106 protein-coding genes, 2 tRNA genes, 1 riboswitch and 1 other annotated feature (1 of these 110 running past the window's edge) are annotated in these 115,343 nt (G+C 41.3%); of the genes, 23 read left to right on the top strand and 85 right to left on the bottom strand.

What is annotated here, in order from left to right:
- Positions 1 to 218, top strand: partial view of a DegV family protein gene (locus tag GQY27_RS07360; protein WP_160032905.1) — the final stretch only. It extends 631 nt beyond the left edge of the window; 218 of the gene's 849 nt are visible here — the last part of the coding sequence; the start codon falls outside the window, past its left edge; its stop codon occupies positions 216 to 218.
- 87 nt (positions 219 to 305) lie between these two features.
- On the opposite strand, the gene pdaA is transcribed toward GQY27_RS07360, so the two are convergent.
- A complete protein-coding gene (pdaA, locus tag GQY27_RS07355; RefSeq protein WP_442950891.1) occupies positions 306 to 1,046 on the bottom strand; it encodes a delta-lactam-biosynthetic de-N-acetylase in 741 nt (246 codons plus the stop codon).
- Between the two features lie 135 nt (positions 1,047 to 1,181).
- Complete coding sequence (locus GQY27_RS07350) at positions 1,182 to 1,598, bottom strand: hypothetical protein (protein ID WP_160032904.1); 417 nt, start codon at positions 1,596 to 1,598, stop codon at positions 1,182 to 1,184.
- A 148-nt stretch (positions 1,599 to 1,746) separates the two neighbouring features.
- Here GQY27_RS07350 and cysC point away from each other — a divergent pair, with 148 nt between their 5' ends.
- Entirely contained in the window at positions 1,747 to 2,289 is a 543-nt protein-coding gene (gene cysC, locus GQY27_RS07345) for an adenylyl-sulfate kinase (RefSeq protein ID WP_236570524.1), read from the top strand.
- A gap of 42 nt (positions 2,290 to 2,331) precedes the next feature.
- Here the strand turns inward: cysC and GQY27_RS07340 are convergent, their stop codons facing one another.
- From GQY27_RS07340 to thrC, 9 genes are all read right to left on the bottom strand, one after another.
- On the bottom strand, positions 2,332 to 4,143 hold the full coding sequence (locus GQY27_RS07340; RefSeq protein ID WP_160032903.1) for an ABC transporter ATP-binding protein: 1,812 nt from the start codon (positions 4,141 to 4,143) through the stop codon (positions 2,332 to 2,334).
- A gap of 16 nt (positions 4,144 to 4,159) precedes the next feature.
- Entirely contained in the window at positions 4,160 to 5,305 is a 1,146-nt protein-coding gene (locus GQY27_RS07335) for a nucleotidyltransferase domain-containing protein (protein WP_160032902.1), read from the bottom strand.
- 28 nt (positions 5,306 to 5,333) lie between these two features.
- On the bottom strand, positions 5,334 to 5,780 hold the full coding sequence (locus GQY27_RS07330; RefSeq protein ID WP_160032901.1) for a lasso peptide biosynthesis B2 protein: 447 nt from the start codon (positions 5,778 to 5,780) through the stop codon (positions 5,334 to 5,336).
- Positions 5,781 to 5,790: 10 nt separating this feature from the next.
- On the bottom strand, positions 5,791 to 6,084 hold the full coding sequence (locus tag GQY27_RS07325) for a lasso peptide biosynthesis PqqD family chaperone (RefSeq protein ID WP_160032900.1): 294 nt from the start codon (positions 6,082 to 6,084) through the stop codon (positions 5,791 to 5,793).
- A complete protein-coding gene (locus tag GQY27_RS07320; RefSeq protein ID WP_160032899.1) occupies positions 6,081 to 7,031 on the bottom strand; it encodes a phosphoenolpyruvate carboxykinase (ATP) in 951 nt (316 codons plus the stop codon). Before GQY27_RS07320 ends, GQY27_RS07325 begins: the two co-directional genes overlap by 4 nt.
- 161 nt (positions 7,032 to 7,192) lie before the next feature.
- The gene (locus tag GQY27_RS07315) at positions 7,193 to 7,336 is read right to left on the bottom strand and encodes a paeninodin family lasso peptide (protein ID WP_160032898.1); all 144 of its coding nucleotides are present in this window, start codon (positions 7,334 to 7,336) and stop codon (positions 7,193 to 7,195) included.
- A 61-nt stretch (positions 7,337 to 7,397) separates the two neighbouring features.
- Positions 7,398 to 9,329 carry an asparagine synthase-related protein gene (locus GQY27_RS07310; RefSeq protein ID WP_160032897.1) on the bottom strand — a complete coding sequence of 644 codons (1,932 nt, stop codon included), beginning with the start codon at positions 9,327 to 9,329 and terminating at the stop codon, positions 7,398 to 7,400.
- Positions 9,326 to 10,594, bottom strand: a complete 1,269-nt coding sequence (locus GQY27_RS07305; protein ID WP_160032896.1) for a sulfotransferase family protein — start codon at positions 10,592 to 10,594, stop codon at positions 9,326 to 9,328. Before GQY27_RS07305 ends, GQY27_RS07310 begins: the two co-directional genes overlap by 4 nt.
- A 314-nt stretch (positions 10,595 to 10,908) precedes the next feature.
- Positions 10,909 to 12,324, bottom strand: coding sequence for a threonine synthase (thrC, locus tag GQY27_RS07300; RefSeq protein ID WP_160032895.1), 1,416 nt, complete (start codon positions 12,322 to 12,324; stop codon positions 10,909 to 10,911).
- Between the two features lie 252 nt (positions 12,325 to 12,576).
- Between thrC and yhbH the strand changes: the two genes are divergently transcribed.
- From yhbH to GQY27_RS21480, 3 genes are all read left to right on the top strand, one after another.
- A complete protein-coding gene (gene yhbH / locus GQY27_RS07295) occupies positions 12,577 to 13,743 on the top strand; it encodes a sporulation protein YhbH (protein WP_160032894.1) in 1,167 nt (388 codons plus the stop codon).
- Positions 13,740 to 15,188, top strand: coding sequence for a SpoVR family protein (locus tag GQY27_RS07290; RefSeq protein ID WP_160032893.1), 1,449 nt, complete (start codon positions 13,740 to 13,742; stop codon positions 15,186 to 15,188). Before yhbH ends, GQY27_RS07290 begins: the two co-directional genes overlap by 4 nt.
- Before the next feature lie 249 nt (positions 15,189 to 15,437).
- On the top strand, positions 15,438 to 15,992 hold the full coding sequence (locus GQY27_RS21480) for an SEC-C metal-binding domain-containing protein (RefSeq protein ID WP_201450700.1): 555 nt from the start codon (positions 15,438 to 15,440) through the stop codon (positions 15,990 to 15,992).
- A gap of 78 nt (positions 15,993 to 16,070) precedes the next feature.
- On the opposite strand, the gene GQY27_RS07280 is transcribed toward GQY27_RS21480, so the two are convergent.
- From GQY27_RS07280 to prkA, 4 genes are all read right to left on the bottom strand, one after another.
- On the bottom strand, positions 16,071 to 16,763 hold the full coding sequence (locus GQY27_RS07280; protein ID WP_160032892.1) for a hypothetical protein: 693 nt from the start codon (positions 16,761 to 16,763) through the stop codon (positions 16,071 to 16,073).
- Positions 16,764 to 17,029: 266 nt separating this feature from the next.
- Positions 17,030 to 18,040 (bottom strand): LacI family DNA-binding transcriptional regulator, encoded by a 1,011-nt coding sequence (locus GQY27_RS07275; RefSeq protein ID WP_160032891.1) that lies wholly within the window; start codon positions 18,038 to 18,040, stop codon positions 17,030 to 17,032.
- 134 nt (positions 18,041 to 18,174) lie between these two features.
- On the bottom strand, positions 18,175 to 19,185 hold the full coding sequence (locus GQY27_RS07270) for a globin-coupled sensor protein (protein ID WP_160033142.1): 1,011 nt from the start codon (positions 19,183 to 19,185) through the stop codon (positions 18,175 to 18,177).
- A 253-nt stretch (positions 19,186 to 19,438) separates the two neighbouring features.
- Complete coding sequence (gene prkA, locus GQY27_RS07265) at positions 19,439 to 21,334, bottom strand: ATP-dependent protease PrkA (protein WP_160032890.1); 1,896 nt, start codon at positions 21,332 to 21,334, stop codon at positions 19,439 to 19,441.
- A 386-nt stretch (positions 21,335 to 21,720) separates the two neighbouring features.
- Between prkA and GQY27_RS07260 the strand changes: the two genes are divergently transcribed.
- On the top strand, positions 21,721 to 22,482 hold the full coding sequence (locus GQY27_RS07260; protein ID WP_160032889.1) for a DUF2161 domain-containing phosphodiesterase: 762 nt from the start codon (positions 21,721 to 21,723) through the stop codon (positions 22,480 to 22,482).
- A gap of 77 nt (positions 22,483 to 22,559) precedes the next feature.
- Here GQY27_RS07260 and GQY27_RS07255 read toward each other — a convergent pair whose 3' ends face one another.
- From GQY27_RS07255 to GQY27_RS07245, 3 genes are all read right to left on the bottom strand, one after another.
- Entirely contained in the window at positions 22,560 to 23,186 is a 627-nt protein-coding gene (locus GQY27_RS07255) for an FMN-dependent NADH-azoreductase (RefSeq protein WP_160032888.1), read from the bottom strand.
- A gap of 230 nt (positions 23,187 to 23,416) precedes the next feature.
- Positions 23,417 to 24,643, bottom strand: coding sequence for an aminotransferase-like domain-containing protein (locus GQY27_RS07250; RefSeq protein ID WP_160032887.1), 1,227 nt, complete (start codon positions 24,641 to 24,643; stop codon positions 23,417 to 23,419).
- A 116-nt stretch (positions 24,644 to 24,759) separates the two neighbouring features.
- Positions 24,760 to 25,413 carry a response regulator transcription factor gene (locus tag GQY27_RS07245; protein ID WP_160032886.1) on the bottom strand — a complete coding sequence of 218 codons (654 nt, stop codon included), beginning with the start codon at positions 25,411 to 25,413 and terminating at the stop codon, positions 24,760 to 24,762.
- A 342-nt stretch (positions 25,414 to 25,755) separates the two neighbouring features.
- On the opposite strand from GQY27_RS07245, the gene GQY27_RS07240 reads away from it, so the two are divergent.
- A complete protein-coding gene (locus GQY27_RS07240) occupies positions 25,756 to 26,166 on the top strand; it encodes a hypothetical protein (RefSeq protein ID WP_160032885.1) in 411 nt (136 codons plus the stop codon).
- Positions 26,163 to 27,230: a phosphodiester glycosidase family protein gene (locus GQY27_RS07235; RefSeq protein WP_160032884.1), complete on the top strand. Its 1,068-nt coding sequence runs from the start codon at positions 26,163 to 26,165 to the stop codon at positions 27,228 to 27,230. The genes GQY27_RS07240 and GQY27_RS07235 overlap by 4 nt, the downstream gene beginning before the upstream one ends.
- Positions 27,231 to 27,555: 325 nt before the next feature.
- On the opposite strand, the gene GQY27_RS07230 is transcribed toward GQY27_RS07235, so the two are convergent.
- The 16 genes from GQY27_RS07230 to ytxC all read right to left on the bottom strand — a co-directional run bounded on the left by GQY27_RS07230 (position 27,556) and on the right by ytxC (position 45,088).
- Positions 27,556 to 27,810 carry an AbrB/MazE/SpoVT family DNA-binding domain-containing protein gene (locus GQY27_RS07230; RefSeq protein WP_160032883.1) on the bottom strand — a complete coding sequence of 85 codons (255 nt, stop codon included), beginning with the start codon at positions 27,808 to 27,810 and terminating at the stop codon, positions 27,556 to 27,558.
- Between the two features lie 157 nt (positions 27,811 to 27,967).
- The gene (trmL, locus tag GQY27_RS07225) at positions 27,968 to 28,432 is read right to left on the bottom strand and encodes a tRNA (uridine(34)/cytosine(34)/5-carboxymethylaminomethyluridine(34)-2'-O)-methyltransferase TrmL (RefSeq protein ID WP_160032882.1); all 465 of its coding nucleotides are present in this window, start codon (positions 28,430 to 28,432) and stop codon (positions 27,968 to 27,970) included.
- 114 nt (positions 28,433 to 28,546) lie between these two features.
- Complete coding sequence (gene serC / locus GQY27_RS07220) at positions 28,547 to 29,638, bottom strand: 3-phosphoserine/phosphohydroxythreonine transaminase (protein ID WP_201450699.1); 1,092 nt, start codon at positions 29,636 to 29,638, stop codon at positions 28,547 to 28,549.
- Positions 29,639 to 29,835: 197 nt separating this feature from the next.
- Positions 29,836 to 31,260, bottom strand: a complete 1,425-nt coding sequence (gene glnA, locus GQY27_RS07215; protein WP_160032881.1) for a type I glutamate--ammonia ligase — start codon at positions 31,258 to 31,260, stop codon at positions 29,836 to 29,838.
- A 247-nt stretch (positions 31,261 to 31,507) separates the two neighbouring features.
- Positions 31,508 to 32,557, bottom strand: a complete 1,050-nt coding sequence (gene aroF / locus GQY27_RS07210) for a 3-deoxy-7-phosphoheptulonate synthase (protein WP_160032880.1) — start codon at positions 32,555 to 32,557, stop codon at positions 31,508 to 31,510.
- Positions 32,558 to 32,828: 271 nt separating this feature from the next.
- On the bottom strand, positions 32,829 to 33,773 hold the full coding sequence (locus GQY27_RS07205) for a 4-hydroxy-3-methylbut-2-enyl diphosphate reductase (protein ID WP_160032879.1): 945 nt from the start codon (positions 33,771 to 33,773) through the stop codon (positions 32,829 to 32,831).
- Positions 33,774 to 33,813: 40 nt separating this feature from the next.
- Positions 33,814 to 35,298, bottom strand: coding sequence for a sensor histidine kinase (locus GQY27_RS07200; protein WP_160032878.1), 1,485 nt, complete (start codon positions 35,296 to 35,298; stop codon positions 33,814 to 33,816).
- Position 35,299: 1 nt separating this feature from the next.
- A complete protein-coding gene (locus GQY27_RS07195) occupies positions 35,300 to 35,989 on the bottom strand; it encodes a response regulator transcription factor (protein WP_160033138.1) in 690 nt (229 codons plus the stop codon).
- Between the two features lie 191 nt (positions 35,990 to 36,180).
- On the bottom strand, positions 36,181 to 37,818 hold the full coding sequence (locus GQY27_RS07190) for a S1C family serine protease (RefSeq protein WP_160032877.1): 1,638 nt from the start codon (positions 37,816 to 37,818) through the stop codon (positions 36,181 to 36,183).
- Between the two features lie 140 nt (positions 37,819 to 37,958).
- A complete protein-coding gene (locus tag GQY27_RS07185; protein ID WP_442950890.1) occupies positions 37,959 to 38,594 on the bottom strand; it encodes a response regulator in 636 nt (211 codons plus the stop codon).
- A 64-nt stretch (positions 38,595 to 38,658) separates the two neighbouring features.
- Positions 38,659 to 39,684: a sensor histidine kinase gene (locus GQY27_RS07180; RefSeq protein ID WP_160032875.1), complete on the bottom strand. Its 1,026-nt coding sequence runs from the start codon at positions 39,682 to 39,684 to the stop codon at positions 38,659 to 38,661.
- A 4-nt stretch (positions 39,685 to 39,688) separates the two neighbouring features.
- Positions 39,689 to 40,603 (bottom strand): cell wall-active antibiotics response protein LiaF, encoded by a 915-nt coding sequence (gene liaF, locus GQY27_RS07175; RefSeq protein ID WP_160032874.1) that lies wholly within the window; start codon positions 40,601 to 40,603, stop codon positions 39,689 to 39,691.
- Positions 40,604 to 40,796: 193 nt separating this feature from the next.
- A complete protein-coding gene (locus GQY27_RS07170) occupies positions 40,797 to 41,042 on the bottom strand; it encodes a hypothetical protein (protein WP_236570523.1) in 246 nt (81 codons plus the stop codon).
- A gap of 162 nt (positions 41,043 to 41,204) precedes the next feature.
- Entirely contained in the window at positions 41,205 to 41,732 is a 528-nt protein-coding gene (locus GQY27_RS07165) for a 3D domain-containing protein (protein ID WP_236570533.1), read from the bottom strand.
- 124 nt (positions 41,733 to 41,856) lie between these two features.
- A complete protein-coding gene (thrS, locus tag GQY27_RS07160) occupies positions 41,857 to 43,794 on the bottom strand; it encodes a threonine--tRNA ligase (RefSeq protein WP_160032872.1) in 1,938 nt (645 codons plus the stop codon).
- A gap of 79 nt (positions 43,795 to 43,873) precedes the next feature.
- Positions 43,874 to 44,143, bottom strand: a binding site (T-box leader).
- A gap of 9 nt (positions 44,144 to 44,152) precedes the next feature.
- A complete protein-coding gene (gene ytxC, locus GQY27_RS07155) occupies positions 44,153 to 45,088 on the bottom strand; it encodes a putative sporulation protein YtxC (RefSeq protein WP_160032871.1) in 936 nt (311 codons plus the stop codon).
- 174 nt (positions 45,089 to 45,262) lie between these two features.
- Between ytxC and GQY27_RS07150 the strand changes: the two genes are divergently transcribed.
- The 4 genes from GQY27_RS07150 to GQY27_RS07135 all read left to right on the top strand — a co-directional run bounded on the left by GQY27_RS07150 (position 45,263) and on the right by GQY27_RS07135 (position 48,381).
- On the top strand, positions 45,263 to 45,631 hold the full coding sequence (locus tag GQY27_RS07150) for a hypothetical protein (protein WP_160032870.1): 369 nt from the start codon (positions 45,263 to 45,265) through the stop codon (positions 45,629 to 45,631).
- 82 nt (positions 45,632 to 45,713) lie between these two features.
- A complete protein-coding gene (locus GQY27_RS07145) occupies positions 45,714 to 46,211 on the top strand; it encodes a cation:proton antiporter regulatory subunit (protein WP_160032869.1) in 498 nt (165 codons plus the stop codon).
- Between the two features lie 4 nt (positions 46,212 to 46,215).
- On the top strand, positions 46,216 to 47,463 hold the full coding sequence (locus tag GQY27_RS07140) for a cation:proton antiporter (protein WP_160032868.1): 1,248 nt from the start codon (positions 46,216 to 46,218) through the stop codon (positions 47,461 to 47,463).
- A 36-nt stretch (positions 47,464 to 47,499) separates the two neighbouring features.
- Complete coding sequence (locus tag GQY27_RS07135; protein WP_160032867.1) at positions 47,500 to 48,381, top strand: YitT family protein; 882 nt, start codon at positions 47,500 to 47,502, stop codon at positions 48,379 to 48,381.
- A 96-nt stretch (positions 48,382 to 48,477) separates the two neighbouring features.
- On the opposite strand, the gene mqnC is transcribed toward GQY27_RS07135, so the two are convergent.
- From mqnC to metA, 4 genes are all read right to left on the bottom strand, one after another.
- Positions 48,478 to 49,617: a cyclic dehypoxanthinyl futalosine synthase gene (gene mqnC / locus GQY27_RS07130; protein WP_160032866.1), complete on the bottom strand. Its 1,140-nt coding sequence runs from the start codon at positions 49,615 to 49,617 to the stop codon at positions 48,478 to 48,480.
- A gap of 129 nt (positions 49,618 to 49,746) precedes the next feature.
- A complete protein-coding gene (locus GQY27_RS07125; RefSeq protein WP_236570522.1) occupies positions 49,747 to 50,919 on the bottom strand; it encodes an aminotransferase class I/II-fold pyridoxal phosphate-dependent enzyme in 1,173 nt (390 codons plus the stop codon).
- Positions 50,912 to 52,096, bottom strand: a complete 1,185-nt coding sequence (locus GQY27_RS07120; RefSeq protein WP_160032864.1) for an aminotransferase class I/II-fold pyridoxal phosphate-dependent enzyme — start codon at positions 52,094 to 52,096, stop codon at positions 50,912 to 50,914. The genes GQY27_RS07125 and GQY27_RS07120 overlap by 8 nt, the downstream gene beginning before the upstream one ends.
- A 28-nt stretch (positions 52,097 to 52,124) precedes the next feature.
- Complete coding sequence (metA, locus tag GQY27_RS07115; protein WP_160032863.1) at positions 52,125 to 53,042, bottom strand: homoserine O-acetyltransferase MetA; 918 nt, start codon at positions 53,040 to 53,042, stop codon at positions 52,125 to 52,127.
- 145 nt (positions 53,043 to 53,187) lie between these two features.
- A riboswitch (SAM riboswitch) is annotated at positions 53,188 to 53,318 on the bottom strand.
- A 427-nt stretch (positions 53,319 to 53,745) separates the two neighbouring features.
- On the opposite strand from metA, the gene corA reads away from it, so the two are divergent.
- The gene (gene corA / locus GQY27_RS07110; RefSeq protein ID WP_160032862.1) at positions 53,746 to 54,681 is read left to right on the top strand and encodes a magnesium/cobalt transporter CorA; all 936 of its coding nucleotides are present in this window, start codon (positions 53,746 to 53,748) and stop codon (positions 54,679 to 54,681) included.
- A 185-nt stretch (positions 54,682 to 54,866) separates the two neighbouring features.
- Here the strand turns inward: corA and GQY27_RS07105 are convergent, their stop codons facing one another.
- The 17 genes from GQY27_RS07105 to GQY27_RS07025 form a co-directional block, all read right to left on the bottom strand.
- Positions 54,867 to 55,871: an HRDC domain-containing protein gene (locus GQY27_RS07105; protein ID WP_160032861.1), complete on the bottom strand. Its 1,005-nt coding sequence runs from the start codon at positions 55,869 to 55,871 to the stop codon at positions 54,867 to 54,869.
- 160 nt (positions 55,872 to 56,031) lie between these two features.
- Positions 56,032 to 56,913 (bottom strand): ROK family protein, encoded by an 882-nt coding sequence (locus tag GQY27_RS07100; protein ID WP_160032860.1) that lies wholly within the window; start codon positions 56,911 to 56,913, stop codon positions 56,032 to 56,034.
- Between the two features lie 22 nt (positions 56,914 to 56,935).
- A complete protein-coding gene (locus tag GQY27_RS07095; protein WP_236570521.1) occupies positions 56,936 to 57,607 on the bottom strand; it encodes an MOSC domain-containing protein in 672 nt (223 codons plus the stop codon).
- A gap of 166 nt (positions 57,608 to 57,773) precedes the next feature.
- Complete coding sequence (locus GQY27_RS07090) at positions 57,774 to 58,673, bottom strand: 5'-3' exonuclease (protein ID WP_268893022.1); 900 nt, start codon at positions 58,671 to 58,673, stop codon at positions 57,774 to 57,776.
- 132 nt (positions 58,674 to 58,805) lie between these two features.
- Complete coding sequence (locus tag GQY27_RS07085; protein ID WP_160032858.1) at positions 58,806 to 59,165, bottom strand: arsenate reductase family protein; 360 nt, start codon at positions 59,163 to 59,165, stop codon at positions 58,806 to 58,808.
- A gap of 46 nt (positions 59,166 to 59,211) precedes the next feature.
- Positions 59,212 to 60,171 (bottom strand): RluA family pseudouridine synthase, encoded by a 960-nt coding sequence (locus GQY27_RS07080; RefSeq protein WP_160032857.1) that lies wholly within the window; start codon positions 60,169 to 60,171, stop codon positions 59,212 to 59,214.
- Positions 60,168 to 60,737, bottom strand: coding sequence for a cob(I)yrinic acid a,c-diamide adenosyltransferase (locus GQY27_RS07075; protein WP_160032856.1), 570 nt, complete (start codon positions 60,735 to 60,737; stop codon positions 60,168 to 60,170). The genes GQY27_RS07080 and GQY27_RS07075 overlap by 4 nt, the downstream gene beginning before the upstream one ends.
- 12 nt (positions 60,738 to 60,749) lie before the next feature.
- Positions 60,750 to 61,292, bottom strand: coding sequence for a bifunctional adenosylcobinamide kinase/adenosylcobinamide-phosphate guanylyltransferase (locus tag GQY27_RS07070; protein ID WP_160032855.1), 543 nt, complete (start codon positions 61,290 to 61,292; stop codon positions 60,750 to 60,752).
- A 49-nt stretch (positions 61,293 to 61,341) separates the two neighbouring features.
- The gene (locus GQY27_RS07065) at positions 61,342 to 61,908 is read right to left on the bottom strand and encodes a hypothetical protein (RefSeq protein WP_160032854.1); all 567 of its coding nucleotides are present in this window, start codon (positions 61,906 to 61,908) and stop codon (positions 61,342 to 61,344) included.
- A 107-nt stretch (positions 61,909 to 62,015) separates the two neighbouring features.
- Positions 62,016 to 62,201 (bottom strand): aspartyl-phosphate phosphatase Spo0E family protein, encoded by a 186-nt coding sequence (locus GQY27_RS07060; protein WP_374705797.1) that lies wholly within the window; start codon positions 62,199 to 62,201, stop codon positions 62,016 to 62,018.
- Positions 62,202 to 62,432: 231 nt separating this feature from the next.
- Positions 62,433 to 63,653 (bottom strand): aminotransferase class I/II-fold pyridoxal phosphate-dependent enzyme, encoded by a 1,221-nt coding sequence (locus GQY27_RS07055; protein WP_160032852.1) that lies wholly within the window; start codon positions 63,651 to 63,653, stop codon positions 62,433 to 62,435.
- 15 nt (positions 63,654 to 63,668) lie between these two features.
- Positions 63,669 to 64,169 (bottom strand): Lrp/AsnC family transcriptional regulator, encoded by a 501-nt coding sequence (locus GQY27_RS07050; protein ID WP_160032851.1) that lies wholly within the window; start codon positions 64,167 to 64,169, stop codon positions 63,669 to 63,671.
- Between the two features lie 170 nt (positions 64,170 to 64,339).
- Positions 64,340 to 64,738: a spore coat protein gene (locus tag GQY27_RS07045; protein ID WP_160032850.1), complete on the bottom strand. Its 399-nt coding sequence runs from the start codon at positions 64,736 to 64,738 to the stop codon at positions 64,340 to 64,342.
- A 44-nt stretch (positions 64,739 to 64,782) separates the two neighbouring features.
- The gene (locus GQY27_RS07040; RefSeq protein WP_160032849.1) at positions 64,783 to 65,019 is read right to left on the bottom strand and encodes a spore coat protein; all 237 of its coding nucleotides are present in this window, start codon (positions 65,017 to 65,019) and stop codon (positions 64,783 to 64,785) included.
- A 76-nt stretch (positions 65,020 to 65,095) separates the two neighbouring features.
- Complete coding sequence (locus GQY27_RS07035) at positions 65,096 to 66,289, bottom strand: MFS transporter (RefSeq protein WP_268893021.1); 1,194 nt, start codon at positions 66,287 to 66,289, stop codon at positions 65,096 to 65,098.
- A gap of 176 nt (positions 66,290 to 66,465) precedes the next feature.
- Positions 66,466 to 67,098: a hypothetical protein gene (locus GQY27_RS07030; RefSeq protein WP_236570520.1), complete on the bottom strand. Its 633-nt coding sequence runs from the start codon at positions 67,096 to 67,098 to the stop codon at positions 66,466 to 66,468.
- A gap of 141 nt (positions 67,099 to 67,239) precedes the next feature.
- Positions 67,240 to 69,597: an endonuclease MutS2 gene (locus tag GQY27_RS07025; protein ID WP_160032848.1), complete on the bottom strand. Its 2,358-nt coding sequence runs from the start codon at positions 69,595 to 69,597 to the stop codon at positions 67,240 to 67,242.
- Positions 69,598 to 69,752: 155 nt separating this feature from the next.
- On the opposite strand from GQY27_RS07025, the gene GQY27_RS07020 reads away from it, so the two are divergent.
- Both GQY27_RS07020 and GQY27_RS07015 read left to right on the top strand, forming a co-directional pair.
- The gene (locus tag GQY27_RS07020) at positions 69,753 to 70,103 is read left to right on the top strand and encodes a phage holin family protein (protein ID WP_160032847.1); all 351 of its coding nucleotides are present in this window, start codon (positions 69,753 to 69,755) and stop codon (positions 70,101 to 70,103) included.
- Positions 70,104 to 70,272: 169 nt separating this feature from the next.
- Complete coding sequence (locus GQY27_RS07015) at positions 70,273 to 70,656, top strand: cytochrome c oxidase subunit II (RefSeq protein WP_160032846.1); 384 nt, start codon at positions 70,273 to 70,275, stop codon at positions 70,654 to 70,656.
- A 96-nt stretch (positions 70,657 to 70,752) separates the two neighbouring features.
- Here the strand turns inward: GQY27_RS07015 and GQY27_RS07010 are convergent, their stop codons facing one another.
- The 15 genes from GQY27_RS07010 to leuB form a co-directional block, all read right to left on the bottom strand.
- A complete protein-coding gene (locus GQY27_RS07010; RefSeq protein ID WP_160032845.1) occupies positions 70,753 to 73,782 on the bottom strand; it encodes a hypothetical protein in 3,030 nt (1,009 codons plus the stop codon).
- A 213-nt stretch (positions 73,783 to 73,995) separates the two neighbouring features.
- Positions 73,996 to 76,446 carry a phenylalanine--tRNA ligase subunit beta gene (pheT, locus tag GQY27_RS07005; protein WP_160032844.1) on the bottom strand — a complete coding sequence of 817 codons (2,451 nt, stop codon included), beginning with the start codon at positions 76,444 to 76,446 and terminating at the stop codon, positions 73,996 to 73,998.
- A 57-nt stretch (positions 76,447 to 76,503) separates the two neighbouring features.
- Positions 76,504 to 77,538, bottom strand: coding sequence for a phenylalanine--tRNA ligase subunit alpha (gene pheS, locus GQY27_RS07000; RefSeq protein ID WP_160032843.1), 1,035 nt, complete (start codon positions 77,536 to 77,538; stop codon positions 76,504 to 76,506).
- 532 nt (positions 77,539 to 78,070) lie between these two features.
- Entirely contained in the window at positions 78,071 to 79,216 is a 1,146-nt protein-coding gene (locus GQY27_RS06995; protein ID WP_160032842.1) for an SGNH/GDSL hydrolase family protein, read from the bottom strand.
- Positions 79,217 to 79,357: 141 nt separating this feature from the next.
- A tRNA-Gly gene (locus tag GQY27_RS06990) sits at positions 79,358 to 79,428 on the bottom strand.
- An 8-nt stretch (positions 79,429 to 79,436) separates the two neighbouring features.
- Positions 79,437 to 79,510, bottom strand: a tRNA-Pro gene (locus tag GQY27_RS06985).
- A 164-nt stretch (positions 79,511 to 79,674) separates the two neighbouring features.
- A complete protein-coding gene (locus GQY27_RS06980) occupies positions 79,675 to 81,798 on the bottom strand; it encodes a putative bifunctional diguanylate cyclase/phosphodiesterase (RefSeq protein ID WP_160032841.1) in 2,124 nt (707 codons plus the stop codon).
- Positions 81,799 to 82,082: 284 nt separating this feature from the next.
- Entirely contained in the window at positions 82,083 to 83,042 is a 960-nt protein-coding gene (locus GQY27_RS06975) for an aldolase catalytic domain-containing protein (protein ID WP_160032840.1), read from the bottom strand.
- A 78-nt stretch (positions 83,043 to 83,120) separates the two neighbouring features.
- Entirely contained in the window at positions 83,121 to 84,458 is a 1,338-nt protein-coding gene (locus GQY27_RS06970; protein WP_160032839.1) for a DUF4129 domain-containing protein, read from the bottom strand.
- Positions 84,451 to 85,551: a DUF58 domain-containing protein gene (locus GQY27_RS06965; RefSeq protein WP_160032838.1), complete on the bottom strand. Its 1,101-nt coding sequence runs from the start codon at positions 85,549 to 85,551 to the stop codon at positions 84,451 to 84,453. The genes GQY27_RS06970 and GQY27_RS06965 overlap by 8 nt, the downstream gene beginning before the upstream one ends.
- Positions 85,552 to 85,554: 3 nt before the next feature.
- On the bottom strand, positions 85,555 to 86,502 hold the full coding sequence (locus tag GQY27_RS06960; protein ID WP_236570531.1) for an AAA family ATPase: 948 nt from the start codon (positions 86,500 to 86,502) through the stop codon (positions 85,555 to 85,557).
- Positions 86,503 to 86,685: 183 nt separating this feature from the next.
- Positions 86,686 to 88,209, bottom strand: coding sequence for a leucyl aminopeptidase (locus GQY27_RS06955; RefSeq protein ID WP_236570519.1), 1,524 nt, complete (start codon positions 88,207 to 88,209; stop codon positions 86,686 to 86,688).
- 196 nt (positions 88,210 to 88,405) lie between these two features.
- The gene (locus tag GQY27_RS06950) at positions 88,406 to 89,509 is read right to left on the bottom strand and encodes an ATP-binding protein (RefSeq protein WP_160032836.1); all 1,104 of its coding nucleotides are present in this window, start codon (positions 89,507 to 89,509) and stop codon (positions 88,406 to 88,408) included.
- Between the two features lie 373 nt (positions 89,510 to 89,882).
- The gene (locus GQY27_RS06945) at positions 89,883 to 90,305 is read right to left on the bottom strand and encodes a hypothetical protein (RefSeq protein WP_160032835.1); all 423 of its coding nucleotides are present in this window, start codon (positions 90,303 to 90,305) and stop codon (positions 89,883 to 89,885) included.
- Between the two features lie 398 nt (positions 90,306 to 90,703).
- Positions 90,704 to 91,807, bottom strand: a complete 1,104-nt coding sequence (gene leuB, locus GQY27_RS06940; protein WP_160032834.1) for a 3-isopropylmalate dehydrogenase — start codon at positions 91,805 to 91,807, stop codon at positions 90,704 to 90,706.
- Between the two features lie 267 nt (positions 91,808 to 92,074).
- On the opposite strand from leuB, the gene GQY27_RS06935 reads away from it, so the two are divergent.
- Positions 92,075 to 93,055 (top strand): aldo/keto reductase, encoded by a 981-nt coding sequence (locus tag GQY27_RS06935; protein WP_160032833.1) that lies wholly within the window; start codon positions 92,075 to 92,077, stop codon positions 93,053 to 93,055.
- 122 nt (positions 93,056 to 93,177) lie between these two features.
- On the opposite strand, the gene GQY27_RS06930 is transcribed toward GQY27_RS06935, so the two are convergent.
- From GQY27_RS06930 to ilvB, 4 genes are all read right to left on the bottom strand, one after another.
- Positions 93,178 to 94,719, bottom strand: a complete 1,542-nt coding sequence (locus tag GQY27_RS06930) for a 2-isopropylmalate synthase (RefSeq protein WP_160032832.1) — start codon at positions 94,717 to 94,719, stop codon at positions 93,178 to 93,180.
- A 114-nt stretch (positions 94,720 to 94,833) separates the two neighbouring features.
- Positions 94,834 to 95,826, bottom strand: coding sequence for a ketol-acid reductoisomerase (ilvC, locus tag GQY27_RS06925; RefSeq protein WP_160032831.1), 993 nt, complete (start codon positions 95,824 to 95,826; stop codon positions 94,834 to 94,836).
- 237 nt (positions 95,827 to 96,063) lie between these two features.
- On the bottom strand, positions 96,064 to 96,546 hold the full coding sequence (gene ilvN, locus GQY27_RS06920) for an acetolactate synthase small subunit (protein ID WP_201450698.1): 483 nt from the start codon (positions 96,544 to 96,546) through the stop codon (positions 96,064 to 96,066).
- A 3-nt stretch (positions 96,547 to 96,549) separates the two neighbouring features.
- Complete coding sequence (gene ilvB / locus GQY27_RS06915; RefSeq protein WP_442950889.1) at positions 96,550 to 98,274, bottom strand: biosynthetic-type acetolactate synthase large subunit; 1,725 nt, start codon at positions 98,272 to 98,274, stop codon at positions 96,550 to 96,552.
- Positions 98,275 to 98,868: 594 nt separating this feature from the next.
- Here ilvB and GQY27_RS06910 point away from each other — a divergent pair.
- Entirely contained in the window at positions 98,869 to 99,321 is a 453-nt protein-coding gene (locus tag GQY27_RS06910; RefSeq protein ID WP_160032829.1) for a GNAT family N-acetyltransferase, read from the top strand.
- 50 nt (positions 99,322 to 99,371) lie between these two features.
- On the opposite strand, the gene GQY27_RS06905 is transcribed toward GQY27_RS06910, so the two are convergent.
- The 9 genes from GQY27_RS06905 to GQY27_RS06865 all read right to left on the bottom strand — a co-directional run bounded on the left by GQY27_RS06905 (position 99,372) and on the right by GQY27_RS06865 (position 107,828).
- A complete protein-coding gene (locus tag GQY27_RS06905; RefSeq protein ID WP_160032828.1) occupies positions 99,372 to 99,800 on the bottom strand; it encodes a hypothetical protein in 429 nt (142 codons plus the stop codon).
- Positions 99,801 to 99,951: 151 nt separating this feature from the next.
- The gene (locus tag GQY27_RS06900; RefSeq protein ID WP_160032827.1) at positions 99,952 to 100,926 is read right to left on the bottom strand and encodes an ABC transporter permease; all 975 of its coding nucleotides are present in this window, start codon (positions 100,924 to 100,926) and stop codon (positions 99,952 to 99,954) included.
- A 2-nt stretch (positions 100,927 to 100,928) separates the two neighbouring features.
- A complete protein-coding gene (locus GQY27_RS06895; RefSeq protein ID WP_160032826.1) occupies positions 100,929 to 102,008 on the bottom strand; it encodes an ABC transporter permease in 1,080 nt (359 codons plus the stop codon).
- Positions 102,001 to 103,539, bottom strand: a complete 1,539-nt coding sequence (locus tag GQY27_RS06890) for an ABC transporter ATP-binding protein (RefSeq protein ID WP_160032825.1) — start codon at positions 103,537 to 103,539, stop codon at positions 102,001 to 102,003. The genes GQY27_RS06895 and GQY27_RS06890 overlap by 8 nt, the downstream gene beginning before the upstream one ends.
- A 148-nt stretch (positions 103,540 to 103,687) precedes the next feature.
- Entirely contained in the window at positions 103,688 to 104,719 is a 1,032-nt protein-coding gene (locus GQY27_RS06885) for a BMP family lipoprotein (protein ID WP_160032824.1), read from the bottom strand.
- Positions 104,720 to 105,168: 449 nt separating this feature from the next.
- Positions 105,169 to 105,528 (bottom strand): 50S ribosomal protein L20, encoded by a 360-nt coding sequence (rplT, locus tag GQY27_RS06880; RefSeq protein WP_160032823.1) that lies wholly within the window; start codon positions 105,526 to 105,528, stop codon positions 105,169 to 105,171.
- 73 nt (positions 105,529 to 105,601) lie between these two features.
- Positions 105,602 to 105,802, bottom strand: a complete 201-nt coding sequence (gene rpmI, locus GQY27_RS06875) for a 50S ribosomal protein L35 (RefSeq protein WP_160032822.1) — start codon at positions 105,800 to 105,802, stop codon at positions 105,602 to 105,604.
- A 30-nt stretch (positions 105,803 to 105,832) separates the two neighbouring features.
- On the bottom strand, positions 105,833 to 106,327 hold the full coding sequence (infC, locus tag GQY27_RS06870) for a translation initiation factor IF-3 (protein ID WP_160032821.1): 495 nt from the start codon (positions 106,325 to 106,327) through the stop codon (positions 105,833 to 105,835).
- A 262-nt stretch (positions 106,328 to 106,589) separates the two neighbouring features.
- Positions 106,590 to 107,828: a glycosyltransferase family 2 protein gene (locus tag GQY27_RS06865; RefSeq protein WP_160032820.1), complete on the bottom strand. Its 1,239-nt coding sequence runs from the start codon at positions 107,826 to 107,828 to the stop codon at positions 106,590 to 106,592.
- Positions 107,829 to 108,382: 554 nt separating this feature from the next.
- Between GQY27_RS06865 and GQY27_RS06860 the strand changes: the two genes are divergently transcribed.
- Positions 108,383 to 108,910, top strand: a complete 528-nt coding sequence (locus GQY27_RS06860) for a phosphatase PAP2 family protein (RefSeq protein ID WP_160032819.1) — start codon at positions 108,383 to 108,385, stop codon at positions 108,908 to 108,910.
- Between the two features lie 55 nt (positions 108,911 to 108,965).
- The gene (locus GQY27_RS06855) at positions 108,966 to 110,099 is read left to right on the top strand and encodes an MGDG synthase family glycosyltransferase (protein ID WP_160032818.1); all 1,134 of its coding nucleotides are present in this window, start codon (positions 108,966 to 108,968) and stop codon (positions 110,097 to 110,099) included.
- Between the two features lie 69 nt (positions 110,100 to 110,168).
- Here the strand turns inward: GQY27_RS06855 and trmB are convergent, their stop codons facing one another.
- Complete coding sequence (gene trmB / locus GQY27_RS06850) at positions 110,169 to 110,918, bottom strand: tRNA (guanosine(46)-N7)-methyltransferase TrmB (protein ID WP_160032817.1); 750 nt, start codon at positions 110,916 to 110,918, stop codon at positions 110,169 to 110,171.
- A 149-nt stretch (positions 110,919 to 111,067) separates the two neighbouring features.
- Complete coding sequence (locus tag GQY27_RS06845; protein WP_160032816.1) at positions 111,068 to 111,265, bottom strand: hypothetical protein; 198 nt, start codon at positions 111,263 to 111,265, stop codon at positions 111,068 to 111,070.
- A gap of 303 nt (positions 111,266 to 111,568) precedes the next feature.
- On the opposite strand from GQY27_RS06845, the gene mnmL reads away from it, so the two are divergent.
- The 4 genes from mnmL to GQY27_RS06825 are packed head-to-tail and all read left to right on the top strand — an operon-like array spanning position 111,569 to position 115,122.
- On the top strand, positions 111,569 to 112,519 hold the full coding sequence (gene mnmL / locus GQY27_RS06840; RefSeq protein ID WP_160032815.1) for a tRNA modification radical SAM protein MnmL/YtqA: 951 nt from the start codon (positions 111,569 to 111,571) through the stop codon (positions 112,517 to 112,519).
- A 3-nt stretch (positions 112,520 to 112,522) separates the two neighbouring features.
- The gene (mnmM, locus tag GQY27_RS06835) at positions 112,523 to 113,107 is read left to right on the top strand and encodes a tRNA 5-(aminomethyl)-2-thiouridylate-methyltransferase MnmM (RefSeq protein ID WP_160032814.1); all 585 of its coding nucleotides are present in this window, start codon (positions 112,523 to 112,525) and stop codon (positions 113,105 to 113,107) included.
- Between the two features lie 57 nt (positions 113,108 to 113,164).
- Entirely contained in the window at positions 113,165 to 114,136 is a 972-nt protein-coding gene (locus GQY27_RS06830) for a type I phosphomannose isomerase catalytic subunit (RefSeq protein WP_160032813.1), read from the top strand.
- A gap of 50 nt (positions 114,137 to 114,186) precedes the next feature.
- The gene (locus GQY27_RS06825; protein WP_160032812.1) at positions 114,187 to 115,122 is read left to right on the top strand and encodes an alpha/beta fold hydrolase; all 936 of its coding nucleotides are present in this window, start codon (positions 114,187 to 114,189) and stop codon (positions 115,120 to 115,122) included.
- Positions 115,123 to 115,343 lie beyond the last annotated feature (221 nt).

The following is a 115,343-nucleotide window of genomic DNA, read 5'->3' as shown; positions in this document are numbered from 1 at the left end:
TTGACCAAATGATGAATAATGCACTGAGCAATGTCGAAGTAATGGATAATGATACCATTATCGTTGTTCATTCCATGTGCGAAGAAGATGCACTTTCCATTCAGAAGACTTTACACGAAAAGACCAAAGCAAAACATATTGAAATGGCTACAGCAGGTTGTGTTGTTTCAAGTCATTGTGGACCTAAAACGATTGGACTCGTTTATGTGAGAGCTTAGTACAACAAGAAGAAGACCGTTCCCATATAGGAACGGTCTTCTTCTTTGTTGTACCATACGATAGCTTGAAGAAATACGGAATTAACATTAATATGTTTTTGTTTTGAGTTCATCCAAGCTTTTGAATGTATAACCCTGTGCTCTTGCTGCATCAATAATCTGCCCTAAGGCCTCTGTGTTATCCTTAGACACCGAATGAAGTAAAATCACTGCACCTGGATGTAGCTGTTTCATCACTTGATCGTAGGCATACTGAGCACCATGCTGTACCTTTGTATCCCAGTCTTTATAAGCAATAGACCAGAACACATTAATATAACCTTCCTTCTTACTGACAGTAAGAGAACGTTCGCTGAAAATCCCGCGTGGCGGACGAAGATAAGGGATTTCTTTGCCCGTTAAAGCAAACACTTCCTGTTTGACTTTATCTAGTTCTTCTTTAATCTTGGTATCGGGTGTTACGCTCAGATCAGGATGACTCCAAGAGTGATTCCCTACAATGTGGCCTTCCTGACTCATTCTTTTGACCAGATCAGGCTGATCTTTCAAATAATGTCCTGTAACAAAAAATGCCGCTGGTACTTTCTTAGCCTTAAGCACATCTAGTATCGCAGGTGTATACCCGTTTTCATAACCATTATCAAACGTTAGATACAACTCTTTTTGTGAGGTATCCCCAAGAAATATCGCTTCATTTTTTTCGAGAATTCCTTTGAAGCCTTCCTCATTGATGGATGCAAGCCCACCATCTTTACTTTTTTTGAAACCAAAGTGATACGCATCTTTCACAGGGGAAGCCTGTATATAGTGGACACCAGCACTAGTCATGATCAAGATGATCATAACGCTGACCATAAACCACTTTTTCATCATGAATCCGCTCCTATCATCTACACAGTTATGTTACTTAAGATAATATGAGCAAGAATCCCGTTTTTTATGTCAAACTTACAGGTTATACTGTTAAATTCGGTACCCCTTCTTCCATTCTTGTTCGGAAATGATATGTAGAAGTTCATGAACAACATTCGATTTATCGGTATGAGATAACCAGCTTCGTGCTGCTTCAATGGCCTGTATTTGACCGCGACCTTCGTCCTTCCATGTCAGCAATTCCACAATTTTGATCAGTAGTGCCATCATCTCTGTGTTATCCTGTTCTTTTTTTTCGGCACGCATTTTATGGAACAATGCCTCTTGTTCCCAATCTAACAGTATTTCCTGACCAATCGTTGGTCTCATTAGTGTATATCCTTGTCGGCAACTCTCGCAACGTACGGTGACCACCTGTTCTTCTACAAAATGTACTTTTACTTCTTGAGTACACGTTGGGCATTTAAACTGTACATCTATATGTAATGGCTGCTTTTTCTCTTTCATGGTGGTGCCTCCTATATTTTTCTTAACTGATCATGTTTACCCCGAAATGAAACATTTAAATCGGATGATCCTTTTTCTTCATGATATAATTAAAAATAAATGAAGTTTGTGTTACGTTCCGTCATTTTATTTTAGGAGGATTATAGAGTTGAAATCAATAAAAAAATCATCTTTCACTCCAAAAGTGATCTGGCTTACCGGCTTATCGGGCTCAGGTAAAACTACACTTGCCACTCACCTGAAGGAAGTGTTAATGGAGCAAGGTTATCCGTGTTATATTCTTGATGGAGATCAGGTACGAAAAGGACTTAATCAAGATCTTGGTTTTAGCCCGACAGACCGCAAAGAAAATTTACGCCGCATAGGCGAGGTTTCCAAACTTTTTCTCGACGCAGGTCTTTTCGTAATTGCTGCGCTTATCTCTCCTCATGAAGAAGATCGCCAAATGGTAAAAAGAATGTTTGGACCCGGGCAATTTGTTGAGGTTTATGTAAATTGTTCACTTGAGGTATGTGAAGCAAGAGACCCAAAAGGCCTATACCTCAAGGCAAGAAAAGGAGAAATCCTCCATTTTACAGGTGTTTCGGCACCTTATGAAATACCAAATAAGCCCGATATCATTATTGATACCGAGCTTCTGGATATTAAAAATTCCATTGCTAAATTAATGCAAGAATTGGACAAGTTATAAGAACTAAAATTTCAATCTACTAACGAAGGGTGATCGTTTGATTTATAAAGACACCCTCGTCTGGTAGGATAACAACTGTCCGAATACGCCTTCCTCGTCGCTTGCAAGTCCCTCATACTCTCCTTGCTGCATAACCTTGCCATCCTCAAGAACAATCACTTGATCTGCGTTACGAATGGTCGATAACCGATGAGCGATTACTATAATCGTCATTGATCCTTTCAGTCTGTCCAAAGCCTCCTGAATTTGCAATTCGTTTTGGCTATCCAGGGCGCTTGTAGCCTCATCCAAAACCAGAATAGAAGGATTTCGTAAGATTGCTCTTGCCAGTACAATCCGCTGCCGTTCTCCCCCAGATAAACGTAATCCGCGGTCTCCAATCACTGTATCTAGCCCTTGTGGCAGCTTTTTAACAAACCCAGCAGCTGCAAACTCTAACGATTCCCATAACTCTTCTTCTGTGGCATGAGGCCTAACTAGGAGCAGATTATCACGTATACTCGAGTGGAATAAAAAAGGATCTTGTGAAACATAACTGAGAGACTGCCTCCAGTGCACCCGCTGTTCTTGTTGCAGAGGAAGCTGATCAAGCATAATTCGTCCTGCTGTCGGCTCTATAAGTCCCATTAGAAGATCAATGAACGTACTTTTCCCTGCTCCTGATCGTCCTACCACAGCGGTCATTCCATTAATAGGGATAAAAGCATTAATTCCGTGAAGGGCATCCTTTTTTTGCCCAGGATAACGATAAGAGAGCTGTTCATACCGAATACCTTGATTTAGAAGGATCGGCATTACATCAGATTGAAGTGATTGGTTTACAAAGTGCAAATCATTGCTTTCTTTCGCTAGTTCGCATTCGCCCTGCAACTGCATCAGGCTTCGAAAGGCAGGAATCATTGATACAATATATTCGATACTTGTTTGTATCATTGAAAATCTCGGCCATAACCTTGAGAAAATGACGATCAATAGTAGCATTGACTCTCCTTGAGACGCAAACAAATGCAAAGAAGAGTATACAAATAAGGCAATAATAACGACCGCACTAATCTGATAAATGAGCTGGGTAGCCGAATTAAGTTTAATGAAATCAACCATGTTTTTTTCCATTCGTAAACACAGTCCCCGAAATCCCTGAATATGCTGTTCTTCAAGACCATTGCTTTTTATATCTTTCATCCCATTGAAATGTTCTACAATTTCTGTCATATACTGCTGTGACAAATCCGAAGTGTGATCTCCAAGTCTTTTTGCTTTATGCACAAAAGGCCGAAGAAGAAAGAAAAGTACAGTAGCACTACCAAGCACCATTAACGTTAGCAGTGGAGACAACCAAAAAGCAAAAGCAATTTGAATTAAGGTAAAAATGGAGGCTGAAGTCAGCCGTAAAAGAAGCGTTGTGCCCTGACTAACACGCGCGAGTTCTGAGGTTAAGATATGACTAAAATCGGATTTACGCTTACTCATAAATAGCTCCCACTTCGAATGAAGTAGAAGCTGATAGGTTTCATAACGAAGCGTATGTACAAAATGCTGTTGAATTTGCGAACTGAGTATCGTCTGGTTTCGTTGTAAAAATGCTTGAAAAGCTACAATGCTGATAAACATAAACAAAACCACTGCAAGCTTAGAGTCTGCGGGTATATGCTGAATTATAGACTGTAACCATTCTAGTGGTATTGATCCACCAAAACCAGTGTCAACAATACCAATAGCAGCGAGCATCGGGATGAGCATGTAAATACCTGCTCCCTCTAGAATGCTGATTAAAACCATACAGATAATGTTTACAACCAGTTTACCGCCCGTAATGGCGTAGAGTTTCTTCATGTAGAGCTTTAATTCTTTCATATTCTATCTCCCTGCTTCACGGTTTGGCACGACGCCAGATCCATAAGAACGGGCGTAAAGGTACATATAAAAAATGCAATACACGAGGCAATGGTAACAAAGCCGCGTCCTGTGGACCCGGATACAAACGCCCCAGTAGCATATATAATCGTCGTTTAGGGGATTTGATCTGATGTAAGTATGACTTTAGCTTCTCTTTATGGGGAATCTTCCCGTCATTGATAAGTTCAAAAGCATATTCTGCCCATCTAACCGAGATTTTGTCTTCTGCTAGCAGCTTCATATCACTCCGAAGCGGTGTATTCAGAAGTGTAGAACATAAATAAAAAGCTTGCCCTGCATAATGCTTGGCCTCATGCTCATCCATAAAGAAGGTTAAATCATCTAACTTCTGATAACGAATAATACGGTCAATATCAGTCAACCAGCGTAGACGAAACCATCCATGTCTCGCTCCATGACTGATTAGATATACAAATAGATCTTCTTGTCCTAGGTAGGAAACCTCACGATTAACTAATGTCATCGTACTTCTTCTTTCCCATAAAACTGTAAAGGGTACATTTTTCGCTCCCGATGGATTCAGACTCCAATGAATTTCGACTTGTATTTTTAGCGCAGGATGAATCAAAGGAATATGATGGTCCTTCCACTTCCAGCTTCCAAGAATATATGGTTGTTCATATTCTTTAACATAACCGAGTCCTTCAAGCAGGGAAAGCGCGCCCTCGACATCATTATAATTCACAAGTAAGTCCAGATCCTTGGATGTCCGATGAGCCAGATCCCCATATAATTCTTGTGAAAGAATAGGTCCTTTTAAGGTCAAAACCTTGATGCCAGCCCCCTCTAACGAGGAGAGTAAACGTTCTAATTCAGCAGTGAGCTTCATCATAAATAGGGTGTTCGTCATGACACCGTGCGCTAATTGCTCCATCACATCAGCAGGAATCTTGCTACTTATCTGCTGTAACTTTGGATAAATCAGCGGATATACTCGGTGGTGTATGATAAGTTCAATAAACTGTTCCCAATTAACTTGAGTAAGGTGCTCTTCTAATGGATTTGACTCACCGTGATCTTCTCTCTGCAACAACTCACACATGAAGTGAAATTCAACGGTGGAAGCTTGTTTTAGCAGACCATTTTGCTCATTCTTCATTTTCTATAAACCACCCTTTTATTACATGCTAGGATTGTTTGGCAAACTTGTTTACAACGGTGAATTTCTCTATACCTTTCGCACCTGTTACGTATAAAGTCCCACTCCGAAGCCAAGCGTGTGCGATTAACTTCTGATCATCATTCTTTGCAATTCCAAAATACAGTGTGCTAGCAATCCTCCGCCTTTGGAGCATCTTCATTGCCGCAATGCCAGTGACCATACATTCGCTTTTCCACGGGGTATGTTTACTAACCTTGTATATCACTTTAGATATATGAAGTGCCGTTTTTTCTTTCACTGGATGTCTTTCAAAGGTTGTTTCTTGCTGTTCAGCGCCTAACAATGGAGCAATCCTAGCGAATGGTAAAAAGCTCAGCACTCTCGCATAGGCCAGATATAACCATGCTTCTACGATCATTCGCTTTAAAGCAGGTTTTTGTCTGAGAAAAGACCGAAAAAGAGCAGTTCCCATGATTGGTTTCCTAGCTTTCTTGTATTTTAATGAGTCCTTCCTTGTATAAATGCTGCATAAACGTATGAACGTGTTTCTCACATTGATTTGGCGATACCGTGAATTCTGCTGTGAGCGTGTGTACTAGATTTGGAATCGTGTTTCCTTCTGATAAGAGCTCCCAAATTCGTCCACCCGTTTTGCCGAGATTATAGTATTTACCCGACTGAATAGACATCATGACTTTATCCCCATTCATATCACTAACCACATAACCTTCTTCTTGAATGTAAGTCTCGGTTAACAAAACCACATTGTCTGTCATATCGATTGACTCACTCCTTTATTTACCGTTTGTAACACGGTGTCGACTAGATTATGTACTGTTCTTCCATCAAGAGGACGTGATATCCGGTTCATCGGAAGTACTCCTGCCAGCTGGGTAACGCTTGAAAAATGCCACTGAAGCATACTCATTCTTTTAATCAAGGCTAGTCTGTAAGTGTGTGCCTGGAGCAAATGAATCCCCGATAATGCATAAATCGGTTCAACGGTAATGTTATTTTCTGTTGTTGGAAGTAGTTCAAATACACCTGCCAGTGGAACATCATCTACATAAAACTTGTCTCTTCTAGGTACGGCATACTTGAATTCATCCATGATGACTTCAAATCCTGCTGACTCCATTTGTAACATATCCATACTATATGCGTTTAGTTTTTGCTGTGGATACGCTGGAGAAACAATAGGCCCAGCAAACCCTTTCGTATAATGCACTGCAACTACATCATCACTAAGCAAGGGATATCCCTGATTTGCTAGTGCTGCTGAGAGTGTTGATTTCCCTACTCCTGAATCCCCTAGAAATGCATAAGCAGATTGGCCAATCATAACCGCACTTCCATGAAGAGGTAGCGTCCCGCGTTGCATTAATATGGCTCCCATACAAGTTCCAAGCAAATATAACCTAATCCGCGCCATGCTTACTCCACTTACTCCATTTTTAGGCGAAATAAGCACTCGTCTTCCGCCAGACACCTCGAACAGAGCAAGATCAGGAATTTCAAAAAGTAATGCTGCATTCCGATATTGAAAATTTTGTTCAGCAATGTTCCAATCCTCAGCAATATCCTCTAAGTTACCTAATTCTATATGGATATCAACTTCGTTAGAAGAAGTTAGCTCAATATCTATTAACTCTGGCAGAGGGATCTCACTCCAAATTTTGAGACCAAATGCTCGATAAAGATACTTCTTATTTAGTCCATTCACTACTCTAACCTCCTTGCGTGACCATTCCTTCATTTAGGGGCTTTTAGTTGCCTTTACAAATAAAACGTATATTAGTTATCAGTAGAGAAAACAGTAAATTTCATTTCTCTACTGATAACAACCATACTCTATACTTATAAGTACGAAAACGTTAAGCTGACTTAGCTAGGTTTAACTGGATCATACTGATCGGCATCATGCTCAGTTACCCAATCGATTTGTCTATATCCCTTTCCTGCCTTAGTGCTGCTCACATCCAGTACTTCCAAACTAGGAACTTGCCATTCTTTTTTTTCTGTTAACATACATTCACCTCCCTTCCTAGAAAGAGGAGCAATCTGCCCGCACTTATAAGTAACTAATTATCTAAAACTGATTTAAGAAACGATATACAATTAGGCTGTGCATTAATAATCGGACCTCGGGATCCCAAGCCATTTCGGGCCGCGGTTCTTTGATTTTTGCCAGTCCTTTCTCAATCTGAGAAATGTTCAAATAGCTTGATACACTGCTATCCTTACTTATTTTTACAAGCTCAGATGTAAACTCATCCCACTGAGGACGTATACGATGAATCCAATCGGCTGGCTGCACACCTCGTAAGCTCTGATTTAACCTCACGTTATCAGGCAAACGGTTATTCATAGCTCTGCGTAATAAAGCACGATCTCTACCCTTTTGGACATATTGCTCAAGGGGAACAGACAAACAAAAACGAACCACTCTCGGATCACTTGTAGGGTCCCTCTCAAGCAGACCGTAACGAAGAGACAGTTTCGTTGAGGTGGCCCCATTTTTGTTCGCAATCGATAAATTACTGAATTTTTCTTGTCTTGCTTGAACTGCATCAATCATGTTTGTATTTGAACTTGTTATGTATTGCTCGTTCCCACTGTATATCTCCATTTTTTTAGCAAAATCCGGATGGATCAGCTCAGGCAGTGCGGTTCTTTCTTTCTTTTTATGAAAAAATGTATGGATAGAGGGAAATGCTTTACTCCCTATCATAGGAAGTAATCTTGATCTTGGGACTTTGGCTTGGCGGCTGTATAACTGCAATTCTTTTGCCATATGGAATAGCCGACCTTTCCGTAGAAGCTGAGCGTAATACTCTAGAGCCGGCCCCCAGGAGATTGTAAAGTTGCCTCTTCCTCCCGTAAGCAGAACACCTACATTCTCCTTTTGAGCTTGTTCATAAAATCCACGTATCCAAAAAGAATTATCAAAAAATTTATAGGGCATCTCCATAAGGCTGAGCCACTCATTCACTTCAGACAGCGGATTTTTATCAGCAAAGTCCATATAATGTTCTTGGATATTCCCGATATGCTCCACTGTAGATCGTATAAAGGGAGTTTCATCTGCAATGAGCCTGCTTGATGTCCAGTCTACAAAATCAGAGATAGGAATATAGCTGTAAGCTTGAAGTGTTTTTCCCTGCCTCTTCAATAAAGGAGAAGCAAAACTTGCTACTGTGCCGGAATCAAGTCCTCCGCTAAGTGCTGCTCCTACCTGTTTGAATGTTCGTAGACGGCTGGACACGGCTTCCTCTACTACCTCACGAAAAGCTTCTTCGTATTCCCCATCCGATTTTAGATATAATGTTTCCACTTGATCGATATGGTCATATCTGTGAAGATTCACCATTCCGCCAAAATGAACAGTAATGCTATGTGCTGGAGGAATCTGTTTTATATTTTGATAAGCGGTAGCATGGATGTCGTACGATTCAGACATTCCGTTAATTGCTAAAAACTCAGCCAACCACTGTTCATTCAGTTGTTTACGGAAATAAGGTAGCTTAAAAAGCGGGGTAATTCGGCTACAAAAGGCGAATCGCTCTGAATCTGCAACGTAATAAAAGGTTCGATGACCCGATACATCCCTAGCTCCAAAGAGTTTCCTCTTTTTTTCATCCCAGATCATAAACACGAAATCTCCAATAAGATGTTTGGGAGCAAGCTCTCCCCATTTCATATATGCCATAAGTATCAATTGACTGTCCGTTACTCTTTTTCTCGATTCGTTTGGTACTTCCAATCGTTCAAACAGATCTGATCTATTATCCAAAATCGCATCTGCTGTAATAGCCAGTCCTGTTTCTTCCTCATAATAGGGAAGATACTCATGAATCGACTCAGGTGTAACCCACTGTGCATGGCAACTCATAAAAACATGTCCATCACACCAGGAATGAACTCGATCCCATGGATAGGGAGCAAATGAACGCATGACAGGTTCCATCACATCCAGCTGAACAATTTGGTTATGGTATATACATCCTGTTATTGCACTCATGATTTTTCTCTCCTTCCGCCTAGGTATCCCTTTACGAGAGACGCTACCTTGTTCCCAAACGGGAGTAAAGATTTCAGCTGATTTATTTTATTTTTAATCTCCTGCAACTGATATTCCATACGTTGCTTATCCTGATAAGCCTTCGTGAGTCGATTCTCCAGAAGTCTGACTCTTGTTTCTAACTGAGAGATTTGGTTTAGGGCAATCTCGTAATCTTCATTCTTTATCTTGATGTCTAACTCGTAATTTATGAAAGGAGATGTATGGCTAATAGCAGACGGTTTGTTGTATACCATTTCATATTCAGGCTGCCAGCGGTATCCGCTTATTTTTGCAAAATGGTTTTCTATATGCTGAAGAAGAGTAACATCAGGCTCTTCTGGGTATTTTTCACCTGTAATGCGTTCAGCTTCGGCAAGTTCTTCTTCGTAACCTAATGCTGTAAAAATCCCCGATCCAAGCACCCTGCAGTAGGCATCAATCTCTTCACTTGTGAGCAGTTCTTTCCAAATATCAATCGAACCTGCATGTGCCTCCTTATGATGCAGTAAAAAAGGATCACCTACCCCCATGCTGTAGAATAAATCGGCTTTCGCATCACTTACTGGGGAACCATATTTCTCCATACCATCTTGATAAGGAATCCCCGTAAACTTACAAATTCTATTTAATTCTTCGGCTGGATTCTTTGCCATATCTTCATATTTTAAAATATAAGTATTAACGTTTTTTGACTTGAAATAATAGTAATAACGGAATAGGCCAACGGTAAGATCGACGATCTTCATACTGGGCTCTGACTTATTTAAATCTTGAACTAACGAAAAATGTTCACCCGTATGCTGATTTACTTTTTTGTAGGAAGCCGCGACTGCAAGAGGATTACGAAATAAACCTATGCGTTTTGATCCGGGGAAAAGCACATCCAGAAACTCAAGGCATATATAATATCTCGGGGATTTATCGATAAGATAGTTTGCTCTATTCTGTTCTAGAAGGCTACCATAGACTTCCGTTGCAAATGCTCTGGCTGCTACATTAAAAACACCTGTCGGTAAAATTCCATGAACGAATTGTTTGACAATGGCGCTACCGCCATAGGGTCGAGATGGAACAATGTCCAGATCAGCTAGACTGAGTAAATACCACATTTCTTGAGCAGCATACACCTCGTGGTGATTTTGGATCATAGCTGTGGCTAAAGAACTACCACTTCTTGGGGTACATAACAGAAATATAAGCTGTTCGTCCTTAAAGTCTTTCAAAAAAATGCATCTCCTTTCTCACAGAAGACTTACATAAATCATGAAGATGCGAATGAAGTTAAAAATATTGTCGATACATTATGTATGTTTACCAATACTTTATGATACATTTTGTATCATGTCAATGACTGTTTTCATTCTCTTTCATGTAATCACGGAACTGAATTTTCCAAATTTCTAAATATCAAATGATAAAGATAGTCTATTCTTCACTCGAAAAAACAGTACCCTGAATAAAATCACAAAAAACCGTCTAAGATGTAGAACAGCTCTTCATCCTAGACGGCTTTTATTTTTTTTATTGAATTTCGATACTATTTCACTTGAAGACGATGGTAAAAAGGAAGGAGTTCGGCGACTACTTGATCCAACGTTCCCTCTACCTCCGTTTTACGAACAGGCATGTCATACAGTGCTGAGATTTGCGGCGGGAATTCCTGCTTGATCTCACAGAGTTCAATGGATTCATTGAACTTTGCAGGATGCGCTGTAGCTAACGAAACTACAACTTCACCTGCAGGAAGCGTGCGTTCTGCTGCAGCAACTCCGCAAGCGGAGTGAGGATCGAGCAGATATGCTTTTTCATCGTTATATTTTTGAATTGTTGCGAGACACTCTGCCCCAATCACACCGTACGCTGCAAATTCCGATTGAACTTTGCTTAACAGCTCTTGTGGAATTCGAATTTCACCGCTCTCCTGGAAACTCTTCATATAGCTTTCCGTTTGCTCTGCATCCTCATCCAAAACGTAATAAAGATATCTCTCAAAGTTGCTCGCAACCTGAATATCCATAGAAGGGCTGTACGTCGTATGGAATCCGTCAGGTTTATAAACCCCTTCTTTCACAAAACGCTCTAATATATTATTCTCGTTCGTTGCAAGTACCAGTTTACCAACAGGTAGACCCATACGAGAAGCCAGATATCCTGCAAAAATATCTCCGAAATTACCTGTAGGTACGCTGAAATGCAGCGGTACTCCGGTTAGTTCAGGGCGCTGATCTGTGACCCGGAAATAGGCGTAGAAATAATAAACCGTTTGGGCAAGGATCCGAACAATATTAATGGAATTAATTGCACACAGATGATGCTCATTTTTGAAATTTACATCCGCAAAAAGTTCCTTAATCATTCGCTGACAGTCATCAAAATTACCTTCCACTGATAAATTCAGCACGTTCTCATCTTGTACTGTAGTCATCTGAAGTTCTTGCACCTTACTTACTTTGCCACTTGGATGCAGAATACAGATATTAATTCCTTCTTTACCTCGAACGCCTTGAATAGCAGAGGCTCCTGTATCGCCAGAAGTAGCACCCAGAATATTAATTGGGCGTTTATACTGTTTAGCTACATAACTATACAACTGTCCCATGAGCTGAAGCGCAATATCCTTAAAAGCAAATGTTGGACCATGGAACAATTCAAGTAAATATATATCATCCGTAAGTTGATGAACAGGTGTAACGTCTTCATGCCGGAAGGTACTGTAACTGGCATAGACCATTTCCTTCAGCTCATCACTCGGAATTTCTTCATTCAAATAATAAGAAAAAATCTCAAGCATTAAATCCTGAAAAGAAAGAGTTCTCCACTCTTCCAACTTGTCGCTAGATATGACAGGAATGGTACTTGGTACGAGCAAACCTCCATCTGTTGCCAGCCCCATCAGAAATGCATCAATAAATCCTACTTCACTAACCTGTCCTCGAGTACTTTGATATTGCATACGCTATATTCCCTCCTGCACTTTTGACCATGCACGAAAACGATGGTCCTATCTTCTTCTCTTTTAAACCATCATACACTGAACCGCTGCAAAAGCGAATCATTTTCTGTAAGTTAACGACAATAATAGGAAGATAAATGTTCCACTTCTCTATTTTATATCAATGTCATCACATATCATCACTGCCCGTGAATATACTTAATTTACAGCAGGTCAAACTGTGCCGCACAATTTACAGGGGAGGTGCCTAAAATGCCGGATTCTCGCCAGCCTTACTCATTTGTCGTTTCGAAAGAAGATTGGTCTCTTCACCGTAAAGGTTACCAAGATCAGCTGCGCCATCAGCAGAAGGTAAAGGAAATCATTAAGCAGAACCTGCCCGACCTTATTACGGAAGAAAATATCATTATGTCCGATGGTAAACAGATCATTAAAGTTCCGATTCGGAGCCTGGATGAATATCGCTTTGTCTATAATTATCAAAAACAAAAGCATGTTGGCCAAGGAGATGGAGATAGTCAGGTCGGCGATGTCATTGGACGTGATCCTGCGAGTCAAAAACCAGGTAAAGGTGAAAAAGCAGGCGATCAGCCAGGTCAAGACGTTGTAGAGGCAGAGATCAACATGGAAGACCTTGAAAATATGCTATTTTCCGAACTCTCCTTACCCCACCTCAAACAAAAAGACAAAGAAGAAATTGAGACACAGAGTATTAAGTTTAACGATATCCGTAAAAAAGGGATGCAGTCCAACATCGACAAGAAGCGGACCATTTTAGAAAATTTACGCCGGAATGCAACCACCGGGAACCCAGGAATTCATCACATCAGCCCTGATGACCTACGCTATAAAACTTGGGACGATACCGTCATCCCCCACTCCAATGCCGTCATTATTGCCATGATGGATACATCCGGGTCCATGGGCTCTTTTGAAAAATATTGCGCAAGAAGCTTCTTTTTCTGGATGACCCGGTTCTTACGTAAACAATACGAAAAAGTAGAGATTGTCTTCCTCGCCCATCATACGGAAGCAAAAGAAGTGAGCGAAGAAGAATTTTTCACCCGCGGCGAAAGCGGCGGTACAATCTGTTCTTCTGCCTATATTAAAGCCCTTGAGATTATAGATCAGCGTTATCCGCCTTCAAGTTACAATATCTACCCTTTTCACTTCTCTGACGGCGATAACCTAACCAGTGATAATGAACGCTGTGTTAAATTAATCGGCGAACTGCTGAAAAGAAGCAATATGTTCGGTTATGGTGAGGTCAATCAGTATAATCGAAGCAGTACGCTGATGTCTGCCTACCGGAATATCAAGATGGATCAATTCATGTACTACGTCATCAAAGAAAAGGGCGAAGTATATAAGGCCCTGCGCACCTTTTTTCATAACAAAGAAGGAGGCAGCGTTTCATGAGCAGTTCAAGTGAATTAAAGGACCTGGAATATGCTATTGACGAGATAATGGAGATCGCAAATGGCTTCGGACTCGATTATTTTCCAATGCGATATGAAATCTGTCCTTCTGATATTATTTACACTTTTGGTGCGTATGGCATGCCGACCAGGTTCAGTCACTGGAGCTTTGGGAAGACCTTTCAGAAAATGAAGATGCAATATGATTTTGGGCTCAGCAAAATTTACGAATTGGTTATTAACTCTGATCCATGTTATGCCTTCTTGCTGGACGGCAACTCCCTTATTCAAAATAAACTCATTGTAGCCCATGTCCTTGCTCACTGTGACTTCTTTAAAAATAATGCACGCTTCTCAAAGTCTAACCGAAATATGGTCGAAAGTATGGCAGCAACAGCAGACCGGATTAAGCAGTATGAACTGGAGTACGGCACAGAAGCCGTCGAGTCTTTCATTGATGCGGTCCTCGCCATTCAGGAGCATGTCGATCCGCAGCTGATTAAACCTCAGCATCTCGATAAACAGCGCTATATGGAGCTGAAAATAAAAGAGCAAAAAAATCCAGACCCCACTGTTCGTCCTCCTGGGCGATATGACGATCTTTGGGATATCGGAGTCAAAGCCTCTGAGGATCCTGATCCAAATGCACACCAAGTCTTTCGCTTCCCTCCTGAACCCGAAAAAGACATCATGTGGTTCGTTCAGGAGTTCTCTGAAGTACTAACTGACTGGCAAAGAGACATCATGAGCATGCTCCGCGAGGAAATGCTATACTTCTGGCCGCAAATGGAGACTAAGATTATGAACGAAGGCTGGGCTTCGTATTGGCATCAGCGCATCATCCGTGAACTGGATCTAACGAGTGATGAAGCCGTAGAGTATGCGATGCTCAATGCCTCGGTTGTACAGCCGTCTAAACAAAGTCTGAACCCTTATTATCTCGGTCTTAAAATCTTCGAAGACATTGAAAAAAGATGGGATCATCCAACTTCACATGAACAAGAACGACTTGGACGGACTCCTGGCGGAGGCCGGGCTAAAATGTTTGAAGTACGTGAATATGATTCCGATACCTCATTCATCCGTAACTACATGACAAAACAGCTGGTTGAAGACCTTGATTTATATGTGTTCGAGAAAAAAGGACCTGACTGGAAAATCACCGATAAGTCATGGGAAAATATTCGGGATCAGCTCGTCTTTGCTAGGGTTAACGGCGGATCTCCCTATCTTGTTGTTAAGGATGCTGATCACCTTCGCACAGGTGAAATCGTATTAAAACACCAGTATGAGGGCATTGAGCTTGATTTAAAATACATGGAGCGTACGCTCCCTTACGTATATAAATTATGGGGCCGCGCCGTTCACCTTGAAACCATGATTGATGATAAACCTGTTCTGTTTACATTTGACGGCAAAAAAATGCACAGAAAATTACTAACTTGAATCGATTTTATAATTCTGTGAGATCAAATCAGTTTGTACTTTTTCCAGCTAAAAGCCTGTTTTCACTCAAATTTGGGTTGAAACAGGCTTTTTCATGGGGTAAATTGAATAATAGATGGACTGGTCATCTAATGCCCGTATACATACAAAGCTGATAAATATGTTATAATCTACTTTTGTCAGCGCTTATTACAATCGTAAGCACTCATCATTAGAATTATCTGCAATTGAATAAAGGAGCGAACAAAATTGTCCAACATCGGTAGAAACGAACCGTGCCACTGCGGCAGTGGGAAAAAATATAAAAAATGTTGCCTCGAGAAAGACAGAGAAAAGCAACGTAATGTACGAGTAGCCACTTCGGTTGAAGTAATTACAGGTTCCAGACGAGCTGTTTCCACATCAGCTCCAGCACCAGCAGTACAGTCCGTTGAAGCTGCATCCGTCTCAACTACAGACAAAACACTTGACCTGTCTAAATTTCCCTTTGAAAGCGATTCGCACCGCGAGTTAGCAGCTTCGGTTATTCCAGAACTTGTAAAAGATTACTCGCTGTCGTATGATCAGCAATCTCAATTGGCAAAGCTGTGGAGCGACTACAGCCAAAGTGAAGCCCCTCGCTATCGTAAGCCGGGCGGTTACGCTGGAGCTCTAGAATACTTGACAGCAACAAAGCTTGGTAAAACAGTAAGTCATTCGGAACTAGCTGCAAAACATGATGTTTCGGCAAGCACGCTCTCCAAATGTGTGCACCAGCTTTCTGAGTTCTCTGATCAACAGTCTTTTGCACTGCAAACCGTTTAATTCCTTAGTTTTTAAAATATATGGGCAGATTCCCGAAGGAGATTATCTTCTTCGGGCTTTTTTTATTCAAATGTTTTATTAAAAAGCAGTATATGAAATGGAATCGATCATCAACTTCTCTTTTTCATCGTTATATACATAAGTCAAAGCGAGCTCTCCAACATATTGTAAGGGGGATGTCGCTACCCCAATTAAAGCGGTAAGCTGCTCATTTTCGTTCATCTGATAGTCAATGTGATTTAGGAGAAGCTCTTCCTGGCTAATCAACTCCGTACCCAAAACTAACCACTTTTTCGCAGCGTAGACTGCATCTTCTACCTGCTCTTCCCGCAATGTTTTTCCATTAACGACATGAATATCCTCCAGATATACGCCTGTTCCATACCCTGCTGGCAGTGTAATGATGGCATCTTTTATTCCATCGCCCGTTACATCACCTGAGAATAACTCAGCGGGTGCGGCCGGCGATGCAATGCTTTTCCAATCAAAATCAGCGGTTTTGTGATCCCAATGGAGTATAAACCCTTCATATAACCCTTCTGATTTTTGTACGGGAAACAAACGATTCTCCGTATCTATCACTTCCGCAATAGCTTGTAATGTAGATTTCTCCTGCTGATCCAGTTGCCCTGATTCTTGCTTGTTATCTATATTTTCTTCCATTAGTTCTCTATTTGAATGGGATGACCCCTTAAATTCTGCATAAACAACAACACTGCCGATCAGCATAATTGCAGTCAGCAACATAAGTGATTTTAGTAATTTATTCAATGAATTGTACTCCTTTTATATTTATAGCCATAAGTAATTGATTGTGAAATATTCATCCTATCTTCACTTTACCTTTACCATTATATAGTGCGAGTACCCGTCATGATAGACATTCAGGAAAATTTGATCAAATTTCTTAAAAATAAGCGTTTCGGGTGAAAATAAACCTCTCCTAACAGAAAAAAGCATCTCTAGAATAAGCGGCCTTTATCGACCATTCTGGTCAAAGTCAAAGGCTACTTTCTAAAAATGCTTTTATAAAAAAATTATACCAAAACACTTGGGCTTGCTGTCGTCTGTCTTACAATTAATTCAGACGGCTCTGTAATAACAGGAGGTGAGAAATCAGGATTTTCAATTAAGCCAATCAGGCACTCAATCGATTTAATTCCAATAGAATAAATATTTTGGTTAATCGTCGTCAAATTGGGTTTAAACACTTGGGCATGATAGGTGTTATCAAAACCAACGACTGAAACATCTTCGGGGACACGAAGCCCATGTCTTTCTATTTCATAAATCGCGCCAAAGGCCGCCAGATCCGATGTACAGACAACACCTGTGGGGGGTTCTTCCAACTGAAGCAAACGTCGCATCGCTGCGGCCCCTTCGTCAAAAGAATAATCGCAAACTTCAAGATATGATGTCAAATAAGGCAAATTACAGTTTTTCAGTCCTTCTTTGTAACCTTTAAGCCGCATGTTCGCAATGGACGGTCCGAGGGTACCTGAAATGTAAGCAATTTTATGATGACCAAGTTCGTATAAATGCTTTACACTCATCTGGATTGCATTCTGGTTATCCGTTGTAATGTATCCCGCACGTTTTCCTATAATATCTGTGTCTACAAACATCGTAGGTATGTCCGAATTAAGGAGCTCATCTATACTCGGGTTATCACGTTCTACACCAAACACGACAACTCCTTCTACGTTGCGGCTGCGACAATGTTTGATAAAAGAATAATTGGGGTCATCAAAACGGGTTGATAGCCGAACCAGATCATATCCGCTGTTTTCAAGTGCTGTTTTGATTCCTTCCAGCAGTTCCGCAACAAATGGATTGGTAAACGGGACGGTCAGGAGAACGCCCACGGTCCAGGATCTTCTTTTCACAAGTCCCCTAGCGACAACATTAGGGTGATAGTGAAGTTGTTCAATCACCATATTCACTTTTTTACGAGTTTTGTCACTTACATCTGGATAATCATTCAGCACCTTAGAAACGGTAGCAACTGAAACCCCAGCTTCTTTAGCCACATCATGTATCGATGCCATTTGATCACCTCTATATCAATCATAGTTTATCCGTTACATTATCAGCTGGGTAACTATAGACCCGCATAATCATTATTATAACGGAAAACTAGAAAACCTCATAGATTAAATGAATGCGCTTTCCATTGTTCTTCCTAGACATGTTTTTTCTGCAGCTCTTTCAAATCTTTAGAGACGCCTTCCATCATAGCAACAAAAGCTATTAATTCTTTGGAACTGTGAACTTGTCTTTCCGTATTTCCGGTTGTATTATCTGATTCCTTACTCACTTGTACAAGCTTTGTCATAATACTATCTACTACTCCTTGGATTTGATCCATTGCTTTCTTAGACCCGGTTGCAAGTTTGCGAATTTCGCCTGCTACAATTTCAAACCCCCTACCGCTCTCTCCAGCATGTGCTGCTTCTATTGCCGCATTCAAGCCAAGAAGATGACTTTGGTCTGAAATATCTCGAATAAGCGTACCCATCTTCTGTATATGCTGTACTTCCTGATTCAGTTCATTAACTAAACCATGAGCCAATTCTTGTGATGCTGCTGTCTCTTTTGCAGTCTCAGAAATCACTTGTGTATTTCTATGTAGTTCGTCAATCATTCCTGTAAGCTTTTGAGAAACTTCCGTAATTGCTTTTAACATAAGTTCCTGTTCCTCTACGACCTCATTAATCGTATCCTTTTCTTTCGTTTCATAGGCTTCGAGTACAAGCTGTGAATCAAAATTAAACATCTTGGTTAGTGCATGTATAACAGGGTACCAATTGTCTGGAAGAAACTCCTGCATGTACTGGGTAGCTAAATCCAGATAAACCATATAGGTTCCAAGATAATAATCGGCATTTAATCCAATGTGAGAATGTACTAAACCAATCTTAATTCTTTTCTCAATAAAAGGCTCATCAATGACTCCATCTGTTAAGGATAGAAAGTACCAACGTTGTGTTTCTTTAAGTCGTTCAATGGTAGAGTGTCCCTCGATTATTGTTCTGAGTTCCTTGATCTGGCCAATATGTTCATACATACGATCTACAACTTTGTCCACAATTTGCTCGAAAACAAAACGATGACTATTAAGAAGGTTCAATTCACTATCTGTTAGGCCTATAAAATCGAGCTGTTTTTTTCTTTCTTGTGAAACATTGATCATCACATTAAATTCCTCTTTCTGTATTCATGTGTAATTTTCTATTCATACTTTGATCATTATAGAACGAAAACCCTAGTTACACATAGATCTAAAGTCCTGTTTCATTAAATATTTTCCTTTTTATCATTATAAAAGCGTTAACCAGGCAACTATTAAGTCACCTTAAGTTAACGCTGTTTTCAATCTAATTCAAAGTGGATGGATGGGAAAACACGTACTACAGTCGAGCAACATTTTCACTTAAGTTTCAGAATTAACGATTCAGCAAGCTGCCAACATAACGCAAAAGTTCATTTGCGCATACAGGGCAGTATCCGTGCCCATCAATAAGTCTCGAGCTGACTTCGTTAATTCGCTTTAATTGAATAGCATCGGGTGTCTTCGTCGATGTCGTAATCTTCACGATATCCTTAAGATCTGCAAACAATTTCTTCTCAATGGCCTCTCTTAAGCGATCATGACTGTTATAATCAAATTTCTTATCTTTACGCGAGTATGCTGAAATCCGGATTAAAATTTCTTCACGAAATGCTTTTTTTGCATTCTCAGATACGCCGATCTGCTCTTCTATAGAGCGCATAAGGCGCTCATCTGGATCCATCGCTTCATCCGTTAATGGATCACGTATTTTCGTCCAATTGCAGAATGCTTCGATGTTATCAAGATAATTTTCAAACAAAGTCTTTGCGGACTCTTCAAAAGAATAGACAAATGCTTTTTGTACTTCTTTTTTCGCTAACTCATCATATTCTTTACGTGCAATCGAAATGAAATTGAGATATTTCTCACGTTCTTCTTTCGTAATAGAAGCATGCTGGTCCAGCCCATCCTTAATGGCTCTGAGGATATCAAGCGCATTAATGCACTCTAGATTTTGTTTAATGAGCGCACTGGAAATTCGGTTAATGACATAACGAGGATCAATTCCTGTCATTCCTTCTTCAAGATACTCGTTTTGCATTTCCTTTAGATCTGCTTCTTTATATCCTTCTACTTCTTGACCATCGTACATCCGCATTTTTTTAACAAGGTCCATTCCTTGTTTCTTTGATTCTTTTAAACGAGTAAGTATGGAGAAAATGGCAGCCGTCTTAAGAGCGTGCGGGGCAATGTGCACATGGCGCATGTCACTTTGCTCAATCAGCTTTTTATAAATTTTCTCCTCTTCCGAAACTTTCAAGTTATACGGAACCGGCATAACAATCATCCGGGATTGTAATGCTTCATTCTTTTTATTCGATATAAAAGATTTGTACTCTGATTCGTTGGTGTGAGCAACGATAAGCTCATCTGCGCTAATAAGAGCAAAACGCCCTGCTTTAAAGTTCCCCTCTTGGGTAAGTGAGAGCAAATTCCATAAAAATTTCTCATCACATTTCAGCATTTCCTGGAACTCCATGAGTCCCCGGTTCGCTTTATTGAGTTCTCCATCAAAGCGATAGGCCCTTGGATCTGATTCAGAACCATATTCTGTGATGGTTGAAAAATCAATACTGCCGGTGAGATCAGCGATATCCTGCGATTTCGGATCTGAAGGGCTGAAGGTTCCAATTCCCACACGACTGTCCTCAGATATAAAGACGCGTTCTACTCGAACTTGTTCAATATCTCCATCGTATTCTGTACGAAGGCGCATCTGGCAAGAAGGGCATAGGTTTCCTTCGATGCGTACCCCAAGCTCTTTCTCTACTTCGGGTCTTAGTTCAAGGGGAATCAAATGCAGCGGATCTTCGTGCATAGGGCAGCCTTCTATAGCATAAACCGCTCCTTTATCTGTTCGTGAGAATTGCTCCAACCCGCGTTTTAACAACGTGACAAGTGTGGACTTTCCGCCGCTGACCGGACCCATTAAGAGCAAAATTCGTTTTCGGACATCCAGCCTTCTCGCTGCGGAGTGAAAATACTCCTCAACTAATCTTTCTACACTACGGTCTAGTCCAAAAATTTGTTGTTCAAAAAACTTATAGCGTTTATGACCATTTTTTTCTTCCACACCATACGATTTGATCATTTCATACACTCTGGCATGAGCAGTCATTGCAGGCGTAGGATCCTTTTGCAAAATCTGAATATAGTCTTTAAATGTCCCCGTCCATGACAATCGATCGGTTTCCTCACGAAATTCAGCTACGCGTTCAAAAATATTCATGCTCTTTCGTACCTCCCATGGCTCCATAGTGATTCAGCATCCACTCCGAATAGGTCCATTCCATGAACTGCTAACCCGTCTTTTTCCTAACTGTCTAAGCTCCTCTGCCTTCAGTTCCTGATCATTTTAGTGAGAGAAGTCCGACACTTTGATCTAAAAAAAGTGTATTACATACCTATGCGTTAATTCGGATAAGTTGCCTCTTTTTTTGTGACAGGTCTCCCTTTTTGACGCAAGAAATGAGAAGAACCAAGGAAAGAAAATGTTTTGGAATCCTAGCACAAGGTATGTTAGGGTGAAAAAGAAGAGCAATGTTATACTTGTACGTATATGAGAAAACAAGCGCTATTAGAAGCAGTAAATTCATAAAGGAGTTTGATATAGGGATGGCTGTGGGGTACGAAACCGAATTATATGAACCCGTTAAATCCTTTTTCGAAAAGCAAGGGTATCATATTAAATCCGAGATCCGGTATTGTGATCTTGTTGGAGTCAAAGAAGGATCGGCTGATCCGCTGATTGTGGAAATTAAAAAATCATTCAATCTATCCCTGCTCCTTCAGGGGATGCAGCGACTAAAAATAAGTAACAATGTTTATCTAGCTGTAGAACGTAACCGTGCTAAACGCGGAGCTGTGAACCAGCGGTTTAGTGAAATTACGGAGCTTTGTCAGAAGCTTGGACTTGGACTCATTACCATAACTATTTATAAGACAAAGCCTGCACTTGTAGATGTCTTATGTCAACCACAATGTCAGCTAAAATCAAAAAAATCCATACGCAAACAAAAACTGCTCAGTGAGTTCGAGGATCGCAGCGGTGATTATAACCTTGGCGGCAGCCACAAAACAAAATTGGTCACTGCATACCGCGAAAGAGCCTTAAAAGTAGCTTCTGCCCTTGAGCCTCTGCCCTTCGCCTCTCCTGCACAGCTCGCAAGAACTACGGGAATCAGTACAGCTGCTTCCATTCTTCAAAACAATTATTATGGATGGTTTGAACGTATTAAACGAGGCAGCTACAGATTAACACCCGCTGGCAAGGAAGCTTTATCAACCTATGAGAATGTCTTACAACAGTCCATGCTTACTCATAATGACTTTCTAATTGCTGAAAAAGCACTTGCTGATGATGAATTCAAAAAATAGACTTGTCTTATAAAAGAAAAGGCTGAGTCCCTTCCTCATTCGAGGTAGGAATTCAGCCTTTTACTCATCATTACTTATTAGAAACGTGCAGCTGCTTCTGCAACATTTTTCAAACCGTCTTGAACGATTTGTGCAGCACGATCAGGGAACGCATTATGTCCTTCAATAATGTAAACTTCAGGGTTTTGAATACCCCAGAATCCGAAAGCGGAAGATACATATTTCACAGCAAGTTCACTTGCTGCTGCAGGACCTTCAGAATAAACGCCACCACGTGCGTTCAGAAGTGCCACTTTTTTGTCACCAGCAAGTCCTACTGGACCTTCAGCTGTGTATTTAAATGTTACGCCAGCTTGGCTCAGGTAAGATATGTAGTTTACAAGCGGTGCAGGTACTGTGAAGTTCCAAAGCGGGAATGCAACAACCACTTTATCTGCTTCAAAGAATTGTTTTTGGTAGAAAGCAGCCAGGTCTGCAGCTTCTTGCTCTGCAGGAGTTGTTTCAATACCTTTCGCTACTTTGAATGTTCCTGTTGCAGCATCGTTACCGTAAGCTGGCAGGTTAGCAGCATACAGATCTAGTTCCACGATTTCATCTGCTGGATTTGCTTCTTTATATGCATTGTAGAATGCATCGTACATTTGAACACTTACTGCTTGATCCGCTGGGCGGTCGTTTGCTTTAATAAATAGAACTTTAGACATATTGTTTGTTCCCCCAAATTATAAATAGTTCACTGTAACAAATGATCAACAATTGATCGATATAAATGAATAGAAAGTGTTTGCTACAGCCCATATCGTCACAACAACTAAAAAAGTTAACGCAACTGATTAATTCATATTATATATAAAAATGTTAGTTAGTGCAACTCTTTATTTTATTATGAAATTATACACTAAAAAAAAAGAACCCCCACCAATATGGGGTGTCCTTATCTCCTAGCGGTGAACTCCTGTATCGCTTCACTGATTAGATTCATCCCTAACAGCAACTCTTCTCTACCCGGCCTGCTGAAGTTGATTCGGATGTATTCATCTGCCTGTCTTCCAGGAGAACATCTGCTTCCAGGTAAGAAAGCGACGCCAAGTCGCATGGATGCCCTCAGTAGTGCTTCACTGTGCAGTCCTTGTGGAAGCTGAATCCACAAATACATACCTCCCGAAGGCGGGTGATACTTCACTTCCTTAAACCCCGGCCTCTTTAACAATTCAAGGACCAGCTTGAGTCTAATCTCATACTCCCTGTTTAATAGCGCCAAATGTTCTTTCCACCGAAAAGAAGATTCATGAAGTAAAAAATATAAAATTTGTTGATTCAACGAACTTGATTGCCAGTCCGCCATTTGTTTTAAAGTAGACATTGCTCTAATGAGTCTTTCATCCCCAACTGCCCATCCTGTTCGCATCGCAGGTGCAATGGTCTTACTGAATGAACCTATATAAAGCACTTGATTCCCGCCACCCTTGGCATCGAGCGCATATAGTGTTGGATAAGATACTGAAAAACGAGAATCCGCTTCCTGTGAGCCAAAATGCAGTTCACCGTAGGAATCATCCTCTACAATTAGAACTTCATACTTACGGCATAATTCCAGCACCGCTTTACGCCGCTCCAAGCTCCATAGTATTCCGGTTGGGTTCGAGAAGCTGGGTGCAACAAAAAGCAGTTTCGGTTTCACACTTTGAAACTGCTCTTCTAGACGATCTGGCAGCAAACCTTCCAAATCATTCTCTACAGCTATTATGTTAGCACCTTGCATCCCCAATACTTGAAGACACCCAGGGGAGGTTGGATTTTCTACAACGACAGAATCTCCTATATCCACAAGCAACCTTGTAATAAGATCAATAGCCTGCTGTGTTCCCGCCGTCAGCAAAATCTGATCTGCTGTCGTATTCATGCCTCTTCTCAGCTTCCAATCCTCGCTAATCCAGCTTCGAAGGGGAGCGTAGCCCTGTGGCTCTCCGTATTGTAAAACCGCAGGATCTGAAGATAATACCATACGAGCTGCTTCTCCTAGTCGCTTAATTGGAAAAAACTCCTCTGCCGGCAATTCCTCTGCAAGAGATATAAAAGAGTTCTGTCTTTCTTCTTTATTCACCTTATGTAGATGAGAAGACAATAACTTTGAGGCACGGGAAGCAAATGAAAATTCCATGTCAGTCCTCCCTATTTTTTATTCGAAATATGGATCTTGCTTAATGATAACAAGAACCCAGACGTATAAAAACTATTCGCTGTCATGAAGCAATATGCCTTCTCTGCCTGCTCAGGTTATATATATGGTTTTTTGGATTTGGTGTATAGCGTAAACTGCTCAATAGCTTGTGCTCTGCTCGATACATCTAATTTCGTATATATTTTCCGCAAATAATTATCAACCGATCTGCGACTTACATCAATCTCTTTAGCAATTTTATCGTACGTTATCCCTTGGACAATTCTTTCCATAATGAACTTTTCCATATCAGTGAGCTGGAGATCCACATCAAGTTCTGGCTGTCCTAGCTGACCCCAATCTTCATTCTGCAGCCAGGTCAGAGGAATAGATGCTAGTCCTTCTCGCAAACCTGTGATGAGATGAATCAATTTCAGCGGTGAAGATTGCTTAGATATGACTCCGCTCGCGCCAATCCCGATATATTTTCTAAATAGTTTCAAATCGTCTTCATCTGTCATTACGATGATATGTGTGTCTGCTGACAATTGCTTCATCTGTTCAATGAAAGTATCAGCTTCTCCATCAGGCAGTTTATAATCCATTAGCACTAAATCAGGGTGATGACGATCTACTTCTATAAGTCCTTCTCTCCCAGTTGAAACCATTGCTTTTACGCTCAAATCTTGATGTTCTTCTAAAATCAGCTTTGTACCTAGCATACTCGTTGGATGTATATCAATTAAGACCACCTGCCAGTCCCTTCTCATAAAAACTCCCCCTAGTAAATTAGTATATATATTTAAAAGATCGTTAGATCGATGTTACAGCCTATTTTATGACTTACATTACATATGATGCGGCAATGGTTGTTTAGAGGAAGCGTTATACATAAATGGATAAAACAGATCACATATTGTCGAAAATTGCATCCCTCTTAAGTCCTTAATTTGGTCTATATATGAAATTGTATCCTAGGACTTCCTTCCGATGCAATCACTTTTTGTTTAATTATGTCCTAAAGACGTTTTTTGCGGAAATGATAGGGCCGTGATAGAATGGGGTCTGGAAAATCATAGAATATAGTCGATTAATGCGAGGAGTGGTGAAAATTGGATCGATCTACAGAGCTGTCACCAAGCCATCCTACCAGGCAAACTGCAAGTAAGAACAAACGCTCTGTCCGCATGTTCCTGATCCTATGGATCATTATTATTGCTATTGGTGTCTTTGCAGCTTATTCCTATAGCAATTATCTGAAACAGCAAATGGTAGTAGAGATGAAAACCTATACGAATGAACAGCTCACTGCTGTCAAACAGGAATATCAATTGCAAATGAAAGATATCGGTTCTGAAATCGCTGCGATCCAGGAACAAGTTAAGACTTTTAATGAACTGCTGACTTTTACAAAAGACAATGCAGGTAACACATCCGATAACAGCAATCAGTTGTACACAGAGCTTAGAGAAGTCAAAAAACAACTGGACACACTCCAGAAGAAAATGGATTTACTCAAATGATCACGGTTAAAAGATTGAACCGTTTTCTGATGCTATCGACAGCACCGTTTGTCGGGATCATCCTCTGTCTTTTGTTACTTCAGCAGCCCCTTGTTATCAGTTTTACAGAACCAGTGGAACAATTTGTTCCCTCAAATGATATTCGATCTGCAACCGAAGGAATTAAAAGTGACCTGGATACGGCAAAGGTACTCGCAGAGAGTACATCCTCGTCCATTCAAAGAACAACCGAGCTTTATAACAGTACAAGTAAAACCATGCAAAGTATTGCGAATATGACGGCAGCCCAAGCGAAGAAGCCCGAAGCTGTCTATAATCGGCGGATTCAATCCAAATTAGGTGTGCCTTACGAAGTCGTTGACAGTGACCGTATCCGCATCGAACTTTTTAAAGTGAATCCCGGCACTTATCATGGATTTGCGATGAAAATAAAACTGAAAGATCCCTCAGCCATGCAAATGGCTCTTGACGATAAACCTGGATCTTCTCAGACAACCCTGCAAGCTGTTCTTCGCGGAGGAGCTGTAGCGGGAATCAATGCAGGTGGATATGCAGAAAGCGGAGGAAAGAGATATCCGCTCAGCACAACCGTGCAAGACGGAAAATATGTAACTGGTTTTCATCCAAGTATCAAAGATCTCGCTTTTGTGGGAATGAATAAAGAGGGGAAACTTATAGGCGGGAAGTATTTCAGCAAATATGCCCTAGATCAGCAAGAGCCTGTATTTGGTGCTACATTTGTCCCTATGCTGATGAAAAATGGCAAAAAAACGGTTATCCCTTCTAAATGGAAAAATACACCGCGCCGTGCTCCTCGTACCGTCATTGGCAATTATAAAGATGATCAGCTGCTTATTCTCGTAATCGACGGTTATAACGAAAAAGGAAGCTCTGGTGCCACTTTAGAGGAGCTGCAGCATAAATTGTATACCCTTGGAGTTCAAGATGCCTATAACCTCGATGGAGGCGGCTCATCCTCTCTTGTTTTGAATGGAAAGGTCGTAAATGAACCATCCGATGGAAATCTTAGAAAAGTACCTACTCATTTTTTGTTTTATGAATAAATTGAATTCCTGATTCATAATTCTTGATTTGTGGTTTGTGATTTGCTTTAACAGGGAAAAGATTCCTTTTTTATAGAAAAATAGGTATAATAAGGGCTGCGAGATTAACAGGAGGTGGATGACATGTCATTCTCGTTGACTTTCTGGATCATCACCATAGTCCTTGTCCTTTACATCGTAGGAATCTTGACGTCCTCCTATAATGATGACAAGACAAAAGGTCTTTAAGAAACAACCAAAAAAGCTCGCCTCTAAGAGGTGAGCTTTTTTGGTTAGAACTAGACGTAAGTTATCTATCGCGCCTCAATCTGTCTTCACCAGACGATTAGGCGTTTTCTTGAAGCCCCGTCATTTCTGTGAGGCAAGAAGCACAAATATAACGATCTTTAAAATCATTCACTTCTTCCATCGATCCACAGAAAATACATTTCGGACGATAGCGCTCAAGGATGATGTGATCACCTTGTACGAGGATCTCCACAGGATCTCCCTCATTCATTTGATATCTCTTACGTAAAGATTTAGGAAGCACAATTCTTCCAAGTTGGTCTACTTTTCGTACTACTCCAGCAGGTTTCATTAACAGTACACACTCCTGTTCAAAATATTTCTAGGTACAATAGAACTATAGTTTATACATTCGCTACGTTTTTGTCGAATCCTGCAATAATTAATAAAATTATTAACTTTATTTTAGTTACCATAATTAGGAAAGACGGTTACTAAAATGAACTAAATTAATCCATTCCAGGGAAATCTAGTTGTTTTAGCGCCTCATATACGATTATTGCCGCAGAATTGGACAAATTGAGAGATCTGACTGCATCTGACATTGGCATACGCATACAGGTTTCCTGATTTTTGGCGATCAATTCCGGAGGAAGCCCTTTTGTCTCTTTTCCAAAAACTAGGAAGTCACCATCCTTAAATTGGAAGTCCGAATACCTATTTTTTGCTTTTGTAGTTGCATAAAAAAACCGACTGCCGGCATATTTCTGCTGTACTTCTTCAAAGGAATTATGATATTCAATATTCACGGCATGCCAGTAGTCCAGCCCTGCACGTTTCAACGTACGGTCATCTGTGTTAAAACCAAGCGGGTGAACAAGATGAAGATGGGTTCCTGTTGCAGCACAAGTTCTTGCTATATTGCCGGTATTCGCCGGAATCTCGGGTTCCACTAATACGATGTGTAATGCCATCTGACTCATTTCTCCTCTTGTATGAACTGTATAAGAATTAAATTATAATATAAAAGAAAGCCTCCCACAAATTTTTGTGGGAGGTAAATAGAATTTTTTTTAATAATTCATGTATTAACCATTTATTTTCTGAAATTCTTTCATAAAATCTGTAAGTGCCTTTACACTTTCAGAAGGAACGGCATTATAAATAGAAGCGCGAAGCCCGCCTACACTCCGATGTCCTTTAATTCCGATAAAACCTTCTTTTTCCGATTGTTTAATAAATTCCTTCTCCAGTGCTTCATCAGCCAATCGGAATGTTACGTTCATTCTAGAACGATCCTCAGCATCTACACAGCCCAGGTAGAAACCTTGGCTTTCATCAATCACTTGGTAGATTGATCCTGCTTTCTTCTCGTTCACTTTCTCCACTTGTGCAAGACCACCTTGTTCTTCAATCCATTTCAGCACTTCATTCATTAAATATATTCCAAAGGATGGAGGCGTATTATACAGTGAATTGTTTCCTAGGAACGTATCATAACGAAGCATCGATGGAATTGTTTTGGGTGAATCTGTCAGCATTTCTTCTTTAGCGATAACTACAGTAACCCCGGACGGTCCCAAGTTTTTCTGTGCTCCCGCATAAATCATATCAAACTTGTTCATATCTAGAGGTCTGCTCAAAATATCACTGGACATATCTACGATAAGCGGTGTATTACCCGTATCTGGGAAATCCTTGAACTGGGTTCCCTCAATTGTTTCATTAGAAGTCATATGCAGATATGCCGTATTCGCTGCAATCTCTATCTCTGATAGATTTGGCAGCTTCATAAACTTACTGCTTTCACCAGAAGCAGCAATATGGGTCTCACCAATGATTTTCGCTTCTGAGATAGCTTTCTTAGCCCAGCTGCCTGTATTAACATAACTGCCTGTTACGCCCGCAGAGAGGAAATTCATAGGGATCATAGCGAACTGTGTACTCGCTCCACCTTGCAGAAATAACACTTTATAACCTTTAGGGTTGCCAAGAAGAGATAACAAACGCTCCTGAGCCTCATTATGTACGGATTCATATACCGCTCCGCGATGTGACATTTCCATTATAGACATGCCAGTACCCTTATAATCTACAAGTTCTGCCTGTGCCCGCTCGAGCACCTCTAATGGTAATGCTGCTGGTCCTGCATTGAAATTGAACGCTCTTTTATTCATCATTGAAACCGCCCTTCTCTCCCTGTTATCTTTATATGACATCTAATGATACGTATGATAATGGCTATGATAGCAATAAATGTTCGTGATATCAAGTGTATTTATACCTTATATCCGTTACATATATTACAATATTATGAAACCCTCGGGAAATATCATTCCCGAGGGTTCTTATAGACATAATTTGATATTATTGCTACTTAGCAGTCATAATACAGACTATATTCGTGTGGATGAACACGAATGGCAACGGATTTAGCTTCACTCCGTTTGAATTTAATGTAATTGTCGATGAAATCTTTTGTAAACACGCCGCCTTCAGTCAAGAATTCACAATCAGCAGCTAATGCATCAAGTGCTTCTTCAAGAGATGCGGGAACACTGCGAATGTTCGCTTTATCATCTTCAGGCAATTCGTAGATGTTTTTATCAAAGGGTCCGTAGCCAAGTTCTGAAGGATTAATTTTACGTTTGATCCCATCAAGACCTGCCATCAGCATTGCTGCAAATGCAAGATATGGATTAGCAGTTGAGTCCGGAGTACGGAATTCGATACGGCACCCTTTAGGTGTTACTGCTGCGACTGGTATACGTACTGCTGCAGAACGATTCCCTTTGGAATATACAAGGTTTACTGGAGCTTCATAACCAGGTACAAGACGTTTAAATGAGTTGGTGCTTGGATTAGTCAATGCAATCAATGCTGGAGCATGGTATAGAATACCACCAATGTAATGGAGTGCCATTTCACTAAGGTTAGCATATCCGCCTTTTTCATAGAATAGTGGAGTGTCGCCGTCAAAGATGGATTGGTGAACATGCATTCCGCTACCGTTATCACCAAACAGTGGTTTTGGCATAAACGTTGCTGTTTTACCATATTGACGAGCTGTGTTATGTACAATGTATTTATATGCGAGGAGATTATCAGCTGTTTTCGTAAGTGTGTCAAAACGGAAATTGATCTCTGCTTGACCTGCTGTAGCAACTTCATGGTGATGGCGTTCTACGCGCATACCTGCTTCTTCAAGCAAACGAGACATTTCACTACGGATATCTTGTTGCGTATCTACTGGAGCTACAGGAACATATCCACCTTTTACGCGAACTTTAAATCCAAGGTTTCCGCCTTCTTCTTTACGATTGGTGTTCCAGCCAGCTTCTTCGGAATCAACGAAGAAAGAAGCGCTGTTTGTTCCACTTTCGTAACGTACATCATCAAAAATGAAGAATTCTGATTCTGGAGCGAAATTAGCGCGAGTACCAATTCCTGTTTTTTGTAGATATTCTTCCGCTTTTACTGCGATACTGCGCGGGTCACGTTCATAACGCTCACCATCTGGAGTAAATATGTCACACATAATATTAATCGTTGGATGTTGAGTAAATGGATCGATGAAAGTGGAAGCGGGATCTGGCATCATAACCATGTCAGATTCTTCGATACCGCGGAAGCCTGGAATAGAAGATCCATCAAATGCTACTCCGTTAACGAACGTTTCTGCATCTACTTCAGTAGAGGGCAAACTAATGTGATGTGCACGCCCAGATAAATCTACAAAACGAAAATCGACCCACTCAATATTGTTTTCTTGGATTGTTTTCAATACATTTTCAACAGACATGTGTACTTCCTCCCAATTTATCCGAACATTAAACACCCATAACCTTGTGAATGTTCATCAATCTAATTTTCAACTGAGGTAAGTATAAATCCCAAATCTTACATCGTCAATAGTTATGTTAGGTATTTTTTATGCTAGTGTGAGAATTGCTGACACTAACAGGAATGAGAGAATTATAGACTAATAGCCTATAACCTCGGTCTATAGAACGAGATCATAGGCTATTCTTAAAATAACAAACCTTACATCAACTTTGGTGAATCAATGGTGCTTTTTTTGTGTTAAATGTTTTACCGACAATTGGAGCGAGCTTCTCTAAATCTTGAAGAAGTCCAGCGAATTGATCTGGGAACAGGGACTGTACTCCATCGCCTGTCATTGAGTTGTCTGGATCTGTATGCATTTCAATAATAAGTCCATCTGCTCCTGCAGCAACAGAGGCCTTTGTCATCGGCTCTACAAGCTCTCTGCGCCCTGTACCATGACTTGGGTCAGAGATAACAGGTAAATGGCTAAGATCTTTCAGAACAGGGATAGCTGACAAATCCAGGGTATTTCGAGTGTACGTCTCAAACGTACGGATCCCTCTTTCACATAACATCACATTCGGATTGCCTCCTGCAAGAATATATTCCGCTGCATTAAGAAGTTCATCGTAAGTTGCACTAAATCCACGTTTTAGCAGAACCGGTTTACCGCATGTACCCAGCTTCCGAAGCAGATCAAAGTTTTGCATGTTCCGAGTACCCACTTGAAGAATATCTGCGTATTCCGCACAAATATCAACATATTCAGGTGTCATGACTTCTGTAATAGTCAGAAGGTCATGTTTTTTACCGGCTTCTGCCATCATAATAAGACCTTCTACTCCCACTCCTTGAAAGCTATAAGGTCCTGTGCGAGGTTTAAATGCACCACCGCGCAGTACTTGCCCGCCCGCTGCTTTTACAAGACCTGCAATCTCATCGATCTGCTCTGCTGATTCCACTGCACAAGGTCCGCCCATCACGACAAGTTCACCGCCGCCGATATTTACACCTTTTATAGAAATAACGGTATCTTCAGGATGAAAATCACGACTTGCTAGTTTGTAAGATTTCGAGATTTTTACTACGTTCTCTACACCTTTCATCTGCCGTAAGTGTTCAGCCAGTTTAGGTTCGACAGTTCCAATTAGACCAATAACGGTACGATCATTGCCGCGGGAAAGGTGAACTTGAAGTCCTTCCTTTTCAATTGCTGAAATAATATCTTGAATCTGTTCTTCTGGTGTGGTGTTTCCTGTTATAACGATCATATTATTCTCCACCTTTCGAATGTGAAATCATACTCTATGAGAGACCTCAGTTTACATTTATACTATTACACTTAAACGCTTGTTCGCTTTTAAGCTTTTATACGTTAAAGCAACTATACATGTTTTATAACTTCGCGTCAAGCTCTCCTTACTTTATGCGCTCTAGATGAAATTGATACCGATCTATCTGCTGATTTTCTTACAGTATAAAAAAAGAAGAAGACCAGGTTTCATTCACTCGGTCTTCTTCTCATATAAATTATAAAATAAGTTACGATTTGATTCTCACTGGCGGGAGCAACTTCTTCATATTCACTGTACGCTGAATTTTCCATGTCTCCGGATTATTCGCATCGTATTGTTCCAAATAATTAATAACTTCTTTTGTAATCGGCGTTGGTGTCGAAGCACCCGAAGTAACAGCGACCTTATTAATGCCTTTGAGCCATTCCTGTTTGATCTCCGTAACATCCGAAATCCGGTAAGCTGTCACCCCGGCAATTTCCTCAGATACCTGTGCAAGACGATTGGAGTTATTACTGCGAGGATCGCCTACCACAATGACAAGGTCAGCTTGCCCTGCTTGTTCTGCAACCGCCTCTTGACGCACCTGAGTAGCAAGACAGATTTCATTATGAACTTCAGCTCCTGGGAACTTCTGGAGTAACTTTTTCATAATGTTTTTAATATCCCACTGACTCATCGTAGTCTGATTGGTAATAATGATTTTCCCTTTCGGGATATCAAGAGCCTCGATCTCTTCTTCTTTCTCAATGAGATGTACCGAATCTGGAGCAATACCGATAGCTCCTTCCGGTTCGGGATGCCCTTTTTTACCGATATAAATAATCTGATAACCCTCAGCAGATTTTTCTCTAATGAGGTCATGCGTTTTGGTTACATCAGGACAAGTCGCATCCACTGTCGTGAGTCCTTTCTCCCGGGCAATCTTGCGCACCTCAGGAGAAACACCGTGTGCAGTGAAAATGACAGTACCTTTGTCTACCTGTTTCAATATTTCAAGACGGTTTGGTCCATCCAGTGTAATGATGCCTTCATCTTCAAAAGAATGCGTTACATGACTGTTGTGCACAATCATACCGAGTATATAAATGGGTCTTGGCAGATCCAAGTTGCTTGCTGCTTGTCGTGCCAGCACCATAGCGTCTACCACACCATAACAATATCCACGTGGTGAAATTCGTAGTACTTCCATGTTGCCACCTGCTTTCTTCTAAACGTAGTCTTAGTATACCTTATTCGAGGGGGGGAGCCAACACTAACGGAAGCCATATAATAAAAGTTGTTCCTTCATTCAGCTTGGTCAGGACTTCTACAGAACCGCCATGCTCCTCAATAATCCATTTGGCAATCGATAGTCCAAGCCCTGTTCCTTTTGTAACCCCGCGGGACTCGTCTGCCCTATAGAAACGATCAAAAATATACGGAACTTCGTCTTTATCCATCCCAATACCCGTATCACTAATCTTAAGACCTACCTGCCCATTATAAAGAATGGCATCGAGTGTTACGGTTCCTTCTGGTGTATATTTAAAGGCGTTCTCAATAAAAATGAATAACATTTGTTGCAAATAGTCTTTATTTGCAAGCACGTATACTCCGTTCAGAACTTCCAAATCACCATAATTCCATTCCGCTGTCCGTTCAAGATGGTGCGCCCTTCGTGCCACTTCCTTCACGAGAACAGATAATGGAATCGGATGAAGCTCAATGGTCTGGCCTGTGTCAGCTCTCGCTAATGATAACATATTGTTCACAAGACGACTCATTCGTTTTCCTTCATCTGAGATGTCGTCAATTGCTTCTAAGGTGATTTCTTTTCTCATCTCATTACTCATTTGTTTACTGCCATCCGCCTCGGGATCCCATAGCTTCTTTAGGAAATCGGTGTTTCCACGTATCGTGGTAAGCGGTGTTCTCAGCTCGTGAGATGCGTCGGAAACGAAGCGCCTTTGCGCGGCATAAGCATCCTCAAGTTCTTTGAAGAACCCTTCTGTACGAGCAAGCATCTTATTTACCGTTCCTATAAGCTTACCTATTTCATCCTCCGGTCCATCGTACTCAATCCGTACACTAAGATCATTTCCGGACTGAATACCATTGGCTGCATTAATAATATGAACCAGCGGACGCATTGATTTACGGGCTAGAAACAGTCCTACACTCATGGCAAGCATAATCGTAATAATAGATACATACACCAAAATAAAAAGCAGACGATCCATTAATTTGTCTTCGGAAGCCGTAATTGATCCTACCTGCAGCAGACCGCTAACCTGTTCTGTCGTTCCTTGAATCGTATAGGTGAATGGGAATTGATAGACAAGGAACGGCGTCTTATCCACGAGCATCCGTTTCCATCCTTCATTTTCCATCGCCTCATTTATGGTGGCAGGAACCTCAAAATTAAAGTTATTTAGGTTTTTTGAAGTCACCACTCTATTATTCTCATAATTATATAGCTGTACATAGATTTGCAAATCTGCGAGTTGATTCGCCTCTTCCGGTAACAACAAATTAAGCTCTTCGGTAAAATCGGAGTTAGGCACCACCACAACGGCCATCTTCTTGCTAAGACTTCTGGTTTGTCTCAAAATTTCATTCTCGACATCCTGGTAAGCATAATGATACACAAGCGCATAAATGATGGACCCAAAAAGCAACAGTACGGCAGCGAGCAGGCCTGAATACCATAAAGTTAGCCGTAACCGGATGGACATACTAGGAGTCTCCTCTCAAAATGTAACCTGCACCGCGAATGGTCTGAATTACACGTTTTCCTCCATGTTCTTCTGTTTTTTGACGCAGCATCGCGATATATACCTCAAGTACATTCGATTCTCCACTATAATCGAATCCCCATATTTTATCCATAATCAAGTCTCTCGATAACACACGTTTTGGGTTTTGCATAAACAGATATAGGAGTTCAAATTCTTTTGCTGTCAGATCAAGCCGTACTCCAGCACGGTGTACTTCGCGAGAATCATAATCGAGCAAGATGTCTTCAAAACTGAGCCGATTACTGCTCTCTCCATTTGTCTCGGTTTTACGACGAAGCAAAGCTCGTACCCGTGCAAGCAGTTCTTCAAGCGCAAATGGCTTCACTAAATAGTCATCTGCCCCGAGGTCCAGTCCCTTGACTCGTTGTTCAATCTCATCTTTAGCCGTGAGCATTAGAATCGGAACGTTGCTTCCTCCTTCGCGAACCCTTCTGCATACTTCAAATCCATCGACTTTTGGCATCATGACATCAAGAACAACAACGTCAGGATCGGCTTCCAGCATCTTTTGAAGCCCTTCCGCTCCGTTTGCCGCAGTTAGTACATCGTAACCTTCAAATGCTAAACCTCTTCTTAGCATGGAAAGGATTTTTTCGTCATCATCAATAACTAATATCGTTGAACGCACCCCAGCATCTCCTTTTTCTCTATACACTTGAATCAATTTCACACCTCATAAAAATGATGATATGAAATTTATTCCCTTTTCACTTACATTGTATCAGTCAACTCACAAGCACGCACCCATTCTAGCAACAAAAAGCGAAGGGGCTGTCTCCCTTCGCTTCTGTGCTGCAGTCCATCTATCTGCTGCTTGAATTAAGGCTGCACGCTTTGTGAACTGCTCTCCGTGTTGTAATCATTCTTGTTACCAATGGTTACTTTAATTTCAATATCTTTTCCATCACGATTTACATTGAGTGTAATGACATCGCCCACATTTTTTGCTTGTATTTGTTCAATCAAATCTTGTGCAGTCGCATACTTCTTACCGCTAATACCTGTAATAATGTCATATGGACGAAGGTCTGCAGAATACGCTGGAGATTGATAGATTAAATTGGTCACCACGGAACCCTCTGTGAGATCTGTTCCCATTTGTTTTGCAACTTCTGGAGTCAAGTTCATCAAAGAAGCTCCAATAAATGGTTCTGGCTCTTTCGGGATTTCTTCATTATTTTTCAGTTTATCTACAACTTCCTGAATAACAGAAGATGGGATCGCAAATCCAATTCCTTGTGCATCTGCACTTACTGCCACGTTCATACCAATGACTTCGCCCTTTAAGTTAAGCAAAGGTCCGCCGGAGTTCCCCGGGTTAATAGACGCATCGGTTTGGAGTAAATTTTTATATTCATTTGGTTGTCCAGTACTTTCATCATTAATCGTAATCGTACGATCTTTTGCACTTAGCACACCAGCGGTTACCGTATGTTCAAACCCTTCTGGGTTTCCGATCGCAACCAGCCACTCACCTACTTTAGTACTATCCGAATTGCCCAAGGTTGCTACTGGGAAATCATTATTTCCTTCAATTTTTAGAACGGCAAGGTCGAGGTCTTTGCTGCTACCAAGAAGCGTTGCTTCATAAGGCTTTGTATTATCTTCAAGCGTAACTTGAATTACGTCTGCACCGGAGATTACATGTTCATTCGTAAGAATATAGCCTTCTTTTTCAAAGATAAACCCTGAACCAATGCCAAGCGGTACAAGTTGATCCTCAGAGGAACCATTATTACTGTTATTATTTCTTCCATTCGTACCATTGCCACCAAAGAAATATTGATAAAGAGGATCATTGTAATAAGAATTGTTTTGTCTTGAACTGTTGGAACTTGATTTAGACAAAGTTTCAATTTTCACAACAGCAGGACTCACTTTACTTACCACGCTCGAAATGTCTGTAGATCCCACGGGAAGTGAAGTGGTTACCCCCGAATTCCCTGTGTTTGTCGAACCGTTATTGTCATTAGAAGCCCCGCTTTGCGTTGTTTCATTCCCTGATAATGCAGTGTCCGGAGTAAATAAGTTCATACGGTCTGCGGTGAACATCAACAGTGAAACAACGATCATACCGGCAAAAAAGGAAACAACGCCCGTCTTAAAATTAGATTTCTTCGGTTTTTGGTTGTAGTTCCAATTGCGATTCCCGCCGTTTCCATTGTTTTCACTTTGACCTGTTCCTGTATTCGTGCTTGAATGAGTGGACCGAGCATAGCCGCTTGAATTACGTTCAAGCATCGTCGGAACCGGTTTAATTGGATCTGGCGGTGTTACTTCTACCTCATCTACATTATTCGAACTGTGTTCTTTTCCGTCGGAGTTAATCGATTGAAATGGTCCATATGAGTAGTAGTAAGATTCACCATTGTTTTCAGGAGAACGTTGATCGCCGCTTCTACTGTATTCACGTTCGTCCTCTTCACGGTTATAACGATTATTGTTATTCTCGCTCATTTTATTTATCCTCCTAAACCCCTTGCTTCCAAGGGATATTGTTTAACTGTCTTTATTTTGTACTTTAAACCTTAAATACACATTAAAAACAATTAAAAAGGAGATAAAACATGTAAAATTGTTGAAATTAAAAAATCTTATTATGTTTTCACCCAGCCTTTACGATGAGCATAGATCGCCAGCTGTGTCCGGTCATCCATCTCACATTTCATTAAAAGATTACTCACATGAGTCTTAACGGTTTTGATGCTGATATGTAGTTCTTCCGATATGTCCTTATTATTCTTCCCTTCAGCAATGAGCAATAGAACTTCTCGTTCCCTTTCCGTCATTCCGGAGTCATCGTTCTGAACCGTTTTATGTCTAAGTCCCCGAGTAAGTGCTTGAGAGATATCATTTGTCATTATGGGCATACCGCGTTTTGCTCCCTGTAGTGCGTAAACAAGCTCCTCAGCCGAAATCGTTTTGAGCACATAACTGACTGCTCCAGATTCAATCGCTTCGAGCACCAAATGGTCCTCAAGAAAACTGGTTAATATAATGATTTTCATGTCCGGGTATTCAGATAGTATGGCTCTTGTCGCTTCCACTCCATTCATCACAGGCATCATTAAATCCATAAGAATCAGTTCGGGTAGTTGTTCGGGATTAGAGGTCTGTAACGTGTGTAAGGCATGTTGTCCATCTTTACCTTCCAACACCACTTCAAAAGTAGGATCTAAACTTATGTATGTTTTTAGTCCCATTCTGACCATATCATGATCATCTACAATCATAATTTTCGTTTTATCCCGTTCCAATTGAATCTCTCCTTCCATATTGCGGCAGACGAATCTCCTCTTACGAATCAGCTTTAAACTTAGGTATATTCACCCTGATCGTCGTTCCTGCTCCCGGGTGTGCAATAATATCTACATTTCCTCCTAATTTCTCAGCTCGTTCTTTCATGGTCATCAGCCCATATGAACCTTGCCTTCCTGCTTCTTCCGGACGAAAACCTTTACCGTTATCACTAACACTGAATACAATTCGTCTCTCCTCTTCTCTTATCGACAAACTGACGAGGCTTGCTCCGGCATGCTTCACAATATTAGCCATTGCTTCTTGAATAATAAGAAACATTTGATGTTCGATAGCTTCCGAAATCCCGCCAATAAACTCTTGTTCTTTTACTCCTTTTAGTCCATTTTGTCTGCAATAATCAGGAAACCAGGCGTCAAGTGCTTCTTCGAGACTTCGGTTCTCCAGCTCTACCGGTCTTAGCTGAGCAATAAGCGCTCTCATCTGCTTTTGAGCGGTTTGTGACATTGTGATTAGTTGTTCAAGTACTATATTTCCTTGTTCTTGATGCTGTTTAAGTAACGACGGCAGAGCAGAAGCAGACATGTGCATGGCAAATAATTGCTGGCTTACGGTGTCATGTAAATCCCTGGCCATTCTTCTCCGTTCTTCGAGCACAGCCGCTTCTGCCGCTTTTTCCTTCTCGATTACCTCTTGTTCTCCCAGTCTCTGTACCCATTTCATCCGTTCTTCGATGGCATCCATCATCCTGTTAAATTGCTTAAATACCCCTGAAAAAGAAGCATCCTCATCAGCATCAATTCGAGAAGATAGATTTCCTTTCGTTACCTGCAGCATGTTGAGATTCAGCACATCTATTCTCCGCTGGACACGCAGCCCAGCGATATAACCAATAATCAGGGTTGTAACTACAATGAGTGCTAGATAGTAAAGCCAGGTCTGGGGCATAGCTAACCCTGCATCCCCTTTTCGAGAAGCGCTATAAAGAATTCCCACTGTAACTACACTATTCATTAAGAAAAATAACAACAGCTCCCATTTAACCGTTCGTAATATCATCTTCATCGCGTTAACCTACCGAATTCACTTTGACGTCGCCGATAAAAACGCTAATAATAATACGTACTTTCTTTCCAGCTTCTCGATAACCGGGAGTTTCTGCGACCGCATTCCCCATAAAACCTTGTTTCGAATTACTGAGAACATCCATGTCACCGATGAACGAATTAGAATTAACCAAAATTCCAATCTCCATATCTCTAGGAGCAAAGACTTTGATGTCCCCTATAAAGCTAGAGATATGAATCCGTGTCTCTCCATAAGGAATTTGTGCTTTCGTTAGGTCAATTACGGTATCTCCAATGAACTGAGATATATTGGTTGGCTTCAATTCGTAATAATCATCTCCGAGGCGAATATCGCCAATGAAAGTCGATTTATTTATTTTTGCATCATGAAAATTCATATCTTTATTGTTATTATTTCCATAATGACTCTGCTGTCTCGGTTGTTCATACTTCTTGTTATCATCGTCTTTCATGGTTGATCCAAACTTTTGCTCAAACTGTTTATCAAAATCGGAGTAAAGCGGGCTTGGTTCAACAGGCGGTGCAGGAGGAACTACATATTCTTCATCTTCTTTTGTTCTCTGATCATGTTTACGATCCCTTCTTCTCGGACTTAAGAGTACATAAAGACCGCCCCCAATTAAACCTATAGGTACGGCATAACGGAAAAGATCTCGGAAAGAGAAATAAGAATAACCTAGATTACTACTTAAGAAATGTGCGCCAAGAAACAGCAATACTAAACCGCCTATCAAATTTTTGTCTTTCAAGGAACTGAATCCAAGATACAAAAAAATGACCGGCCAAAATGTGGAGATGAGATAGCCAAGACTAAAATCTCCTCCATTTAATATTTGAAATAACACCAATAATCCTATTCCGATGAGCAGGACAGCTCCGATAAAACGGTTTGCCATATTCCGTGCACCCTTTCTTTTTCATTTTCCTTACGTTTGGCTAATTATGTACTTATTGTAAACGAAATTTCATGATACGAAGAGCGGCGCAGGAATGAAATCTTACTCGGTCTTGAGACCGAGTAGAAAAGCGGAACACATAAACAAACAGACTCTGAAGAATATTCTTCAGAGTCTGTTTGTTTATCTTACCTTATTTTTGTTGGCCTTGTTGACCTTGTTGTTGTTGTTGTTGTTTAATTCCTGTGTTCTCTACTCCAAACTCAGCATCATACTTCTCATCTGGAGTTTGGTAGTTATCTTGTACTTTCGCTGCTGAAGATTGTTTTACTTTTTCAGCTGCAGAGTTCATTTCTTGACCAAACTCAGCATCATATTTCTCATTCGGAGTTTGGAAACCTTGGGAACTTTGCATACCTTGAGAATTCATTTTTTTCATGTTAGATTCACCTCCCTCTCCTGCAAGTGTAGGTCACTTGCTTCACCTGAGGTACTGCTTACCTCAGTCCGTATTATGTGAGGATTTGCTGTTTCTTATTCAAAAAAAAGAAAAGAGCTTGCCTGAGTAGAATGACTACCCAAGCAAGCTCTTTCATCTTCATTATATTGCTTCGTTCAGCAAGGCATCCGGAATGCTTTGATTGACCATGATCGCATCTCCGAGCTGCTCTAGCATTTGTTCCGTACATTTCCCTTTCCCCAGCTTGATGACTTGAACCTGCACATCTTTTTTGCCCCACTCACTGTATACCGCCTTAATCGTTGGAAAATACAGATCAATCTTAGAGCCTTTAATAGCAGATCCTGTATCAGCTACAATCCCATATCCATACCCAGGAATATAAAGTACCGTTCCGAGAGGGAATAAGGAAGGGTCTGCGGCAATGGTCGAAACCCCTTGTTTATTCCGGTGTACTTTTACACCCGAATAAGTGATGCCGTATAGTGGATGATTCGGACCTTTTCCTGTTGATTCATAACCCGCAGTATAGCCCGTTGCCGTCACATTTACTGTCCCCACCACCTGTTCCGTTGGGGGAGCGAGCACTTCTCTTGCTTCATCCAACTCACTTCGCTGTACATGTAAGGCCGTAGCTAAGTCATTGCTTGAAAAACAAATCAGCATCATCAGCACAACAGCTGAAGAACATCGCTGAATCATTCGGTGTTTCATAGGTTTAATTCCTCCCTTTCTCTAGCAGAGAGTCCCCATAAAACACACGATATATTCATCCGTGTCTATTTAAATCCAATTAGACTTGGTGTGTACGAATTTCTTCTTGCAGCATTTGTACTACCTCAGCCAAAGGTTTTGCTCCTAAATCTCCTTCTCCACGTTTACGGATAGAGACACTGCCGTCATTCATTTCATTTTCCCCAACGATGAACATATAAGGAATTTTCTCAAGCTGAGCTTCACGAATTTTATAGCCAAGTTTTTCATTCCGAAGATCTGCTTCTACAGTGATACCGCCGCGTCTAAGCTGTTCTTCTACTTCACGAGCATACTTCTCAAAATGAACAGATACAGGAATTACTTTAGCTTGAACTGGAGACAGCCAAAGCGGCAAGTTACCTGCATAATTTTCGAGCAAGAATGCAGTGAAACGTTCCATAGTACCCAAAATACCGCGGTGGATAACAACTGGGCGGTGTTTTTGTCCATCGTCACCTACATACTCCAGTTCAAAACGCTCTGGAAGCAAGAAGTCGAGCTGAACAGTCGATAGCGTCTCTTCTTTACCCAGTGCAGTTTTTACTTGCACATCAAGTTTAGGACCATAGAAAGCAGCTTCCCCTTCAGCTTCATAGAACGGCATATCTAGACTTTCTACTACTTCCTTCAACATCCGCTGGGACATTTCCCACATCTCATCATTAGGGAAGTATTTCTCAGTATCCTGAGGATCGCGATAAGACAGACGGAAGCGATAGTCGTGAATACCAAAATCTTTATAAGCAATCATAATCAGCTCAATAACACGAGCAAACTCTTCTTTGATCTGATCCGGACGGCAGAAAATATGAGAATCGTTAAGAGTCATCGCACGAACACGATGTAAACCGGTCAGTGCTCCTGACATTTCATAACGGTGCTGCATACCAAGCTCTGCAATACGAACTGGCAAATCACGATAACTGTGCATTTCACTCTTATATACCATCATATGGTGAGGACAGTTCATTGGACGAAGTACAAGTTCTTCATTATCGAGTACCATTCTTGGGAACATATCTTCTTCATAGTGCTCTAGATGTCCGGAAGTTTTGTATAGTTCAACATTTCCTAGGACAGGAGTATATACATGTTTGTAACCAAGACTTTCTTCAAGGTCTACAATATAGCGTTCTAGAGTACGGCGCAGTTTCGCTCCATTTGGAAGCCAAATAGGAAGTCCTTGACCCACCAGCTGTGAAAAAGTAAACATGTTAAGTTCTTTACCAAGTTTACGGTGATCCCGTTTTTTCGCTTCTTCCAAGTAATGAAGATGTTCTTCCAGCTGTGCTTTTTTAGCAAATGCAGTTCCGTATACCCGTTGAAGCATTTTATTTTTGCTGTCTCCGCGCCAGTATGCGCCGGCTACGTTCATCAGCTTAAATACTTTGATTTTTCCAGTAGAAGGGACATGCGGTCCACGGCAAAGGTCGAAGAACTCGCCTTGCTCATAGATCGAAATAATGCTGTCTTCTGGCAAGTCACGAATGAGTTCCAGTTTATAAGGGTCTTGAACTTCTTCAAAGATGCGAATGGCTTCTTCTCTGCTTACTTCCTTACGAACGATAGGCAGGTTCTCATTTACGATACGTTCCATTTCTTTCTCGATCTTTTGCAGATCTTCTGGATTCAGTGCATGTTCGAGATCCATATCATAATAGAATCCGTCCTCGATCACAGGCCCTACACCCAGGAAGACTTCTTTGCTGCCAAACAGACGTTTTACGGCTTGTGCCAGCAAATGCGCTGTACTATGGCGAAGCACTTCAAGCCCTTCAGGTGAATCATAAGTTACGATTTCAACAAGTGCACCTTCACGTAGTGGAGTAGAAAGATCGACAACAATCCCATCCATTTTACCTGCAAGTGCATTTTTTTTGAGTCCACTGCTAATGGAAGCAGCCACATCAAGGATACTAGCTCCATTCTCATATTCACGAACAGAACCATCTGGTAATTTAATACTTACTGACATTGTTATTTCCTCCTTTATCCTTTTGGATGCCGGGGAACGATGCTATGTTTATTGCAGACGCAAAAAACACCCGTCCCGGCAAAGGGACGAGTGTAATACTCGTGGTTCCACCCTAATTCAGTTGTCTCTAATCATGCACTACTGTACATAAACAGGACAACCCTCATTGAAGCATGCAAGATAACGGGCATGAATCCGGCGGTTCTTACTTGTCTGCATAAATGCAAGCGTTCTAAACCACAGCTACAAAGGGGTAAGTCGCAGTTGGTATCCGGAAGAAATTACAGCCAGGTTTCTTCTCTCTGTACGGCCCAGTCTCTACGGCTCATGTCTTTGTCATTGCTTTTAATACCAGTTATTATAATTCCAAAGATTCCTCTTCGTCAAGCGCTAGCTGTCCCGCTTCTTTCACGTTGCGGCAATGTCTGCAATTATGGCAAATTTCCACTCGATCTTCAAAAATCTGTGTAATGGATCGGATAACCGGAAAATCTTCTGTCTGTGTATGCAGTTTCATTTTCTTCGGAGAAATGGAGATCAGCCTGCTGATAATCATATCTTCGACTTCCATTTCAAGTTCTATACCTGGCATTTCCATAACGACACTTTCATCGGGAGGCAGTACCATAGGACGCATGTATTCATCATACAAGACAAATTCGTGCTGATCTTTATGCACAACATGCACGAGAGGCACCTTCGTCTCTTGGAAATAAACAAAATATTTCAAAAGACTCATAAACTCCTCATACTGCCGATCCATATAAAATTCATCTAGTGCATATTCCACAATTTCATGAAGTTCTTTCTTATAACTCTGCATCCGAAATCGCAGTACTCCATCCAGATGAATTATAGGTATTTCTTTCATACCTTGTATAAGCCCTTCCGTTAGCTTGGCATGCCTTCGTTCTCTTGTCCCCTGCTCTGTTTCGAATCTTGATCTCAGCAGCGGTTCGCATATTGTTTTGACCCGCGAAAGTTCCTCAGCATCCATATTTACGCATTCTCGCTTCAGGATGTGACTCAGCTGTTCCTCTTCTTTTTGATCAAGAATGTAATCAGCTACACCTGCAGCCAAAATCTGATACATCCGTGGCAGACCTTCCTTAAAACCGGGATGACTTTCCGTTCCTTTACATATCCATGCTGCCTTGCCTTCATATTTCCTAAAGGAAAATCGAAAGCCTTGTTTGCTTATATGTAGACCTTTTGTTTTATTTTTGATAAATCGATAAAAGCAATCTTCTGCTGATTGGCTGTTTACTTCTGTCCATACCGCGAACAATTCCACAAGACCCACTCCCTTCTCTAAATATTATATGGTCCGGTCGAAGGGGATATACGAAGCGGCTTAATGGAAAGAATGACATGTATTCTCAGAATGATAAAAAGAAAAACGGATTTGGAGTCCAAACAAATTTGTGTTATTATTTTAGTAACAGTATCTTGCAGAGAGGGGGATGGGATGAAAAAAGAGAATTGGATACAGCGTTTCTTACTGATTTTTCTATGTCTATTTGTGATTTTTTCTTATCAAATCCCCACCCTCGGTAACACGACTGCAGGGTCACATTCTATTTTCGATCACGATTCAACCATGGAACCCATGGATTTCTCGGGGAATAATCACCCCAAAGCCATGATCCGAAAATCGATGTTGCCTCTAAAGTTAAATGCCGTCAACCCTTTGCAATACCTCTTTACGATACTGTCCATTCTGATGATCTTTCGGGTTCCCATGATCGAACCGCCATTCAAGGTGTTTTATGACAATATAAAGCGCCGGCTTTATCTTAAACCCGTTAAATTCACCTCCACGTTTGTAAGTGCATAGAGAAACCGAATGGTAAACACTTTATGTATGCTGCTATGAAAGCTTCATGGCTATAAACAAACTTTAGGGGGATTTAATCTATATGGAAATTCGTGAAACTGACCTGCCAGGAATCGGACGTAAATTTCAAGCGACGACAAGCAGTGGTGACAAAGTTATTGTTGTGATTCATGACGACGGAAGACGTGAAATGTATCACTTTGAATATAATGATCCAGAACAAAGTATTTCAATGATTACGCTGGAAGACTACGAAGCAAGACAGCTTGCAGCGATCGTGGGCGGGATGACTTACAAACCAAAACAACTGGAGCGTATGGAGATGACGCTCGATGATCTTATTATTGAATGGTATAAAATTGATGCAAATTACAGTTGTGTCGGTAAATCCATTGGTGAACTGGATATCCGTCAGAACTCAGGGGCAACCATTATTGCCGTAGTCGATAAGAATAACAAAAATAAACATGTAAGCCCTGGTCCTGATGTGAAGATTCCAGCAGACTCGACAGTGGTCGCGGTCGGAGAAAGACATCAGCAACAAAAATTAAAACAAATCTTGAAGGATGGAAGTTGGTGAACCGATGGATCATTTAGTACTTGAAGTCGGTTTGGCAATTGCACTCATCGCGGCAGCCGGACTGATTTCTTCAAAATTGCGTTTTTCTGTCATCCCTTTCTATATTTTGATTGGTATGGCAGTAGGACCGCATGCCGCACAGATATGGCATCTTGATTTTCGTTTTATTGAGAGCGAGCCTTTTATTTCCTTCCTTGGTCGTATAGGTGTGCTCTTCTTGCTCTTCTATCTAGGACTTGAATTCTCAGTCGGACGACTAATTAAGTCAGGAAAATCAATTGTAGTTGGTGGAAGTATCTATTTAGGCATTAACTTTACGCTTGGACTTTTGCTAGGATTTATGGCAAAATTTCCGATCGCGGAAGTACTGATTATTGCAGGGATTACGACGATTTCGTCTAGTGCCATTGTAGCGAAAGTATTAGTTGATTTGAAAAGAACCGCTAATCCTGAAACGGAAATGATTCTTGGAATTATTATGTTTGAAGATGTATTCCTCGCTGTATACATTTCCATTCTTTCAGGACTTGTTCTCAGTGATTCTTCTTCGGTCGGCGGTGTCATTTTAAGTGCGCTAATTGCACTTGGATATATGCTCGCAGTCATTATTGTAGGACGCAAACTAGTTCCTTTGCTCAATAAATTGCTTAATATTCGTAATAATGAGTTGTTTGGTCTTGTTATCTTCGGTTCTTTATTCCTCGTAGCAGGGTTCTCTGAAACGATTCACGTTGCTGAAGCAATCGGTGCTCTTCTCGTGGGACTGGTTCTTGCAGAAACAACTCACGCGAAGCGTATCGAACATTTAATTATGCCATTCAAAGACTTCTTTGGTGCCATATTCTTTTTCAGCTTCGGATTATCAATTGATCCTTTGTCCCTCGGAGGAGAAGCCGTTTGGCTCGCTCTGATTGCGGTCGTTGTTACTCTCATTGGTAACTTCATTGCCGGTATGCTTGCAGGACGAAGCGCGGGACTTTCAACAAAAGCCTCTTCGAATATTGGTCTTACCATCGTATCACGCGGTGAGTTCTCTATTATTCTTGCGAACATGGCTCAAGCAGGCGGACTCATGCTGATTATCCAGCCTTTCGCTGCTATCTACGTTTTAATTCTGGCGATCTTAGGACCACTGCTTACGAAAGAATCGAAACATATCTACCGTGGACTTAATAAACTATTTAAATTTGAAGACAATAAGAAGAAACCAAAACCTAAAGTGTTAAAAGAAAAACCTATAGATCATCAGTAAAGGCTTCACAAATATGTAGGAAAAGGAGGAACAAAGATGAATCAATCTCCACACTCCGTTCTTTCCTCATCAGCCAAACTATCCTACCGAACATGGATAAAAAAATTATTATTCGTTATTCTTGGTGGAATTCTTGCATCTATTGGGCTTGAGCTATTTTTACATCCCAATCAACTCATCATCGGCGGTGTAACAGGAATTTCAGCCATGTTCGCCTATCAAACCGAGATGCGATTAGGACTTTTCTTATTTTTATTCAACTTGCCATTTATACTTCTTTCTTACCGAAGAGTACAGAGGCAATATGCTATATTAACGGTTCTTGGACTCGTTGTTCTTTCACTTAGCTCTCTTATGCTTCACTCCTTTCCTGCTCTTATTGAACATCCACTGCTTGCTGCGGCTTGCGGTGGGTTATTCCTCGGACTTGGAATTGGGATGGTGTTATATGAAGGCGGTACGCTCGATACACTGACGATCCGGCCGCTGGATCACTCCTATAATCATCGATCTAAATATCGATTAGAACGAGTCATTATGCTGGTGAACTTAGTTGTGCTTACCGCTGCAGGAGTTACATTTGGAACGCAGCAAGCGATGTATTCCATCATCGCCTATCTAATTGCATTTGAAGGTGTTCATTTTTCTTTGAGAGGATACACCTTTAACCGTAAAATCTGCATCGTAAGTGCCGAGAAAGCCCGGATTGAGGAGTCCATTAAGACTCGGTTACATCGTGATCCCGAAGCATTTGTTGACAGACTTGAAGAGACAACACTTCGCTCCGAGCCATGGGGATCACTACCTGTACTATATTACAAAATACATTTATTTGAATCTCGCCGAATCAAATATATCGTTCGTTCTATCGATCCGAATGCCAGCATTCTATTTGATAGAGATATGAACCGGTTATAAAAAAGACCCTTTGACTTTATAGAAGTCAAAGGGTCTTTCCTATTTACATCAAGCATAGCGGCTATGCTTGTACGCTTTATTTTTATATAAGAATTATTAGTTCTGCATGACAAAATCATTTACAACCGCTTGATCTGATTCATCAAAAACACGAAGAATTTCGTATTTTGTATTTCGCTGAGCAGGAATGTTACCTGTTTCACGAATTAGATCCAGAATGGAATGAATATTGACTTTATGAGTTGCACCCGCAGCAGATACAACATTCTCTTCTATCATCGTACTGCCAAAGTCATTACATCCATATCGAAGCGAAAGTTTACCTACCTCAGGCCCCATCGTTACCCATGAAGACTGAATATTCTTGATATTATCGAGGAACAAACGACTAATTGCTACTGTTTTTAGGTAAGCTTCTGGTGTTTGACGCTCTTTTTTCAGGTTTGTGTTGTCTGGCTGGAAAGTCCATGGAATAAACGCAAGGAATCCTTCCGAATCATATCCGTTCTGAATACATTCATCTTGAGCATCCCGTACACGCTGTAGATGCAAAGCTCTCTCTTCCATTGTTTCACCAAAACCAATAACCATTGTAGCTGTTGTATTCATACCAATACGGTGCGCAGTTTGCATGACGTCCATCCAATCACGCCATGATCCTTTTTGACGACTGATTTTGCGGCGAGTCCGATCATCAAGGATTTCAGCGCCCCCGCCTGGAAGCGAATCAAGTCCGGCTTCATGAATTTGACGCACCACTTCTTCTAGAGAAAGTCCATCCGATACTTCTTTCATCTTCATAATTTCAGCTGGTGAGAAAGAATGCATCGTAATATTAGGGAATCGTTCCTTAATACCGCGAAGCAAATCAGTATAGTAGCTGAATGGTAGATTCGGATTGGTGCCGCCCTGCATCAGGATTTCAGTTCCGCCTACATCTTCCGTTTCCTTGATCTTTTGGAAAATGAGTTCATCCGGTAGTACATAACCTTCATCAGAGCCCGGTCTGCGATAGAACGCACAAAAACGACAGTAGACGTCGCACACGTTCGTGTAGTTAATATTTCTGCCAATAACAAAGGTGGTGATTGGTTCGGGATGCATCCGCTTCATAATTACATGAGCTGCTTCACCGATTTTTTCAACTTCATCAGATTCAAACAAAGCAATAGCATCTTCTACATTCAGACGCTCTCCGTTCAACGCTTTATTTAAGATATGGTTCACCGCACTCATACGGCAGCCTCCCTTATCGTAAGAAATGTAACAATAATATCAAATATTGTCTTTTATATCGTAACATAGGATACATGTGAAAAGAAGCACCTAATGCTAGCATGCTTCTTTTGGGAAGAAAACCTTATGTTATGTGTTAGATAATGCCTGATCCAAATCAGCAATTAAATCATCAATATCTTCAAGTCCTACGGAGAAACGAAGCAGACCATCTGTTATTCCTCGTTCTAATCTAAAGTCTTTCGGCATCGCTGCATGAGACATCATTGCAGGATAGGACAAGATACTCTCTACTGAACCAAGACTCACAGCAACAAGAGGTAAACGGACTTTATTCAGCACAGCTTTGGCACGTTCTCCTGAACCTACATCAAATGATACCACTGCACCGTAGCCGGTAGACTGTTTCTCATGTACCTTTCGTCCAGGATGATCAAGGAGTCCCGGATAGTATACAGCAGGAATGTCAGAGCGACTCATAAGCCAAGCTGCAAGTTTCGCCGCACTAATCTCGGAATGAGCCATACGAGCACCAAGCGTCTTCATTCCTCTCATGAGCAGCCAGGATTCTTGCGCGCCAAGTACAGTGCCAAGTCCATTTTGAAGCTGCTTCAGCTGCGCGCCAATCGCTTCTGTTCTTGCTACAGCTAGCCCCGCAAGTACATCGCTGTGTCCACCAAGGAATTTTGTTGCACTATGGAGTACAATATCTACTCCTTGCTCAATCGGCTTTTGGTAATAAGGTGTCATGAACGTATTATCAAGCAGCGTCAGAAGCCCCTTTTCCTTCGCCCATTCGGTAATGCCCGCGACATCTGTAATACGCAGTGTCGGATTTGAGGGAGTCTCCATGTATACAGCTTTCGTATTTGGACGGTAAGCGGCTTTTACGTTTGCAAGATCGGTCATATCTACGAACGTTGTCTCAATATTCATCCTAGTAAGAATGCTGCTTAGCAAGCGGTATGTTCCCCCGTATACATCTTCCGTGGCAATAATATGATCACCCGCAGACAGAATCATAAGAGAACTTGATATCGCAGCCATCCCCGAAGAATAAGCAAAACCACGTACTCCTCCCTCTAGAAGAGCGATATAATCTTCAAGTGCCTGCCGCGTTGGGTTACCTGAACGACTGTAATCATGGGTTGGCGGTGAAAAAATATCATGATGATGGAACGTGGAGGCTTGATATATAGGCACACTGGATGCGCCGGTTGTCTCATCAATCTCTGCCCCAAAATGCAGCAACTTTGTATCAAATTTATAATCGTTATGCTGGTCTTCTTTTTTATTAGCCACGAACAACACTTCCTTCCAGCTCTAAAGCTGCCTCGTGAAATGCAGCATTTAAGTCCTCTATAATATCATCAATATGTTCAATTCCTACAGAGAAGCGCAACAGCCGATCATCGAGACCTACTGCATTACGAATCTCAGCAGGAATATCCGCATGAGTCTGTACCACAGGGTACGTCATTAGTGACTCTACCCCGCCCAAACTTTCTGCAAAGGCAATGAGCTTTATATGTCTTAGAATCGGTTCTACATAACGAGCATCTTTCACTTTAAAAGACAGGATGCCTGTATTTCCACTAGACTGTCTGTTTTGAATTTCGTAAGACGGGTGATCCGGCAAGGCAGGGTAATAGACATCGGTAATCAGTTCATGTGACAGTAAAAATTCAGCTACCTTTGTTGCATTATATTCGTGGCGTTCCATACGCAGCGCAAGCGTCTTCATTCCGCGCATTAACTGGTAACTATCGCTCGGCGATAACACGGCCCCAATCGAGTTATGAAGAAAAGCGATCTCTTCCGAGATTTCTTTGCCTTTTGTCACAATAAGACCTGCCAGTACATCGTTATGCCCGCCAAGATATTTAGTAGCACTGTGCATTACGATATCCGCACCAAGTTCAAGTGGGCGCTGAAAAAATGGAGTAAGCAGCGTATTATCTACAATGGACAAGATTTCGTGTTTTCTAGCCCATGTACAGACTTCTTTAATATCCGTAATCATCATCAGCGGATTTGTTGGAGTTTCAATGAAAATCGCTTTTGTATTTTCTTGACGCACCTTCTCAAGAGCCTCTAAATCGTTCGTATCTACATAACTTGCTGTAATTCCATTCTTAGCAAGGATTCGCTCCACAAGACGATAGGTTCCCCCATATAGATCAAGCGAAATGATTAGATGATCCCCTTGCCCAAACTTAGCGAAAATCGTCATGATGGCTGCCATACCGGAACTGCAGGCAAAACCTGCATCCCCTGATTCCAGTTCAGCTGCAGCTTCTTCTAGTACTTTTCGAGTTGGGTTTGTCGTACGTATGTAATCAAATCCCGTGCTTTTTCCCAGTTCAGGATGTCTAAATGCAGTCGATTGATAGATTGGAAAATTAATGGCTCCCGTTACAGGTTCTTTAACTGATCCTATTTGTGCGAGCTTACTTTCTAATTTCAACTTGTTTTCCATAATGTGATATCCCCCTTATATATATAGACTATTTTTGTGTTTCAAGGTCATAGGGTGTTGCTTGGTAAACATAGTAGTTAAGCCAGTTCGAGAACAATAAATTTGCATGTGCTCTCCAGCTGGACAAAGGTACCTTGCTCGGATCATCATTTGGAAAATAGTTGTCAGGCACTTTCACATCTAATCCCCTCTCCTTATCGCGGTCATATTCCCACTTTAAGGATAACGAATCATATTCGGAATGCCCTGTCACAAAGATCTGTTTGCCATCCTCACTTGCCACAATGTATACTCCAGCTTCTTCTGACTCTGATAAAATATCAAGCCCCGCCACTTTCTCAATATCTTCTCGCCGTACTTCGGTATGACGAGAATGAGGAGCAAGGAATAACTCATCAAATCCTCGAAGGAGTTTTACATGTGATTTACTTAGCGTGTGTGAAAACACACCGAAACATTTTTCAGGAAGTGCCACTTTGGGTACATTAAAGTGGTGATACAACCCTGCTTGTGAAGCCCAACAGATATGCATCGTAGAAGTTACATTCGCTTTGGACCAGTTAAAAATCTGCTGAATTTCTTCCCAGTATGTCACTTCTTCGAATTCCATCTGTTCTACCGGGGCTCCCGTAATAATCAGCCCATCAAAGCGCAGATCCTTTACTTCATCAAACGTTTTGTAGAACATATCGAGATATTCTTGAGATGTATTTTTTGAAACATGCGATTTTGGATGAATTAGAATTACATCCACTTGAAGAGGTGTATTGCCAATGAGCCGGAGTAACTGGGTCTCCGTTGTCTCTTTCGTAGGCATCAAATTGAGAATACCTATACGTAAAGGGCGAATGTCCTGTTTGAAAGCATGCGTCTCATCCATAACAAAAATATTCTCACCTGCGAGAATTTCTTTAGCTGGTAAAGTATCAGGGATCTTAATGGGCAAGGGTTATTCCTCCTTAAAAACGTTTTGTTGGATACTAGAGTGAGAGGTTAGTAAGGAAGCGAATTTATTCCCACGGAAGATAAAAAAAACGACCTATCCCATTACACTTGAGAAAGGCCGTTCATCCGTATACGGTAATGCTCCTCTCTCATCTCTCAATTCAAGTTATAGTCCACAATCGGCATATAACTTAAATAGCAAGAATTAGCACCGTGCGATTGCTCGCCGGTTGCTGTGGTTTCTAAGGGCCAGTCCCTCCACCACTCTTGATAAGATTTCGCTGTATTCAATTTTACAATAAAGAACAATTCACTAATTGTTACCATTACTCTATAGCAAGAGGTAGGTTTCCGTCAAGAACTGGATTTATAACGTTCTTAAAAAACAAGTCACCTCTATGAAAATCTGGACATAAGATATGTCATAAACATTTTATCTTGATTGCTGAAATATAGCACGTTATACTAAGAATCAGTGTCAATTTAAACATAATGGGGTGACAAAATGGACGGCGACCCGAGGCCTGACTGGCAGCCGAATGATTATAACAGCATAGGATGTACCATCAGCTTGCCGGCTAACGGGACGCGTAATTTCTGATGTTTGCCCTCTTTGTACCTTTTGTCGGCACTGATGTTCACATTCCTTAGTTATTCAGCTTGTCCCGCTTAAATTCCGGGAGTTTACTTAAGGAGTGGTTCAAATGAAGATTAGATATGTTAACCAAGGAGTTTTTACTTCGCTTGATCATATTGAAGATACACTGACTCCACCTGAAGAAGGCTTTTACTGGATCGATGCGGATGTAGACGATCTTGCCATTCTTCAGCCCACTTTTCACATGCATGATCTTGCTGTAGAAGACTGTCTGAGTGATGAAGAGCAGCGTCCGAAGCTCGAAATTTATGAAAGTCATTATTTTATCGTTGTGAATAGCATCCGTTTTGATGACGAGGAAATATTTTTACGTGCGGTCAACGTCTTCCTCGGTAGACATTATATTATTACGGTAACGAAGCAGAAGGTAAATGAACTGCGGACACTGAAACCGATCCTTTGGGAACAGGAAGTAAATTCACCCGATCGTTTCTTATATCTGCTCATTGATTCCATTGTAGATAACTATTTCACAGTAGGTGACCGGCTCGAAGCAAGAATTGAAAAGCTGGAAGAAGATATTTTAATGCACACCAAGAAAAGTCATCTGAATGAAATTATTGGTCTTCGAAGTGAGATTTTATGGCTCAAGAAGGGGCTTGGTCCTCAAAAAGAAGTCATTAATACACTGAATAAAAAAGATCTGCGTCTCATTGATGATCAATTACAAAAATATTTTAGTGATATTTATGAGAATGCAGTAAAAATATCAGAAACATTTGATACGTACCGGGATTTGATGGGCAACTTACGAGAAGCTTATCAATCGAGTATTTCCAACCGGGCGAATGAGATCATGCGTGTGTTTACGGCAATTACTACCGTATTTATGCCGCTGACACTGATTACCGGGATCTATGGAATGAACTTTAAAAATATGCCTGAGCTCGATTATGAATATTCATATTTCATCGTCATTGGAATTATAGCAGCGCTTGGGATCACGATGTACCTTATTTTCCGTAAAAAAGATTGGATTTAGAGATTTTAGCGATCACTTTCAGCTTTGTTTTCACTATTTCTTCATCTGATCTTCATCATAATATCATATATAACAAAGGTTCCTTCATTTTTGGAGGAACCTTTGCTATATAATCCACCCTGTCTTCTCACATCCTCAGACTGAGTTATATACAGAAGTTATTATGTATTGTGACCTTCCTCCTTTTATCCAACCTGTTTGCTTGTCTCGGTCTGTCTCCGGTAACGAATACGAACCATGCGCAGCCGCTCATACAATTGATCAAGTGGTCCCGCTCCTGCAGGATCTTCACCATACACTCGGTGTAATACAGGTTTTAAAAAGCTTGTTCCCAGCTCATCATAAGCATTCCAGATCAACTCTTGCTCATCATCTGTCATCCATGTTAGTTCTTTTGCGATTAGCATCTCTGTGTCATAACCACTCTTTTCAAGTTCCTCCAGAAAATCAACTAGTTCTCTACGGTTCACACCTGTAAGTGTGCTGAGATCTTCAAGAGACTTACCCTCTGCTATCCCTGTTAGAACTGATTTCTTTAGATTGAATTTTTCCAACTCCTGTTTATACTTTTGCTCTTTCTGCCTATAATTCCATGACTCATATTCTTCTTCTGTAAGCTCTGTAACTACCCAATTGAGCGGGAAACTATGTTCTCTCGTTTCTTTCGTGGTAATTTCCAGCAATTCCTCGCCATATTCAGCCAACTTATTCTCACCTACACCAGGTAATTCCCGCAATTCTTCCAAGGTATGAGGCACAAAGGTGCTAATCATCCGAAGCAATCGATTACTCGCGATAAAATAAGGCGCTTTGCGCTCCGTTGATGCTTTCTTTCTCCGCCATATACATAAAGCTTGATATAACTCTTCACGACTGTATAATTCGCTATAACATTGTAGTTTCTGCGTATGCTGATTTCGCTGTTTCACTTCTTCGGTTTCATGAAATATGCCCTCAATAAGCGGCCTGTAGCCCTCACTCATCTTGATTGCCAGTTGAAAACGATAGATATGCATCAACTCATTCCAAGAACCGCCCTCATACCAAATATCGACCTGTTCTTCCCCTGTATTCATACTGCTCCAGCCAAGCTGCCACAAGTCTTCTTCTTCCCCTATCCATAATTGTGCATACTTTGCTTCGCTCTGCTCTGAAGTTACAGATAATTGATTCATAAATACAATGTTCATTCTCTTCCCAGCCTCCTCTCAAAATCAGGCAGTACAAAAGTAACACGCAAAAAAGCACCTCTCTCACATATTCATGTGAGAGAGGTGCTTCCTCATGTAACTCCGCGCTGTTCTGTTACCAAACACTATATCATAAATGTAAATAATTTCAAACTAAATTTTATTGTTCTTCTAATGCCAGCTTGGCAAGAGCGAGTGAACCGCAAATACCCGCATTGTCTCCGAGTTCCGGATACACAACATACTGATCGATGTGTTCGGTAATACTCGGGTGTTGTACATATCCCCCTAAGAGTTTCTTCAATTGGCGTCTAATCTCAGGGAACAATTGCTCCTGCTTCATTACACCGCCGCCCATAATAATTTTTTGTGGTGAAAGAATAAGTGCATAATTGACCAAAGCTTGAGCCAAATAATAAGCTTCCATCTCCCAAGCAGGATGATCGGCCGCCAGTTCCGCGCCAGCTTTTCCCCAGCGTTTAAGGATCGCAGGCCCGGCTGCCATCCCTTCAAGACAATCAGCATGAAATGGACAGAAGCCTTCAAAGGTATCATTCGGATGGCGTCTTACACTGATATGTCCCATTTCTGGATGTGATAGACCATGAACCAGTTGTCCTCCAACAACGGCTCCTGCTCCGATTCCAGTACCGACAGTGATGTAAATACAGCTGTCTAATCCCTTTGCAGCGCCCCAAGTATACTCACCAAGCGCAGCTCCATTTACATCTGTATCAAAATTCATAGGTACATCAAAATGTTCTTTTAGCTTGCCAATCATGTCATAACCGCCCCAAAACGGTTTAGGTGTTGTTGTAATATGTCCATAGGTAGGACTATTCTTAATGGGATCGATTGGTCCAAAGGAGCCTACACCAAGTGCATCGAATTTCTTGTCTTCAAAATAAGCAATAACTTGGGCCATCGTTTCTTCAGGAGTCGTGGTCGGAAAACTAACTCTTTCAAAAATTTCACCCTCTTCATTACCGATCCCGCATACAAATTTTGTTCCACCAGCTTCAATAGCACCTAATACTCGCACATTAACACCCTTTCGTATGATTCTAGTTGAGTTGTTGCTTTTCCAATCTTTTTGTCAGTGTAGATTTCCAGCTCGCTGATAGAGAATCCACAGAGAGCAGCTTATGTACCGATTGAAAATCATCTTTATTCTGATGCATAATGTAGTTTGCCTCCATTACACTTACACTGCTTACTGCACGTGAGTACAGAACAAGTTCACTTTCAGCAGATACATATCCTTCTTCAAGCACTCGAAAATAGTAACCTGTAATTCCAGTGGTTTGGAACTTCAAAGGAAGCTCCTTATTGTTGTGTTTCACACCTAGTTTAAAACAAGGTTCGCGCGGCTGACTCACTTGTACTGTTGCTTCTCCAAGCTTCCATATATCACCGATATATGTGTCCTGCTCACTGCAGCCGGATACCGTAATATTCTCACCAAATGCCCCTGGCTGTAAGTTTTGTCCCAAAAAAGCTTCATACGAAGGATAGGCAAGATAGTCAAATACACATACGGCCTTATCAACGCCTCCATGGTGTATCAGATCGGCCTGTTCATCACGAGCAAACCCTGTTTTTGATAAATATATACGATCTGAAACAGGATGTTTATCGATGGCTGAATAAAATTCTTGCCTGCCGCTTTTCATCCGTTTCTTGGTTCCCACATTCAGAGATACGATCCGATATGAAACTGACTTTATATCATTCAATGGTAACGCCTCCATTTTTTCTAGATACCAAGAAGTTTATCATCGCTTTATAAAAGGATAGTATCCGGCTTTATCTAATCATCCCCCGAAATCGGTTTTAGGTCAATGCCTAAATACACAAAAAAAAAGACACGGAAAAGAATCTTCCGTATCTCTCATTCTATCGTTAACTAATCGCAACCCCGATCAGTGAGCACAAGCTTTTCATTTCAAGTTCTTCAAATTTCGCGATAACCTGATGATGGTCTAAACTTAGAACACAACTTTCAAGAGAACAAGCAACGGGAACTTCCAAATGAATCTCAGCCAATTTGCGAGATAGATGTAACATCTCCATGTCATTCTCAATCTTCTTGCGTATAGCAGGACTAAGTTCATCCAGATGTTCAAGAATCCCTTCAATTGATTCATACTCTTGAACAAGCTTCATCGCTGTTTTTTCGCCTATTCCTCGAACGCCTGGGTAATTATCACTTGCATCCCCCATAAGACCCTTCATATCAATGATTTGACGAGGACGCAGCCCCTTCTCCTCATATAGGGAATCAGGAGTATATACTTTATAATTACCATGCCCTTTTTTCATTATAATCACACTAGTACGATCGTTCACAAGCTGAAGAAGATCGTGATCTCCAGATAGAATCATCACATTCATACCAAGATCTTCGCTATATAGACGACTTAACGTTCCAATACAATCGTCAGCTTCATAACCTGGAGCACTAATGTTTGGAATACCGAGACTTTCCATTACTTCTTGAATCATTGTAAACTGAGGAATTAAATCTTCTGGCGCTTCCGGACGATTCCCCTTATATGCCGCATAATGCTCGCCTCGGAAAGTTCCTCCACCTAAATCCCAGCAACACACCACATGTGTCGGGTTAAATGTCTGAACTGCATCCCAAAAATACCGAATAAAGCCATAAACTGCATTTGTGGCCAGCCCGTCTTTCGTACGACGAATATACCCGCCAGCAGCTGTAGCAAAATACGCACGAAATAAGACGGCCATACCGTCAACGATCAGTACCGATTGTTGTTCTTTTGTTTCATTACTCACTTATGATAACGCTCCTGTTCTATTCCATACCTATATTTATACTACCTGTATTATAGCACAGGCTGCACTAGGTTTGGGGATAAAACACTGGAAAGCATACCAAAGTCACGCTTCTAAAAAGGGATGATCAGGTCAACCCCAAGTTTCTTGAAATTGTTCTTCTTTGAAACCAACGGTTACCTTGGTTCCGTCCGTCACAATCGGACGTTTAATCAGTCTGCCATTAGAGGCCAACAGTTGTAACTGTTCTTCTCTGCTCATTCCTTTTAGCTGATCCTTAAGATTCATTTCCTTATAAACTTCTCCACTTGTATTGAAAAATTTTTTCAGCTCCAGTCCGCTGTTTTCAACAAGGGATGCTAATTTCTCTACTGTAGGCGGCTCTTCAAAAATTGGAATTTGCGTTAGCTCATGTCCAGCTGCCTCCAGCCATTTTACTGCTTTACGGCAAGTGCCGCATTTCGCATATTGATATACGGTGAGTTTACTCATATACTACGGTCCTCCTACATCGATAGCTCTATTGTTATTATCTTTGTTAACCTTGCGATTGTTCAAGTTGTGCTTTTAACTGTGCCATATCTGCTGGTAAATCCGCGGTAAATGTCACTCTTTCCCCCGAAAGCGGGTGTGTTAAAGAAAGCTTGCTGGCATGTAAAGCCTGTCTATTTATCCATGTATCCGTTAGCCGTGCCTGTTCACGGTTAAATTCCACATGTATCAGCTGATCAGCACTATAAAAGGTATCTCCTATTAGCGGACAACCAATCGAACTCATATGCACCCTGATTTGGTGGGTTCGTCCACTCTCAAGCTTTATTTGTACCATGCTTCCATGTGGATAACGTTCCACGATATGATACAATGTGCGAGCTGGATAACCATCCGGTGTAACGATCCGGCGATGCGGCTCTAGTGGATCTCGGTCAATAGGTCCATCAATAATTCCGTCTGCAGGTTCAGGATATCCATGCACAATCGCTGTATAATACTTATCTACCGTTCCTTGTATCATTTGCTCGGAGATATGTTGATGCACGTATGGGTTCTTTGCTATACACAGAACTCCTGATGTGTCTTGATCCAGCCTATGGACAGGTCTAAAACGCACCTGTTCACCTTTTTCCTGCCAGTAATGTACCACTCCATTGGCAAGTGTGCCCGTATAGTGACCACTCGTTGGATGTACAATGAGACCAGCAGGTTTATTTACAACGAGCAGATGTGCATCCTCATATAGGATGTCAAAGGGAATCGGTTCCGGTAAAATATCTTCCGAAGTCTCTTTCTCCATTCGAAGTTCGATTCGATCTCCGCCCTTTACTTTCTCACTGATATAGACACGCTGACCATTTAATTGAATTCCATATTCGGTCATTTTCACTCTGGACATTAATTTGCGGGAAACTCCTAATCTGTTTTGCAAAATCGTTTTTAGAAGCATCCCTTCATCTTCTGGAAGAACAACATATACAATTGGATCATAGTAAGACATCATTTGCTTCGAAACACCTTTTTGCTGCGAAGATATTCTACATCGGGAACTTCAGAACGAACATTTGCCGTACGGGCGATTACAAAAAAGTAATCAGACAGACGATTCATATACAACCTGACGCTAGGATTAATTTCAGTGTGAGACCCAAGCGTTACGACTCGGCGTTCTGCTCTCCGGCTTACGGTACGGCACACATGAAGTGCAGAAGATAAGGCACATCCTCCCGGAATAATGAAACGTTCGATTTGTGGATTTTCCGCTTGATGAAGATCGATCCACTGTTCTAAACGTTCTGCCATATCACCAGACACTTTATAATTCCCTTCTTCCAGTTTGACAAAAGCAAGATCTGATCCGCAATCAAATAATTCCTGCTGAATGATCTCCAGTTCTTCTTTCAAGTCCCCATATTTCTCTTCGTTCGTTATGGTACTGATGGCCTGACCGACAAAACTATTCAGTTCATCAATCGTGCCATAAGCCTCGACCCGGTCATCGTCTTTTGGTACTCTTGCTCCAATTACCGAAGTCTGTCCTTTATCACCTGATTTAGTATAGATCTTCATTATATCCTCCACTTAATATCTAATTTTGTTCCTGCTGATCTCGCTTGCAATGCCCGATGTGAGCTGAAACACCTGGTCGCTTCTGACTGCAATTATACGATTCATCTCAGCCATTGAAGAAATGAATTGTTTTTCCTCCTCTGAAGGATGAAAACTCCCCTGCATTTCGTTAGTAATAATCAGAAGTAAACCCTGATAAGACAAAATAACTTCCTTTAGTTTCTCCAACCTTGCTATAATACGAGCTTGATCCGCACTATTCCAACAGTTTCTCCATTCACTCATCATCCAGCTGGTCAAACTATCAATAATAACAATTCGACGATCCGCACGGAACAAGTTAGATTCCCTGTTGATGTGATCAAGTGTATCTGGAAGTGTCTGGTGAGAAGAGATATGTACTCTGCGCAGTTTGGATGGGGCTCTCATTTTCTCAGGCAAAGGTTTTGCATATTCATCTGTAATATAAATGCCTTCCCGTGCAAGTGTTGAGGCATAGGATAGTGCAAACTGAGTTTTACCGCTGCTTACTCCCCCTGTTACCATAATGAGCATCCCTCGGCCCCCCTCCCACTGGTCTATCACTTTGTCCGTTCATTATAAATTAATTTAATTCCGTCATAAACTTAAGAACTTCTTTTGCTAATGCGATATCAGATGTAGAAACCGGGATGGTTGCGAACAGATTTTTTGCTGGATAATTCAACTCTTGGAATATCTTCATCTCATCAAGTGGAATTCCAAACAAATGATCACCCGTGACCATATCTTTAGACATATCTCCATTTTCGTCAATCTCATATGTACCGCCCTTAAAAAAACCACGACTATAGGTTTCTGGGTTAAATGTATCTTCAAGTTCAATGTGTGATCCTTGACTACCATATGCTTTCATATCATTTTCGGGCATAATCATCAGATCATTCGCTTTTCCAACGTACTCAAGCAGAAGTTTTTGTTGATTATAGATCGGACTCGAAATGACTTCTATTTTTATTCTGTCCCCAAACTTTTCTTGTAACTTAGATTGAAGTTCCTCTTCAATGTTGCCAATACTGCCTTGATCATCTGTCATAAAAATCTGGAACGCCGTATCTTCCTCTTTGCCGCATGCAGTAAGTATTACCATGAATAATAATGCAACTACAGCCCATCTGCTTCTGTTAGCCACTTTAATGATTCCTCCTTTTTCCCTTATTTCACATCATATCACAATACTGCTTCACAAAAAAAGAAGACCCTCAAAAGGGTCTTCTCCTGTAAAATGAGCTCACGCTTTTATGCTTTCTTAGGATAGGTCTTCATATATTCATTGATCTTTAAATCAAGCAGACTGCTGATTTCGATCACTATGTCTGAAGTAAAAGACTTCTCTTCTAAAAAGATTCTTTCCATCTTGCTGCGCAGGATATGGATTTCATCTTCCAAGGAAAGATTGCGTGATGATGCTTTCTCCGAGTTTATAAGCCAAGAGGTGCTGCTATCGCTATCCACAGCATATTGACCTCGGTATGTCGGCAAATCATAATCGGCACAAAACAAGGTAAATCCCTCCCTAGAAATCTATATCCTTACAGATTATAGCATAAAAATGAATAAACCCAAGTACCAATTGTTACAATTTACGGAAATTGTTGAATTGTTTATATTTTGGTTTTTTATACCAGCTGCAAAGGAAAAAATCGGATGCTATTTTTATTTACCCACTTGTTCGAGTTTATAAACAAAATTTCCGATTCTTTCTAAAGCTTCGTTTAATTGAGCTAAAGAAGTTGCATAGGAACATCGTAAATAGCCTTCTCCACCCGAACCAAAAACGCCGCCTGGAACCGTTGCAACTTTACCTTCCGTCAATAACCTGTGGGCAAACTCCTCTGAAGTAAGACCCGTTTTGCGTATACTTGGAAATGCATAGAATGCACCTTGAGGTTCATGGCAATCAAGTCCAATGTCCCGAAATCCTTGAACAATTAATCGACGCCGCTGATTGTAGGACTCGACCATTCGATCCTTTTCCTCTATCCCATTACGCAAAGCTTCCAGAGCAGCAACTTGCCCCATAGACGGAGCACACATTACTGTATATTGGTGAATTTTAAGCATTGCTGAAATCAGATCCGAATTTCCGCACATGTAACCAATTCTCCAACCTGTCATTGCAAAAGCTTTAGAGAACCCGCTTACCAGGATGGTTCTGTCTCTCATCCCAGGGATCGATGGAAAACTTACATGCTTTTGATTATAAGTAAGTTCCGCATAGATTTCATCTGAAATGACGATAAGATCATGCTTTTCTACGATCTCAGCAATTGGCAGCCAATCTTCGTAAGTCATGGTTGCCCCTGTGGGATTGCTTGGATAACAGAGAATTAATACTTTGGATTTTGGCGTGATTTTTGCTTCAAGTGCTTCTGGAGTCAGCTTAAAATTATGTTCTGCTACCGTTTCTATACCTACGGGAACGCCGCCGCCAAGCGAAATAATAGGCGAATAGGCTACATAACAAGGCTCAGGAACTAAAATTTCATCCCCCGCCACGATCAGTGCACGTAATGCCAGGTCAATCGCTTCACTTCCACCTACCGTAACGAGAATTTCATCTTCAGGATCGTATGGAGTATGAAATCCCCGCTCAAGGTAGTCACTGATCGCTTCTCGAAGTTCAATCATACCGGCGTTTGACGTATAACTCGTAAACCCGCGTTCAAGCGAGTATACAGAAGCTTCACGCATATGCCATGGTGTAATAAAATCAGGCTCTCCTACGCCAAGAGAAATAATCCCTTTGTTAGGACCAACGAGGTCAAAAAACTTGCGAATCCCTGACGGCGGTATTTGCTGAGCCCCTGGATTTAGATACGAACTCATTGATTTTGAAGCGGATTTATTATCTTTTTTATCTTGGTTAACTATCATCTCTCATACTTCCTTTTATGGCGAAATAGGGAGCCGTTTATCTTCTTGATGTGGCTCAAAAATGATGCCGTCTTGTTTATATTTTTTAAGAATAAAGTTTGTCTTGGTCGACAATACAGAATCAATCGTAGAAAGTCTTTCCGATACAAAATTAGCGACTTCACGTAAATTGCGTCCTTCAATCTCAACTAGGAGGTCATACGCTCCTGACATGAGGTACACTGATTTTACTTGTGGATACAAATAAATGCGTTCTGCAATTCCTTCAAAACCACGACCGCGTTCAGGACTAATTTGAACTTCAATTAAGGCGGTTACTTTCTCATCATCGACTTTTTCCCAGTTCACAACGGTCGCATACTTCACGATTACATTGTCTTTCTCAAGTTCCGATACCGCTTTCTTGATTTCTTCTTCTGAAGTCCCAAGTAAAGTAGCAAGGAGTGCCGGGGTTCTTCTCGCGTCTTCTTTTAACAAATTAAGTACTTTTAATTTCAAATCATTAAGTTCTATCATGCATTTCCCTCCAGAGAGTACATCTTCAGTAAGCGGGTCCGTGTTACGGGCCATGCAGTGCCTTTTCGTTAAGCAGATTAAATATAATATGACATGAAATGAATATTACTGCAAATAAAAAAACAACACCTCATTGTTAGCGAGGTGCTGTTTTCCTATAAACATAGTTCCTACCTTACGTATGGATTGGAGGAATATTCACTTGTATTTAATGGTGACCCATAAGACTGACCCATTGGTGAGCCGGGTACTGTATTGATATTTTTTTGTTGTACGAACTGTTCACATTCTTGTTTTGTTTGATTTGCTGTCTGTATTTGTTTATTAATATCTGATTGGAGAGCTTTACCTGGAGCTGGATAAAAGTTATTTTGTTGCATAACGGTATAAAGTTCGCCCTGTAATTTCAAAGTACTGTTCGTTAAATCCGTAAACATTTGGCGAACAGTAGGACAGTTGGATTCGGTAGTTGCCGTACTGTATTCTCTTACCGTTCTTTTTAAATCGGCTAAGATGGTATACGCTAAATCTGCATCAGGCATAAATGAACCAGTGGAAGATGAATTCATCTTATTCTGCCTCCTTCTCAATATTTAAATACTTTAGATATCTGCTAATTAGATGGTTGTGTGGGTGCGAGCGGCTGATGTTGCTGCAGAACGCCAATAAGCTGATCCGCATGCTGTTTATGCATTTGAATATGCTGACTTAAAACTTGCTTCAGTGCTGGATTTTGAGTACTCGATGCGGTCGCTGCACACTGTTTAGTCAATAAATCTTCATTCGATAAACAATCCGCAATGTACTCGAGTTCCTTACCGGTGATCGGCTGCATTGATCCATTTTGCATAATTCTTACCTCCTTTTAGGTATGACTCTTCATTCTCGTTTGATAGCTTGCCCGTATTCAAGACCTTTATGTACCGCTAGATACGAACGAGCTTACGAAGAAACAGCCAACTAAGAACCGGAGAGAACCCGAGAATTACCATAAGCCATGTCATTGTTTTGCTTGAATCATGGATAGATAGGACTAGGATAAAGATTAGAATTCCTGCAATCCTTCCTGCGCTTAGACAAATTTCACGTAATACGACAAGTTCGACTCTTTTTGACACCATTTCATCACTTGTGCCCATGAGATCAAATACAGAAGAGATCATCGGCAAAATATAAAACGGCATAAATAATGCTGATCCAATACCAACGATGAGTAAGGTGCTGTAATTAACAGCCCATAATAAAGGCAGTGTAAGCAAAGAAAGCAGCAAAGCCCCCACCAATGATCCATAGTACCTGTGAGCTGGTTTATACCATTTTCCAACAAAATGATAACTGACAAGTGCCACTAAAGATGTGTACAGATAGAATTGTCCTAATTTTACTTCTTGAGTTGTAGCGATATATACCAAGAGGTTTACTAAAAATGAAAACACGCCTTCTCTAATTCCTTGAAAAGCAAGAGCAGGAGCTGCATGACGCCACGGACTCGGTGTATTTTTTAGCTGGCGAAAAGGTTCTATCCAGTAGTAAGTCCCTTCTGTCTTTCTTTTTTTCAAAAAGAAACTGACAATAATGCCCACTCCATAAACAACCATCGAAATTATAAATATGATTCTGTATCCTTGATTTGCCTTCGATAGCGAAATGACAAGACCCGATGCCCAGGGACCCACAATCCCAACAAGTGAACCGATAAGCCCAACCCATCCATTAAATAAGTCACGGTTATCTCGACTCGTCACTTCAAAATAAACCACATTAAATGAGATCCAGAACAAACCAAGCGAAGTTCCGAGTAATAACCCTAATGGCCAAATATACGATACGGCCTGCTGATCAAGCCAGAGTACAAGAAGATAGAATACAGCAGATAATAAAATGCCGACCCTGATGACATTCATTTTGTTATGTTCTTTCACCCATTTTCCAGCCAGCCAAAAAGTAAGGACAAGCGCTATCTGCTGACTGATGGTAAACCAGCCAATCATGGTGAAATCCTGCCGGCTTTTCCATAGAAACACATTAATAAAGGTGCCCGATAAGGCACTCGCAAGAACAAATAGACCATTCACAAACAGAAGCAGCTTGGATTGCCCGTCAAGCATCGCTTTTTTCACTTCGTTTCCCTCCTTACGCTCTGCTTCCTTTAGGAAGCAGGACTACCATAAGTAACAAAACTAATATGTCCTCTCTTCACAGAAAACTTGTCCCTAATTATCAATTTCGTAAAATTGGAAACAAAAAAAGGAACACACACCTTGAAGCGGCATGTATTCCCGTGTATTACATGTTTTTATTTACTTTGACTTAAGCGTTTCACCATACGCAGTCTATCCTCGGATGCTAGACTTTGTGTCGTATGAAAACAGGAAGGACAAACATAAATATTCAAACCAAATGGTGCTTCAAGCGGAGGCATAACGGATTGAACTTTTGTAAAGCTGTCTCTTGTTACCGTCTGTACACCGGTATGAAGCAAAAATTCTCGGCAGTTTGGACATTCAGGTGCTTCCTCTTGTAAATCGAGAATTGACTGCACAGCATCAGAATATTTAGCCAAATCAACCCCCGAATCTTCATATTGATCAAGTACTCTGGCAGTAGGAAGAAGTGTATCTGTTTCGTCCTCCCAAAGCTGATCATAATCTTCTTCGGTTACTTTCGCAGCCGCTTTTTCTTTCAAAATTTCCTCTTCCTCTGTGAGCGTCACGTTCACCGTACGATACCCTTCAAGATTCACTTTAGGAAGATCTTCTTTTTGGTTACCAGTTTGTAACGCATCTGCAGTGGTATCAGGTTCTTCTTGGTCTGGAATGGCTGATAGAGGATTATTGCAATAAGGGCACTCTTCTTCTGGACCTAGTTCCTCATCCCATACGATTTCTGTTTGACACCATGGACATACTGTTGTTTCCATTTCATTCATCCTTTCATACTCTCCCATTTCATCTTAGCCCATTACCCGTTCATCATATACACGATTCCTGCTGCAAAAAAAATGATGGCAGCAGCAAACAAAATCCGGGTTAAATTTTTCATGAGATCCTCCTGTACTTATAGAACCTTCTTATTTCAGTTCAACAACGGTCACGCCGGAACCGCCTTCTCCATAATTTCCAAGACGATAACTTTTGACATTTTTGTGTTTTCTTAAATAATCCTGAATTCCTGTACGGAGTACTCCTGTTCCTTTTCCGTGAATTAAGTACACTTGTCCTAAGTTAGATAAAAATGCTTCGTCAATAAAACGATCTGCTTCAATCAGTGCTTCTTCAAGATTCGCTCCTCGCAAATCAAGTTCAGAACGCACATTATCATCACGAGTCCGTTTCACCGCAGTAACATGGCGCTGAACCTGAGTTGATGCTTTTTGCGATGTTTCGATTAGTTCCAGATCGGAGACAGCTATTTTCATCTTCATAATTCCTATTTGGACAAGTGCCTCTTTGTCAGACAATTCAACCACATGGCCTTTTTGATTCAAACTGCTGACCTTCACTTCATCACCAAGGCCAATTTTTTTGGTCCCCGCTGCTTTTTTCACTTGTTTCTTGCGTTCTGCCGGCTCTGCTTCTTCCAGCCCTTTACGTGCAGCAATCAACTTATGCTCTTTGACAGAAGCACCTTCTTCAAGTGCCATTTTTCTAAGGTCATGAATGATCTTTTCCGATTCTTGACGTGCTTTGGCTACGATATCACGAGCTTCTTGCTCGGCCTTCGTTAACCATTTTTCACGTTGTTCTTCCAGTTTTTTGATTTCATGTTCATGCTGACTTCGAAGCTGCTCAAGTTCTGCACGAATTTGCTGAGCTTTATCATGTTCCTGCTCGGCTTTCAGCCGGTTATCTTCAAGGGATGCGATCATATTCTCAACACGCTGATCTTCCTCTTTCACTTCACCGCGTGCATAGTCGAGTATGTCAGATTGCAGACCTAAACGTTCAGCAATAGCAAAGGCATTACTACGCCCAGGTACACCAATCAATAAGCGGTACGTCGGACTTAATGACGCGACATCAAACTCCATGCTCGCATTAATAATTCCTTTTCGTTCGTATGCATATGCTTTTAATTCACTATAATGAGTTGTTGCAATCATACGACAACCTGTAGAGTGAATATGCTCAAGAATAGAGATTGCAAGCGCAGAACCTTCAGCAGGATCTGTCCCTGCGCCCAGTTCATCCAAAAGAACCAAACTTTTCGGTGTCATCTGGGATAGAATGCGAATAATATTCGTCATATGGCTTGAAAACGTACTGAGACTTTGTTCAATACTTTGCTCGTCGCCAATATCAGCATAGATCGCATCAAAAACACAAAGCTGACTTCCGTCTTCAGCAGGCACAAATAATCCTGACATCGCCATAAGACTGAGGAGACCAACCGTTTTAAGGGTAACCGTCTTACCCCCTGTATTCGGTCCTGTCACAATGATCGAACTATATGAATTTCCAAGTTCAAGATCCGTCGGTACCACTTTATCCAGTGGGATTAAAGGATGACGCCCTTTTTTGATCTTCATAAACCCGCGATCATTCATGATTGGCAGTGTCGCTTTCATTTCACGAGCAACCCGACCTTTCGCAAAAATGAAATCAAGGGTTCCCAACAATTCGACATCCTCAATCAACCACTCGGATTGCTCGCCTACAAGAGCAGTCAATTTCTGCAAAATAACTTCAATTTCGCGTTCTTCTGCTAAACGTGTTTCTCTCAGCTTGTTGTTCATGGCAACGATAGATTCCGGTTCTATAAACAGAGTAGCCCCCGATCCTGATTGATCATGAACAATACCACCGAAGTGGGCCCGATACTCCGCTTTTACAGGGATAACGAACCGATCCCCGCGAATCGTTATCAGCTGGTCTTGTAACATTTTAGAAACCGTAGATGAACGAATCATGGAGTCTAGCTTTTCTCTAATCCGCGATTCACCTGACCGAAGTTCTCTTCGGATTTGTGATAATGCGGAACTCGCAGAATCCAGCACCTCTGCTGTTTCATTGATACAAGATTTAATGGCATCTTCCAGCGGTTTTTGTTCTGAAAGCTGTTCGCTTAAAAATGACAACTTGCTGATTTCAATCTCATCTTCCATGCTGTGAAGAATTCGTTTTATCCTACGTGCCGTATGAACTGTATTATGGACAGCAAGCAACTCATGAGGGCTGAGTGTTCCTCCGATTCGAGCTCTTTTCACAGCCGATGTAATATCGGTCACTCCCGTAAAAGAAGGAATCCCTTTTAAACGATCTACAGCCACAGCTTGGTCTGTTCCTGTAAGCAAAGATTTCACTTCTTCAAGATCAGATACAGGCATTAAATTTTCTGCTTTATGTTTACCTATCTCGGTTTGTGTGTATAGAGATATTGTATTTAAAATTTTACGATATTCTAACGTATGCAAAATTTTCGAATCCAATGTGACAACTCCTCTCAGGCTCTATATTTCATTATAACGAATGAGCAGGACTTGCGCCATTTGAGAAATCAAATCTACACATAATTTGTGTTGATTTGCTACATAATAGGTTATGCATACCCAAGAATACATCAAATTTAAGGAGGATATATGATATGTCAATTTTAGGGGCAATTGTTCGTTTTATTGTGGCAGCAATTGTATTGTTGCTGGTAAGTTGGATCGTTCCTGGTTTCTCTGTACATGGTTTCGGCAGTGCACTTCTGTTAGCACTGGTAATTGCACTACTCGGATGGGTGGTCGAAAGTATTTTCGGCGAGAGAGTATCTCCATTTGGTCGGGGGATCGTGGGATTCCTTGTTAGTGCGCTTGTCATCTGGTTATCTCAATATATTGTAAGTAATGTATCAGCAAGTATTCTCGGTGCTCTTCTAGCAGCCCTTGTGATTGGGATCATTGATATTTTTGTCCCAACTCCATTCGATGCTGCAAAAAAACATAAATAATTGAACATAATAGCAAAAAGGTCTTCTTCTATATGAAGGAGATCTTTTTTGCTGTTTTTATTATTCATATAATTCAAAAATATGACGTAATTGGAATGTACACCCCTAAAAGATCTACGGTATCATAAAGAAGTATGTACCAAAATATTTTTATGGGAGGTTTTCACTCTTGAAAAAAGCAATCGTACTACTTCTAAGTGCAATGTTACTATTCGTACTTGCTGCATGCGGCCAAGACTCGAAATCAGGTTCAGACAGCGGAATTACGGAATCAGATGTGGCAGCAAGTGAAGAAATTACTATTAAAGCAACAAATTACGAATTCGATCAACCTGAATATCGTATTAAAAAAGGAGTTCCCGTTCGTATTGTTTTTGAAAACGTAGAAGGGAACCATGGAATTATTGTACCAGGACTCGGCGTGCAGCTCGACACTAAACAAAGTGCTACGGTGATTACTCCGAAAGAGACTGGCGAATTTGAAGTTGCCTGCTCCATTTTCTGCGGAAAAGGTCACTCGACAATGGTATCTAAAATCATTGTAGAAGAATAGCAACACAAAAGACCCTCGTGCCAGGCTAACTAGCCTGGCACGAGGGTCTTTTTACAATCATTTTTACAATGCTTCTTCTAATGAATGAAAGCTACATTAGTTTTGATCCTGCTCAATCAGTTCAATCCATTCATTATACTCCGTTTGGAGTTTAGCATACTCTTCTTGCAATTTACGGTATTCATTCGCCAAATCTTCTGATTTATCTTGATGCATTTCACGTTCAACTTCAAGGAGCCTCAACTGGTGTGCCGTTATTTCATAACGCTCCATAATTTCCTGGATTTCGGTTTCAAGTGCTTTTTTATCGCTTTCGAGCGAAGAAGAACGAGAGATCGCTTCATTTTTCTCATAGGATAATTCAAGCAATCTATCATTACCAGCTGCAATCTGTTTCTGCCAGCTCTTCACTTCTTCCTCTAGATGCTTGCGATTTGCTTCCCAATCAGCTTGTTGGTTCATGAGATACTGATATTCACGCTGAAGCTCCTTATTCTCTTGATCCATTCGCTCCTGCTGACTTGTCCAATCCTGTTCTTTCTCAGCCCAATCTCTAAGTTGACTGCGAAGCTGTTTCTGCTCCTCTTCCAACTGTTTACGTTCCTGCTGAAGCTTGGACTCAGCTTCTGTAAGCTCTTCACATCTTAATTGCCATTCAATCGCTTCTTCTTCGGCTTTATTGAGTAGAGACTGCGTATTATTCACTTCTGCTTTGGTATCTTTCAGTTCAGCTTCACGAATATTTAGATCTTTACGAAGCCGCTGCAGCTCTTGTTCGTATTGCTCTGACATTTGAAGATACTGCTGAGCCTCTTCTACAGAAGATTCAAATTTACCATTTAGTTCAGCATACTTACCGTCAAGAACAGACAACTGTTCTCTAAGATGATCGGTCTGCTGTTGCGCTTTTTGTGCTTCCTCTTGAGCCCTATTCAGCTCCTGCTGTAATTCGCGATGACGCGCTTCTGCAGACTCCAATTGCTCTGCACTTTCTAAGACGTCATTCTCCAGCTGACCAATCTCCTGTTTTCTTTGTTCCGCAATGGTTCTCCAATTTTTTTCACTTTCCGTAAGTGTTGCAATTTCACTTTGTAATTTACGGGTTGCCGCATGAGCTTGTTCGAGTACTTTTTGCAATCGGCGCTGTTCCTCTTCCGCTTTGGCCCCCGCTTGTTTCATTTTATTCAATTCTTGCTGGCTAGTCGCTTGTTGCTCCTGCAATTTACGGATGAGCGCAGTACTCGCTGTTTCCCTTTCAGCCGCTTGTTGTACTTTTTGTTTCAGCTCTTCTATTCTTTCCTGTGCTTTCAAACGATCTTGTTCAGCTGTATGGAGCTTTCTCTGCAGAGCAACACTGTTTTCTTTGGTTTCCGTAATCTGTTGTTCAAGTTCCTGTACTCGGCGTGTATGTTTTGAAATGTTCTCTTCCGCAGCAACATTCAAAGATTCAAGTTTCTGGATTCGAGACTTCTCCTCTTCTAATACAGCAGCCAATTGTTTGCGTCCTTCTTCTTCTTCAGAAAGTTCCCTCATCGCTTCTTCAAGCTGTAAACTCGCTTCTTTTCGCTCGTTTTCGAGACTCTCCTGCAATTGAGCCAATTCTTGAAGAAGTTTCTGCTCTTTCTTATCATGATCAGCCATCATTTGCTGTTTCGTGTTATTCAGTTCTGTTTTGTACAGTTCATACGCTTCTGTCTCGGCTTTCTCTGCTTCTTCCAACGCAAGGCGCTCAGCCTCTTGCACTTTAGCTTCCATTTCCTTCTTCAATTCTTGAAGCTGTTCTTCCGATCTTTCGCGTTCTGCTTCCAGATCATCATTTGCTTGTTGAAGACGCTGTTCCAGCTGTTCTGTACGCTCTAGCGCATCTGCCTTAATTGATGAAATTACATTTGCATGCTTTTCTTCGGTCTCCGTGAGCATTTCCATAACTTCATTAATACTCTTCTCTGCTTCTGCCTGAGCCTCTGCTTTGATGGATTCGATATCAAGCGCATGCTGTTCTTGCCATTGTTCAAGCTTCGTTTGCAGCTGTGCTTCTGCAAGGCGAATCTGTTCGTCAGCTGCGGTGCGAGCTTCACGAATTTCGGTGTCAGCCAGTTCCTGCATGGTTTGTAATTCTTCTGCAGCTTGCTGTTTATAATCTTGCAGTGCTTGATCTGCAGCCGCACGTTCCTGTTCCTTACGTTCCAATTTCTTCTCAAGGTCTTTTTTCAATTGTTGCCAATTGTTCTCAAGTTCCTGCTGCTTACGCTGGTGTTGCTCCGTAAGGTTTTTAAGTTTAATTTGAAGCTCTTTGTCCCAATTTTGTTTATCTGTTTGGAGCTGTTTCTCCCAATGTTCTTTGTTTGCCTTAAGTTGTTTTTCCCAGTTCTGTTGATCGGTCTGGAATTTAGTTTCAAGTGTTTTACGTTCTTGAACCACTTTATTCAGTTCAGCAGAACGCTGACTCAGGAGTACATTCAGCTCTTTCACTTTCGCGTCTGCTTCTTCTTGAAGTTTCTTCTGCTTTTGCTCTGCTTCAGCCAGCACTTCCTTACGCCGAGCCTCAAGCGCTGCCGTATGCTCTTTCTGTTTGTCCGATAATTGTTGCTGCCACTTTTTATCGTTCTGCTGCATACGAGTAGAGAGTTCCGTATTATTTTGTTTCGCCTGTTTTAATTCTCCCTCCCGAAGTGAAACCTTCGCAAGAGCTTCTTCTAGCTGAGCTTTGAGTGCTTTTTGTTCTTCGGCACGAACACTCTCAAGCTGAGCCAGTGCTTGCTGAGCAGATTGCTTTTCTTTCTCCATCTCTTTCGTAACCGTTTCAAACTGCTCTAATTTTTCTTTTTGTTGTTCATAAGTAGTTTTGAGTTTATCCAGCTCAGTAACAAGCTGAGTGCGTTCGCCAGTGACCATCTTCAGTTCATTCTTTACTTGCTGAACCTGAAGAGACTCTTCTGCCATATGTACTGCAGTGAGTACTGCAAGTCTTGGAGTATCCAGTCTGGCATGATTTTTAGAAATGGTGTTCATTCTTTCATCGACCATACTGGCCACTTGTTTCATATATTCGGCACTGCTGCCGACCAATTTATAAGTAGTTCCGTAGATCTCTACGGTAACGCGTGTACGATCAGGTGTAGTCACAGTTGTGCCCTCCTTCAAGTCTGTATGTTGATTCTTAGATGATGTAACCCTATTTATTAGGTTATAAGTGTAAGTATAAAGATCCCTAAACAAAAAGTCACATCGAAGCCTTTATCTTTAAGGATTCGATGTGACTTAGAGCAATTCCTTCAATTAATTCCTCAAAAAATAAAGGAGAAACATGGAAACTTACACATCAAGCTCGTCATATCCTTATTTTCGGAGTTCGGCTCCAAAACGAGTAGAAAGATCCTCTACTACTTTACTATGAACGGCTGTAATTTCTTCTTCTGTCAGCGTATGTTCATGGTGACGGTATGTCAGGGCAAGAGCAACACTTTTCTTACCAAGACCAAGTTTTTCTCCAGTAAAGATATCGAACACCTGAACCGATTGTAACAGTTCTCCCGCCGATTCACGAATCGATGCAAGCAATGCACCTGCTTCAACATTCTCCTCAACGACAACTGCAATATCACGTTCAACAGCAGGGAAACGAGGAAGCTCCCGATACACAAGTGCAGGTCTTGCATATTCATAGAGTGCTTCAAGCGATAATTCTGCAACATACGTATCCGCCAGATCATAGCTGTTTTGAATTTCAGGATGAACCTGCCCCATTGTTCCGATCAGGATCGCATCTTTGCCTTCTACATTTAGATAAATAGAGGCTGAACGTCCCGGATGGAAGTCCTTCGGTTCATTTGCAACATAGGACACGTTTTTATCAAGACCAAGGTAAGCAAAAATAGACTCAATAGCTCCTTTTAGATCAAAGAAGTCTACTTTTTGTACAGACGTATTCCATTGTTTTTCTACCCGATTTCCACTAAGAAGCAGGGATAGTGCAGGAATTTCACGCGGCTGTTTTGTCAAGCTTTCTTCTTCTGTATAGAACACATTTCCGATCTCGAAAAGTGCCAAACTGTCCTGTTTACGATTTCGGTTGTATTCTGCTGCGGAAAGCATCTGCGGCAAAATGCTAGTTCTCAGTACACTTTGCTCTTCACTCATCGGCATAGCTAGTTTAACAGAGTGACTGCCTTTGGTAAGTTCCGAGAACAATGAACCGCGCACCGGATTTACGAAAGAGTAACTGATCACTTCATGATAACCGCCATTCGAAAGAAGAGCACGAAGCGCACGGCGAATCGTTTGTTCCTTCGTGAAGGAACCTGGTGTAGTCGGACCTTCAATTACGGTTGTAGGAATAAGGTCATATCCATATAACCTTGCTACTTCTTCAATCAAATCTACATCACGAGTAATATCACCGCGGCGGGTAGGAACAGTTACTTTAAGTTCATCACCAGATGATACCTCATATGCAAAATGAAGACGATCGAAAATCAATTTAATCTCTTCAGTTGTGAGCAGGGTTCCCAGATATTGATTCACTTTATCAGTAGATAAAGAAATCACAAGCTCTTCTGTTTGAGCGGGTGCAGATTCTACAACCCCTGGATGTACCGTACCTGCTGCATACTGAGCGATCAGAGATGCTGCGCGGTTCAGTGCTGGAATGACGGAGTTCGGATCTACATTTTTCTCAAAACGAAGACTGGATTCCGAGCGAAGCCCTAGATCACGAGATGTTTTACGAACCGTTGTTCCATCAAATTTAGCAGATTCGAGCAACAGGTTAACCGTATTACTCGTTACTTCGGAGTTTTCTCCGCCCATCACCCCTGCGATTGCAACCGGTTTTTCACCATCGGTTATAAGAAGCATCGTTTCTTTCAACTTGCGTTCTTGTCCGTCAAGGGTCACCATTGTTTCGCCTTCAGCTGCCGTACGTACAACAATGTTACCGTGAGCAAGGCTATCTGCATCGAATGCATGTAAAGGCTGTCCATATTCAAGCATGACATAGTTCGTAATATCCACAATATTATTAATTGGACGAATACCAGCTGCCATAAGACGATTTTGCATCCACAGTGGAGAAGGAGCAATCTGTACTCCGGTAATATAGCGAGCAGCGTAATGAGTGCAGAGCTCAGGCGCATTCACCGTTACCGAAATATGCTCCGCTGCTGGGGAACCCGATTCTGTTAATTGCTCTTCCGGTTTTGGCAAAGTGATCTCTCTGCCTAAAATCGCGCTCACTTCATAAGCTGCACCAATCATTGATAATGCGTCGGAACGGTTTGGTGTCAAATCAAGTTCGAGCACTTGATCATTAAGACCGAGTACTTGTTCAATCGGCGTACCTGGTTCAAGATCGGAAGGAAGAACAAGAATACCTTCTTGTTGTTCTTTTGGCAGCAATTTATCATTAAGTCCCAGCTCTTTCGCAGAACAAATCATCCCTTGGGATAATACGCCGCGCAGTTTTGCTTTTTTGATATCAAGACCGCCGGGAAGTTTGGCTCCGATCATAGCTACCGGTACTTTTTGACCTGCATCTACATTTTTCGCGCCGCACACAATTTGAAGTTCTTCTTCAAGACCTGCATCGACTTTACATATATTAAGTTTATCCGCATCCGGATGTTTTTCTTTGCTCTTCACGTAACCGACTACAACTTTAGTAATCCCTTGGTTACGGTTTTCCACTGCATCAATTTCAATTCCCGCTCTTGTAATACGCTCAGCCAGATCTTCCGGAGCTACATTTTCAAGAGATATATAATCAGACAACCACTCTGTAGATACTCTCACGGACGTTCACTTCCTTCTATAAAAATAGGTTTACCTTTATTTGTAATTATGAGTAATCTATAATCTTGCAAACTGCTTCAAGAATGACATATCGCTGTTATAAAAGTGACGGATATCATCCACACCATATTTCAGCATGGCAATACGCTCGACACCCATACCAAATGCAAAACCGCTGTATTCAGACGGATCGTATCCGCCCATCTCCAGCACTTTTGGATGTACCATTCCCGCTCCAAGAATCTCAATCCAACCTGTTTGTTTGCAAAGTCTGCATCCTTCACCGCCGCATTTAATGCAAGTTACGTCAACTTCTACACTCGGCTCTGTAAACGGGAAGAAACTTGGACGAAGTCTGATCTCGGTATGAGCTCCAAACATTTCACGAACAAATTGCAAAAGGGTACCTTTCAGGTCACTCATACGGATGTTTTTGCCTACAACGATTCCCTCTACCTGATGGAACTGGAAGGAATGAGTCGCATCGTCATCATCTCGGCGATATACTTTTCCTGGTACGATTACTTTTACCGGGGATTCACCTTGCATTGCTTGCATGGTACGAACCTGAACGGGAGAAGTATGTGTTCTCATGAGGATGTCATCTGTAATATAGAACGAATCCTGCATATCCCGGGCTGGGTGGTTCTTCGGCAGGTTAAGTGCTTCAAAGTTAAAATAATCCGTTTCAACTTCTGGTCCTTCTGCTACTTTGTAACCAAGCCCAACGAAGATATCTTCAAGGTCCTGAATTACTTTTGTTAACGGATGAAGACCTCCCTCAGGCATACGGCGTCCTGGCAAGGAAATATCAATTTTTTCTTTAGAAAGGCGTCTCGCAGTCTCTTCTTTTTGGAAAGCTGTTTGTTTTTCCTCAATAACAGACTCAATCGCACCCCGCACTTCATTCGCCACTTGGCCGATAACCGGACGTTCCTCTGCACTCAGGGCACCCATACCGCGTAAAATCTCAGTAAGTGCTCCTTTTTTACCTAAATATTTCACACGTATTTCACTTAGCGCCTTATCATCGGCTACGTTTGCAAGCTCAGCGAGAGCTTCAACTTGCAGTGCTTCCAATCTTTCTTTCATGTTGCGGTTACTCCCTTCGTAACTCCAGATTTTAATCTTTTTAATCAAAAAAAGGCCTTTTCTCCCCCATAAAAAGGGACGAAAAGACCGTGGTACCACCCTTGTTAGATTCATGTACGACTAGAATAAATCTGCGGTTTTATAATAAAACCGAGCTAGTCTGTACGAATTCAATCTCACTTTAGCACGTTTGTAACGGTCGTGAACCGGTATCCTCTACTGACCATAATATAAGGCATTTACATAGGCACCCTATCTGCTGTTCAAGGAACTGCTCCGGAGCGAACTTCGACAGCCTGATTTCGTAGAAACGCTCTCAATCTAAGCGGCGCTTCCTCCCTGTACAAAAGCACTGTGTACTCTTCTCCATCCATGCATTTTGCTCATTAAAATCTCACATATAGATGAAACTAAAGGCCGTCACAAATCTTTGCTTCATTCCGTTAGTTTTTCTACATTGTTTGCTACATTATTATACGCAAATGACAAGTCCCAATCAAGTCCTCATCTCAAAAATAGACACTGCTTCTTCTCATATGTTCCGAAACCACTTTAGAAAAGCATCTGCGACTTCCTTTCCCGCAATGCCGTTTGGATGCGGATCATATTCATTACTCATAAATCTAGGCTGAATCCGGTGTTCCTCTGGTGCAGGGCAGGATAGAACTTTGGCAATATCAAACACTGCATCCGTTCCTTCGGGTGGACAGGTCCGAATCGTTTCATTGACAGTTCGCCACACTTTTTCTCTATCCTCCGTAAAATTAAACGGCGGCACCGTAAATAAGATCACCCGCACACCCCCGCGCTCGAGATTTCGCTTTATTTTTCGGATAATAAAAGATAAGTCCGCAAGCAATTCATCTGCGCTTCGATTTCCAATATCCATATCATTCACCCCGAGGACAATGGCTACGATACTGCCCTGTTTGGATTTAGCAAGCCACGGGCCGTCCGTTGCTGCATCATAGGCTCTTGCCCATCCTGAACCAATATTCCAAATACCATAATCAGGACCAAGCCCATCAGCTATACGAGAAACCCAGTACTCATAGCCATCCTGCCCTGTTCTTACTCCCTGAGTTATGGAATCTCCCAAGAAAACAATCTCTTCCTTCATCTGTCTTTTATATCCTATAAAAGCAGGCAGAACTAGCCGATTCTGAGAAGCTGTAAACAGGACACCTTGTTCTTCATCTGCCTGATTCCCCTCTGCTTCAAAAGCAGATACAAGCAGCCCCTCCGTATTGTATGGAAATGATTTTCCTGCAGGAGCTGAAATTGTCCACGAGAACACTAAATCATGTCCTGCCGGAACATCTATATGTACCGAATCACTCCAGAACTTCTCTGCAGGAGTGACTTCTTTACTCATTTCTCCATCAAATGTCACCTTTACTGCGCTTTTAGGTATAATACTGCCATCTCGTTTATGCCCGCTCACCGCTACATAAGCGCTTTCAATAACCCATACACCGCCAGGCATACTTCCTTTCGCCGTGTTCCCTACATCCCAAGTTGAGTCTACCGCATTACTGTGCCAAAACTTCAAATCAAGCTGACCTGTTTCTCTCAGTCTTACGTATGTCCGGTAGGTACGTATAGATGCTGTTTCCTGCTCCATGATGAAATTAGTTGCCGTAGAGACGGCTGTTGCCGATCCATATTCACCTTCCATTTCTCGCTCATTCCTCCTCATTATGTAAAATAAAACTATCGTAAATCTATTATACTAAAGCTTTGGTTATAATCGATTATGAATTAGGTTCTCGGAAAACAAAAAAAGCCCCTTGCCTTAGGCAAGAGACTCTTACTATGAAGCGGGTGATGGGAATCGAACCCACGCTATCAGCTTGGAAGGCTGAAGTTCTACCATTGAACTACACCCGCTATAAGTATCGGGACGACACGATTTGAACATGCGACCCCCTGGTCCCAAACCAGGTGCTCTACCAAGCTGAGCTACATCCCGTCAAATGAATGAGCGCCATTCATTAGTGACAAGAAACAATATATCACAACTCTGCTTTCTCTGCAACCCTAAATTTATAACTACAATACATTTTTCTCAGTCACAGCACATGCAGTTCAGGTAAACAAAAAAATGCATGTGCTGAGTATCCTCTGAGAATCATTTTAGGCGATAGCTTTTAAAAATTGAGATTCGAAATCAATCGATGCAAGGGGTCTGCTGAAGAAATAACCTTGCGCATCATTACAGTGCTGTTCTTGTAAAAATAAAAGCTGGTCTTCGTTCTCTACCCCTTCCGCAGTCACTTTGAGCTGAAGATGCTTTGCCATAGAGGTAATCGTGGATACGATTGCTTTATTGTTCCGATCCACCATCAGCTCCCGCACAAAGGACTGATCGATTTTAAGACGATCGATAGGCAGATTTTTCAGATAATGAAGTGAACTGTATCCCGTACCAAAATCGTCAATACTGATCTGCACTCCAAGCTTTTTAATACGTTCGAGTACTCTCATCCCTTGCGTCATATCAAACATCGTACTTTCTGTTATTTCAAGTTCTAAGTATACAGGGTCAAGGCCTGTGTCCTGCAACACACGCTCAATTCGTTCTGCAAGCTGCACTTCCTGAAATTGTTGGATCGATAAATTCACGGATATCGTCAAAGGTTTGTATCCTTGATTTTGCCACATTCGGTTCTGATGACACGCTTCTCTAAGCACCCATTCTCCGAGCGGGACAATAAGTCCGCATTCCTCAGCAATCGGAATAAAATCGATTGGCGATATACGTCCTCTCATCGGATGGTTCCACCGAACAAGCGCTTCAACTCCAACCACTTCACCGGTAGCCAGATTCATCTGCGGCTGATACTCAAGATAGAATTCATTACGTTCTAGGCCTTTACGTATATCGTGTTCCATCTGTAAGCTCTCTTGAGCTTCTCTCTTCATAGATAAGGTATATCTATTAAAATCTTGTCCTTCATTCTTGGCAAAATATAAAGCCGTATTTGCATTACGAAGAAGTTCGTCCGGCTTAGCACCATCATAAGGATATATACTAACTCCTGCCGAAGGGGTAATGTATAGTTCTCGTTCATTTATAAAAATGGGATCTTTAACACGCTCTAAAATTTCATAAACCCGATTATGTAACATTTCTACGCTTTCTATTCCGGTCAAAACGATTGCATATCGATCTCCTCCAAGAGAAAACACTTCTTTTCCCCCTTGATAATCAAGCAAGCGTTCTCCTGTCTGTTTCAACAGCTGGTCCCCGAGTATATAACCAAGGGAATCATTAATAATCTTAAATCGACTAATATTAATAACAAGCAAACCTAACAGTGCACCATCAGCCTCTAATTTTTCCAGACATTTACTCACATAGTGAAGCAAAGATCTCCGGTTACCAAGCCCAGTGGTCTCGTCATAATGGGCCATATAGTCTAATTTTTTTCTTGTTACTTTTTGCTCTTCTAACGGACTCTTAATATAGACGTTATAATAAATATTTTGAAATATTATATACGAAATCAATTGAAACAACATCGAAAAAGTAAAGTATACATCCTGAACATAAGTAACTTGAAGTATAAAACCTTGGCTTATGATACAAAAACAAACGCCTAGGATCAGCCGGAAATTAATTTCCTTACTGCGCTTCTTTCGCGAGAAAATAATACCTGCTAACGCGAACACAAAAAATAAAAGAAGCGATGCATGCATAACATAATAAGTTGAATTGATCGACTGTGTCCACGGATCAGAACGGCTGAGAACAGATTCTGTTATGCCGTTATTGTAAAGAACCAACATAAGAAAACTGATATACAGGGTCCCCATCGTAAAACTTACCCATCTTGGGAATGGCTTTTGCTTTGCAGGCAGCTTAAATCCGAGAAACAACATACACATCACACAGATTAAGCGAGCCATAAAAATAATGACAAGTACATCTATGGAATCAACCAACAGTTTATAACCCATTCTTATTTCCCCGTAATAAAGAAACAGCAAAAGTTTAAGCAGTCCACCCGCAAAGAAGACGTAAGAAAAGTATTGACCATTCCTGGTTCGATCCCCTTTTGCCTGCATTCTGCTCTGGTTATAGGCAGATAAACAAATAATCATTGAAACTAATGAAATTCCAAGACCTAATAGATGAAATAATTCTTGATTTACGATTGATGATAATGAACCTGGTATCCATGGAGTCAGCAAACATAAGAACAAACCCGCTGTCACTATTTTAATGGATTTGTGATATCCACTTTTTAAGTTCATAACATTTTCCATGCCTCCATTCATCTATAACTAAAACCAACTTACTTGTCGCTCTCTATTCAATCTAATTTGACACATTTCAACAATTTTCTTCCACTTTCCTGGACTATAATACCATTTTTTAAGGAGATCGTGTATCTTTTTTTGTGAACAACGATGCATATCAACGTATTTTATAGTTCTAAAGACACATAAAGGAGGGATTAAACACAAAGAAGAACGCTCTATGTGAATATCCACATAGAGCGCCTGGTCATCAAGCTAAATTTTTGCAAATTGGTTATCTATTCAAAATTAACTTCGGGTGTGGTGAGCTTGTCGTAAAAATCTACGACCTGATCTTTGCTTTCCGAAGCTCGAAGAGCCATTGCTGAACGAGGATGTTCATCAAGATGTCCTGTAACCATATAAGGCAGAAGGTAACCCCATTCTTCCTTTTCCCGTAAAGGCACAAGCCAGTTCTCCAGCACATTTAGAACCGGACGCAATTTGTACTTGGTTCCCTTCAAATGAGCAATAAGCAGTTCCGTCGGACAATTACCTGCTGCACGTCCCATTCCGTACACAGATGCATCAAGAAGTTCTACACCAAGTTCTGAGGCAATCAGTGTATTTGAAAAAGCTAGCTGCATATTGTTATGTGTATGTACACCGAGTCGTTTATTAGGAAGATGCTTTTTGAATTTTTCAACGAGGTATTTAATGTCGTTATGATCCAGGCTGCCGTATGAATCTACGATGTAGACTACATCTACAACACTCTCATTAATCATTTCAAAAGCTTCTAAGAGTTCATTCTCCATAACGTTAGAAAGAGCCATAATATTCAGCGTTGTCTCGTAACCGCGGTCATGGAATGTCTGTGCAAGCTCTAGACCTTTGTCCACATCCTTGATATAACAAGCCACACGAATTAAATCCAGCATACTTTCGCTGCGAGGTAAAATATCAGCTTCGTCTACTCTGCCAATATCAACTAAAGCAGATAATTTCGTAGTTCCTTTTTGCGGGATCACTTTACGCAGAAAATCATCATTCAAAAAGCGCCATGGTCCTGCTTTTTCTGCTCCTTTAAGTAACTTGGGAGAGTTTTTATAACCAATCTCCATGTACTCTACCCCTGCTTCATTCAGCCCTTCATAAAGTCCTTGGACAAACTCAACGCTGAAATCCCAATTGTTTACGAGACCGCCGTCTCGAATCGTGCAATCTACAATTTTGCTTGTGTTCGTCAATGTCTTCATGCATAAGCTCCTTTGGCATCTTTATCTATTTCTACCATGATACTTGAACGTAGAAGGAAAAGTAAAGAGAAGGTTTACCTATTGATTTGACTTCCATTCCCTATCTATTTGTTGAATCACTTCTTCACTTACATTTCTCTTTCCATACCTAACTTCGTTATATAAGGGGAATAGGTCATCAGAAACTGCTCCCAAATCATCCTTATGTCTTTTATTCGTTCTTTCTGTCTTAGCTGTCGTCTTTATCTTATCCAGCTCTTGTTTCACTTCAAAAGGAGTTAGATGAGCTGGGATCTCAAGTCCCTGTCCTTTGACCCGGAGAATATACTCTCGATAATAATACCGAATGCGCTCCTTAGGATCACTCGGCACGGACTCTCTTTGAAAGAAGCGAAGCCAGCTCTTCTTCTTCGGTTTTTCTTCAATCGTTTCAATGATATCTATATATGCCGTTTTAGGCGGGATGACCGGCACTAAATTCTTTTTACGATGTTCTAAATACTCAGTGAACTTCACAAATAATTTCCAAGCCTTATAAAATATAAAACATAGCACTGCGACAGCTGCTAAGAAAACAATGGCTCGGAGTAAAAATTCCCAAATCGGTGATGGTTCTTGCGGAATTTTTTCCTCATTTGGCAGAAAGGGAAGAGGAGACTCCGTTACACCCGAGGAATTAGGGATATTCTGCTGCGGAGTCTCACCGCTGAATAGATTTCTCACCCAAGCAGTAAACCAACTCCATACAGAGGCAGCTACTTCAGATAAACGCTGAAAGGCTCCGACAAGTAAAACGATCATAAGGAAGAGTAAGGTACGTAATTGATTAATCTTCGTAAAACTTCTTACAAGCGGCCTTTGCCCCTTGAAATCAAGAGTAACCTTCCGCATTTCCTGGGTATGGCGATCCCAGAGCAGTAATATAAAACTAGCCAGTCCGCTTACATAAACCCCCACACTGTATGGCGTAAGCGAAGAATATCTTCCCACAAAAAAACTGAGTATTACCAATGATACGAGACCAACGACCCGATATTTTTCGGATATAAAAATCGTATGCTTGATATGCTTCTGCAAGTAAAATCCCCGATAGCCTATAGTTCCGCCAAGAACGACTCCTGCTATGATGAAGAGTAAACGATTCTCCGTTGATCCTGCCATAAAAGTCGCAGTGGCAATTACCATTCCACCAAGTACTGCTAGGGCAACAGCAAATGCTGAACTCTTCATAGATAGCACTCTGCCGCTCAATACCCCGGCACTGATCGCAACAAAACCAATACAGAGCACATACATAGGAGGAATTTCGAGAACATAGACAGATAAAATAACAATAAGAGCATAGCCATAGATTAATTCGGCAGCGCCTTGTAATATAGCCTGAACAGGAAAAGTAAAGGTTTGTTTCTTATCCATTTCTCCCCTCCTTATCCTCTAAGAACAAGACGGTGATCCGGTTACCTGCGGTTCGCAGTCTTGCTAACTGGGTTTCCATCGCTTGTGACACATAGGCGGTAATCAGTAAATAATCGTGCTTCCGTTCCTCATCTTCTTGCCGGTCAGCTTCATCCCGCAGCATTTGTTCCATTGGCATAAGGCACTTTAATTGAACCTCAGCCATTGCTTGCATAATATATTCGGCATGAACAGAGCCGTAGTCTGCATCAATCCGAATACTTGTATCTCCCTGTTCCGAATAAGCATTGTGTGCAAACCCTGCCTTGAGTCCTCTGCTGGCAGCATAACTAACTGCTGTGGCTGCATAAGATAAGCCTCGCTCCGCAAGTTCCGGTCTAGTCACTACACTCCACATCTCCTCCGATTCCTGTATATTAAATAGGATCATCGTCTGTGGGTCAGAACTGAAGCCCTGCTTAAATACTTGAAGATCACCTGTTCTTGCGGTAGCACTCCAGTGAATCCGATTCATTGGATCGCTTTCCCCATAAGGACGAACCCCTACAATTAAAAAGGGATCTTCCACGATCCACCTGGATACTTCTAGTTCTCCTTGCCATACTTCGAAGTTTGACGGCATTTCATGATCGGAGAGGATTTCCGGATACACAGTCAAAGCAATGGATACGGGCAACTTTTGACTTGTAGAGTAGATATTAAAGAGATCTCCTCCCGTCATCGTGACCGTCTCCATCTGATAAACACCTCGTTTCTGACATACCACGAAGTGTCTTCTAGAGATTTTAGTGAAGGGTCTCATCGTAAACACGCTTTGATGATTTTGATAAATGTTTCCTTTACTGATCCCCATTTCTTCTCCGGTTTGAAAAGAAAAGGAAGCAGGCATCATCGCTTCAAGACGCAGCCAAGGAATAGGCAGTCTTTTTTCATTAGCAATCTTTTCCGTCATAACTAACTGATCACCTGCATAACAGCGATCTTTTTCAAATTCTCTCGAATACGTAACGCGCCTAAGTACAGGAAGTCCAAATATCGCTTGCTCCACCAAAATTAGCAAAAGACCGACAACAATAAACCATAAGAGATCCATTAGCTAGCCTATGCTACTTTCTGAAGCCATGTTTTCACTCGGGACTGGGATTTGTTCAATGATACTTTGAAGCAGGGCTGCCGCCTTCCCTTCCTGTTGTCTTGATCTTTGGTGGAGGACAAGCCTATGAGATAAAACAGGCAGAGCGAGCGCTTTGATATCGTCAGGCAGGACGTAGTCCCTATTTCTTATGGCAGCCCTGGCTTGGGCAGCTCTAACCAGTGCCTGTGTTCCTCTCGGGCTTACACCAAGGGCAATATCAGGATGGCGTCTTGTAGCCTCTGCTATAGCAATCATATACTGGAGGAGATCTTCCTCGACTTGAACGGACTTAAAGGATTGCTGGGCTGAAATCATATCCTCCTGTGTGATCACAGGGGTTATGGGAGACTGAAAACCGCCTTCAATCGTCCGTTTCAAGATTTCAATGCCTTCGGCTTGGGAGGGATAACCCAAATTCATTTTTAACATGAATCGATCCATTTGCGCTTCTGGCAGCGGAAAAGTTCCTTGGTTATCAACTGGATTCTGCGTTGCTATGACAATAAAAGGTTTGGATAGTACATGAGTTTGTCCATCCACACTAATTTGTCTCTCCTCCATACACTCTAACAGACTGGATTGTGTTCTCGGCGTTGCTCTATTAATCTCATCTGCTAATACGATATTCGCAAATAAGGGGCCTGGCCTAAATTCAAACTGTCCCTCTTTCTGGTTGTAAAAATGAATTCCCGTCATATCCGACGGTAATAAATCTGGAGTAAACTGAATCCGCCGAAATGAACATTCCATCGAAGCAGCTACCGTTTTAGCGAGCATCGTTTTACCTGTCCCAGGGACATCTTCCAATAAGATATGACCTGAAGCGATGAGTGCGGTCAACAATAAATCTACCGATTCTTCTTTGCCGATCATGTACTTCGCTATATTTGTTCTCAGTTCTTGTGCCATATTCGCAATTGCCTTGATTTCAGCCTCAACCACAGAAAGACCACCTTTATACTTATAATGAGGAAACGTTTTCATATATGTGTTTTTATTTTATCACAACGCCAGAAAACATGCATTTTATGTAAAAAAAAGAAGGTATACCCCTGGTTTCTCCCAGGCATATACCTATCTACCATTCAAATCCTATTCTTGTTCCTCACTTGTGATCCACTCTACAATGGTCCGGACCATGACACCTGTGGCTCCTTTCGGATTTACACCTCGCTCTTTCGAAAGAAATGCAGTTCCAGCAATATCCAGATGAATCCAAGGCATCCCGTCAGCAAAGGTCCCTATAAACAAACCAGCAGTACTTGAAGCTGCATTTCGTCCTGTACTGTTCCGTAAGTCTGCTACATCACTTCTCAGCATCTCTTGGAATTCGGGATACGCAGGAAGCGGCCATACTCTTTCACCGGTTCGTCTAGAAGCTGAAATAAACCGACTCAAGAACGTCTCATCATTCGTTACCGCACCAGTGGCAACATCTCCAAGTGCCGATAATACAGCCCCAGTTAACGTTGCTACATCAATAAGACGAGTTGCACCTAATTCCTTCGCGTAGGTCATACCGTCAGCAAGTACAACTCTTCCTTCTGCATCTGTATTCAGAATTTCAACGGTTCTGCCGCTAAGTGTTGTAATGACATCACCGGGTTTGAATGCACTGCCAGAAGGCATATTCTCAGCGGTTGGAATAACGACCAGTACGTTCAGTTTCGGCCGAAGGATACATAAGGTCTCAAGTGCCCCAAGCACGGTTGCTGCACCGCCCATATCGCTGATCATTTCTTCCATACCGACACGAGGTTTGAGCGAAATACCGCCTGTGTCAAAGGTAATTCCTTTTCCTACAAGTCCCACAATGTCGCCATCCCATGTTTCTTTTCCTTGATACTTAATGACGATCATTTTGGGCGGATGGATACTGCCTTTTCCTACAGCGAGAATTCCGCCCATCCCTTTTTTCTCAAGTTCCTTTTCATCTAAAACGGAATACTCTAGTCCATGTTTCTCAGCTAGTTGTTTAGATGCTATGGCAAGATCTTCAGGAACGAGCATATTCCCTGGAAGATTGGTTAAATCTCTGGCATAATTGGTCCCTGCTGCAAAAGCTTGACCCCGCTCGATCCCTTTCTCCCATTCTTTTTGAAAATCAGGATCTGTGACTTTTTCTTGATGAAAAGTTAGTTTACTTGGTCCTATATAAGCTTTTTGTTTCTGTTTATAGTTTTTTCTTTGGTATACTCCTAAAATAAAACCTTCCGTTAACGCGTGTGCTACCTTTGAAACATCAAGTGTATCGGAATAGGACACCAGCGACGAAGGCAGAGCAAATACCACTTCATCTGCACTCACCTGCAGTGAAGCTTTGGCTGCTTTGGCAGCGAGATTACGGAGCTCATCCACGCTCATGGGATGCTCCCCTGTTCCTACTAAAACGAGTGTAGCAGCTGCACTCCCTTGCTTTACAGGGATGGTGAACAGTTGATTCTCCGAACCATTAAAAAGTCCTCTTTCTTTTACCGAAGTAATCGCTTGTTTCCATGATTCCGGAAAATGTCCCGTAATCCACTCGGCTTCTGATACCATACATATGACGGCATGTGCCTCAAGTGATTCTACAGGAGTTACCGTTTCCCATGTAATTTCTAATGTGTTGTACATCAATCTTTTCATCTCCCAATCGGTATATCGTTTTGAATAAAGCAACGAAAGGTATTAAGAATTGAATTCATTTATACACGTGTTCCATACTACTCCATATATACCCTTCGTCACACGTACAAAAACAAAACAAGCCGGAAGCTCGTCAAGCTCCAGGCCTACTTTAATGATGAAGGAAAAATTCGTAAAAAACAATCTACACGAGAGGCAAAGAAATGTTAAACCTGGTCCCTTCTCCTAATTTGCTATGTACAGCTATAGTCCCACCATGATTCTTAATGATACGATAGCTTACAGATAGTCCAAGTCCCGTCCCTGTCTCTTTTGTTGTGAAAAACGGATCAAATAATCGAACAAGTGTGTTGTTGTCCATCCCATGGCCATTATCTTTTATGGAGATGACAACATGACCTTGCTCCTCATGCGTAGCAATCTGAATGATGCCAGAATAGTCTTCTCCTACAGGGTCCATAGCATCCATCGCATTTTTCACTATGTTCAGCATGACTTGTTTAATCTGTTTAACATCAATAGAGACATAAAGGGGAGTCAGATCATTATTCAGCTGTATCTCACAGCCATTCATTAAACCTTCACTCTCAGTAAGAAGAACAATTTCTTTAAGTAAAGACTGGATAGGAATGACCGTCTTCTGAGGCGCAGAAGGTTTTGAGGAATTCAAGAATTCATAAATAATATCGTTAGCTCGGTCAATTTCTGTCAAAATAATTTTCGCATATTCGTCCTTACCTAGCTGCAGCAAATGAGGACGAAGCAGTTGAATGAACCCTCGTATAGCGGTAAGCGGGTTTCGAATTTCGTGTGCAATGGAAGCGGATATTTGGCCGAGCATCGCAAGCTTGTCATTTTGATACGCGGTCTGTTCAATTTGTTTGAAATCTGATACGTCTTTTACACTCAGCAGAAAATTCCCATCCATCTGATCCCCATAGGTCATTGTAATGAGCCAATGTTTTCCATACTCATCTAGCAGTTCATGATAGTGCTTACGATGGAAGATGGTCTCTCGGTATATCCTCAGAATTTTCTTCTTTTTGAACCGGCTGATATATGGATGTTGAACTAACTGAAGAACGTTACATCCAAGTAACTGATGCCTTGGAAGCTCCAGCAATTTTGCCATCTGTACATTGATAAAAGTTAGAAAACCTTCGCTATCAAACAGCATGATTCCACTGTCCAAATGTTCCAAAATGTTCTCATAATTACTATTATCAAGATGCCTTAGTGGAAAAGCCTCATTGGCAGAAATCAAAGTGTCCTGAAACTCACTGATCATACTCAGGTTCCCCCTTTTTACTTAAATGGAACTTGCCGATCGGACTAGCAATGGTCGCAGAACAGTAAGACCGTCTACCTTGAAGTATGTTATCTTCCTATCAGAAGGGCATTGGTTTTGCCTTTTGTAAGACTTTCGTAGATCTATTTTTCGATACGAAATAGCGCTAATGTGAGCCAATGTTTGTAAACTAGCTGATTCCGCTTTGAAAGAAGTCTATTTTATCATAGACAAGGTTACCAATCCTAGTCAATCAGAGATACTGTCGAATAAACAGAAATAATTGAGATAAATCCTTTTCGCTCAGGTATAAAGGACGACTTCTCCATAAAAAAACCTTTGCCCTAGGGCAAAGGTCGTCTTTACAAACATACTATGGTTGTCTTCCCGGTTGATTGTGCTTCAGCTTTGAGCGTTTTTTACTCATGACAGCAAGCCTGCGCTTTAATTCGCTCTCCCACTTCTCGTCTTTTATATTTTTGGCTATGGACAGCAAGTCAAGAGACGTATCGATTTGTCTTTGGACGACTTCGAGCGGATCTTCATTCTCACGGTTTACACAGTTCTCATAAATCGTATCTTCGTCTTCCATTACATAATCTTGAAAGTCAATCTCAGAAGCACCATCACCATGTGCATATTCAGCTAATATTTCGTATTCATTTTCTACTTTGTAATGGACTTCTACCCGATGACACACTGGACAAAAGAGCAGGGGAACATTGTGGACCTGCGTACGGTAATGTTTTAATGTTCCCTTCGTTCCAATCATACTTGCTCCACAACAAAAACTCATTTGTTCACCCTCCTTGTAGAAACGCACCGGATGCATTATTTACATTATGTTCAATAGCGTATTCTTTTACCCTATTCGTTATGACAGTTCGTTTTCCTCTTTATAATAAAAAAAGATTCCATACCCCTTATAACACCTTTTTCCCCGTTCTTAAACGCAATTTTTGTAAAAAAAGGCACCCGCGTTATTTGGTGAAAAAAGCCCTCACAACATAAGAAATGCTGTAAGGGCTTGTCTATTATTTTTGAAAAATGCGGAAATTTAGAATAATATATAGATCCTATCACTCGTTTTACACAAAGTCAAATGGGCAGTACATGAAAAGGATCGAGAGCAGCTACTCTCTTCTCCGTAAACATATACGAAATCTAAAGAATATCTACTCTCTATCGTGTTACTTATTTAATAGAAGAAACTAGTGTCGATTTCTCCATATTCTTCACGATTAAATCTCCCATCGCTGAAGTACTGATCGCTTGGCTCTTATCTACTGCAATATCGCTTGTACGATGACCTTCATCCAGCACTTTAGCTACTGCTTTTTCGATGGCATCTGCTGCATCTTCATATCCAAAAGTCATTCGGAACATTAAAGCGACAGATAGGATCGTTGCAATAGGGTTTGCTGCTCCCTGTCCCGCAATATCAGGAGCGGAACCATGAACCGGTTCATACAACCCGAAGCTGCCTTCTCCCAAAGATGCAGAAGATAACATCCCGATCGAACCCGTCAACATGGCTGCTTCATCACTTAGAATATCTCCAAACATATTCTCGGTTACAATGACATCAAAGCTCGCAGGCCTGCGTAAAAGCTGCATTGCACAGTTATCAACAAGTACATGTTCTACTTCTACATCAGGATAGTCAGGAGCTACACGGTTTACCACTTCACGCCATAGTCTCGATGTTTCCAGTACATTAGCCTTGTCTACAGAAGCAAGTCTCTTTTTCCGTTTTTGTGCAATTTCAAAAGCCTGTCTAACAATGCGTTCCACTTCTGTAACGTTGTAAACACAGGTATCAACTGCTTCTTCTCCGTGCTCTCCTTGTCTGCGAAGTTTGTCACCGAAATAGATTCCGCCGGTAAGTTCTCTTACCACCATTAAGTCCGTTCCTTCTAGAACTTCTGGTTTCAAGGTAGATGCATCTTTCAAACAATCGAATACAACAGCCGGGCGTAAATTAGAGAATAAACCAAGTGCCTTGCGAATGCCCAGTAATCCTGTCTCTGGTCTAAGTTCTTTAGGGTTATTATCCCACTGTGGACCACCCACTGCTCCAAGCAGTACTGCATCTGCATTCTGACATACTTCGAGCGTTTCTTCCGGAAGCGGCGTTCCTTTTTGATCAATAGCAATCCCGCCGAATAACGCATGACTCGTTTCAAAAGTATAACCGAATAGTTCCTCCGTCCGTTTCAATACTTTCTCTGCTTCCGCAACAACCTCAGGGCCGATCCCATCACCTGAAATGACTGCAATTTTCTTCACATCTGACATGAACAACACGCTCCTTTTTTATGTAAAATCATAAACTTCTATTTTCTCAACGTTGTAAACTTCTTATATACTTTTGTACCATAGATGTGGTGGATTTGACCAAGATATAGAATCTATTGCTTTAATAGGTTTAGACTATAACCGCAACATTCAATTTCATAATTCATTCAAAAGATTGTAAGTAAATCAGTTGATTGAAATCGAATTAACCGTTTACAATAACATAGAAAGGTAAATTTGGTTCCTATGAGGAAGGATGAGTGGACTATGCAATACAGTTACCTGGGTAAGTCTGGTTTAAAAGTAAGTAAACTATGTCTTGGTACAATGAACTTTGGTCCCGAAACAGATGAGAAAGAGGCATTCCGAATTATGGATGCAGCTCTTGATGCAGGAATCAATTTTTTTGATACAGCAAATGTATACGGTTGGGGTGAACATTCCGGCTTAACTGAAAAGATTATCGGCAGATGGTTTAAACAAGGTGGTGGCCGTCGTGAAAGAGTGGTACTCGCTACAAAAGTCTATGGTTCGATGCAGGATCAGACGGATGGCCCTAACGATGACGCAGGTTTATCTGCCTATAAAATCCGCCGTCACCTGGAAGGGTCATTACAGCGTCTTCAAACGGATCATATCGAACTTTACCAAATGCACCACGTCGATCCCGTCATTTCATGGGAGGAACTTTGGGGAGCATTTGAAGTCAGCATTGCACAGGGGAAAATCGGCTATGTTGGCTCTAGTAATTTTGCAGGGTGGCAAATTGCGGTTGCCCAAAGTGCTGCCAAACAGCGGCATTTCCTCGGACTTATCTCAGAACAGCATAAATACAGCCTAAATTGCCGGCTTCCGGAACTTGAAGTCCTTCCTGCAGCTCAAAATTTAGGACTTGGGATTATTCCTTGGAGTCCACTGGATGGTGGATTGCTTGGCCGTAATGCCCTAAAAAAACTCGAAGGTACTCGTACCGGTAATAATGCAGCTTACATCGATCAGCACCGGGAGCAGTTGGAAGAGTTTGCTGCACTCTGCCGTGAACTTGGTGAACCTCAAGATAACGTTGCTCTTGCTTGGCTGCTGGCAAATCCTGCAGTAACCGCTCCGATTATCGGACCTCGAACCATAGAGCAATTTGAAAGTACACTGGATGCACTAGAGGTAAGCCTTGATGAATACACGATGAAACGCCTTGATGAAATTTTCCCAGGACCTGGCGGACATGCACCTAACGCATATGCTTGGTAGACGTATATAAACAGTTAATTGAATCAAATTAAATATAAAAGTACTCGAAAAGCCCTTTTTAGGAATCTTTACTCGTCTGAGAAAAGTTCCAAAAAGGGCTTTTTTATCGAATCCTTATGATTTTATAAATTCACATTAATTCGCTCTGTATATGTTTTACGTTTTTCAACAAGATGATTGAGAGCATCTACATAAGCACGCGCGCTTGCTCCAAGGATGTCGGTACTCACTCCGCGTCCTTGCACCGTCATCTTATCCTGTCTTAGGACGACATGTACTTCACCCAAAGCGTCTTTACCGTGAGTAACGGACTTAATAGAATAATCAGCAAGGATAACGTCTTCTCCACTCGCTTTATCAATCGCATTATAGATCGCATCTACCGAGCCATTTCCTTCAGCTTCTGAGGTCACATACTTACCGTCTTCTAAGCAAAGACTGATTCTTGCAGCAGGTACAGAAGCATCTCCATAAGTAACATACATTTCCTGGAGTTTGAACACCTCAGGAGTATCGACTAATTTTTCTTCTAAGAGAGCAATTAGATCGTCATCCGTCACTTCTTTTTTCTTATCTGCAAGATCTTTAAACTGTGCAAAAGCTCGGTTTACTTCATCTTCCTCAAGGATAAACCCAAGCTCGACCAATTTCTCACGGAAAGCATGTCGACCTGAATGTTTACCAAGTACAAGCTTGCTCTCTTTCAGTCCAATGGTTTCAGGTGTCATGATTTCATAGGTTGTTTTTTCTTTGAGCATGCCGTCTTGATGGATACCTGACTCATGAGCAAATGCATTAGCACCGACGATCGCCTTGTTACCAGGGACGACCATACCCGTTAATCTGCTGACGAGCCGGCTGGTCCGAGCAATCTCAGATAACTCAAGTGTTGTCTTTGCACCAAATAATTCTTGTCTTGTCTCTAAAGCCATCGCTATTTCTTCAATAGCTGTATTTCCGGCACGTTCCCCAATTCCATTAACCGTACCTTCAATTTGATCTGCTCCATTCATAATCGCAGCGAGTGTATTGGCAGTCGCCATACCCAAATCATTATGACAATGAGCGCTGAGTTGCACCTTCTCAATATCCGGTACTTGCGTTTTTAATATTCTGAACAGATTACCATATTCTTCAGGATATAAATAACCTACCGTATCCGGGATATTTACAACGGCTGCTCCCTCTTGAACTGCCATCGAAGTCACTTCAACTAAGAAGTCATGTTCTGTACGGCCGGCATCTTCAAGTGAAAATTCGATTTTGGAAAAATAACGTTTCGCATACCGAATGGCAGATCTTGCTGTATCAAGCACCTGTGCTTTGTCCATGCGAAGTTTATGCTGACGATGTATTGGCGAAGTAGCTAGAAACAGGTGGATACACGGATCTTGTGCTCCTTGAAGCGCTTCCCGAACAGCTTCAATATCCTGTTCTCTAGAACGTGAAAGTCCAATAACGGTTGAGTTTTTTACCGCTCTAGCAATGGCATTTACAGCAGCAAGGTCGCCCGGGGAGGCAGCCGGAAAACCAGCCTCCATCCGGTCCACTCCCAATTTTTCAAGCTGATAAGCGATCTCCAGTTTCTCCCGCGTGTTCAGATTGACACCAGGAGATTGCTCTCCGTCACGCAGTGTAGTATCAAAGATATGAATTTTGCGCACACTCAGCACCTCCAAAAAATTTTGTGTTTAACCTCCTATAGCGGCTCACGCATAATCGCACGGCCGCTTAGGAAGGAATATTTTAAATCATTATTTTTCGGTTAAAATCAAATCTTATTTATGAGTCCAGTGCATCATTTCACGCAATTGACTGCCAACGACTTCAATCGGGTGATTTGCTTCATTACGGCGAGTAGCTGTCAAGAATGCACGACCTGATTGGTTCTCGAGAATAAAGTCACGAGCAAATTTACCTTGTTGGATATCAGTCAGAACAGCTTTCATTGCTGCTTTAGTATCTTCTGTTACAATACGAGGACCTGTTACATAGTCACCATACTCAGCTGTGTTGCTGATCGAATCACGCATGCTTGCAAGTCCGCCTTCATACATCAAATCCACGATTAGTTTCAGTTCGTGCAGACATTCAAAGTATGCCATTTCTGGTGCATAACCTGCTTCTGTCAGCGTTTCAAATCCCGCTTTTACGAGTGCACTTACACCGCCGCACAGTACAGCTTGTTCACCGAACAAATCGGTTTCTGTTTCTTCACGGAAAGAAGTTTCGATAACCCCAGCACGAGTACAGCCAATCCCTTTTGCATAAGCAAGACCAATTTCTTTTGCTTTACCTGTTGCATCTTGTTCGATCGCGATCAAACCAGGTACACCAAAACCTTCTACATATGTACGACGAACCATATGTCCTGGAGACTTAGGAGCCACAAGCAATACATCACTATCTTTAGGAGCAACAATTTGACCAAAATGAACATTAAAACCGTGAGAGAACATGATCGTTGCGCCTTTTTTCAAGTTAGGCTCAATTTCATTTTTGTATACGGAAGCTTGTGTTTCATCCGGCATCAAAATTTGAATAACATCAGCACGGCTTGTTGCCTCTGCTACGGAGAGTACTTCAAAACCATCATTTTGAGCGGCTTGGAATGATTTACCTTCGCGTAGACCAATTACTACATTTAGTCCGCTGTCACGTAAGTTCTGTGCCTGAGCGTGTCCCTGACTACCATATCCGATTACGGCGATGGTTTTACCTTTCAATACACCTAGTTCTGCATCCTGTTCATAGTACGTTGTAACTGCCATTGTTAAAGTCCTCCTTTGTATTGTAAAGAAACCCTGCATGAATGAGCGGGTGTTTCAAGGGACTATTCTCCCAAACTGCTTATCATCTTCTTTAGTTATGAAGTAGCAGTAATCCCCTCAAACCCCCGCCCATTCTTCAGGACTGTGATTTCCTGTCGCGGTGAATGACTAAATTATTATTTTAAAAAAGAGAATGAATGACAATTCCTTGAATTAACTATTCATCCTAATAAGTTTTTATACATTGCCTCTAATCATTGCGGTAACTCCGGTTCTGGATAATTCACGGATTCCGTAAGGCTTCAGAAGCTCAATCATTGCATCGATCTTATCTGTATCCCCTACAACTTGTACCATCAATGAGGTATTTCCGATATCCACGACTGAAGCGCGGAAAGTCTCAACGAGTCCCATTACTTCTGGTCGTTCTGAAGGATCTGCTTTTACTTTTATCAACGCTAGTTCGCGTCCTACCATTGGATTTGAACTAAGATTAACTACTTTAATTACATCAATCAATTTGTAAAGTTGCTTCTCAATTTGCTCGAGTAATTTGTCGTCTCCAAGTGTTACAATGACCATTCGAGATAAACCTGCTTCTTCCGATTGACCTACTGTAATACTTTCGATGTTAAATCCACGGCGACCGAACAGACCTGATACCCGTTGAAGTACTCCTGGCTGATCGTTTACCAGCACGGCAATCGTATGTCTATTCATGATTTATGCATCTCCCATCAGCATTTGATCAATTGTCGAACCCTGCATTACCATCGGATATACATTTTCGTCCTTATTAACTACAAATTCGACAAGTACAGGACCATCCGTATTCATTGCTTCTTCCCAAACTTGCTGAGCTTCCTCTTTGTTTGTTGCACGCAAGCCTTTTACCCCGTATGCTTCGGCCAATTTCACAAAATCAGGACTACCTGCTAAATCAATATGGCTATATCGATTTTCATAAATTAATTCCTGCCACTGTCTAACCATTCCAAGTACCTGATTATTAATGACCACAATCTTAACCGGAATTTTGTTTATCGCGCAGATGGCAAGTTCTTGAGAACACATTTGCATTCCGCCATCTCCATTGATGGAAATAACCAGTCGATCTGGGTGAGCCATTTGTGCACCAATCGCAGAAGGGAAACCAAATCCCATTGTACCAAGACCACCAGAAGTAACCCATGAACGCGGTTGATTAAATTTATAGTATTGCGCAGCCCACATCTGATGTTGACCTACATCTGTCGTTACAATTGCACTGCCGTTTGTGGTCTCATTCAGCATTTCAATAACCCACTGCGGTTTTAAAACTTCATCTGAATCTTTGTAATGATAGAGACGATCGCCTTTCCATTCTTTGATCTGTTCTCGCCATGCATCTGCCTTATCAGCACGAGCTGCATCTTGATTAAGAATTTCTAGTACGGTTTTCACGTCACCCACAATAGGAATATCGGCAGCGACGTTTTTGCCGATCTCAGCCGGGTCAATATCAATGTGAACAATTTTTGCTTTAGGTGCAAAACCATCCAGCTTTCCAGTAACCCGATCATCAAATCTTGCACCGATACAGATTAGTAGGTCAGCTTGTTGAATAGCATGATTTGCTGTATATGTTCCGTGCATTCCGGGCATCCCCATCCACAATTCATGACCGCTTGGGAAGCCTCCCAGTCCAAGAAGTGTAGTTGTAATCGGAATTTCCGTTTGCTTAACAAATTCATACAGTGCTTCATGTCCTCCCGAATATACAACCCCGCCACCAGCTAGAATCACTGGACGCTCTGCTTCTTGAATGGCTTGTTGCAGTTTATCAAGCTGAATCCGGTTTGGAATTACTTTCGGATTGTAAGCTCTCATATGCACCGGTTCGGTATGCGGTTTAAAGAGGGTCTTTGCTGCAGATATATCTTTAGGAATATCAATGAGTACCGGCCCTTTTCTACCTGTGTTCGCAATATGGAATGCTTCGTGAATGACGCGAGGCAAATCTTCGACATCACGAACCAGATAACTATGTTTCGTGATTGGCATGGTGATCCCCGTAATATCAGCTTCTTGGAATGCATCGGTACCAATCAGAGTTGAAGCGACATTTCCTGTGATGACAACAAGAGGTACGGAATCCATATACGCAGTTGCAATTCCGGTAACAAGGTTCGTAGCACCCGGACCTGAAGTAGCGATACACACCCCAACTTTTCCACTTACTCGTGCATAACCATCAGCCGCATGAATAGCACCTTGTTCATGACGTGTAAGAAGATGATTGAAATCTTCGAATCCATGCATCGCATCATAAATATAAAGTACTGCACCACCTGGATAACCAAACACACATTCAACACCTTCAAGAAGCAAGCTTCGTAGCAAGATATCCGAACCGGTAATGACTTCCGGCTTCATCCATTTTTCTCGTAGTTGATCTGTTGACCGCATTTCAGAATTATGTGCATTCACTCTAAGATCTCCCCCTTCTAAAAAACTACATTGAACTTGCAAACTAGAAAACAAAAAAACCTCTCATCTCAAGCGGACACAATATGTGCCTCGCAAGGGACGAAAGGTTGTTTCTTCCGTGGTACCACCCAGTTTTGTCTGATTCCTCACAGAATCTGACCTTAGCAAGTAGAAGAATAGTAAGGGAAATAACCCCACCCCATCTTCTTACCTAGTCTGTAACGTAGACTTACGATTTTCCCTAATAAGCAAATGCCTTTCAGGAAAACAGCTCCGAGGTGAGCTCGTATATAAGGGATTATGGTGGAGCTTGCAGCATATTCCGTCCACTCTCTGAGCATAAGCGCCCTTACAACTTCGTCCTCATCATTGCCGATGAACTATAGCGGTTAAATGTTAGGAACATTATATGATTCATTTATGGAAATAGTCAACACTTTATTTTTCAAAAGTATTACAGTTTTTGTACAAACCTTGCTGTAACAACTGTTTTGCCCTAGAAAACAGCACCTGTTGTCCCGTCTATACATATACTATTTCAACAAAAACTTGCTCAATAAGGAGGTGTTTTCCATGATTCGAAATCGAAGACCTAAACAAGATGACTCTGCTATCATGGACCTCATTAAAACCCAATTAGTCCCTCTTTCTCACATGAGCAAGCAGGACATCGATCAAGTCATAAAAGAAATCCCCTTCAGATTATCAAGGGGAATTTCTTTGGTATCCTCTTCGACATACGAATCAGATTTATTTGGCTTCATTCACTTTATGATGCATGGGGATCTGCTTTATATCGACATGATGGCTGTCTCACCAAAACAGCAGAGGAAGAATCACGGTAGAGAATTGTTACTCAAAGCAGAACAATTTGGAATTTCACGGGGGTGTAAAAAATCAAAAGTAATGGTAGATGAAGGCAACCATAAAGGAGTGCTTTTCTATAAAAAATCGGGTTATGAATTGATTCGTTATATGGACATCGGCCGTTGTTATGAGATGGGAAAGAATTTAGAAATTTATTAAAATGATTGAAACGAATGACTTGCAGGAATCAGGTATGATGAAATGGATTCCTAGTAGAAAAATTTATTTTTAAATCCATATCCTCCTCCAAAACCTGGGCCTGGGCCTGGACCCGGTCCTGGACCTGGGCCATATCCATAACCTCCGCCTGGTTTGCCTCCGTAGCCATAACCGCCGCCAGGATATCCTCCACCCTGGTATCCTCCTCCATTATAACCGCCTTGGTATCCTCCACCGCCAAATGGACCGCCAAAGCCGCCGCCTGCAAAAGGTAATGTTCCAATTGCGAGAAGATCAAATAATACCAAAGGAAGAATAGCCCGGGTACCTGCCTCTTTTCCGCCCACTGGTTCGAGTATAAGTTTATTACCCGTTACAGATACGAGCTTGCCCGCTACCTGTGTTCCATCTTTCCGAACAGCTATAATTTCCTGTCCAATCCATTTTTTCGCTTCATTAGCGCTCACAGATTTACTCATCTTTCTCCCTCCTTCTGAGTAGAATTCAATATTATACTATTCATAGATCAGAGATTTGCCTGTTCCTATGTCCTGCATGTACAAAAAAACCCGAAGATGTACACATGAATGTGAACACCTTCGGGTTATCTGTCCATTTTCGAATCCCAAATTATCGCTTGCCTGGATCGTATGGTTGACCGAGTGCAGCAGGAGCAGAAGAGCGACCTACGGCAGCGACCAGTACGACAATGGTAAGTACATACGGCAGCATGAAAATAATTTCCTGGGGAATAGCCTGAGACCATTCGAATATTTGAATATAGTTACGAACGGCTTGAGACAATCCGAAGAACATGGCAGCGCCAAATGCACCAATCGGATTCCATTTACCAAAAATCATCGCAGCAATCGCAATGTATCCTTGTCCGGAAATGGTATTGTGTGAGAATACTCCCGTTGTAGTAAGAGTCAGCGTTGCACCACCAATCGCCGCTAGTGCTCCACTAACCATAACCGCAACATATCTATATTTCGTTACGTTAATTCCCATTGTATCTGCCGCACTAGGGTGCTCCCCGACAGAACGAAGACGCAGTCCATAAGGCGTTTTATACAGGAAGTAGTAAGCAATAATAACGAACAATATAGCCAAGAACGTAGTCGGATAATGATTAATAAACACACTTCCAAAGAACGGAATTTCAGCTAACTTTATACCGAACAAAGTTGGATCCCATTTTTCAAAGCCTAAAATAAGCGGAGTTTCTCCCGAACCATCAAAGAGTAATTTAACCATATACAGGGTACTACCGGCAGCCAGGAAGTTAATAACGATACCACTAATAATCTGGTCTGCTTTAAATGTAATCGAAGCTACAGCGTGAATAAGAGATACAATCAGTCCGAATACGGCAGCAGCAATAAGACCGATCACCGCTGCGGATCCTCCTGACATGCCTGCATCTTGTGCATAGTGAGCCGTAACACCTGCTGCAAAAGCTCCGAAAATCATAAAACCTTCGATCCCGAGATTTGTTACCCCGGAACGCTCGGAAAAAATACCGCCTAGCGCAGCAAAAACAAGCGCAGTTGCGAAAACGAGTGTAGTATTAATCAGTTGTCCAGAAAGGGTTATGAAGTCCATGTTTACAACACCTTCTCTTTCTTGCGCTTGGAGTTAAAGGGTTTAAGCACCCAGCGCACAATCCCTTGTGCAGCTATAAAGAAGATGATCGAACCGATTACGATTCGGATCAATTCCGGTGGAACATCCGCAGCAAAGCTCATTCCGGAAGAACCATAGGTTAATCCGCCAAATAAAATGGCTCCTAGTACAACACCAAGTGGATGATTCATACCAATCAGAGCAACGGCAATTCCGTCAAATCCGATACCTGGAGAACCTTGGAACACGGTTTGATATCCAAATACCCCAAGTACTTGGAACGCACCTCCAAGACCAGCAAAGATCCCACTGATAAACATCGCTTTTACTACATTTCGGTTTACTTTCATACCGGCATATTCTGCGGCATGTTGGTTAAAACCAACGGCGCGCAGCTCAAAACCTTGTTTCGTCTTCCACATGAAAATATAGAAAAACAAGGCTGCTACAATAGCAATTAACGTTCCCCAGTGAACACGTGAATTGTTCATAAGTTCAGACAACCAGCCAATCGCGATGGACGCACTAGGTTGAATTTGCTCAGAACGATTCTCACCAGGCATAAGCAGGAACTGTCTAACTACCAGATTAGCCAAATAAAGAGCAATCCAGTTCATCATAATACTAGTGATAACTTCGTTAACTCCGCGTTTCGCTTTAAGAAAACCCGCTACAGAAGCCCAAAGCCCACCTGCAATTGCCCCAGCAATGAGCGCAAGCGGTGCATGAATAATTACGGGTAAACTAGTAAATTTAATTCCGATAAACGTAGCTGCGGTCATACCTACGATATACTGACCCTCAGCCCCGATATTAAACAAACCTGCTCTTGATGCAAAAGCAAAAGCCAGACCCGTCATAAGGAGCGGAGTCATTTCACGAATTGCCTCACCAAAGTTATAGGTACTTCCAAAAACTTTATCAATCAGTGCACCATAAGCCGTAATGGGATTATATCCACCGATCAGCATAACGAATGCACCCAAGAACAGCCCCATAACAATAGCGACTACAGGATATATAAATGAGTCCTTCGTAAACCATTTCAATACATTATTCACCCGCTGCACCTCTCTTCTTCATGCTGCCTGCCATCATAAGTCCGAGTTCTTGATCGTTTGTTTCCTCTGGCAGTACTTCACCTACGATATGTCCTTCATAGATAACAGCGATCCGGTCAGATACATTCATAATTTCATCTAATTCAAAAGAAATAAGAAGAACAGCTTTTCCTTGATCCCGCTGGGCAATGAGTTGTTTTTGTACGAATTCAATCGCACCAACGTCAAGTCCGCGTGTCGGCTGTGCAGCGATAAGCAGGTCCGGATTTTTATTCACTTCTCTCGCTATAATCGCTTTCTGCTGGTTACCACCAGAGAGTGCACGAGATTTCGTATCAATGCTTGGTGTTCTTACATCAAATGCTTCTACCAATTTTACCGTATGCTTATCAATCTCTTTAAAATCCAGAAAACCTTTCTTTAAAAATGGTTCTTTGTAGTAAGATTCGAGTACCATATTTTCACTTACAGAGAAGTCAAGTACCAAACCATGTTTATGACGATCCTCCGGTATATGGCCTACACCAGACTCTGAAATCTTACGAGGAGTTTGATTCTTAATCTCTTTGCCATTGAGCTTGATACTTCCTGAATCAACTTTACGCAGTCCAGTAATAGCCTCGATCAGTTCACTTTGACCATTGCCGTCTACCCCGGCAATTCCGACAATTTCGCCAGCTCGCACTTGCAAGTTCAATTGATCAAGAACAGCGATGTGATCTTGATTCTTGGATGTAAGATTTTGAATATCAAGAACTATTTCCTTAGGCTCGGCTTGTTTCTTATCTACCTTAAAAGTTACTTCTCGTCCTACCATTTTAGCTGCTAGATCATTCGGAGAAGTTTCGGATGTTTTAACCGTGTCAATCACTTTTCCGCGGCGGATAATGGTAACCTTATCTGAAATCTCCATAATTTCTTTCAGTTTATGAGTAATCAGAATAATGGACTTGCCTTCAGCAACGAGTTTTTTCATAATCACAAGCAATTCCGTAATTTCCTGTGGTGTTAGTACTGCTGTTGGTTCGTCAAAAATAAGAATTTCTGCTCCACGATACAGTGTTTTAAGAATTTCAACACGTTGCTGCATACCTACAGATATATCTTCAATCTTAGCGTTTGGATTTACCTGTAAACCATACATTTCTGATAAACGTGTAACCTCTGCTACTGCCTTTTTATAGTTAATACCCAGCCCTTTTTTTGGTTCAGAACCCAGTATAATATTCTCAGCTACAGTAAAAGGTTGCACCAGCTTAAAATGCTGATGGACCATTCCAATCCCCAGTTCAATTGCTTTGTTTGGACTATCAATTAATACAGGCTTGCCGTTAACTTCGATACTGCCTTCATCAGGCTGATACAATCCAAAAACAATATTCATTAACGTTGATTTACCCGCACCATTCTCCCCTAGCAGCGCATGGATTTCACCCTTGTGCAGCTGCAAACTTATGGAATCATTGGCGACAATACCTGGGAAGCGTTTTGTAATTTGCTTTAACTCTACAACAGGAGTTGCTGCACCCATGAGATCACCCTTATATAGAATTTATTAGTAATTATGGCCCTAGACGTGAGAACAAGGCTAGTTCTAATAACCAGCCTTGTCATTATGCTTATTTACATCGTATCTACTTTTACGTAAGAAACAGTAATACTTGAACTACTTAGTTATACTACTCAGTTGGAACAACAATTTCGCCGCTGATGATTTTTTCTTTATACTCGTCAACGAGTTTCAGAACATCTTCAGGAACGTTAGCTGTTGAAGTCTCAGCAACACCTACAGCGTTGTCAGCAAGGTCAAGTTCTTCAACTCCACCCTCGAAAGTACCGTTTACTAACTCAAGTGATACTTTTTTAACTGCTTCGTCTACTTTTTTGATCATGGACGTCAGTGTGATTTCATCACCAAACTCGATAGATTGGTCTTTATCTACACCAATTACCCATACATCTTGGCCGGATTTTTTACGGGAGAGACCTTCGTTAAACACCCCAGTACCTGTAGCACCAGCAGCGTGGAAAATAATATCTACTCCATCGTTGTAAAGTGTTGCTGCTGCCGTTTTTCCTTCGTCTGGTTTATCAAAGTTACCAGTGTACGTAGGGATAAACTTAGCATCCGGATTTACAGCTTTAACACCTTCTCTGAAACCAACTTCGAATCTCTTGATAAGCGGACTATTCATACCGCCGACAAAACCAACTTTATTTGTTTTTGTCATTTTACCAGCGATCACACCTACGAGGAAAGAACCTTGTTCTTCTGCAAAAGTAACAGATTTCACATTTGGCGCATCAACAACGCTGTCAATGATCGCTAGATTTGATTCTGGGTTTTGTTCAGCTACCGTTTTAATTGCATCGGCAAGTTGGAAGCCAATTCCCCAAGTAAGATTATAATTGTTTTGTACGAACTCGTTTAGGTTTGTGTTATAGTCACTATCCGATTTACTCTGCAAATATTTAACTTTTGCGCCTGTTTCCGCTTCTACAGCTTGCAGAGCTTCCCAAGCAGATTGGTTAAACGATTTGTCGTTTACACCGCCGACATCCGTTACCATACCGATTTGCACGTCAGATTTTGCTGCTCCTTCGTTACCATCGCTACCTTGCGAATTACTGTTGTTGTCATTACCGCAACCGGCAAGAGCAACTGATGCTGCAAGGATCATGCTTAGAGACAAACTCAATACTTTCTTCATCTTGGAATTGTTCCCCCTTAAAATATTGCCTTCTTGATTCTTTCATCAACTCTGCTACGTACCACAGGAATAAAAATCGTGGTCTCTTTTAGTCAAGCAATTGAGAAGTTCAAGTAGGTCTGTCCTACTAGGTGTGATTATACATTCATCCTTTTTTAAAATCCAGCAGTTTCACTACATAATTTTAAGTTTTTATAGCAAAAAAAGAATGAAAGCGTTTTTACTTTCGTAATTTAACACGTTAACGTGATTTTCATGTTACTTTTCTTTCCATACCAGTATCTTTATTACACCTTTTAATCCCTAAAATTCTAATTTTTGTTTGCACTATTTTATGTATTATATCAAAACAAGGGTTCGTGCATTATATCAAAAGACCTAGTTTATTTATGTAAACGACCGAATATGTCCATAAAAAAGCCGCCTATAACGGCGGCAACATAGTTGAATTATGCGTTCACTTTTTCTTTAGCTACAACAGCCAAAGAGTTGAATGCATTGATATCGTTCACTGCAAGATCAGCGAGCATTTTACGGTTCATGTCTACTCCAGCGAGTTTCAAACCGTGCATGAATTTGCTGTAAGACAATCCGTTCATGCGAGCTGCAGCATTGATACGAACGATCCACAATTTACGGAAGTTACGTTTTGTAGTACGACGGTCACGGTATGCATATACCATGGATTTCATTACTTGTTCATTAGCAGTTTTAAAGATACGGTGTTTAGAACCAAAATAACCTTTAGCAAGTTTCAATACTTTTTTATGACGACGACGAACAACGAATCCGCCCTTTACTCTTGCCATATTAGAAGACCTCCCAGAAAATATATATGTTTAGTAGTTATACTGCTTACATGCAGTTGTTGGCATTACAAGACTATTTAAGGTTAGCTAAACCTTGTTTCAAACGTTTAACATCTCCAGGTGCCATTACAGGGCTACCAGCAAGAACGCGTTTTGTACGTTTGGATTTGTGGGAAAGCAAGTGATTTCTGTATGCTTTGTAACGTTTCACTTTACCAGTACCTGTAATTTTGAAACGACCCTTCAGACTGCTGTGAGTTTTCATTTTAGGCATTTTGTATTTCCTCCTCCAAGTTTAACTGGCTCAAGCTTTAGGAGCCAAAATCATAATCATGCTTCGACCTTCGAGTTTTGGTTGACGTTCGATACTGCTGATCTCAGCAACTTCTGCTTTAACGCGTTCCAAAATCTTTTGACCGATATCCGCATGGGCAATCTCACGTCCGCGGAAGCGGACGGAGCACTTCACTTTGTCGCCGTCCTTCAAGAACTTAACTACATTGCGAAGTTTTGTTTGGTAGTCGTGTTCCTCGATGTTAGAACGGAACCATACTTCCTTAATGTCCACAATCTTTTGATTCTTGCGTGCTTCTTTTTCTTTCTTTTGTTGCTCATAACGGAACTTACCGTAGTCCATAATACGACATACCGGCGGTTTCGCTTGCGGTGCTACATTCACCAAGTCTAAGTTGAGATCCGCAGCCATCTGCAATGCTTCGCGAATTGGCGTTATTCCAATTTGCTCCCCTTCAGCTCCAACCAAACGAACTTCCTTCGACCGAATTTCATCGTTAATCATGTGTTCTTTACTAATAACTGTCCACCTCCATGTCGTTATCGATACCCATTCGAAAAAAAATAGGGATGCCGGTAGGCTACCGACATCCCTGAACAATCGACAATTCTTCATGAAAAATCAAGTTTCATAAATCATTGGGATCGTACCCGTCAGCTTCAGCCGATCAGGTGAGAAGTCGTGCCTTCTTCTTATGATTCCGTAAACAATCACTTGATTAATATAACACAGCTCATTAAAACCGTCAAGTATAAAATATATTTTTTTATCCTTGTTTGCTTTGTACTTCTTCCAATCGAACAACCCTTGTATGCTTTGTGTGGCTCCACTGTTTGTTATTCTGTGTAAAGAACGCATACAGCGTAATTGGATACCAGGATAACAGATAGATCGGGAACAAGATAAGTGATGTATACACCTTCTTGATTTTCACCTTCTCCAGTGCAAGAGACGCCAGGAACGTCACGACATTTGCCAAAATAGCAGTGAATCCTACCCATAGTGGCAAGTATCCGTAAATATTAGTGATATTCGGACCTTTAAACAACGTAATATCGATCAAGCTGACCGCCGTCATCAGAAACGTCAGTAATACGACATACACGTTCGCACTATATACAGCAAGGTCAAATTTAACCAAACTGCCCTGCTTGATACTCTTCCAAATCAGCGGGAAGAAATATCTTCTTGCTACCGTGAAGTGACCCTGCATCCAGCGTAGACGTTGTCTTGCAGATGCTTTAAATGTAAGTGGCTTCTCATCGAACACCTTCGCGTCATAGTTGAACACAGGATACACATCACGTTCAACAGCACGCATCGTAAATTCAAGATCTTCTACCAGGGATGTAGCTCCCCAGCCCATTTCTTTAAGGAGTTTACTTTCAAAACACATGCCCGTACCACCTAAAAAGTTAGCCATATTCAGGTTATGACGGGACAACTGCCACAAACGGTTAATATACCAGTAAGAAATACCGTAAGCAGCTGTAATCCAAGAGTCTTCTGGATTCTTAGTATCGATATATCCTTGAATAACGCGAGCTCCGCGATTTAAATCATTATTCATTTCTTGAAGGAAATTTGTAGCTGCCAAGTTATCTGCGTCAAACATAACGATTGCATCATATTGTTTTGGCATGCTCCAAAGTTCTTTAAGCATCCATTCAATCGCATAACCTTTACCGCGTTGTTCTGGATTCACTCTGACACAAGCATTCATTCCATGTTCTCTAACAATCTCAGCTGTATTATCTGTACAGTTGTCACAGATCACAAACACATCGTACAACTCTTTTGGATAATCAAGCTTCTTCATATTCTCAAGCAAAGCTCCAATAACTTCTGCCTCATTGTGAGCAGCAACCAATACAGCAAATGACTTGTTCGGCGGAAACTGTTGTTTCTTTTTCTTTTTAATCAGACCGAACAGAGAAAAACTAAACTGATACACAGCAAGAAACGCCAAGATCACTTGGAACGTCACAAATATCGCATTAAACATTTGTTCTCTGCTACCCCCTCTTTAATATGAGCTTCTCTTTTTTTACGCGCATTTTTTTGTAGTACATGACCCGTTCTTTGTTTCTTTTCTATATCTTCACCACTATTCTTAACTGCCTACTCGATTTTGTATGCTTTCTGAAGTTTTGTCAAAATCCTCAAATGACAGCATCTCGGCAATAAAGCGTTCTTTTGGGCTGATTTCGCTAAAAGAACTACTTCAAGCCTTCATTCAAAGCAGTTAAGTCTTATTTTCATCCGATTACGCGTTTTTTATTTGATCTTTTCCTTCTTCATTTTTATTTATTTCTAAATGCAGGAATAAGATCTAAATATTAAACGCAAAAAGCAGCAAAAAGGTTTAAACAAAACTTTAAACTTTTTAAACCAGAATCGGTGGCTTGAATCATTTTATATTTTTTTCTTGGATAAAGTCAAAAGCACTGTTTTTTTACAGTGTGTAAATGGGTTATTATTGAAAGGGATAACATTAAAAAATGTGATAAACTAGGGTTAATACTTATTGTGGACGCAATTGATGCAGGGGGATGTTATATGAGCCGTTTTTTCGTAAGACTACAAGCATTCGAACAAAAAATTTTTATGTGGATTAACGGACGTCTTCATAACCGTTTCCTGAATTTTTGGCTTTACTACTTAACTCATTTGGGTGGGGCAACATTTACGATTGCAGCTTCTCTTCTCATAGCTACACTCGCACCTCAGCCATGGAAACAAGCTGGTTATATGGCTTGTGCCGCCTTAGCGATTAGTCATATCCCTGTGGCAGCAGCAAAGAAGCTGTATCCTAGGATCAGACCTTATCTAGCGCTGCCTGGTACAAATACTTTTCGTAATCCCTTATCTGATCATTCTTTCCCGTCCGGTCATACTACCGCGATTTTTTCTGTCACGGTTCCCTTTATGATGATCGTACCCAGTGTAACATCCGTCCTACTGCCTTTAGCAAGCATTGTTGGTTTCTCAAGAATCTATCTTGGATTACATTATCCTTCTGACGTACTCGCTGGAGCAGTAATTGGGACTTCCGTTGCACTCGGAACGGTTGCATTTTGGCCATAATGTTTAGTATCTTTGAATGACAGAAAACAAAGAGCAAGGAACAGGTGAGCTGAGAGTGACCAAAAAAAGAGTGTTGTTATTATCTGAAGGTTTCGGAGCCGGACATACTCAAGCAGCATACGCACTCTCGAGCAGTTTAAGGAGACTCTCATCTGATGTGCAGACGAAAGTGCTTGAATTAGGGAGTTTTCTCAACCCGCATGTTGCTCCCCTCATTATAAATGCTTACAAAAGAACGATCACAAAACAACCCAAGCTTGTTGCACTTATGTATCGAAGACAGTATAAAAAACCAATTAATCGTTTCGCAACGCTCGCATTACACAGGCTGTTTTACACCCATACAAGAAGCATTGTAAGACAGCTCAAACCCGATATCATTGTTTGCACTCATCCAATACCAAGTGCTGTCATCGCTCGTCTTAAGCGTCTTGGAGTTGAGGTTCCGTTATGCACGGTTATAACGGACTACGACGTTCATGGGACATGGATTAGCCCAGAAGTGGATCGTTATCTCGTTTCAACCACGGAAGTCCAGCTCAAGCTTATAAACCGCGGTGTTCCAAAAAATAAAATTCAGGTAACCGGCATTCCGGTTCATCCTAATTTTTGGGAACATCCAAGCCGTGAAGAGATCCGTCTCAGATTTGATCTGAAAGATATGCCTACGGTTCTAGTTATGGATGGCGGCTGGGGTCTTATGACCGATGAAATTGTCAATGAGTACCTTGCTCAGTGGCAACAACAGGTTCAATTAATCTATGTGCTGGGGAATAATGACAAAGCGAGAGCCCATATGGAGCAGAATCCACTTTATCAAAAACCCAACATCCATATCATGGGATTCACCAGAGAAATCGATAAGCTAATGGAAGTATCCGATGTTCTAGTGACGAAACCTGGCGGAATGACTTGTTCAGAAGGACTCGCTAAAGGAATTCCAATGCTGTTTCATAACCCCTTACCAGGTCAGGAAGAAGAAAATTGTCTGTATTTCACAGAACAAGGACTTGGTGAACCCATCACTACTTTAGAAGTTGTCGAGAAATGGATGAACCGTCTTCTTAGTGAGTATGAGACCATTGTCGAAACAAGAGAGCGTCATTTAAAAGAGATTGAAAAATTTCACCCGATGCAAAGTGCCAAAAGCATCATTGAAATGGTAGAAACAAGAAAGGTGCCTTTCTAAAAAAAGGCACCTTTCTTATTTTCCACTATTCAAATCTTATGAAGACAGGCAAATAAACATTCCCATTTTTTAATTTTGTTCTGGGTCTTGTTTGCCTGTACTTTCTGTTAAACGATACTTCTTCAAACGTGAAGCATTATATTCAGCAAGGGCTTGTTCTCCGATAATAACCTCTACGCGGTGAATGTTCATTCCTTTGCCCATAAATTTTTGTTCGTATTCGGTCATTACATGCTCCTCATTGATTCCATCACGGTGCAAGTTAAGAGAGATATTCGTCATTTGAAGACCATAATCAGCAAATGAGTTAAGTGAAAACTCAAATAGAGTCTCTGAGTCCGTCTTGAAGTGAATTTGCCCCAAACTGTTCAGCACCTCTTTGTATTTATCAAGAAAACGCGGATGAGTCAGCCTTCTTCTTGCATGTTTGGATTTAGGCCACGGATCACTAAAGTTCAAGTAAATCCGTTCCACTTCACCTTTTTCAAAAACATCGAGAATATCTTCAATGTTTGCAAGTGCCAATTTAAGGTTTGGCGGAGTTTCAACACCTTCTGGCTCCCAAGCTGATCTAGCCTTATCACTTGCACGACGAACAAGCTCATCATACATATCGATTCCGATATAATTGACTTCCTTGTTGCGATAACTCATCTGACTGATAAACTGTCCTTTACCCATACCGAATTCCACATGAATTGGTCTATCGTTTCCAAACAATTCTGACCATTTCCCTTTATAATCAGCAGGATTCAGAATAACAAGATCTTTTTGTTCTTCTAAATTTTCGCGAATCCCTTTTCTGCCCCTTAAACGCATAATTCTCCTCCGTTATATAAAAAATTCATCGGCATTAATTGTGCCTAAATATCAGTGAAAAGTAAAGATAAAAGAAAAAGGAATCACACACTGTACCCAATAGGTACGGCATATAATTCCTTTTTCATTTATTTGGAATTGGGGTCCAACTACTTTAACAGTTCATAGTCTACCTTATCTTGGGTAGAAAAATCAAATGTCTTTTCGAAGGCTCTGCGTATTTTTTTCTTAGCAATTGTTTCTACTTGCGGGTTGTTATTGAACCTTACTCCCGTAAGTGCTAGTGCTTCATCCGCTGTAAGCTCAACCGTTACTTTGTGCTGTCCTGCTTTTATTATCGAATTCATGTTATCACCTCATTATTAGTATGGCCGAGACGAGCAAAATGTATGAATTCTAGCGAAATTTGTAAGCAATAATACTAAGGTCTGACCTAGTTATAATATAACATTACTGTGTAAGGTTTACAATAGGAAAGCGCTTATTTTTTTAATTTTGTCTGTGATCTTTTTCTGTATTCTTTGGGAGATGAATTCCCTTTTTGCAAAGCTTTTTGATACAATGGTAAAGGTTATCGTTAACTCAATTTTCAACTTTATCTTTTTATATTTATATACAGAAAGAACTTAGTCAAAAGGAGCAGCACTACAATGAATTTACCAACTTCCTCCCCTCTACTCTGGGGAGATAAACGATTCCACACATGGAATTATGAAATGCGGGAGCAGTTTGACAATAAGGTATTTAAAGTCATGCTTGATGCTGGTTTTACTTGTCCGAACCGAGACGGCTCGATCGCTAAAGGCGGCTGCACGTTCTGCAGCGCGAGAGGGTCTGGCGATTTTGCGGGATCAAGACGAAACGATTTGGTAACGCAGTTTAATACAATCCGCGATCGCCAGCATCAAAAGTGGCCGAATGCAAAATACATTGGATATTTCCAGGCATACACAAACACTTATGCTCCTGTTGAAGAACTGCGAGAATATTTTGAAGTGATTTTAAAACAGCCCGGAGTAGTTGGCTTATCGATCGCGACACGCCCGGACTGTTTACCAGATGATGTGGTTGAATATCTTGCTGAACTCAATGAACGGACCTACCTATGGATCGAAATGGGTCTGCAGACGATTCATGATTCAACTTCACAGTTAATTAACCGGGCACATGATACAAAATGCTATGTTGAAGCTGTTGAAAAGCTAAGAAAACACAATATCCGTGTATGCACACACATCATTCACGGACTTCCTCAAGAGACCCATGAAATGATGCTTGAGACAACAAGAGCAGTAGCAAACATGGGTGTACAAGGAATCAAAATTCATCTTCTTCATCTTATGCGCAAGACACCGATGGTAAAACAATACGAAGCAGGTCTTCTTCGTTTTCTGGAGCAAGATGAATATATAAAACTTATTGTCGATTCACTGGAAATTTTGCCGCCGGACATGATTGTTCACCGCCTAACCGGGGATGCTCCAAGAGATCTTTTAATTGGTCCCATGTGGTCCCTTAAAAAGTGGGAAGTATTAAATGGTATTGACGCTGAGCTAAAAGCTCGTAATACTTGGCAAGGGAAATACTGGAGGGGATATTAATTTATGGGTTTTCGTTCCATTCTTAGTTGTGCACATCTTTGGACAGCGGAAAGGCTACGTCTTGGAGACACAGCCATTGATGCTACAGTAGGGACAGGTGCAGACACTTTATTTTTGGCACGGACCGTTGGACCAAAGGGGCAAGTCTTTGGCTTTGATATCCAAGAACAAGCACTTGACCTTGCAAAAAATAGATTTGCGGGTGCCACTGATCAAGATAAACTTGCTCCCGTCACCTTTTTTGAACAAAGTCATGGGGATATGAGAAATTATATCCCTTCCCATTTCCATGGTCATATCGGAGCCGTCATGTTCAATCTTGGATATCTGCCGGCGGATCAAGCTGATCCTTCTGTTATCACGCTTACTGCAACTACGATCTCTGCTTTGGAAGTATCCCTTGATTTACTTCGACCCAAAGGAATCCTGACTGTCGTATTATATCCCGGACATAAAGGCGGCGATGAAGAAGCACATGCAGTTAGTGAATGGGCTGCAAAACTTCCTATAACTATTGGTCAAGCAGTTACATACAGACAGTTGCAGAGAGCTACTTCCCCCTATCTCATCGCTATTGAGAAAAAGTAACAGAATCTAATATGGGTAGAAGAAAGACTAAATTCATATCATAAGGAGAGAATAATCATGCATAAGCCTTACCCGTTGCAATTTCAGCCCGAGTTTAAGGAAAGAGTATGGGGCGGTCGTGCTTTAGAACAATTTGGTCTTACGATACCTAATGGACATATTGGGGAAGGTTGGATGATTGCTGATCATCCAAATGGAACAACAAAAGTGCTTAACGGGGAACTCGCTGGTCTTGGTCTTGACGAAATAAGAGAAACATACGGACGGGATTGGCTTGGCAACAAGGGAGTTTCCGAACAAGGAGGCCGATTCCCCCTGCTCATTAAGTTGCTTGATTGTAATGATGATCTATCCATTCAGGTCCATCCTACCGATGATTACGCGGGACTTCCAACAGGAGAACTCGGCAAAACAGAAATGTGGTATGTGCTTGATGCAAAACCGGATGCTAAAATTATATATGGATTAAAAGAAAATGTTACTCACGATCAGCTTCGTGATGCGCTAGAAAACGGTACGGTAATGGATACCCTGCAGGAAGTACCCGTAGAAGCAGGAGACTCCTTCTTTATCCCAGCAGGTACTGTTCATGCCTTATGTGCCGGCGTGTTAGTTGCTGAAATTCAGCAAAACTCTGACACAACCTACCGTATTTTTGATTACAACCGCCCTGGTCTTGACGGCAAACCTCGTGAACTTCATATCGAAGATTCTTTAAACGTAACCGTATTCAAAAACACGGGGGCTACTTCGATGAAAACAAATCAGGCTGTTCCTGGTGAATGGCTTACTCTTGCTTCCTGCCCTTATTTTGTCGTTGAGAAAGGAATTGTAAACCGTTCTTGGCACCTGTCGACCAGTGAAGATAGTTTTACAATCCTTGTTGTCTGTGAAGGCAGCGGTCAATTAATCTGGAATGATACGGAAGTACTTGATCTAAAAGCGGGACAGTGCTATTTACTGCCTTCTAGCCTGGGAAGTTACCAACTTGATGGAAATACAACGGTTTTACGCTCTTATCTCCCCTAATTTATTATTTCATTATTTTACCGACATTCTCTTTGGAAGGAGGACTCACCATGCAGGAATATACGTTTCAAATGCTGGACAGCGATGAGGTCAATGTCTTTGTGTATCGGTGGGCTCCGGAAGAGGGAATGCCTATCAAAGGAATTGTTCAGATTGCACACGGGATGTCCGAAACAGCGAAACGCTATAAAGAACTGGCTGAATGCTTAACTAATCACGGGTTCATCATTTATGCCAATGATCATCGTGGTCATGGTAAGACAGCCTTTGATCAAGGGATGTTAGGAGACGGCGGACCTGATGCCTTTAAATGGATGGTCAAAGATATGGGCGAACTAGGAAAATTGATACGACAGGAGCATCCTAGCTCCCCTATTTTTCTACTAGGACACAGTATGGGTTCCTTTCTTACCCAAAAGGTAATGTATGCAGGTCCTCATCTGTATGAAGGCTATATTCTAACCGGTTCCAACGGAAAAAGGAGTTTACTGAAGTTCGGTCAACTCCTTGCTCAACTCCAAAGTCTTATTCAGGGACAAGAGCGCCGAAGTTTTCTTCTCAATGCAGTCGTATTCGGTGGATTTAACCGATCATTCCGTCCTGCTGCTACGCCTTTTGACTGGTTATCAAGAGATGAGCAAGAAGTAAGGAAGTTTATAGATGATCCTTTATGCGGCTCACTATGCACTGCTCGCTTTTACCAAGGTTTTTTCGAACTGCTTATGGAGATTCATCTTCCATATCATCTAGCTGATATACCTAAAGATAAACCTGTCTACATCTTCTCAGGAGGAAATGATCCTGTGGGTATGTATGGCAAAGGAGTACTGAATCTAGTGGAATTGTATAAAGAACTAGGGATAAGAGATCTGGAATACCGAATTTACCCAGAAGGCAGGCATGAAATGCTACATGAAATTAACCGCAAAGAAGTAGAAGAGCATGTGGCTGATTGGCTCCTTCGTCATGTTACTCCTTCGGTATGATCTATAAATTACACCAAAAAACCTTTCTTGAAATTGAACTCATCATTCAATGACAAGAGAGGTTTTTTGTCGTTGTCTTACTTCTACCAATTCATACGCCCGCGAAGGGAAGTAATATGTGCAGTATGGTGTAAGTAATATAAAAAGAAGAACAAACCGCCACATAAGATGAACTGAACCCCGAATGGTAGACACTTTAAAAAAAGTGACTCCATTCGGGG

Origin of the sequence: Paenibacillus sp. An7 (genome assembly GCF_009870785.1) — a bacterium.
GTDB lineage: Bacteria > Bacillota > Bacilli > Paenibacillales > Paenibacillaceae > Paenibacillus.
This window is presented reverse-complemented; position numbering and strand designations above follow the sequence as displayed.

What these genes read in the sequence shown, in the direction of transcription:
- pdaA (WP_442950891.1), bottom strand. Translation starts at nt 1,046, where the DNA reads ATGACTAGTGCTGGTGTCCACTATATACAGGCTTCCCCTGTGAAAGAT.
- GQY27_RS07350 (WP_160032904.1), bottom strand. Translation starts at nt 1,598, where the DNA reads ATGAAAGAGAAAAAGCAGCCATTACATATAGATGTACAGTTTAAATGC.
- GQY27_RS07340 (WP_160032903.1), bottom strand. Translation starts at nt 4,143, where the DNA reads ATGAAAGAATTAAAGCTCTACATGAAGAAACTCTACGCCATTACGGGC.
- GQY27_RS07335 (WP_160032902.1), bottom strand. Translation starts at nt 5,305, where the DNA reads ATGAAGAATGAGCAAAATGGTCTGCTAAAACAAGCTTCCACCGTTGAA.
- GQY27_RS07330 (WP_160032901.1), bottom strand. Translation starts at nt 5,780, where the DNA reads ATGGGAACTGCTCTTTTTCGGTCTTTTCTCAGACAAAAACCTGCTTTA.
- GQY27_RS07325 (WP_160032900.1), bottom strand. Translation starts at nt 6,084, where the DNA reads ATGACAGACAATGTGGTTTTGTTAACCGAGACTTACATTCAAGAAGAA.
- GQY27_RS07315 (WP_160032898.1), bottom strand. Translation starts at nt 7,336, where the DNA reads ATGTTAACAGAAAAAAAAGAATGGCAAGTTCCTAGTTTGGAAGTACTG.
- GQY27_RS07310 (WP_160032897.1), bottom strand. Translation starts at nt 9,329, where the DNA reads ATGAGTGCAATAACAGGATGTATATACCATAACCAAATTGTTCAGCTG.
- thrC (WP_160032895.1), bottom strand. Translation starts at nt 12,324, where the DNA reads ATGCAATATCAAAGTACTCGAGGACAGGTTAGTGAAGTAGGATTTATT.
- yhbH (WP_160032894.1), top strand. Translation starts at nt 12,577, where the DNA reads ATGCCGGATTCTCGCCAGCCTTACTCATTTGTCGTTTCGAAAGAAGAT.
- GQY27_RS07290 (WP_160032893.1), top strand. Translation starts at nt 13,740, where the DNA reads ATGAGCAGTTCAAGTGAATTAAAGGACCTGGAATATGCTATTGACGAG.
- GQY27_RS07275 (WP_160032891.1), bottom strand. Translation starts at nt 18,040, where the DNA reads ATGGCATCGATACATGATGTGGCTAAAGAAGCTGGGGTTTCAGTTGCT.
- GQY27_RS07270 (WP_160033142.1), bottom strand. Translation starts at nt 19,185, where the DNA reads ATGATCAATGTTTCACAAGAAAGAAAAAAACAGCTCGATTTTATAGGC.
- prkA (WP_160032890.1), bottom strand. Translation starts at nt 21,334, where the DNA reads ATGAATATTTTTGAACGCGTAGCTGAATTTCGTGAGGAAACCGATCGA.
- GQY27_RS07260 (WP_160032889.1), top strand. Translation starts at nt 21,721, where the DNA reads ATGGCTGTGGGGTACGAAACCGAATTATATGAACCCGTTAAATCCTTT.
- GQY27_RS07255 (WP_160032888.1), bottom strand. Translation starts at nt 23,186, where the DNA reads ATGTCTAAAGTTCTATTTATTAAAGCAAACGACCGCCCAGCGGATCAA.
- GQY27_RS07250 (WP_160032887.1), bottom strand. Translation starts at nt 24,643, where the DNA reads ATGGAATTTTCATTTGCTTCCCGTGCCTCAAAGTTATTGTCTTCTCAT.
- GQY27_RS07245 (WP_160032886.1), bottom strand. Translation starts at nt 25,413, where the DNA reads ATGAGAAGGGACTGGCAGGTGGTCTTAATTGATATACATCCAACGAGT.
- GQY27_RS07235 (WP_160032884.1), top strand. Translation starts at nt 26,163, where the DNA reads ATGATCACGGTTAAAAGATTGAACCGTTTTCTGATGCTATCGACAGCA.
- GQY27_RS07230 (WP_160032883.1), bottom strand. Translation starts at nt 27,810, where the DNA reads ATGAAACCTGCTGGAGTAGTACGAAAAGTAGACCAACTTGGAAGAATT.
- trmL (WP_160032882.1), bottom strand. Translation starts at nt 28,432, where the DNA reads ATGGCATTACACATCGTATTAGTGGAACCCGAGATTCCGGCGAATACC.
- serC (WP_201450699.1), bottom strand. Translation starts at nt 29,638, where the DNA reads ATGATGAATAAAAGAGCGTTCAATTTCAATGCAGGACCAGCAGCATTA.
- glnA (WP_160032881.1), bottom strand. Translation starts at nt 31,260, where the DNA reads ATGTCTGTTGAAAATGTATTGAAAACAATCCAAGAAAACAATATTGAG.
- aroF (WP_160032880.1), bottom strand. Translation starts at nt 32,557, where the DNA reads ATGATCGTTATAACAGGAAACACCACACCAGAAGAACAGATTCAAGAT.
- GQY27_RS07205 (WP_160032879.1), bottom strand. Translation starts at nt 33,773, where the DNA reads ATGGAAGTACTACGAATTTCACCACGTGGATATTGTTATGGTGTGGTA.
- GQY27_RS07200 (WP_160032878.1), bottom strand. Translation starts at nt 35,298, where the DNA reads ATGTCCATCCGGTTACGGCTAACTTTATGGTATTCAGGCCTGCTCGCT.
- GQY27_RS07190 (WP_160032877.1), bottom strand. Translation starts at nt 37,818, where the DNA reads ATGAGCGAGAATAACAATAATCGTTATAACCGTGAAGAGGACGAACGT.
- GQY27_RS07185 (WP_442950890.1), bottom strand. Translation starts at nt 38,594, where the DNA reads ATGATTGTAGATGATCATGATATGGTCAGAATGGGACTAAAAACATAC.
- GQY27_RS07180 (WP_160032875.1), bottom strand. Translation starts at nt 39,684, where the DNA reads ATGAAGATGATATTACGAACGGTTAAATGGGAGCTGTTGTTATTTTTC.
- liaF (WP_160032874.1), bottom strand. Translation starts at nt 40,603, where the DNA reads ATGGCAAACCGTTTTATCGGAGCTGTCCTGCTCATCGGAATAGGATTA.
- GQY27_RS07170 (WP_236570523.1), bottom strand. Translation starts at nt 41,042, where the DNA reads ATGAAAAAAATGAATTCTCAAGGTATGCAAAGTTCCCAAGGTTTCCAA.
- GQY27_RS07165 (WP_236570533.1), bottom strand. Translation starts at nt 41,732, where the DNA reads ATGATGCTGATTTGTTTTTCAAGCAATGACTTAGCTACGGCCTTACAT.
- thrS (WP_160032872.1), bottom strand. Translation starts at nt 43,794, where the DNA reads ATGTCAGTAAGTATTAAATTACCAGATGGTTCTGTTCGTGAATATGAG.
- GQY27_RS07150 (WP_160032870.1), top strand. Translation starts at nt 45,263, where the DNA reads ATGAAAAAAGAGAATTGGATACAGCGTTTCTTACTGATTTTTCTATGT.
- GQY27_RS07145 (WP_160032869.1), top strand. Translation starts at nt 45,714, where the DNA reads ATGGAAATTCGTGAAACTGACCTGCCAGGAATCGGACGTAAATTTCAA.
- GQY27_RS07140 (WP_160032868.1), top strand. Translation starts at nt 46,216, where the DNA reads ATGGATCATTTAGTACTTGAAGTCGGTTTGGCAATTGCACTCATCGCG.
- GQY27_RS07135 (WP_160032867.1), top strand. Translation starts at nt 47,500, where the DNA reads ATGAATCAATCTCCACACTCCGTTCTTTCCTCATCAGCCAAACTATCC.
- mqnC (WP_160032866.1), bottom strand. Translation starts at nt 49,617, where the DNA reads ATGAGTGCGGTGAACCATATCTTAAATAAAGCGTTGAACGGAGAGCGT.
- GQY27_RS07120 (WP_160032864.1), bottom strand. Translation starts at nt 52,096, where the DNA reads ATGGAAAACAAGTTGAAATTAGAAAGTAAGCTCGCACAAATAGGATCA.
- corA (WP_160032862.1), top strand. Translation starts at nt 53,746, where the DNA reads ATGAAGATTAGATATGTTAACCAAGGAGTTTTTACTTCGCTTGATCAT.
- GQY27_RS07105 (WP_160032861.1), bottom strand. Translation starts at nt 55,871, where the DNA reads ATGAACATTGTATTTATGAATCAATTATCTGTAACTTCAGAGCAGAGC.
- GQY27_RS07085 (WP_160032858.1), bottom strand. Translation starts at nt 59,165, where the DNA reads ATGAGTAAACTCACCGTATATCAATATGCGAAATGCGGCACTTGCCGT.
- GQY27_RS07080 (WP_160032857.1), bottom strand. Translation starts at nt 60,171, where the DNA reads ATGATGTCTTACTATGATCCAATTGTATATGTTGTTCTTCCAGAAGAT.
- GQY27_RS07075 (WP_160032856.1), bottom strand. Translation starts at nt 60,737, where the DNA reads ATGAAGATCTATACTAAATCAGGTGATAAAGGACAGACTTCGGTAATT.
- GQY27_RS07070 (WP_160032855.1), bottom strand. Translation starts at nt 61,292, where the DNA reads ATGCTCATTATGGTAACAGGGGGAGTAAGCAGCGGTAAAACTCAGTTT.
- GQY27_RS07055 (WP_160032852.1), bottom strand. Translation starts at nt 63,653, where the DNA reads ATGATAGTTAACCAAGATAAAAAAGATAATAAATCCGCTTCAAAATCA.
- GQY27_RS07050 (WP_160032851.1), bottom strand. Translation starts at nt 64,169, where the DNA reads ATGATAGAACTTAATGATTTGAAATTAAAAGTACTTAATTTGTTAAAA.
- GQY27_RS07045 (WP_160032850.1), bottom strand. Translation starts at nt 64,738, where the DNA reads ATGAATTCATCTTCCACTGGTTCATTTATGCCTGATGCAGATTTAGCG.
- GQY27_RS07040 (WP_160032849.1), bottom strand. Translation starts at nt 65,019, where the DNA reads ATGCAAAATGGATCAATGCAGCCGATCACCGGTAAGGAACTCGAGTAC.
- GQY27_RS07030 (WP_236570520.1), bottom strand. Translation starts at nt 67,098, where the DNA reads ATGAATGAAATGGAAACAACAGTATGTCCATGGTGTCAAACAGAAATC.
- GQY27_RS07020 (WP_160032847.1), top strand. Translation starts at nt 69,753, where the DNA reads ATGTCAATTTTAGGGGCAATTGTTCGTTTTATTGTGGCAGCAATTGTA.
- pheS (WP_160032843.1), bottom strand. Translation starts at nt 77,538, where the DNA reads ATGAAAGAAAGATTGGAAGCACTGCAAGTTGAAGCTCTCGCTGAGCTT.
- GQY27_RS06995 (WP_160032842.1), bottom strand. Translation starts at nt 79,216, where the DNA reads ATGGAAGGTGAATATGGATCGGCAACAGCCGTCTCTACGGCAACTAAT.
- GQY27_RS06980 (WP_160032841.1), bottom strand. Translation starts at nt 81,798, where the DNA reads ATGAACTTAAAAAGTGGATATCACAAATCCATTAAAATAGTGACAGCG.
- GQY27_RS06975 (WP_160032840.1), bottom strand. Translation starts at nt 83,042, where the DNA reads ATGAAGACATTGACGAACACAAGCAAAATTGTAGATTGCACGATTCGA.
- GQY27_RS06970 (WP_160032839.1), bottom strand. Translation starts at nt 84,458, where the DNA reads ATGGATAAGAAACAAACCTTTACTTTTCCTGTTCAGGCTATATTACAA.
- GQY27_RS06965 (WP_160032838.1), bottom strand. Translation starts at nt 85,551, where the DNA reads ATGGATCTCTTATGGTTTATTGTTGTCGGTCTTTTGCTAATTTTGGTG.
- GQY27_RS06960 (WP_236570531.1), bottom strand. Translation starts at nt 86,502, where the DNA reads ATGGCACAAGAACTGAGAACAAATATAGCGAAGTACATGATCGGCAAA.
- GQY27_RS06955 (WP_236570519.1), bottom strand. Translation starts at nt 88,209, where the DNA reads ATGTACAACACATTAGAAATTACATGGGAAACGGTAACTCCTGTAGAA.
- GQY27_RS06950 (WP_160032836.1), bottom strand. Translation starts at nt 89,509, where the DNA reads ATGATCAGTGAGTTTCAGGACACTTTGATTTCTGCCAATGAGGCTTTT.
- GQY27_RS06945 (WP_160032835.1), bottom strand. Translation starts at nt 90,305, where the DNA reads ATGAGTTTTTGTTGTGGAGCAAGTATGATTGGAACGAAGGGAACATTA.
- leuB (WP_160032834.1), bottom strand. Translation starts at nt 91,807, where the DNA reads ATGTCAGATGTGAAGAAAATTGCAGTCATTTCAGGTGATGGGATCGGC.
- GQY27_RS06935 (WP_160032833.1), top strand. Translation starts at nt 92,075, where the DNA reads ATGCAATACAGTTACCTGGGTAAGTCTGGTTTAAAAGTAAGTAAACTA.
- ilvC (WP_160032831.1), bottom strand. Translation starts at nt 95,826, where the DNA reads ATGGCAGTTACAACGTACTATGAACAGGATGCAGAACTAGGTGTATTG.
- ilvN (WP_201450698.1), bottom strand. Translation starts at nt 96,546, where the DNA reads ATGAATAGACATACGATTGCCGTGCTGGTAAACGATCAGCCAGGAGTA.
- ilvB (WP_442950889.1), bottom strand. Translation starts at nt 98,274, where the DNA reads ATGCGGTCAACAGATCAACTACGAGAAAAATGGATGAAGCCGGAAGTC.
- GQY27_RS06910 (WP_160032829.1), top strand. Translation starts at nt 98,869, where the DNA reads ATGATTCGAAATCGAAGACCTAAACAAGATGACTCTGCTATCATGGAC.
- GQY27_RS06905 (WP_160032828.1), bottom strand. Translation starts at nt 99,800, where the DNA reads ATGAGTAAATCTGTGAGCGCTAATGAAGCGAAAAAATGGATTGGACAG.
- GQY27_RS06900 (WP_160032827.1), bottom strand. Translation starts at nt 100,926, where the DNA reads ATGGACTTCATAACCCTTTCTGGACAACTGATTAATACTACACTCGTT.
- GQY27_RS06890 (WP_160032825.1), bottom strand. Translation starts at nt 103,539, where the DNA reads ATGGGTGCAGCAACTCCTGTTGTAGAGTTAAAGCAAATTACAAAACGC.
- GQY27_RS06885 (WP_160032824.1), bottom strand. Translation starts at nt 104,719, where the DNA reads ATGAAGAAAGTATTGAGTTTGTCTCTAAGCATGATCCTTGCAGCATCA.
- rplT (WP_160032823.1), bottom strand. Translation starts at nt 105,528, where the DNA reads ATGGCAAGAGTAAAGGGCGGATTCGTTGTTCGTCGTCGTCATAAAAAA.
- rpmI (WP_160032822.1), bottom strand. Translation starts at nt 105,802, where the DNA reads ATGCCTAAAATGAAAACTCACAGCAGTCTGAAGGGTCGTTTCAAAATT.
- infC (WP_160032821.1), bottom strand. Translation starts at nt 106,327, where the DNA reads ATGATTAACGATGAAATTCGGTCGAAGGAAGTTCGTTTGGTTGGAGCT.
- GQY27_RS06865 (WP_160032820.1), bottom strand. Translation starts at nt 107,828, where the DNA reads ATGTTTAATGCGATATTTGTGACGTTCCAAGTGATCTTGGCGTTTCTT.
- GQY27_RS06860 (WP_160032819.1), top strand. Translation starts at nt 108,383, where the DNA reads ATGAGCCGTTTTTTCGTAAGACTACAAGCATTCGAACAAAAAATTTTT.
- trmB (WP_160032817.1), bottom strand. Translation starts at nt 110,918, where the DNA reads ATGCGTTTAAGGGGCAGAAAAGGGATTCGCGAAAATTTAGAAGAACAA.
- GQY27_RS06845 (WP_160032816.1), bottom strand. Translation starts at nt 111,265, where the DNA reads ATGAATTCGATAATAAAAGCAGGACAGCACAAAGTAACGGTTGAGCTT.
- mnmL (WP_160032815.1), top strand. Translation starts at nt 111,569, where the DNA reads ATGAATTTACCAACTTCCTCCCCTCTACTCTGGGGAGATAAACGATTC.
- mnmM (WP_160032814.1), top strand. Translation starts at nt 112,523, where the DNA reads ATGGGTTTTCGTTCCATTCTTAGTTGTGCACATCTTTGGACAGCGGAA.
- GQY27_RS06830 (WP_160032813.1), top strand. Translation starts at nt 113,165, where the DNA reads ATGCATAAGCCTTACCCGTTGCAATTTCAGCCCGAGTTTAAGGAAAGA.
- GQY27_RS06825 (WP_160032812.1), top strand. Translation starts at nt 114,187, where the DNA reads ATGCAGGAATATACGTTTCAAATGCTGGACAGCGATGAGGTCAATGTC.